The organism is Pseudomonas protegens CHA0, assembly GCF_000397205.1.
GTDB classification, from domain to species: Bacteria; Pseudomonadota; Gammaproteobacteria; order Pseudomonadales; family Pseudomonadaceae; genus Aquipseudomonas; species Aquipseudomonas protegens.
This window is the reverse complement of record NC_021237.1, coordinates 3,791,606-3,898,696: the sequence shown is the minus strand read 5'-3', so window position 1 is coordinate 3,898,696 and position 107,091 is coordinate 3,791,606. Positions and strand designations below refer to the sequence as shown.

Here is a 107,091-nt window from a genome sequence, read left to right as displayed (position 1 = left end):
CGCCGCTTTCAAATCCTCGGGGGCGGCGCTGTTGGGATTGCGCCCCAGGTAAGCCAGCACCAGCGGCAGAATGTCGGTGGGCGAATCCTGCAGCGTCACCCCGCAATCGGCGAAGCGCGACACCACCTTGGGATCGAAGAGCATGGCCAGAGAACCGATGGGCGCGTCCGGCATGCGCTCGCGGACCTTGTCGACGTTATAGGTCACGCCATTGCTGCCCCAGGTATAGGGCGCCGAGTACTGCACACCCGGGTCGTAGCTTTCCAGGCTCTTGAGCACCTGCGGGTCGAGATTCTGCCAACTGGGCAGCAAGGCCTTGTTCAGCGGCTGGAACACCCGCGCCTTGATCAAGGGCGGTACCAGGGCCGCGTTGAGCACCACCAGGTCGTAGCCGGAGCGCCCCGGCAGCAGCTTGCCCTGGACGGTTTCATAGGAATCGAAGGTGTCGTAGATCACCTTGATCCCGGTGGCCTTCTCGAACCCGGCGAGGGTGTTCTCGCCGATATAGTCCGACCAGTTGTACAGGCGCAGGGTCTTGTCTGCGGGCTCCCCGGCCTGGGCCCAAGCCGCCGTCAGTGCCAGAACCACGCCAAACATCGCAGGGAAAGCTGTACGCATACTTCAATTCCGCCTTGAACGTGATGGAAGGAGCCCGGGTCGAGCCGTTGGCGTAACTGTCCGCGAGCGCCCCGGCCCACGCCATAACCCGATCGGGTAGGTGGGCAAACACAGAAGGGGGCAGCTATCTGGATGGGTTTGTGCAATCATCCCGCCTCGTTGGCGAACACCAGGCTGTTCACCCGACGGATTGGCTCAGCCCGGAAACCTGTAGAAACAGCCCGGCAGAAAAAATCTCGAATAGGAGTTGCCAGGAATGGAAAACACGTCCATAATTGCGACCATTCCTCAGCGAGGAAACGGAAAAACTCTTTAGAAATCAAAGAGTTACGAGATGAAGTTGATCTCGTTAGCCGTTCCAGTTTGTACGTGTCCAGTGTTGTGTTTCAGGCATTGGGCATTTGGGGCCGAGTAGCAAAATGGTTATGCAGCGGATTGCAAATCCGCCTACGCCGGTTCGATTCCGACCTCGGCCTCCACCCTTGAAAACCCCGTAGATTAACGTCTACGGGGTTTTTTACTGCCTGTATGAAAGTGCTGGCGTACCAAAACTTTAAGGCTGGCGTACCAAAACTTTCCTATTTCGTCGGGTTTGCGATGGCGCCAACTCGAACGTAAATCTTCTTTGTGGTCTCCTGTTTTGAGTGTCCGAGAAGCCGGCTCGCGTCGTCCAGGTCGAGAATTTCAGATGCCGCCTTCGGTCGGATATCACGGAACTGAAACCCTGCGATTTTCTTAGCCAGGCCCTGGTCGCCTTGTTCGATAGCCTCAGCCACGGCTTTTGACCTGGGCGTCGTCCCATCTCTGGCATAGCATGCGCTCGGAGACCTTCTTCCCCGACTTGCTCACGATCAAATAGCCAGAGTTTATTTTTTTCGGTCTGGCAATAATTCTCTCGATGAGCAGGCCCAAGCTATTTTTCTGGCCATCGACCTCCATGAGGATTCGGATCTTCTTGGAAGTCTTGCCTTGGCCAACGCGCAGATACACTCCCTCCACATCATCGACACGCATTAGTCGGACATCGGCTGGGCGCTGGCCGGTCAGGTAGGCCAGATCCATTGCCTCCTGCAGTTCAATTTCGCCTTTCTGGTAGACCGCCTTCCATACCGCGTCGTTTGCGTAATAGTCGCGCGGCGTTTCCTTGTTCTTACGAACGCCCTGGCAGGGGGTCTCTCTGTTGGTCAAACCCCATTCGCGCGCAATATTGAAGACGTGAGACAGTAAGGCGATTTCTCTGTTGGCTCTGGTTTTCGCGGATCGCTTATCGCGATAGGCAGCAATCATCGATGGCGTAATCGCATCCACCGGTATCTCGTCAAAAACTGGCCTTAGCTGCCTCAATTCGGCCTTGTTGTCCTTCTGAGTGCGCTCCGACTTTTTCGGGATGATGTCGCGCATGTACCTATGGGTCTTCCTTGGGCGCATTTCATCTCACTCGCGACAAATCAAAGTTCCAGGTGGGGACTTCAGCGGGCGGGTTGCTTTGCCCGCCATCGCCGGCAGGCTTTCCGATTGTTGAGTGGGGTGTTTAGAGTTGTTGCAGGATTCGCTGGCCGATCCAGCGGACGACGGTGACTGCCTTGCTGTTACCGATCGCCTTGTAGCGTGGGCCGTCTGGGCATTCGCTGGCAGGCTTGCCGCGCCAGGGGATTAGGGTGTAGTCCTCGGGCATGCCTTGGAGGCGTTCGCACTCGCGTGGGGTGGAGCGCCGAATACTGGAATTCGCGAGGATATGTGGTGTGCCGCCTGGGTCTGGTGCGTGATCGCCTGCTTGTAGGGTATGAGTATTCGCACCGCCCAGGGCCTGGTATCGGAGAGGGCTCCAGTCATGTCTGTGAACGTCCTGATTCACGTATGCGACACTGTGCTATCTCACTAGGGAATGGAATGTTTACAAATGGTCCAATTGTTAGCGGTGTCCGGAAGCATTCGCGCAGCATCTTCTAACTCTGCACTGCTACGTGCGGCTGAGGTGTTGAGCCCTGAGGGGGTGTCGATCAAGCACTATCTGGCGGTTGGTCAATTGCCGCACTTCGATCCGGACCTGGCTGATGATCCGCCGCAGAGCGTCAGAGAGTTACGGGCTTTGGTGGGTAAGGTAGATGGCATCCTTATTTCGTGCCCTGAGTATGCTCGTGGAATACCTGGTTCTTTCAAGAATGCCTTAGATTGGCTTGTGGCCAGCCATGAATTTCCTGGTAAGCCGGTTGCACTGTTTAACGCTTCACCTCGTGCGAGTCATGCCCAAGCGGCGCTTCGTTTGGTGCTGAACACCATGTCCGCAATAGTTGTCGAGCCTGCGTCGATAACTGTGAATCTGCTCGCAAAGGGAATGAATGAGGCGGACATCGCAGGGAGCCCAGAGATCAGTAAGCAGATCGTCTCGGCATTGGTTGCATTCAAGAGCCACATTGAGGTCATGTAGGAATCGCGAAGGTGAGCGAATGAACAGGCCTGTGCCTCCCCTCTCACTGCTTGAGCTAACCGATTTGTCCGACTTCGGTACCCTACGCATCAATCTGCCGGCAGCTACCAGCGGCTGGCTGCTCAGGGTGACCCGCATCACCCCGAACCAGAACAACAACAAAATTGCCGACATCATGCAGATCGCGGGTTTCACCGAGGTCATCGATGCAAAGCTGCGCTACCCGAACACCGCGCTGCTCTACATCGAGTTCTCGGCCGAGCAGTTCCGTAGCATCCCAGCCGTCACAGTGGAGACCAAGCTGAAGAGGGTCCTTGTGCCGGCCAACTACAACCCTGTGGCTAGGACCTACTCCGGTATCTGGGACGGTAGCTTCAAGTTGGCCTGGACTGACAACCCAACCTGGATGACCTACGACATCACTGTCAGTGACCGCTTCGGTCTAGGCCGCCGCATCAAGCCGTGGATGGTGGACAAGTGGGAGCTCTACCGGATCTCCCAGTATTGCGACCAACTGGTACCGGACGGAATCCGCCTACGCCGGTTCGATTCCGACCTCGGCCTCCACCCTTGAAAACCCCGTAGATTAACGTCTACGGGGTTTTTTATTGCCTGGGATTTGGGCGATCGCTTCCGCAATTCGTTTGTTTTTAGCATCGAACTGACAAAGTCCTTTCGCTCCATTGGGTACGAGTTGATGGTGGAGATTGGCTAATACACTTGCCGTTTTGCGATGAGCTGCTTTGAGCCCTAGTCAAAGCGGAATTCAAGCTAGGTTCTTAGGAACGACCGCTTTCGGTTAAAAGCAGCCGATCACAACGTACCGCTTTGCGGGGACTTTTTACTGTTCTGTAGTCCTCCACTTAAGTGGAGGAAATAATCATGAGCGGATGAAGGGCGCTGTATTCGACAGCCATTTGCCTAGGGTATGGAAAAGTGCTTTCGACGGACGGGTTTGTTTGTCATTTTTCAAACTTGCGTGCTCGACTTCAATGTCACCGAGTGCTTTGCGGCCTGCAATGCTTGCATCAGCTTGGCCAGTGACTCTGTCGGGACTTGCCCTTGTCGGGTGATGCTATGAAATGCTGCGTTATACCTCAGCCGCTGCGGTGCAATTACACGCAACATGCCACGTGCTACCCAGATATCGGCGTAGTGGGTCGGTAGGTAGCCGATGCAGGTGCCGGAAGCAATCAGTGTGGCAATGGCTTCCATGGAGAAAGCGCTTACCGAGTTGCCGAAGCGCAATTTGTGCGGCCGGCGGCTTTCGAGCATGTAGCCACGGTCTACGTAATCTGCGGCACCGATCTCCTCGTCCGTAAAATGCTCGTCGGGACGTGCAAAGAAAGGATGACCACGCCCGCAATACAGGTTTTGTTCTTCCTCGAACAGCGCTTGGTAATGCAGGCCTGAAAGCTGGTGGTTAAAACAACCGATGGCGAGGTGCAGACGCCCTTCGAGCACGGCTTGCTCAAGCTCGTCGGCACGCATTACCTGCAGGTCGATGCGGGTACTGGGCGAAACCAGGCGAAAGGAAGCGAGGGCCTGCGGCAGCGGTGCCTGGTCTAGCGAAAGCAGGTTATCGACGCTGCCAATCTGCAAGAACTCTGGATACTTTTCGTTAAGCATGACTACCCGCCGATGAAAGCGGTCGATATCAGCATACAGTTCCTGCGCCGCCGCATAAGTTTGGGCGCCTTGTTCGGAAAGTTGAAAGCCGCTCTTGCCACGACGGCAGAGGGAGTAGCCGAGGCGGATTTCCAGATCTCGCACCAATGTGCTCAAGCGAGGCAGGCTGGTATTTAAGCGTACCTGCGCGGCAGTGAAGCCTCCAGCCTCGACGATGGTGCAAAAGATGCGCAGTTTGCGCAGATCCACGTCTGAGAGATTAGTGAGCATCAAAACCTCCGATGTAGAGACACAAACGCTATAGGGACAGCCCTTATACCAGCAAATTTACCTTGCGAATCAATGCGACTGAACTGCACCGAAAGAGGCCGTTTTTTAGTTGCGATTTCGAGTAAGTCAGGTTCCGTACTGCAGGATTTACCAGCCATTTTTTTCTTCCGATACTCGCGGTGCTGCTGGTCGGCAGTGTTGCGGGGAGGGGAGCCACTGCCGCGGCCCACACAAGCAAAACTTCACCCAGAACAAAAATAACGATTACGGAGTGCGGTATGGCAACTCAACGAAGTAGCGGATCGAGCAGGCCCGCCATTGAAGCTCGCTCAATCGATTATGTGCCTCGTGCAGAGCGGCACGGGAAGGTCTGGCACCAAGGCCCGTTCTGGTTTACCGGCAACTTTGTGTTTCTCACCATGATGGTCGGCTTTGTTGGGCCAAGCATGGGGCTCAGCATAATGTGGAGTGTACTGGCGATTGCAATAGGTGCTGGCTTCGGCACTGTGTTCATGGCCTTGCACGCCAACCAGGGCCCCAAGATGGGCTTGCCGCAGATGATTCAGTCTCGTGCGCAATTCGGTAGCCGCGGTGCCATTGTGCCGTTTGCGGCGACCATCTTTGTTTACATCGGTTTTATAGTATTCGGCGTCATTTTGGTCACTCAGGCCATACAGCTGGTTCTGCCGGGCTCGACGTGGTTCTGGTACCCCATGTTGATTGCGATCAGCATCGTGATTGCACTGGTGGGATATGACCTGTTGCACTTTGTGCAACGTTGGCTCACGTATCTGCTAATTGCCGTGTTTGGCATCGTGACGTTGATGGCTGTTACTGCACTGCCCGCGGCAGCTCCAATACCGGTGAACTCGGGTTGGAACACCACTGCGTTTCTCGTGCAGTTGTCACTTGCTGCTGGGTACAACATCAGCTATTCGGTGTATGTCTCCGATTATTCGCGCTACCTGCCTCAAGACTCGTCCAGCCCCCGGCTGATCTTCTGGACGTACTTGGGCGCGACTGCGTCGGCGATATGGCTGATGTCGCTGGGGGCGGTGTTGTCCAGCTATATACCGGGCGCCGATGGCATCGTTTCGCTGGTGCAAACCGGTAATTATTTCTTCCCTGGCTTTGGCATATTCGTCGCGTTAGTGGGGGCCGTCGCGCAGTTGTCGGTCACCGGCATAAATAGCTATGGCGCCATGCTCACTGGAATCAGCGCGGTGGACGGCTTCCGTCCAGTACGCCCCGGTGTCCGCGTGAGAGTGATCGGCCTGAGCGTAGTGGGCCTGCTGTCACTGGTGATCGCTTTGGCGTTACCGGATGCCTATATGGCCAGCTTCAATGGCTTTGTACTGCTTATGCTGTACTTCCTCATCCCATGGACGGCGGTCAACCTCGTCGACTTTTATGCGATTCGCAAAGGCGAATACGCCATCGCCGAAATATTCAATCCGCACGGCGTATATGGCCGTTGGGCCTGGCGAGGTGTACTGGCCTATCTGGTTGGTTTTGTCGCAATGGTGCCGTTCTTCTCGCTTCCGTTTTTCGTTGGCCCAGCAGCTGCGGCACTGGGCGGTGCGGATATCGCATTCATCCCCGGCTTGTTGATTTCCGGCGGCCTGTATCTCGGGTTGGCGCGCAACCTCGAACGCTCATCGGAGATCGCAGCGCAACGCCAAAGTCAGCTCGTGCTTGAAGGTATTGCCAGCTGAACGCTCACCGATAAACGACCATCAGAAAAAGGTTTTTAGATGATCAGCAAATGCGAAAAAACAGTCGCTATTGTGCAAATGCCTGCGGCTCTTCTTGATCGAGCCGAATCGATGCGCCTGGCAGCCGAACATATCAAGAGTGCTGCGCTCAAGGAGGCGCAACTCGTGGTATTCCCGGAAACGTGGTTGAGCTGTTACCCCGCATGGATATTTGGAATGGCGGGCTGGGACGATGCGCAAGCCAAGTTCTGGTACGCCAAGCTACTGGCGGACAGCCCGGTAATTGGCCAGCCTGACGACATGGACGATGACCTTGCGGTGCTTCGCGAGGCTGCGCGTGTTAACTCAGTCACCGTGGTGATGGGTATGAACGAGCGCTCTCGGCGCCACGGCGGCTCGCTCTACAACTCTCTAGTCACTATTGGCCCGGAGGGGACCATTTTGAATGTGCACCGCAAACTGACGCCGACCCACACCGAACGCACGGTATGGGCCAACGGTGATGCCGCAGGTCTACGGGTGGTCGATACCGCGGTTGGTCGCGTGGGAGGGCTGGTGTGCTGGGAGCACTGGCACCCGCTGGCGCGCCAGGCCCTGCATGCACAAGACGAACAGATTCATGTGGCGGCATGGCCGGACATGACGGAAATGCACCATGTTGCTGCCCGTTCCTATGCGTTCGAAGGGCGCTGTTTTGTGCTTTGCGCTGGCCAGTACCTGAACGTTGCTGATGTGCCAGCCGAGTTACTGACGGCTTACCGCCTTGGGGTTGGCGGCAACGGACTGGAGGAGCGTTTACTGTTCAATGGTGGATCTGGTGTGATCGCTCCAGATGGTTCCTGGGTGACGGCACCGCTCTTTGGGGAACCTGGAATTGTCCTGGCAACCATCGACCTTGCGCAGATCGATGCCCAGCACCATGACCTCGATGTGGCAGGTCATTACTTGCGCCCGGATGTCTTCGAGCTCTTGATTGATCGACGCGTACGTACCGGTTTAACGCTGCGCGACGACTGAATATCTCCTCAACCCTATATTCCGGGTGGCCGTGCATAGGCCGGCCCGGAATCATTAAGGCTAACTCATGGTTCATGTACTTTTGGCTACAGCGCTCTTATCCATCATGTTGGGTGCACTCTCCGGCTTTGCCGTTCTGGCTTCCGTCGACTACCCAGCCAAGCTCCGTGCCCTAGGTGTGGTCAACCCGATGCGCGTGCGGCAGGCGCATCTGGACTGGATCATCATGGGGACGGTGATGGCGGTCACCGCGCTTGCCAATCCTCAGCTTCCCGACTGGGTCGTTGCGTTGGTGATGTTTGGTGGCGTGGTCAATCCGCTAACGTTTGTGCCCATGGCGTTCTCCACTACGGTGGAGACCACCAAGGCATTTCAATGGGTGTCTTTTGTGTCGTTTGTTTCGTTGAGTGTGGGACTGATCGCGGCGGCGGCTTATTTTATCTTTGGTTGAGTCATCAACATCGATAGCCGGCTAGACCTGTTCTACCGCCTCCTGCTTTTGACCAAAGCAACGGGCCGCTCAGGCACGAAAAGCGCGGCACTCTCCTTTGGGGAGTCCTCGCGCTTGATGGTCGAACGCCAAGCAAAGGGCGCACTTACAGGTGGAAATCCCCCGCAGCCTCCGGCTGGTAAAGCACTTTCCTGATTTCAATCCGGCGGGTGCGATCAGAGATTCGCCAGTCGATGGTGTCCCCCTCCTGATAGCCAAGGATGGCGGCGCCTATATCGGAATACACCGAATGCTTCCCTGCGGTGCTGTCCGCGTCTTCAGGGTAGACCAAGGCCACTTCGATCTCTTCGTCGTCCAGTTGCAGCAAGGCCCTGGAGTTCATCGTGATGACGTTGCGCGCCACCTGCTGCGGCTTGACGACAATGGCTCGCTCAAGCTCATGTTCGAGTTCAACAATCGTCGGGCCTTGCTCGAACACGATCAGGCTCTCGAGCCTGGCCTTGTCGATTTCAGTGATGTAGATCTCAGTGGAGTCGACAACGGTACCTTCGCGCAAGAACTGGAGATAGCGCTCGGCCGTCATGGAAAATGATTTCAATGTCGGCGTTTCGCTTTCAAGCACAAAGCCGCTGCGCTGAAAGGCTTTCAGCGAGCGCGTGTTGTCCGGGTGGATCTTGGCGATGAGCTTCTCGGCCCGCATGTCGAGGAAGGCCAGTTTCATGCCTTCGCGAATGGTGCGTGCGCCCAGGTTCCGGCCCCATTTGTCGCTGTCTCCGATGACCAGGACTATCTCGCAATTGGAGCCGGTCTTGACCAGACGGACAAAGCCCACCGGAGCGTCATGCCGGTCATAGGCCATGAAGAACCGGCCGTCCCGGTTGAATAGATGGGTCAGGATCGGCAATTGAGTCCGATCGATGACTTGTTCGATGGAGCGGGAGACGTGACGCGAATCGCTCAGAAAGCAGGTAACGCGCTCATCCTCCAACCAATCCATCAATGTCAGCGCGTGCGCCCGAGTAATTTCAGGGCACAGTGTAATGAAAGGCTTGTTCATCTTGACCACACTTATCTGTAAAGAATGGAAGCCTTTCATGGCTATGGTCATGACGGTTCTTCGGCAACCGCGCATTTTAAGATATACCGCGAGGAATGGCGAACATCCCGGCGTGTTCGAGGAAACCATCGTTCTGCCCCAGGATCCGGTCCAGAGGTTCGCCGCAGGCTGCTCCATCAAATGTATGTGGATGTCGTGGCATGACCGGGCGTAACAGTTTCAGTGCTTTGGATCATGTGGCCGAACCCGCCTTTGGGGAGGTTTCGAGAGTTTCGGCCCGCCAGGGCCCGTCTGGCGGCGTTTCAGCGCAGTGAATCTAAAGATGCCTGGCCGGGCCAATCTATTCGTGAAGCGTGTATTTCCCGTTGGCTGCAATAAAACCTTGAAAACTTCTAATAAAGGCTTTTCTTGTGCCAGGTAGTATTTTTTTTAGAGCCAGAAAATAAAGATAGATAGGCGTCGCGTCCCCAGTACCTTCCTCTATCCAGCACTCTTCTGTTGCAAAGCAAAAAAGTACACAGCGTATGAGGTTCGCAAAGTCTTCATCTGATTTACGGTGCTGTTGCTCTACCGTCCAGAGTTCTAGTACAAGCCTTCTCCGGAGATCCCCATCGCTTTCTATAGGTTCTCGCTGGATGCTTTTTTCGATATATGGAATCAGCACTTTCAACTTAGGGGTGGAAATGCTAGCAAGTACACCGCCGTCGATTAGACTGAGCAAATAGCGTGCGTACTGACGTGTTATTTCACTGAAAGGCACGCTCGCTTCAAGTAACGCCTGTTCAAGGTAATCGAACTCTTGAACCTCCAGGCTATCAATCATCATACAGCTCCATCTTTTACTCTTATCCTGCAGCAGCAATCGGCCGAAAGCGGTCAGTGCAGATTCAGGTAGGGGTTCGAGGTCCTATTCTCCCTACCCTGGTTGCATTTGGCGAGCTGGGTGTTATGGGGGGGCGAGGCCCTCGGCTGGTAAGCAGATAGCTAAGAACAACTACTCATCACAGATGGCAATGACCCGCAGATGGCCGCCCTTGCGCATCGTGCAGCTCGGGCGCCGTCGATGTTGGTTAGAATGGCGTGTTGAAGTCTACTGCTCGCAAGGAAACCCAATGAGCACTGAAAAGCCAGAGCCTTTGCTCATCCTTCAAAGGTTTCTAGATAATGTTTATGTGAAGGCTTCGAAAAGCCAGAATGTTTTACTCAAAAGAAATCATGGCCACTACACATACGCGAATGGAATACTCTTCGTCTACGTGACGATCTTCCCTAAAGAGGTTGAGCTTGTTTTTGAAAGCAAGCAGGTAGGTAACGGGGTTTTTAGTATTGTTTTGGATATGTGCATGTCCAGTGGAGAAGTACTGGCTGGCAACCTGCTGTCTCTGAATGGGAGATGCGAGGAGATCAGCACGGCATTGGCCTCGCAAGAAGACTGGGTGTTGGCCCTATTGTTAAAGTGCTTGGGCAACTGAGTCTTTTTCCAGAGCGTAGACACCGCAGGCGTTCCGGTTTGCCGGTTCGCGTGCGCCGAGTTTATGCAGTGACCGCTTCTGGCGGTGGATTCAACCGGTCGATGCAACAGATTAGCTAAATCGTTCGGCGGGTGTTTCGCAGTCTAGTGTTTTCCGAGGGCGGCTATTTAGCTGCCTTGCAACTTCGTAAGTCGATACCTCGCAACCCCACGGCTCATTATCTGGGCGAGAAGATCACCTTGACCGGATTGTCGTGTTTGTAGGTTGCCGATGATGGCCCGTAGTCGACGTTGAAGCCTGGCAGCCAGGCCCTGAGTTCAGTATCTGAAATCCATTCGAGCTGGAGCTGGCTTGCGGCCTCATTGGCGTCGAACTGAGCCAAGGCTTGCACCGCAGATTGGCAGGCTGCCGATACGCCGGATTCCAGTACCGAGACCTGGAGCTTCTCGCTCCATGTGATGGATCCGCTTTGAGGGCACTGGCGTACTTGCACATGATATTTCCCGCTGGGTGAAGGCAGGTCGTAGACAATTTTGTTGGGGCCGCATGCGGCCAGCAAGGCGGATGAGAAAATCAGGGCGGGGACACGTTTATTCATCGCAGTATTCCAATTGCCAGGAGGGGCAAGTGGGCAGTCGGCCCCATCGGGGTGGCAGGGCCTGCACCGGGGGCGTGCCGAATTCAGGCAAACAGGCCCCCGAGCGCATGCTCGACACGGTATTCGATGAGACGCCCATACCCCCGGACTTGTCTTACTTGGCCAGTGACAACGGCACGCCCCAGATGGGATCTTCCATGCCTTGCTTGCCCAGCGGCGTGATTTGCATGGGCTGGAGCCTGGACAGCAACTGCCGGTGCTTCTCGCTCAGGTTGCGCTGCTCGATGAGATTCTGCGTAAAGCTCATGGGCGCCGGCCAGGTATAGACGGTCAGGTTGTCGAGAGGGCACTCGATTTTCTTCGGGTCGATCGCCCGGCACTTCGACTGCTGGTACTTGTAGCCAGGGGTCTTCAGGTGCATGCGTGGGGCCAGCAGCAATTGGCCGCCCTGGATGGTGAAACTGGCAAGCGCCTTGTCGACCGGCAGGCGTGCCTGGACCTTGATCGCGGGAACGTCGCGAGAATCGGTCTGTTGGTAATAGCCGCCCGGGGAGAGCGCCGTCGTCTGGGTATATTGCTGTTCACCCCAGCTCACGCAGGCACCCGAAGCCCTGAGCACGGCGGTACAGACACCTTCGGTCTTGGTCTCGCTGCCATAGGTCGCGTCCTTCCAGACCTCTTCCCTGTAGTACTCGCGATACAGCTCGGGGGACAGGTAGGCAGTCCCGTTGGCGCCATGGCCCGAACCGGGTGGGCCGCTGCGGGCGCCGACCTGGTCGAGCAAGCCGTGGATCTGGTAGTCGTCGCCGCCGGTCAGCAAGTATTTGCCTGGTGGCAGGATGTGCACCTCGAAGGCCTTGAACAGATAGGTTTCACCAGGCGGCCTCTGCAGCGCGTTGGTCTGGAACTTGCGGCCGAAGGTCACCTTCGGATCCTTCTCGTATTCCCAGATCACCGTCGGCGTCCATTGAGTCATGGTCAGCGCATCGCTCAGCGACTTGTGCGGCATCACGTCCGCCACCAGCACCACCGCCATGTTCGCCTTGAGTGCTGCGTCCACCTGGTCCAACAGCTGCGCGTAGCGCGGATCGTCCATGCTGCCGTAGGCACCCGAATCGAGATCGGAGACGCAACCGGAGAGGGAAAGAGCGAGGAGCAACGCGGCGGGTAGGGCAGAGCGCTGCCGGAACAGTTTCATGTATCAATCCTTGATGGGCGTTGGCGGGAGGTGTTGAACATCAATATTAATGGTTTGAGGGTAGAGCGCAATATTTAGGAAGGCCGGTCCGATGGCATGCGCAAAGAGCAAGAATACGCTGTGATTCACCTCACATATCGAACTCTGAACGCTGTGCGAATTCGACTTCGCAGGCCCATAACGACCTGCGCAGGTAGAGGCAGGGAGGGGACGACATGAACATGGTCGGTGCCGGTGCCAAGTATCCCGCGACCACCCGTGATGCCGACGGCAAGTTCCTCGACGGTGCCCAGACCTACAAGCTCAACCTGCCGGCAAATGTACCTGCGGCGTTGTTCTGGTCGGTGACCGCCTACGACAACCTGACCGCCTCGGGCCTGGACAACGGCCAGCCGTTCCCGTCTCTCAATCAGATGGATAAGCCGGTGCAGAACAGCGACGGCTCCACCGATATCTACTTTGGCCCGAAATCTCCGGGCGAGGGCAAGAACTGGATCAAGACCGTACCGGACAAGGGCTTCCTGGTGATCGTGCGGCTTTACGGGCCCAAGCAGGCATTCTTTGACCAGAGCTGGAAACCGAGTGATTTGCTCAAGCAGTGATGAGTGTGCTCGTGTCGTGCCCGATAAGACGGCCAATGCGAACAACGCTTTTCGAAAGGTAGCCGGTGAGCGGTACGTTGAACCCTCTGCGCGATAGCGTTGAGCATTCATTAATAGCCGTCAGGTATGTCTGAATCAGGCTAAATGGTGCCCACTTCAATAGGTGGACACCATTTCCCTGAACGTTGGGATCAGGCCGGACGATTACAGCCATAGTGACTGTCGACCCGTGGGTGATTTGCACAGCGCGGGGAGTTCGCTCACTGCCCCTTTATATTGATTGTCACCTGTAATCCCAGTGGGCCAGGCCTGTCGCAGATCAATGTCATGCTGTCGATGGGATGACGCTCCAGCAATTGAAGCAGTTGCGTCGGGCGCAGACCTACTCGCACATGTGCCAGCAACTCGCGAGTGTGCTGAGACAGCGCTTGTAGCAGGGTGGCGGGATCATCAACCTGCAGATGCAGCCATTTGCGCGGCGCCGCGATATCCGGCAAATCGAAGCCGTCGACGCCTGTCTGGAACAGCTCCCCACCCTCGCTGTGAACGGAGGACGCAGCAGGTGAAATACCCAGGCCCTGCAGTAGCAATTTAAGCCTGGCAGCCTCGCCGGCAATGCCTGCGGCATTCATGGCAGAGAATGCGTAATTGACGCGCTTGCTCGGGGACTGCAATACGGCTTGCTCAAGAAAGGCCGTACGCTTGGGTGCGATCTCCCAAACCAGGGTGTTTTCAGTTTCGCAAGGCTGCATGGACTGCCTTTGAGCGGCAGCCTGATAAAACGGATGCTCACTCAGGGGCTGCATGACCTCGGACAGCCGATTGGCCAACCCGGTATCAAGAAAGCTCAGATACGCCTCGAAGGTCTGGTTGGACTTCGCGTCAGGCCAGCACCCGCAAAAAGCCCTGAGTGCGTCACGGGCTGCCGAGTCGAATGCCTGCGGCAGGATCATCGTCCCCAGATCCCGGGATCGCCCGCTGTCGCTCAACAGCGCGGCGTAGTCCATCAGCAACTCGCCCTGGTCGACCCATTGAATACCGTGGTCACGACCACGGCGTTGCCACAGACTGCGTTGCTGCTCATCGTGAGAAAACAGCAGGGCCGTCGTCTGTCCCGGAATGCATTGCGCCAGGAAGTCTTCAGTGGTCATCAGTTGAATGCCATCAACGGCATCAATCAGTACCTTGTCGTGCACCAACGCCACCGGTTCCCAAGGGAAGTCCAGATCCTGCAACGCGCGCTTGAAGGGCACTGATCGCGGCGTACTGTAATCCCAACCGATAAAGTAGAGTTTCTTGCGAACAGTCATGCCGGGCTCACTGTGGTTTCTGGAAGTAAAAAGTTTGCGTATCGCCGATACGGCCTGCGGTCAAAGCACCGCTATGGGGGCTGTAGTAATTGCCCGAGACCACCTTTCCGCTACTTGGATTGACCAACGTGCAGTCGGCCCCCAGCCAGGTCATCAGGGTCAAACCATGCCGTTCGCCCAAGCTCAGGAACTCTTCCACGGTGTAGTGTTTGTAGTGCCACGCGTAGGGGTTTTTGCTCAGGTCCACAACCTGTGAGTTGGGTGCGGAGATAATCAATCGGCCGCCGGGCTTCAATGCATGGACCATCAGCCCAAAGAACGCTTCGCCCTGCTCGACGTGCTCGATGGACTCGATCGACACAATGAAATCAAAGTGGTTGGCTGGCAGTGAAAACGGAAAAAATTTCTGGCTGAACAGTACGTTCAAATCGACATAATTGCGGTTAGCCAGGTCAATGGACTCGGCCGAGCCGTCGATGCCGTGCATGAAGCAGGGCAGGGATTGCGCCAGCAGATGAGTGCCATAGCCATTGCCGCAAAAGATATCGGCGCCCAGCAGCGGCCCCGGCAGGTCGGCGAGGACCTCGCGTGCGAATTCATAGCGAGCGATGGCATCGGGCGGGAGTGCATCCGGGTGCAATGCGGTGAGTCGTTCACCACTGTCCAACCTAAAATCTCTATCAAGCAATCCCATAAATACCTCGGCACTAAATGCCCGGACTCCAGGCACCGTAAATAAATGATTAGTACGTGAACACCCTGGGGCCTAGGGGGCTCAACTTGTCATAAAAACTGTTGCCAGGTAACTGTCGCCCACGTACAGCTCCCAACAATCATTTGCAGTGTTCGCCCGCTACCGTGCCGGGCAAGGCGACACTGGCCAAGCCAACCTTGGGTCTTGCGAGCCACCCCTGCGCTGTCCGGGGTGACTGCAGATTGATCAGCCGGTAGCCCGCCATTTGAACCTGCGGAGTTGCTCGTGGCAGCGTAATTCGCCGCCCTGCCATCGAGCACGACCCCTACACGTTTTTCGGCAGGCGGATAGTGCTGTAGCAGTGGCGACAGGTCAAATTTGGAATGGTTGTTCGATGCCACGCGAGCTATACCGCCCAGTAGATCGTCTGGTGCCGCCGCTATGGAGGTTGGCCATGGGCCAGGAGCAGACCCCTGGCCCGGCGTGGCTCTGGCCACCCGGGGCGGGTCAAGGAGGGTCAGGCTTCTGGCTTGAGCTTTATGCCGGCGCATCGGCCTCGAGTCAGCAGGTAGTCCACTTGCCTGGCGCGGTTGATGGCGACGCGGATTTCGCAGCTGGCTGAGTTGGTCACGTCGCCCCAGTATTCAGCGTGTACCAGTTGGCCATTCTGTGGGCCGGTGTAGGTGCCGAGCGCTTCGCGTGAGGTGTACGAGGTGTCGCGTTTATAGATCAGTACCACCCAGTCCTTTTCGGGGGCGGTGGCGACTTGGTTGGGGACGCCAAAGTGCTCGATCGCCTCGCCAACCGGGCGGTTCTTCCAGTAGTTGCGGGCCTGGGCTTCGGGCAGGGTCGGAATGGCCGAGCATCCGCTGAGCAGGATGGCGGCTATTCCCAGTGCGAGCAGTCTTTTCATCGCACGTTCTCCATAAATAGTGCGTTCATTTGGCGGGCATCTGATCGAATGCCTGGTCGACGATCTTCAGGATGGCCGTCTTGGTGTGCTCGTGATTCATTAACTGGAACAGCCCCGGAGCGGCCGAAATCATCTGCGAGGTAGGCATCTTGCCGAGCGGATACATCTGCTTCGCCTGGCGCTGCTCCGGATGACAGAGGAAGTCCCGGGTCTGGGCTATCCAGGGCTCGGGCTGCTTTTGCCATTGAGTGGAAACCTTCTTCGGGCGCAAGTCGTTGAAGAACTTGCTGTAGTTCTGCGCGCCGTTCAGGCGCACCCGGTTCTTCGCGCAGTCGACTTCGACGTCATACGCGGTCATCGTTGGCTTGCCGCCTTCTTCGTAGAGCTGATAGACGCCCAGCGAACGGACACCGCCCTTGCGCAGGAAGATGTTGGAAGGTTCACCGTCGACGATGAAGGCTTCGTTCTTGTTGAGGCTGCCCTGGTGATGAATCATCCAGAAGTCGCCGGCCGGGGCACTTTCCGCTTGTGCAGCCAGCGGACTGCACAGCAGCAAGGCGGGCAGCCAGGGTCTGAGGGAGGTGAGCATAGGGCAACAATCCTTTGCTGTGGTGGGCACCTGGAGGCGGTGCTTGCGGGTGAAGAAAAATCAACTCAGTCCGTTGGCAAGACGGTGAGTGGCCAAGCTCAGGGGCTGTATCGGGCGATGGGCAGGGCGGACTCTGGTGAGTGGCTGCCATGACCAGAGGGCGCTCCTCGAGTTTTTTGTTCGTGGCAGCAGGTGGGCTGCTCAAGGGTAGAAATATAGGTGCGCCGGGCGTCGTGGGTCGATTAGGGCAAATGTGCTAATGGCGTATTGCCGCTATCGAGCAGGGCCGCGGAAACTGCGGCGGGCAGCTTCCCAGGGCAGGCCGCAGGAGGTCGATGGAGCGCTCAGGCTCGAGGGGGCAGGGTGATTCAGGTAAAGGCCAGGGCCGCTCAGGGAGGGGGGCAGTGTGCTACGGCGGCCAAGGCTGTTGGGGGGGGCTGGATCAGCTTTCGGGTGCGATGACCGGGTCTTGAGCGGCTTCAGCCGCCAGCTTCAAGCGATCGGCCTTGCTGATGTAGGTGCACTTCTTCTTCGGTGCCAGTTTGGCGCTGGCCTTCTTGGCGTTGGCCTTCAGCAGTTGGTTGATTTTCTTGCGGCGATTCATGTGTGCGACTCGGCGGGTAAGTTGCCGAATGATATCAGCTAAGGGGGGCAGGCCGGCCACCCGGGGTGAACCCTGGTTGCACAAGACTGGGGGGCGGCCCTGTTTAGCTGGATCACCCGATCACTTCTTGCTGTTGCAGTCGATTACGCTGGCATCGGTGATGATGTTCTGGCTATCGGTGTACAGGGTGATGCTGCAGAAGTAATCGAGCACTGTCCGGTTTTCCTCATACCCGGTCTTGCGATAGACCGCTTCGCTCCCCACCGGCATCATGCCGCCGACTCCGCCACCGCCAATGCCTACCCAGGTCTCCTTCTGGCCGACGTACTCGACGCCGGTCTGCACGAAGACCTTCTCTGGCGTGGTATGGGTCTGCACCCGGTTCCACAGGTAGAAACCTCCACTGCCGTAGGAAGAAGGCCCCATGCCCTGGTCGGGCCTGCCGAACAGTTGAAACGCATTCTTGGCCGGCTGCCCCACCAGTTTCTGGGCGGCGATCTCGACGTCGTTGGGTTCGGTCTTGGCTGTTGGGATGGCACAGGCGCTGATGGTCAGAACCGTGAGGGCAAGGCATACGAGCTTGAGTGAAGGCATGACACAGATTCCTTGTGTTCCTGGATTTTCGGCAAAAGATAATCTGAAAAATATCGGCATGGCCAGCGCAAGATTGTGCTGAAGAGCCGCCGTACGCTGATTTGCGCCGGCCATACAGGCGCGACAACACGCCACACTGGCGCAATCGCCGGCAGTGGTCTTTGCTGTCTCGGGCCCGGCGGCAGGGCGCGCGGACTGAGCCTGCGTCATGCCATACAGGGGGCCTGTGTCCGCCTCTGGTGACGGAGCAGGGCACAGAACACTATCGAGGTCTCGACCAAGGAGGTCAGGTTGAAAAGGAAAATGCTGGCGGCTTCACTGCTGCTGTGGATGTTTTCGCTGACGGCGCAAGCCGACTGCGCGGTGCTGGGGCCGGGAGAGGATCCGTGCGCTGGCCCGGTGCTCGGGCCTACGGTCTGCGAATGCCCTTGATGAATGTCCGTGCCCTCGTCAGGGGGCATGGGTGACTGGATGACTGACCAGGAGGTCGCAAATGAAAAAAGTGATGTTGGCGGTATTGCTGCTGTGGGGCTTCACCCTGACGGCCCAGGCTTCTTGCCCGGTGTTCGGCCCGTCCGAAGATCCGTGCAGCGGCCCGGTATTCGGTCCGTCCACCTGCGAATGCCCTTGAGCTAGTTGCCAATGGCAGGCCCGGCCCAGGTCGGGCCTGCTTCTGCCTTGGGCCTGATCGGCAGGTGTCGAAGCGCCTGTGGCCGGTTCTTCAAAGATGGGCAATCAGCTGCTGCCGATAGCCGTTTTCATCGGCTGGGGCGGGGTATCGGGTTTCATCGATCAGCGCGCGCAACTGCTGTGAATGGCTGGACTGCCTGAAGGCGACCTGGCACTCGGCAGCATCAAAAAAGCCTCGCAGATGAGGCAGGGCCAAGGGCAGCAACAGAGGTTCTATCTTCAACGAAATACTGACGATATCCAGTTGGTCGGTGGGGTCTCGGTAGAGATCGATGACCAGCAGGCTTGCACTTTCGGTACCCGGATAAATGTGGACGTCGCCAGCGCCAACCGGGGTTTCGTCGAAGTAGCTGGTGTACAGCTTGCGAATGTCGAGAGCGATTCCCAGGGTGTTCAATGCCGCCGCCAGATCGGCGTTGGGAACAGGCTCGTCCTGCGCCCAGGTGACGAAGTCAGGCATGGAAACACAGATGTCGAACTCGTTGGCGCAGATGATGGGCGTCACTGGGAAGGCTTCCTGGTGGTGGAGGGCCGCTAGCCTACCACTGGGCGACGCTGTTTTTGCAGCGATGATCCATGAGCTACTCCAGGTTGCTCATCGGCTGCCCATAACTCTTGAATAGGTGGCGCATTCCCCGGTTTGTCCTGTAGCGTTCATCGCGGCTGGCGAAGCTGGCCAGGCACGGACGTTGGGAGTCCTGCACACATTCAGACCAAGGATATTGGCCCCAGATGACTCAGCTGATTGATTTCAAATCCATCGTTGCAGCAGCGCAGCGGATAGATGGATCGGTAGTTCGTACGCCGACGGTGGAAAGTTCAATGCTGGCAGGCATGGTTGAACGGCCTGTCTTTCTCAAGCTTGAAAACCTGCAGGCCGGTGGTTCATTCAAGGCCCGCGGGGTACTCAACAAGTTCTCGGCGTTGCAGGAGGGCCTGGGCGATAGCCACTTCGTCGCCGTCAGTGGGGGTAACTTCGGCATTGCCATCGGCGAGGCGGCCAAGCGCTTCGGCGCCAGGGTGACGGTGATCATGCCCGAGAGCGCGCCGTCTTCGTCGGTCGAACGCATTCGCGCCTCCGGCAGTACGGTCATTGTCGAAGCGGATGTGCATGCTGCCTTTGCCCGGGCCACGGCCCTGGAGGCAGAGGGCTATGTGGTGATCGACGATTGCGCCGACACGCTGATTGCCGAGGGGCATGGAACACTGGCCCTTGAGTTCATTGCCGACTGCCCGTCCCTGACCGACGTGTTTGTCGCGGTCGGCGGCGGGGCGATGCTGGCGGGGGTGGCCACGGCCTTGAAGGCAATCAAGCCCGGGATCCGGGTCTGGGGCGTAGAGACCGCCGGCGCACACTCCATGAGCCAGGCCTTGCAGGCGGGCAGGCCGGTGGATATCGACGTCAGTTCGATCGTCTCCACCCTTGGCGTTCCGATCATCGACGAGCTGATGTTTGCCCACGCTCGCCACTATGTCGAAGACATGGTTGTGGTCCCTGACGAAGAGGCGATCAAGGGCATGCTGTCCTTTGCGCAAGGGGCAAGGCAATGGGTTGAGCTGGCTTCTGGCGCGCTTGTGCCCGCGGTCATTGCCACCGCGCCCAGGCTGCCTGCCGACGCGGTTATTGGCCTTGTCGTCTGTGGTGGGAACATATCCCTTCAAGACATGACGAAATGGGCTGCCTACGCGGGAATTTCCTGAACATTCCCAGGGTGATGTCTGTAACAGGTCGCTCGCTATCGAAAGCGAGTGCTGGCTGACGTACGCGCTCCGGCGCTGAGAGGGGGCGAGCAGCCCTCTCAGCGCACCAGGTTGGCCAGCCAGCCGTGCAGGTCCTACTTCACATCGCCATTGTAGAAAACGTGCTGTACGTCTTCTTTCTTGACGATCAGCTTGTTGCCATCGGCCAGGCTTTCGACCAGCTCCGAGCAGTTGTTGATTTCCATCTTGCCGGTCACCGATTCCGAGGCACTGTCAAAGGTGAAGGCGTAGGTGGTGGCGGGGCAGCTGGCGCCACCTTCTCCGGTGGAGACCACCAGCAGATACTTGCCACCGAAGGCATAGGCTTTCTCGACGGCGACGTATCCTGTGAGGTCCGGGTCTTCAACCACGTAGTCCATCACGTTGACGACACCGGCGCGGGATACATAGTTGATGGCCGAACCGCCCATTTCGCGGGTGCTGGTGGTGAATACGCCACCGATGTCGTCGCCGCTGATGATCAGCGGTACGTAGCTGACCCGGGGCGCTTCTGGGGCCGGTTGGGTGGCGACTGTCGGGGCGGGGCGCTCGCCGAGGGCAGGAGCCGCCTGTGGCGATACACACTTGCCGGTCTCGCAGATCCGATCACCCTTGCAATCGGTGTCCTTGAAGCACTGGGCGGCAGCGCCTGCCTGGCCGGTTGCCACCGGCTCGGGTTTCTTGTCGCATCCAACCAGGGCCAGCGCTGCAAGTGAGAGGGCGTAAACAAGCTTCATGTTGATCTGTCCTTAATCAAGAGGAGGGGCCGGCGGGCAATGTAAAGGGTTTGCTCAGGCGTTGCCAGGAAACCTCAGCCCGGCCATCCCCTGTTGGCGGCTTGTCAGCAAAGGCTGTCGGCAGCACTGAGCATGGGGAGGACCGGGAGGCTCATATCGCGGATGGCCGCTTCAAGCTTGTCCTGGTAGATGCTCAGGATGGAGTAATCCAGTTTCTGGGTGATGTTCGCGCCGCTTGCGCAATTTTGCAGCAGTTCTTCCAGTGCGCCGGCAACCAGGTCCGCGGTGACCTGCAAGACGTTCAAGCCGAAGCGGCTATCGACAATGACCAGATTCGTTAAGTCGTACATACAGCCCCTGCGGTCACTGTGATGAAGGGTAATGGCTATGAGCCACTAGCAGTTTAACTAAACCGTCGGTGGGCTGTCACGGGGAGAAAAGGGGGGATTTGCGCCGGTGAGCGGGTTTTTTGTACGGCGATTTTCCAGCGCTCAGGGGCCGCTCTGTGTACCATTCTGGTCCGCCTGGAAACCAGATTTGATCTGCATGCTGATTTTGAAAAAGGGTGATCACCAAGGCTTGAGGATAGGGCCACGCTGGCCGTCTTCAGAGGTCTCGATAGATGCCCGGGTCTTTGCCCAACTGCTTGAGGTCCAGTCGAGATTGCCTCGCTCCGTGCAACTGCTGGTAACCCGGGGTTACGAACCCAACAGCAGTTGCCTGGGGTTTTTCAGAACCCTGTCGCGCTGGCTGGGCATCCGGCTTTTCTGCCTGTGTTACCCGCGGCGAAAGCAGGAGCTGGAGGATATTTTCGGCTCCAATGGCCATGACGTGGACGGCACTCATGTCGACCTGTCCATCGTCCTCGATGGCAAGCGCCTGCGCTTTCTGCCCTTGGGTGTGTTTACCTCGCCGGCCCGCCAGGAACAGCGCAAGGCGCGTTACTCGGCGGTAGTGGAGGAGGTCAAGGCCACCCTGGGGCAGTGCGGTTTTCAGATTCATCGCAACCCTACCGAAAGCCTGCAGATCCATTGCGACTACAAGGCTTGATCTCGATCTCTGAAGCGTTGGTCATGCAGCACCCATGGTGCTTGCCGATGCAAGTAATAAGGACGTTACGTGTTGCGTAGTCTGTTGTGGCTGGTGCTGACCCTGGGGCTGAGCGGGTGCACGGCATTGATGACCCGAACCACTCCCTACACCTGTCCCTATATCGGCGTGCGCATGGACTGGGCCCTGGCAAAGGAAAACAACGGCGTACTCTGGCCGTTTCTGGCGCTGGATGCGCCGTTTTCCGGGGTGGTGGATACGCTGATGTTTCCCTTTGAATACCAGCACAGTTGCAGCCTTTGATTCTCGAGGTTCAGCTGGGCTGAACGGTCAGGTGAGTGGGCGGGCCGATCCGTGCTCAGGGGCGGGGGCGACCCCAGGATAGAAAGGCCGTCTAGAGTTAATTCTGGCAATCGCTGCCTGAGGAGAACCACCATGCACACATCGCGTCCGCTTGTTACCGTTCTTGCCTGCCTGTTCCTGGCTGTGGCTTCCCCCCTGGTACTGGCCGATCCGGGCGGGGGCAAGGGGCAAGGCCATTCCAAGCAGGGCGCCCAGGATGATCGTGGCCAGGGCAACCGGGAGGGCCACGGCAAGGGCAAGAAACCTGCTGCTGACGATTGGAGCCATGGCCCGAGCATCGATCGTGGCAACGTGCTCGGCATCTTGGGTGGGCACCGTGATTACTGGAGCCCGGGACCGGCGTTGCCGCCCGGTATCCAGAAGAACCTGGCCCGTGGCAAGCCCCTTCCACCAGGCATCGCCAAGAAGCTGGACAGCCGGCTGCTCGGGCAACTGCCACGCTATGAGGGGTATGAGTGGCGGCAGGCCGGTACGGACCTGATCCTGGTGGCCATTGCCAGCGGGGTCATCTACGAAGTGCTGAATGACGTGTTGAACTGATGGGGCTGCCGGGGTTTCAGCCAATCGCAACTCAAACCCCGGCAGGGAGCCCTGGCCCGAAGGGCTATTCCCAGCGCTTGAACAGCACGCTGGCATTCACCCCGCCAAAGCCGAAGCCATTGGACAGTGCGTATTGCATGGCCAGTTGGCGAGCCTGCCCCCTGACCAGGTCCAGCCCTGCGGCGGCGCTGTCCGGGTTTTCCAGGTTGAGGGTGGCCGGGGCGATCTGATCGCGCAGGGCGAGGATGGTGAAGATCGCCTCGATTCCTCCGGCCGCACCCAGCAGGTGGCCAGTGGCGGATTTGGTGGCGCTGATGGCCAGTCCACTGTTGGTGCCGAACACCGTTCTGATAGCAGCCAGCTCGCCTTTGTCACCCACGGGGGTGGAGGTGGCGTGGGCATTGAGGTGCTGCACCTGGGATGCCTGGATACCGGCCTGGCGCAGGGCCTGCTGCATGGCGCGACGGGCGCCGTCGCCGTCTTCCGGGCCGGCCGTCATGTGGTAGGCGTCGGCGCTGGTGCCGTAGCCCACCAGCTCGGCGATGGGCCGGGCGCCGCGGGCCAGGGCATGTTCCAGTTCCTCGATGACCAGCAGGCCGGCGCCTTCACCCATGACAAAACCATCCCGAGCCTGGTCGAACGGACGGGAAGCGCGTTCCGGGGTGTCGTTGAATTCGCTGGACAAGGCGCGGGCTGCGGCGAAGCCGCCCAGGCTGACCCGGTGGATGGCCGCCTCTGCACCGCCACACACAGCGATGTCGATTTCCCCGGCGCGGATCATCCGCGCGGCATCGCCAATCGCCTGGACCCCGGCGGCACAGGCGGTCACCGGCGCGCCCAGGGGGCCCTTTAGACCATGGCGGATCGACACGTGCCCGGCGGCCATGTTGCTCAGGAACGAGGGAATGGTGAACGGCGACAGGCGGCGCGGGCCCTTGCTGTCGGTGGTGCGTACCGCTTCGGCGATGGCCGGGAAGCCGCCCACCCCGGAGGCGATGATGGTGGCCGTGCGCTCCTGGGCTTCTGCGGTATCCGGCTTCCAGCCGGCCTGGGCCAGGGCCTCCTCGGCCGCGGCCAGGGCGAAGAGGATGAAGCGATCCATCTTGCGCTGTTCCTTGGGGGCCAGCAGTTGGTCCGGGTCGAAGCCGGCCTCCGGGTCCTGGAGCGAGTCGGGCACTTGGCCGCCGATGGTGGTCGACAGCTCGCCGATGAGTTCTTCCGGTAACGAGCGGATGCCGGACTGGCCTGCCAGCAGGCGCCGCCATACCTGTTCGACTCCACAACCCAGTGGCGTGATTGCGCCCATGCCGGTGACTACGATGCGTTTGCTCATGCGGATCCTGCTCCTTCAGCGTACGTGATTGGGGAACAACGAAACGTGGACGATACTATCATCATGAAAGTAACATCCGAATCCATAATTACCGAGGTGCAGTGCAGGAGCCAGCCATGCAACGAAAGAGTCTGATTGAAGCCGAGTGTCCGATCGCCCGAGGCCTGGAGCGGGTGGGGGAGTGGTGGAGCATCTTGATCATGCGCGATGCCTTGCATGGCTTGCGGCGCTTCGACGAGTTTGCCCGCAGCCTGGAGATCGCCCCGAACATGCTGACCCGGCGTCTCAATTCCCTGGTGGAGGATGGGTTGCTCGTACGTGAGGCCTACAGCCAGCGCCCTCTGCGCTATCAATATGTGCCCACGGCCAAGGGCGAGGACTTTCGCGTGGTGCTCATGGCTTTCGTGGCCTGGGGCAATCGTCACTACGCTCCCGAAGGTGAGAGCGTGCAACTTGTCGAGCGGGAAACCGGGCTTGCGGTACAGCCTGTTATGGCGGAGGTCGCCAGCGGCCGGTTGGTGGCATTGCAGGCGTGCACGGTGCAAGCCGGGCCCGCGGCCAGTGCCAGCATGCGCCAGCGCCTGGGGGCTACGGCTGACTGAGCCCTGGCGCCTGGTTCGATGCCGCGGGTGCGGCGGGTTGCTGTGCGGCGGCCAGGTTCTGGGTATCCAGCAGATTCTGGCTGGTGGCTGCCAGGGCGTTATCGTCCGCAGGCTGGCCGGCGTCTCAGCGTGCTCGCTGCCCGCGCCGCCATGAAGGGTGAAAGTGCCGCCAGTGGGCGTCCTGGGCTGCAGCCAGCAGCTCACGGTCGCCGCGGGTATCGCCCCAGGCCCGGAGCCGATACTGGTTCAGCGGACCGTAGACGCTTTCCAGGCGCAGGACCTTGTTCTGGCAACGGCAATTGTTGCCGGTGATACGCCCGCTCAGTATGCCGTCGACCACCTCCAGTTCGGTGCCGATCAAGCTGATCCCCAGGCGTGTGGCGAAAGGTTGCAGGACCAGGGCCGGGGAGGCAGAGCACAGGGTTACCAGGGCGCCTGAGCGCAGCTCCTGGGCCACCGCCTGCAGGCCCGCCGGGCGCATCAGTCGGCTCCAGGCCTGCTGGCAGAAAGCTTCTGCCCGCTGCTGGAGCCAGGCGGCCTCGACGCCTGTGAGGAAGGTGCTGATCAGTTGCGCCTTGAGCTGGTCGCGATCGACCCGGCGTACCAGGAACCTCAGGCTGGGCAGGGCCAGGCCGAGTATCCGCCGGTTGAACTGGCGGTGGCCGAAGGCAAACCTGAGAAAGGGTACGAAGCTGTCATGGCGGGTCAGGGTGCCGTCGAAATCGAACACCGAGAGCACCTGGCTGGCATCGGGGTTGATCCCGATGGTGTCCGGGGCAAGCGCCTGGGCTACGGATTGTGGTGCCTGGGATGGCAAGCCCGTGGGGGCGAGGGGGCCGGTTGGCGGGTGGGGCGGCATGGGTGTTCTCATTGATGGCGGCCGTGGATACGCAGCCGGTTTTGCCTGGGATTGCTGCAGTCTACGCGTTCCGAGTGGATGCTTCTGCTACAGGTCTACAGACGCAGCATGGGAAGGGGGTTCCAGGGACGGGTCAACAGCTGTCTGGCGGACAATTGAACCAGGCGCAGATGAAAGCCGGCATCGGGAAATGCGGCAAACACTCGACGCCGATCCTGGCGCGATAGACCAAAGCTCAGCATGCCCAGGGAGACATCAATCCAGTCGGCGCGGCGAAAGCCTTCCACCAGGCTACCCGGCTGCTCGGCAGTAGGGGTGATCTTGTGGTGCAGTTCAATCATTGGCAGCACCTCGGCTGCCCATTCCAGCCTGCCGATTTCCTCCAGATAGGCTTCGGCCAGGTGTAACGAGGGTGGCAGGTAGTCGAAGGTCCCGGCGGTCCAGATCCCCAGATCATGAAAGGCTCCGGCAATGGAGAGTTTCTGCAACTGCAGGGCATCAGTGCCTGTAAGCAGGTGGCAGAAGTTGATGACCCGGTACACATGGTTGCGATAGCCGGTGAAATCCTTGCCCAGCTCGCCGCGATAGCGTTGCAGCAGTTCGTCCAGCAGTTCCAGTTGGGTCAATAGCATTGCAGCGTCCTTGCGGTACCCCTTCGGGGCGCGTTTTCAAGAGTCGGTTCACAATTAACGGGAAGCGCCGGATGCCGGTGTGCGTTGCCTGGCGCGGGCTCTTTCGACCATGGCCACGATGGTGTCGCAGAGCTCTTCCTGGGCTTGGCCGAAGCTGATCTCTCCCAGTGTGGCGGCATGGGACAGCGCTTTAGCGGCGCCGAGCATGGCCCGCAGGCCCGCGGCGCCTATCACGGCGCCGTTCGCGAAGGGCTCAAGGGCACCTCGACAGGTTTCCAGGAAGGTGGCCTCGTATTCACGCTTGGTCTGTTCCAGCTCCGGCGAGCTGGCCAGGGCGGCGATCACCCCAGGGATTTCACGGCCCTGGCGTTGCACACAATCCATATAGGACGCGGCAATCACATCGGCGCGAGCCGCCAGCGTGGGGCTGGCAGTCTCCAGCGCCTGCTCCATGAGTGCGGTCTGACGCTGATCGTAGTCCTGGTAGAGGGCCGCCAGGAGTACCGCCCGAGTGTCGAAATGATCGTAGACCACGGGTTTGGTGACACCGGCCTGTTCTGCCAGGTGCCCCAGTGTCAGGGCCTCGGTGCCTTGTTCGCGAACTATCTGCCAGGCCACGCCCATCAACTGCTGCAGGCGCTGTTCCCGTGTCAGGCGACGGCGCGGTGAGGCATCGGTGTTCTGGCGGCTTGACATGCTTATATACCAAAGGTAGGTTATTGGTCGTAACTTACTAAAAGTATATAAATCCTCTGCAATTAGCGCAATGCGCTTGTGGGAGTAGTCGCCATGCACGCACTTCTTGTCTTTGCCCATCACGACCCCAGGTCCCTGACCCACAGCCTTGCCCGGCAGATTGCCGAAGGCCTGGCCGAGTCTGCGGAGCACTCCTTCGAGCTTGCCGATCTCTGGAGTGAGGGCTTCGAGCCGCGCTTCGGCGCTGCAGATATTGCGGTACACAGAACCCAGGTCACCCCCCCTGTGGACGTTCTCGCCGAACAGGCCCGGATCGATCGCGCTGATGCTCTGGTACTGGTCTATCCGGTCTACTGGTGGTCCATGCCAGCGCTGCTCAAGGGGTGGATCGACCGGGTGTTCAGCAATGGCTGGGCGTTTGATTTCCAGGCCGATGCCAGGTTGGTGAAAAAGCTGGGGCGCCTTCGGGTGCATCTGGTAGGGGTGGCTGGGGCTGATGCCGGTACCTATGAGCGTCACCGCTACCTCGAAGCGATGCAGGCTCAGATTGATCACGGGATCTTCGATTACTGCGGGGCCAGTGTGCTGACGTCGCATTTGCTGTACGAGTCGGAGTCCGGCGCCCAAGCCGCCAATCTGCAAAGGGCCCGGGCTATCGGACAGGCCTTGTTCAGCGCCCACAGGCCCGCCGAGCCGGCGTAAGGCTTTGCCAGGCATATCCAGAGGGGTAGGGGGGAAGGGGGGCGGGCGGTGGTCGCGGACGGAGGTCGGGCTGGCTCTAGCCCCAGCAGCACCAGGCGAAGGTCGTCAGGCAGAGCAGCAAGGGCAGGGCATCAAGAAATTCATTCATACCGGAACATTCCATTCGGACGGGTGCCGGCAATTTAAGGTGGCTGCTGTTATCTGTCTGTTGCGATTCTGTGAATTTTCAACGCTATTTTGTTGAATGCTTCACGAAGCATTGCAGGTGCGTGGCTGGCACCTTTTTTTCGCGGCTCCAACACTGATGGAGGCCTTCCAGAAATCTGTCCTGAAATCCAAATACTCAAAAAAAGTGTGGATATTTAATGACTTAGGTGATTTTATTTGTGGTTTTTTTCTCAAAATATGTTGTTACAGAATGTACGATTCCGTTACTATAGCCCTGCGTTCACCTACCACGGTTTATGCATTTTTAGCCCCAAGTGTCCATCAGCTACTTGGGCTTTTTTTTGCCTGGAATTTGTCGCGGGCCACTTTTCCCATGAGCTGGATGCACAGGATTCACGATCGGGCACCTGGCTCACCCGACCGTGACTGCCGATACGCCTAGTGCCGGACGATGTGCAGCCCTTCCTCTTCCTGAGGCGGCACGAAGTAGCGGCTAATCCGTTCGAACTGCTCGTCGCTGGCGGCAAACGGGTGATCGCCCAGACGATTGCGCTCGCGCAGCCTTGCCTTGCACTGGGCTTCATCCACATCCAGTACATGCAATTGATGAGGGGTGCCGGCCTGGTCCGCCAGCGCTCGCAGCCAGGTTCGCTGGGCGACGGTATTGGCGGGAAAGTCCAGGACGACACAGGTTCCAGCGCGCAACATGGCGATCACCAGCGGTTCCAGCACACTTGCCAGGCGCTGGGCGTGGAGCAGGTAGTCGGCAATCGAATGAATCTGCTCCGGATACAGGCCTGCCAGCCACTGGTCTTCAGAGATCAGGACGCTACCGTGCGCCTCTGCCAGCTGCCTGGCCAGGGTGGACTTGCCCGAGGCGATCTTGCCGCACAGTAAATGCAGTACGGCGGGTGATGAGTGCTTCATGGTTTTCTCCTGGGGTAGTTGCCTCAGAAGAGTGGTGGTCAACCCCGCCTCCGAGGCGGGTTTTCGACAGCCTGGACGGCCGCTAGCCCACCTTGCTGATGAAGGGGGTAATAATCGCTGCGAGGCCAGGCCGGGGGATCGGGTTCATGTAGTGGAAACTACAGAGTCGCCACGAAAAAAAACAGCCCGGCCATGCACAAGCCTTCATCATTTCGAAGCGCTGAGGCATTGCGCAGGCATTCGATAACTGCGGGGTAGTTAACATTTCTCTGTGTTTTTTCTGATACACAAAAGCGTATACAGGCCTATCCTGAACGGGCGAACTTCACCTCCCCCATACAGGCGAGAAGCCATGCTCTCTACCAGCGAGCTTTGCCACATATTGGAGTCCGGCTTTCTCCCGCTGTCCTGCGCCTGCGCCCTGAACCCCAACGGCTCCCTGACCATCAAGATCTACGATGCAGAGTCGGGCCGGGTGGACTTGCTGCTCACCGGTGTCTCCACTGCCGAACTAACCAGCGTGCGCGACATCTCCAATCTGATTGGCGAGCTGCGTACCGAATTGCGGGCAGGGCGCCGAGCCTTTGCCGGGGCCTTCACCCACTACGCCGGCTGAGGGGGCGGGGAGGCGCGTATTGCTGACAGTTGAACATGTCATTGCGAGGGCATAGCGTTACAGCGTTCGCCCAGTATCTATGACTCTTTACCGGTTCATGGATGGCGAGGTCATCTGTACTGGGCGAACTCCACAGGCGCTTGATGTACGTCTTTCTGGTTATAGCTGTTAACCTCCCTCGCCATTTTCACCCAAGGGTGCGCAACTCGGGCGGTGCTCGAGGCTTTCTGCACCTGGCTTGGTCTTTACCCATTCAAGGAAGGTCTTCATGAACATCGGCAATACGCCTCCCGCCAACTACAGCTACGCCCAACTCTCGAAAGTACTGGAACACAACCGCTCGGTTGCTCAAGTCAAAGGTCCCGAGGCGCCTGTGGAGCAGGAGTTCGCGGCGCATCTGGAGGCCGAGCAGGCGGTCGCCAAGGACGACGCGCTCAAGCTCTCCTTGAGTTTTTCCGCGCAAGCTTGAGGGCTGCCCGGGGAGGAAGCTCTTCCTGGACATTGCTGGCAGGAGCTTCGTCCGAGGCTGTCATTTCAGGATAAGTCTTTAAAAATCAGTTGGTTGGCTTATAGCGCCATGTTAGTCTTGCCGCCGCTGAGGGAATTGGCGAGAGGCCGTGCGGCCCCTGGTTGAACCTCGGGATGACGCTGTAGATCTCTGATTTACCGTGTTTTTTTACCCTCGACAGCGAGTCGGGAACCGGGCTTTTTTGCCGGCTTCGACCTTGCTTCACAAGGACTGGATGTATATATTCCACTCCCTGCTTCAAACACTGGACGGCCTGATGCCGATTGAATGTTCCAGTGCCGCGTTATCGCGCTACCGCCCGAATGGCGAAACTGGTAGACGCATGGGACTTAAAATCCCCCGCTCGTAAGGGCGTGCCGGTTCGATTCCGGCTTCGGGCACCATCTATTTCAAGGGCTTGCACGGTTTTTTGAGTGAGCCTTACTCTGAATCAATTCGCAACTTCAAATACTGCTCCGCAATTTACTTTGTGGGTGAGACCTTCTTGCTCTTGCGATTGCGCGTGCACTGTTCGGTCATCTCCAAAGCGGGAGGGCTAAATGAGCTGGAAGCGTTTTAAGGTGGCGATCCTGTATGTCGGTGCTGTCCTCATGCTCGTGCAGGCCGGGCGACATTTGGCCGATGGTGCTACAAAGCTCGATAACGTGGGGCCCGCAATCATTGCCTTGGGGATCGCCTACTACTTGATCAGGCGAGCAAGAGCGTGTGCCGGATAGCATGGCGGCAACTTGATCTTGATTGATAGATCACACTGTCACTAGTTGTCGAGTAGGCGGGTAAATCAACTCAGCGCTCGGATACTTGGCATGCTCTTGCGGCAGAGAAGGGCTTGCGCCCCTTCAGCATCGATGAATCCGCTATGTGCGTCTATTTGTTGGCGCCCTGATCGCCAGGTATTTGCCGGTGGTTCTTTGGGGAAGTTCACAAGTAGAGGTGGTGAAAAAAGCCTGGTAACTCTAGGCCGAACTATCTGGCAGTAGTGGTACCGTCTACGCTACATCTCTGGAGCCTGCTAGATGAATGGTCAAAGTCCGCCTCACCGCATCGCAACGCCTCTAGTTGCGTCAAGCGCTGAAAGCCCTGCCGTTCACCCACCTGTTTGGCATCGCGGCCCGGACTTGCTGACCCTTGGAAGCACGGGGGCGGCCATTTTGGGTTTCTGCTTTGTGGTGCTTGGGTTGTTGCCGGGCTTGGTGCTGACGCTACTGCTCCTTCTCGGGTTCGAAGCGATCCCAGCTGAACCGAGCAGCGATGGGTCTAGCCTCACAACGTCGTTGTTCATCCAGCTCCTGTGTGGGTCTGTTGTGCTCATGGGGCTGGTCTTCGCGTGGATTTTTTCTGCATCTAGAGTGCTGGCCTTCACGTTCGACGAAAACCAGCAACTGCTTACTCTCACGGTCACCCGTCGCGCTCGCAAGCCCGCCGAAGTGCAAGTGCCATTTAGCGACATCATTTGTATCTGCCCTTACGTGCTCGCCAGTTATGACCGCGATGGCCATTTTAGTGTCGTGTGCCAGGGACCGAGGGGCAAGGAGTTCGTATATCGATTGGCCGAGGGCACTTCTCTGGAGGAGATGGAGTTTCATGCTGCGTGGTTGCGGGGAATGATAGGGGACCGGATGCAGGAACTATTGAATCTGGATAAATGAACGAAGCACGTCTCTCCAGCCACTATCGAGGTGAGGCGGCTCTGCGCTCGACTGGCCGGGGTGTTTCAAACGGATTCTCGAACGGCCTGCACCGGCCGGGACGAGCGCCAATCGGCATGCTTCATAGGGTGCTGATCGCATCCGGGGCTGGACTGTTCAAACTGCTCCACAGGTCGCCAAACTCTGCAATTCGATCGGGCCGGGATCGTGACGGGGTTGCAGAATTTAGGTAACTTGGCATTTTCCATTCATGGACGACGGATTCATGCCAATCACCAAGCCTTTTGCAAAAATCTCCCTGAGCATCTCCCTGCTGGGCCTCGTAGGCGCTAGCCCATTTTCACTGGCGGACGACACCACTCCGGTGAGCGAGTTGCTGCGTAGCGGCTATGAAGTCAAGGCGGCCTACCAGGCGCCAGCACGAGTCGGCCTGGTGCACTTTCTGATCTTGCAAAAAGGTTCGTCGGCGTTCCAGTGCGTGACCTATGGCGCCGAAATAAAGCCACGTTTCCATGACTACTCCAACACCTACTCTTGTGCTCAAATTCAGGACCTGATTCCCACCCAGCCTAACCTCCGGCAATAATCCCCAAGCGTGTTCGTGGCTCCATTGCCCCCCAGCCCTACGGCTAGGACTGGGGAGCTCCAGGCTGCACAGGCTCGGGTAGTTCCCAGTCATCGCGTAGTAATTGGTCCTCTGCTACTTCGTCCCTGGAGCATGATCTATGTGAGCTGACCATGGTCACCAGCTAGCCTTGGCAATTGCCCGGAACTGCTTGAGGAAGCCTGCGTCTGCCCACTCCCGGCGGCTGCCTGAATCCTTGGCTTCGCCCATTCAGCAGGTAGGGCTGCAAGCTCTACACAAGTCAGTTTAGATAAAGGCATGCAGGAGACCATCCATATGCTTTCGGAACGGTCCTACAAAAAGAAGCGGTAGATTCTTAGATCTAAAACCAGGGGGGATTTATATTCTTTCGACTCATTTACTGGGTCGGGATTTAATGCCTTGAAATTTTATAGGTTCTATAGAGTTGCAAGTATTTTTTTACTTTTTCTAATGGTTGATACTGCTTTTGCTATTTCGATAGTTTCAACGAAGAGCGTGTATGAGCCAGCTGGTACTAGATATTATTTTACAGTTTCAAATTGGGGGCCGAATGAATATATTTGTAGCACGGTGAGTAGGAGTAAATGTACTGTGTTAATAGTTGGTGCGCCTGCCCCTGGAGAACATTCTTCCTGGATAGATACGCCTTATCGCTATGAAATTCAGCCGTCCTCGTCACCAGAACTCGTTCTTTATCGATTGCGGGAGAAAGGTTTTTCGATACCACTGCATGGGTCCTTTGTTGTTCCAAAGTGGACTTATGTTCCGAGCACGTTCTGCATTTCCTTGGCTTATTCCGAGGTGAGCAATACTATCGGCGGAGCATACAGTTTGTATGGTCCTTGTGCTCGAGTTGTCAAGCCAGCGCTTAAGTGTGATGTGGGTGGAAACAAAACAATTGTTCATGACAATGTCAGTGAACGTGCAATAGATGGTAACGAGGCAGTTACTAACCTGCAGTTGTCATGTACCGGTGCGTCTAGCGTAATCATATATGCGAGCCGGGAAAGTGATTCCCGCGTTAATCTTAGAGCGGATGGCAGCTTGTACTCCAAACTCACGATTGAAGGCAAACCAGCGGCGCAGGGTGCTTCAATCAAAGTGCAGGAGGGCGTATCTACTCCGGTTTTGGTCAAATCAACGCTGTTCAGCAAAGGAACTGTTGAACCTGGTGAGTTCTCCAGATCTATCGTGCTGAGAATATCTCCACCTTAGTCGGGCCTATTGGCTCTCGAACTTCTGTCTGCCCTCTCGCTGATCTTGTGAATGCTCTGGAGTGGGAAGGCCGCAGTATTTCGCTCGGCATTGGAGCTGCCATTTTTGCTGCCTGCGTTGTCATGGTAAGGGCAGCTTTCTCTCGATAATCGCTGGCTGTATCACTTGCAGTGAGCTGCCGATTCACCAATATCGGTAGTCAGGCGGGTTTCAAGACCGCCTAACTGAAGAGCCCTCGACAAGATCGGGACCTTTGCGTTTTCAGCTCCGTCACATCCATTGCCCCAGGTCGCGTGTGCGATGGGCAGGCCGTTCTTCCTGGTACGGGTCTGGACCCTTCCGGGCAGGAGAGATAGAGCACAGGGCAGATAATACTGGTTGCATATACAGTTTTTTGTTGAGAGAATTTCCCCACTCCGCGGGTGCATAGGAGGTGAATATCAGCTTGATGCTGATTTGCATGCATCCGTGTGAAGGCCTCGAGCCTGGAGCCATCGCCTTTGAGCGACATGAGAGCGGAGTCTTCCGCGACAAATCATTCGACTCAATAGGTCAATCCAAATGAAAAAAACTATCAGTGTTTCCCTGCTGGGTCTCTTGGCGTGTTTTGGTGCCAGCATGAGCGCCTTTGCTGACACAGCCATGTCCTGGAATTTGGCAAGGGATGTAATCCTGGCGAAGGAGAGCGCGCCACCAGGCTCACCTTGGTCGTTTATGCAGAACTTCTCCGGCGTGAACAAGGCTGAAAATTACATCCTATTGCCATACTTCAAAGCCGATTCGTGTAACAACCTCCCAGCTACTTGCTGGATGGACCAAGTTTCTGGGGCGCATGTTTCGGTTCACATGAAACCTTACACCTACACGGCAAACGGCAGCTTTACCATTGCGGCTGGCAACGTGGCCTTTCACCCAGGCCAGAATAGCCAGACGGTTATTCGCTGGACCAGTCCGGTGGTCGGTGAGATCAACATTCTCGGGCGAGTTAACAGTGTTCATGACAGTTGCGGTGATGGCGTGGCTTGGTCTTTGAATCAGGGCGACACGGTTCTTCAGTCGGGTAGCTTGGTCAGAGGCAGCGGCGCGGTCTTCTCGGTCAGCAAAGTGCCTGTCACCCAATCCTCTGCCATTTACTTGGTCCTCGACAAGAAGGCCAACTACGTCTGCGACACCAGCACCATCGACATGTTGATTACCAAGTAAAGGTGACGCTTGGTTGTATCGAGCTTTAGTGGCCTGCTTATTGAAAGCCAAGAGCTTCGAACTTATCGCCTTTGAGCGACATGAAAGCGGAAGCCTCCGCACAAATCATTAAGCTCAATAGGTGAAACTATGTCAGTAGTTAAAGTCGGCAAATTTTTTCGCAACGTAACCATGAATCCGGCGCGTGTTGTGAAAATTGTAGACCCCGCAGAAAACACTCATGGATTGATTATTCAGACTGGTTTGATTAGCCCCTCCAACGGCGCGTTGGGGCTCTACTCGGGCACCTCGGCACCGACCGGTATCGGTGATGAATCCAAGCCCATCATCTTTGCGGGGAACGGCAATACAGCTGCGGGTTCCGGCTCTGAGCTGTTGATGCCTAACCCACTCTTTGTCTCTGCGGGACAAGGCCTGTGGGTCGCTGCAAACGTCCCGGCTGCGGCCGTCGCTCTGACCTGGGATTTGCTTGATTGATCCTGATGCCGTGAAAGCGAGCCCTGCGATTGTGCAGGGCTTTTTCGTTTCCTCTCCCCGCCACGCTCCTTGCTTTAAGCGGGGTTACTGGTGGGCCACTTTTAAGTTGAGCCTTGGGAGGCGAAGGGCCTGGCGCTCACCCAGCCCCGCCCGTAGAGGCGGGGCGGGTGAGATGGAGCAAGGCGTTGCGGCCAAGTGCAGATGCAGCGTGAACAGGCTGAAAGTGAGCCTTGCAAGCAAGGACGGGGCAAAGGAGAATGGCCAGCTTTCAATGTTTGTAACTAGAAATAACAAAATAAAATCAATAAGTTACTTTCTGGTTTTTGAGGCGGCATGGAATGCGGAACTGCGTTTGAGCTGAAGTTCACCTCTGGCAAACACACGCCTGTTGCTGACCAACACTCTCGGTTCAGATGTGACCCAGAGCGTTGCTGCGCCGCCTCCGGGATCTGATTTCTACAACAAGGCCAGATGCAAAAATGAACATAAAAGCATTGCTTATCGCTTCGCTGGGGGGGCTCTCGCTGATTCAAGCAACGCTTTCCTTTGCGGACAACACCAATGGCAAGAGTCTCTATGTGCAACGATGTGCCATGTGTCACGGCGCCGATATCAAGGGAACTGGGCCGCTGGCCAATAAGAGCAATCCTCCTACACCCGATCTGACGACCCCTGCTTTTAAAAAGCGACTCAATGAGTATCCGGGTGTGATTGTGTCGTCGGTAATACTGCGCCCCAATGGAGACTTGATTCCCAGAACTTTGCGGGAGAACGGTGTGAAGGTGCCCCCGCATGCTTGGAGCGTTAAGGATTTTCGCGATTTGAATCAATACATGAGTGACGTGATTTCAAAGACTCGATGAGTTCTTCATATGCGCTGGCATAGCGTTCCAAGAGCCACTTGCTCCGAGACGGTGGCCAATCAATCTTCGCTTCAGCCTTGAGGCTCATCGCTGCCCGGGTCGGGCTGCACCAGGTGCTGCCAGGGAAATACCTGTCGGGCGAAATTCTTCACGTAACCGCCAGTGGTGGCCTGGATCACCATGATCGGCAGTTTGGGTCGCTGGCGCTGCAGGGCTTCGAGTTGTTCCAGGCTCAGGCAGGTATTGCGCAAGCGCAGCGCCCGCAATGGGTCGCACGCGTGGCTGGCAAACAATCTTTCATAGCTGGTAAAAGACGTGATGGCGTGCTCCTCGCGGTCTTTTGCCCAGCTTTGCTGAAGTGCGCTGGATTCGCTGAAATCCAGGCTGCTCAACCGCGGCAGGTTGCTGGAGCCTGCGAGGTTGTCGATAAAACCCTGGGTGTCGAAATGGGCGCCGATACGCAGTTGCGCAAGGTGTGGCAGGTCGACCTGGAAGAAGTCCGCGTTGGGGGCATTGGGCAGGGTCAGTTCGCTGAGGTACGGGGTCTTTGCTACCCAGCGGGCGATTTCACCGGCTTCTTCCATGATGGTGCCGGCCTTCTGGATCAACGAAGCGTTATGGTCCTGAGGTTCGGTGGGGCGAATCGCCAATGACCTGAGGCGGGGAAATTGCACCGCACTGTCCAGCAAGGGGCTGAACTCCCACTCGCGGGTACCGTTCGCGCCTTCATCGGCACCGGAAAACAGCAGCGAGCTGAGGGTGTCCGCCACGCTCTGCTCTGCCAGGCATTCCAGGGTCCAGGCAAAGGGCTCGTCCCATAGCTCGCCGTAGTACTCCAGATGCAGGCCGTCACGCATCGGCGCCAGGGCCAGGTAGTTGTAGTCGCTGGCCCACAATGGGCCGGCCGGGTCTTCGCCGGTGTCGTCGTGCTCGGCGGCCTGCTCCCGAGTGAACTCATGGATGCGTTGCTGCAGGGCCAGCAGCCGCTGGTAGCCAGGGGAAGACAAGGGATTGGACATGGGCTGGGTTCCGCGGGTAACGCAGGCGCGGGCCTGCTGGATAAACGCTGGGCATGGTGAGGGCCGATCATAACAAAGCGGCGAGGGCGGCCCGCTGTGAAGCGAGCGCTGGGCGGTACACATTTTTCCAACAAAGAAACTCTGTCCTCAGGGCCTGACCGGACGCTAGGATCCGTCGCCGACCTGCCGGCCTAGTGTTTTCCAGGGGCTCCACAGCATGCAATCAAGGCTACTGCCGTCATCAGCAACCGGGCTCGCGCCCAGGGAAATCACCCTGGATGACGCAGCGCTGTTGCAGCGTTTCTTTGTCGAGAACCCGGAGTATTTCCATATCGTCCACGGTGCAGCGCCGCAGCCGGACGAGGCGCGCGACGAGATCGATGATGCACTGCCAGCGGGCTGGTCCTACACCCACAAGTGGAAAATCGGTTACTTCGACAGTGAAGGGCGCCTGCTGGCGTTCGTCAGCATTGTCACCGACCTGTTGGCACAAGGGGTCTGGCACATAGGCCTGTTCATGCTGGCTACCCCCTGTCATGGCAGCTCCCTTGCCCGGCAGTTGCACGCTGAGCTGGAGGCCTGGGCTGCGGGCGAGGGCGCACGCTGGCTGCGCTTGAGCGTGGTCCAGGACAATGCCCGGGCACAGGGCTTCTGGAATGCCTGCGGTTATGCCCAGGTGCGTACCCGTGACGGGATCGAGCTGGGGCGCTTGCAGCACCAGGTGCGGATCATGATCAAGCCCTTGGCCGGGGATGCGCTGGCCGACTACCTGGCCCTGATGCCCCGTGATCGCAGCGAGGAGCAGGTACCTTCCTGACAAGGTGCCAGGAGCACCCGGACGGCGTGACTACCGCAAGGCAACCCCCCCAGCCAGGTGCTAGGCGTGGCTGAGCGACAGCTGGCTGATGATGCAGGCCGAGCCATCCTCCGCCGGAGTGCTGGGGGTGAAATCGATCTGGTTGTAGATCCCGCCATGAAAGTCGAATACCTGGCCATCCCAGGTCGAGTCCAGGGCGTGCGGGGGAGAGCTGGCTTGCTGACCATTGCAACTGGCGCCGATGGTGATCAGCCCAGCGTAGGTGCAGTGGATGCTGAGCTGGAACAGCGCGTCGAGCGGGACGCCGCCGAGCAGCGGTAGCGGCCTGGGGTCGGCGCCGTTGAAGCTCTGGCGCAGGGCATAGGTCAGGGTGCCCTTGTCCCAGAACACCTTGACGGCCGGATTCACGTCATCGCGTACATGCATTTGCGCAACCACCACTTTCTGCGCCGAGTTGACCTTGGTCAGGGTCATCTGCTGGCGGCTCCAATGATCGGCGGCGCTGCTCAGGGCCCAGTAGCGGGATTCCTTCCACTCGCAGCGGGTTCGATGGGTGCTTTTGCTCGCCGCGCCCCAGGTCGGCGCGCACAGTTGTATCGAGCCATCTGCCAGGCGCGAGATCACGCTCGGGCATTGGGCCAGGGCGAGGTTGCCGTTGAGCTCCAGTGCCAGAGGGGTGCTGGCCGAGGTGGGCAGTGGGGTGGCGATGTCGAGTGTGCTGATGTCTACCGGCATGTGGAGGTTTCCTTGTCGGGGCGGTCGGTGGGCCAGCGTCCAGGGCGATGCTCGCGGCTGCGGGACCGCGGCATCAGCGGGAGCTGTTTCCCGGAGCGCCCCCGGAGCCGCTAGACCGCGGTGCCGATGTGACTGTCGACCCCGTTCCTCACCGACCCGCAGTTCTATCTCGAGCTTTGCCGCACCATGGTCCGAGGGGCTTGATCAGCCTGAACTAAAAACGCCCCTGCCAGTCCCATTGGGCATCTTTGAACGACTGGGGGAACACCATGAAAACTCATCCTGCAATGCTCTGCGCCGCGATTCTGGCTTCAAGCCAGGCGCTCTTGGCACAGGCTGCCCAGACCACTACCGCCGAGCCGGCCTACCAGAGCCAGGTAGCACGCTACCAGTGTGAAGGGCAGGTGCGCATCGACGCCGCCTACCTGAACATCGACAACGGCTCCTCGTTTGCCACGCTGTATTACAAGGACCAGTTGATCCCCATGCACATCGCGCGTTCCGCTTCCGGCGCCCTGTATGTGGCGGACGACGAGCAGAACAGCTTCCGCTGGCACACCAAGGGCAAGATGGGGGTGCTCTCGTTCCTGGAGGCGGACCACACCGCCACGGAGCAAACCCTGCTCAAGGACTGCAAGGAACTCGAGCAGGACTGAAAAACCGCCTACGCACTTTCCCGCGGGCAAAAAAAAGCCCGCGGGGAGTGCGGGCGAACGTAGTTGCTTGAATGAGCGAGGCGACTATACACAGCGCTTTTTCGCCGCTGGGTGAAAGAAGTTTCATCTTGCGCCTCAGGGGCGCACACCTTGCCCAGCCCCGTACTCGGCCGGCACGCTGGCGTGCTTCGGTTTCAGACGAAGGGCTGGCCGTGAAAGCCCCGTGGCAGACGCTGCAGGCCCGGCAGAGCGGTCAGGCGTTCGGTCCAGGCGTTACGCCAGAGTTGGCCGCCATGGCTGGCCTTGGCCTTGCGTGCAGCCCGACGAGCGGCATTGCGCTGGTTGCGTCGGGCCTCCTTGTAGACCTCGGTGTTTCGGCAACTGCGGCATTTGACCCGGTTCAGTTCGCCGGTGGAGGCCAGTTGGGTGCCGTGATGACCGCAGGCCAGGTGCCCGGCGACCTTGAAGTGAGTAACCATCGCGTTTCTCCTTCGGAGTGAGTATGGAGCACGCGTCGTGTGTTCGATGCGTCTCCATACTTTTACGACCGCAGGGCACAGGCGACGTTCGTTGTTTTGTCGGCAAACCCCGAGCCACCGGCAGATCTGTTCTAACCTGCTAAGGCGAGTGAAAAATCCCTTCAGGAAGAGAGGTGGGCATGGCAACGCAACAGCAACGCCCTTACGAGCAGGAACGCAGCGATGAGACGGCACCCTACGAGGTTGAACACAAGGAGCCGCCTCCGCAGACCTGGAAGCATCCGGATGATGGCAAAAGCCTGTCGGAACTGGATGAAGAACGTCCCTTGAAACCGTGACCCACAGCCCCGCTCCAGAGCGGGGCTGTCGTTTGTGGCAAAGCCTTGGGCGGGCTCTGTTACCATCCCCGGTTTTGCCGCCCCGAAGCGCCGGGGCGAGTGGTCCGTTCAAGGGAGAAACACATGATTGTCACCACCACCGCCCATATCGAAGGCCGGGAAATTGCCAGCTACCTGGACATCGTCAGCGCTGAATCGGTCCACGGCATCAACGTGGTCCGTGACCTGTTCGCCGGCATGCGCGACTTTTTCGGCGGCCGCTCCCAGACCCTGGAGCGCGCCCTGAAGGAAGCGCGGATACAGGCCACCAATGAAATCAAGGAGCGCGCCCGGCAATGCAACGCCGATGCGGTGGTCGGCGTGGATTTCGAGATCAGCATGCCGGCAGGGCGCGGTGGCATGGTAGTGGTCTTCGCCACCGGCACCGCCGTCAGGCTCAAGTAGCGTTCAACGCCTTCGGGCGTTCAGGGCGCGACCGGGGTGCACAGCTCCACTAAAGTGCCGTCCGGGCAGCGCACATAGGACACCGTCTGCCCCCAGGGCTTGCTTGTGGGGGGCGCCAGTTCCCGGGCACCGTGCTCCAGGGCCCGGGCATGGGCCGCCTGCACGTCTGCGGTGACCAGCCCCAGTTCCATGCCCAGGGGCTTGGGCGAGGAGTGAGCCGCCACATGGCCGGCCGGGAAATTCATTTCTGCCAGGTCATGGTCGGCGAAGGCCAGGGTAGTGCTGCCGGTTTCCAGCTCGCCATAGGTGCCGGATTCGTGGAGAAACCGCCGCTTGAAACCAAAGGCCTGCTCGAAAAAGCGCAAGGAACCTTCGACTTCGGGTACGTAGATGATGGTGTATCCGAACTGCATGGCGTGACGCTCCTGTCCATGGATTGTGAGGCGGCGAATCTAGCACGGGCCTGCGGCTGCGCAGGGCCCGTCGTTGTAAGCCGCTGTTTCATGGCTGCTGCTCCCTGAGGTGCCAGCCCAGGGCCGAGCATTGCAGCTCATGGGTCGGCGCCAGGGCCTGGAGAAAGGCCTGATCGTGGGAGGCCACCACCAGGGCCCCGGGAAAGTCCCGCAGGGCGCATTCGAAGGCCTGCACCGATTCCAGGTCCAGGTGGTTGGTGGGTTCGTCGAGCAACAGCAGTTGGGCTGGGTTGCCGCCCCACAGGGCCAGGGCCAGGGCGGCTTTCAGGCGCTCGCCGCCGCTCAGTTGCGCGCAGGGTTGCAGCACCCGCCGGGCATCCAGTTGCAGGCGTGCCAGGCGGGTACGCAAGGCGCTTTCCTCCAGGGGCGTGGCGGCGTTGCCCAGTTGTTCGAGCAGTGAGCGTGCGGGATCGAGTTGCGCCAGATGCTGATCCAGATAGGCACTGGCTACCGCCACTCGGCATTCGCCGCTCAGTGGCTGCAACTGGCCGGCCAGCAGCTTCAGCAAGGTGGACTTGCCGCAGCCATTGGGGCCGACCAGGGCGATGCGTGCCGGGCCGACGACGTTGCAGGTGAGGCGGCTGGCCGGGGCTTGCGGGTCCAGCCAGGGCAGTTGCGCCTGCAGTAGACTGAATACCGGCTGGCCGGCCTGCAAGGTGGTGGCGGGCAGAGTGAGCAAGGTCGGTGACTGCGCGCCGACCCGGGCAAAGGCGTCGCGCACCTGCTCGTCGAGCTCGCTCTTGTGCCCCTGATGGGCGTGGCGTACCTGGCCCATGATGTCCCGCGCGGCGCCGAGCAGCTTGGCCCGTTCGAAGCCTGAGACGTTGGCGGTCTTGGCGTGCCGGCGCGAGGCCGCGGCGTGGCGCTGGATGGTGTCGTGTTCCCGTTGCAGGCGCTTGTGCTCGCGGCTGCGCTGGGTACGCGCATGGTCCAGCGCCGCCTGCGCCGCCTCGCTGTGGGCCTGGCGCTGCGCCTGGTACAGCGCATAGTTGCCGCCATAGACCTGGGCGCCCTGGGGGCCGAGTTCGACGATGCGTTGCACCTGCATGAGCAACTGGCGGTCATGGCTGACCAGGATCAGCCCGCCACGCCAGCCTTGCAGTTGTTCCGTCAGCCAGCGCCGGCCGTGGCGGTCCAGGTGATTGCTGGGCTCGTCGAGCAGCAGCAGGTCGGCGTTGCCCAGCAGGGCGCCGATCAGCACCACCCGGGCCAGTTGGCCGCCGCTGAGGACGTCCGCCGGGCCCTGCGGTTCCACGTGCTCCAGGCCGGCTTCATCCAGGGCCAGGCGCAGGCGCTGGGCCAGGTCCCAGCGATCATCCACCCGGTGCAGGTCTTCCAGGCTGGCGCTGCCGTCGGCCAGGCGCTCCAGGGCGCCCAGCGTCTCGGCGAGGCCGGCGACCTGGGCCACGCTCTGCCCCGGCTGTACCTGCGGGTCCTGGGGCACATAGGCCACGCTGGCAGTGTGGCTGATGCTCCCGGAGGAGGGTTGCAGCTCGCCGGCGATCAGGCGCAGCAGCAGGGACTTGCCCACGCCATTGCGCCCGACGATGGCCGTAGGCAGGCGATCGAAACTCAGGTTCAGGGCATCAAGCAGGGTTTCGCCATTGGCGAATTGATAGGTCAGCTGGTTCAGGGAAACCAGTACGGGCAGCCGGGTGACGTGAGTCATCAGCACCTCCGGAAAATGTGGCAACAGGCCAATGAGCGCTAGCAGTGCTCATCGCGGATACATTTTTGGAAGGCTTAGTTGTTCACGTCGGCAATCGTCCTTGGACGGGAAAGAAGGTGCGTAGCCTAACCTCAGAATTCTCTGACTGACAAGTACGCAAATTCGAAGGTGGCCGTCGTCAGGCCGGTTGGGCCTCCTTCGCCAGGCGCCGCAGAAAGTTCGCCAGGCCCGCTTCCTCGGCCTTCAGGCCCTGGCGGGCCCGGGCCTTGGGCAACTGCGCCAACTCACCGAGGACGAAGCGTTCCAGCAGCGCCGGATGGATGTAGCACTTGCGGCACACTGCCGGAGTGTTACCCAGTTCCCGGGCCACTTCCTTGACCGTTGCCACTATGTGTTTCTTCGCCTCGGCCTGGGGCTCCCAAGGCTGCTGGCGCAACCGCTCCAGGGCCAGGACGCTGCCGGCCCAGGTGCGGTAGTCCTTGGCGGTGAAGTCGGCTCCGGTCAGTTGCTGGAGGCAGGCGTTGATGTCCGACGAGCTGACGTGGTGCCGTTGACCGTCTTCGTCCAGGTACTGGAACAGCTGCTGCCCAGGCAACTCCAGGCAGCGCTTGACCACCCGTGCCAGGCGCGGGTCCTTGACGGTGATCTGGTGCTCGACCCCGCTCTTGCCACGGAACTGGAAGTGGATGGCGCTGCCGCTGACCTGTACATGGCGGTTGCGCAACGTGGTCAGGCCGTAGGAGCGATTGTCCCGGGCATACTGGCTGTTGCCCACGCGGATGAGGGTTTCATCCAGCAGCAGGATCAAGGTGGCCATGACCTTTTCCCGGCTGAAGCCGGGCACCGCCAATTGCGCCTGCAACTGCCGGCGCAGCTTGGGCAAGGCGTTGCCGAACGCCAGCAGGCGGGCGTACTTGTCACCGTCGCGCACTTCGCGCCAACGCGGGTGGTAGCGGTACTGCTTGCGGCCCCTTGCGTCGCGGCCGGTGGCCTGCAGATGGCCTTTGGGGTCGGGGCAGATCCACACCTCTGCGTAGGCCGGGGGAATCGCCAGAGCGTTGATCCGCTGTACCTCGGCGGCCTGGGTGAGGCGCTGGCCCTGGGCGTCGTAGTAGACGAACTTGCCCCGCAGCTTGCGCCGCCGGATGCCCGGCTGGCGGTCGTCGGTGTAGTGCAGGTCGGCGGGCAGGGCGGGGGTATCGCAAGCGTCGGGCATGGCGGCAGGTCCTGGACAAAGTGCGGGCCGGTAGACCATGGACCGCGGCCTCGGCCAAGGGTGCCGATTTTCTCTGCGGTTTACGCCAGGACGGCCACTGCCTTGATCTGTGCCCAGAGTTGCTGCCCGGGATGCAGGCTCAACTGGTCCCGGGAGAAGCGGGTGATGCGCGCCAGCAACGGGCTGCCCGCCACGTCCAGACGCACCAGCACATGGGCGGCGTTGTCCGCGGGGATTTCGTCGCGCACCGTTACCGGCAGGCGGTTGAGGATGCTGCTGTGCTCGCTGTCCAGCAGGCTCAGGCTGACGTCCCGGGCCTGGACCTTGAACCGCAAGGCCTTGCCCAGTGCCAGAGGCTCGTGGGCCACGCGGATAGTCAGCTGGCTGCCGGGCAGTTGCAGGGTCAGCAACTGGTAGTCCGGGTCGTAATGGCTGACCCGGCCTTCCACCACCACGCCCGCGTCGTCACCCAGGGCCAGGGGCAGGTCCAGGCGCGCCAGGGTCTCGCCCACGGGGCCGCTGGCCAGGGCCCGGCCATTGCTGAGCAGGACGATATGGTCGGCCAGGCGCGCCACTTCATCCTGGGAGTGGCTGACGTACAGCACCGGGATATCCAGCTCGTCGTGCAAGCGTTCCAGGTAGGGCAGGATCTCGCTTTTGCGTTTCGAGTCCAGGGCCGCCAGGGGCTCGTCCATCAGCAGCAGCCGCGGGCTGGTGAGCAGCGCCCGGGCAATGCCGATGCGCTGGCGCTCGCCGCCGGAAAGGTGCTGCGGGTGGCGCTGCAGCAGGTGGCCGATGCCCAGCAGTTCAGTGGCCTGGGCCATGTCCACCCGGCGTTGTGCCTTGGCAATGCGCCGCAGGCCGAATTCCAGGTTGGCTTGCACGGACAGGTGGGCGAACAGGCTGGCCTCCTGGAACACATAGCCCAGGGAGCGCTTGTGGGGCGGGACGAACAGCTTGCGCTGGCTGTCCTGCCAGACTTCGTCGTTGATCTGGATGCGCCCGCGGCCGGCTTTTTCCAGGCCAGCGATGCAGCGCAGGCAGGTGGTCTTGCCCGAGCCCGAATGTCCATACAAGGCTGTTACCCCGCGCCCTGGCAGTTGCAGGTCGAGATCCAGGGCGAAGTCCTGGTAGCCCAGGTGCAGCTTGACGTGAATGCTCATCGGCTCAGCTCCAGCCGGCTTTGGTCTTGCGGCTGGAGTACAGCGCCAGCAGCACCAGGAACGAGAACACCAGCATGGCCCCGGCCAGCCAGTGGGCCTGGGCGTATTCCATGGCCTCGACGTGATCGTAGATCTGCACCGAAACCACCCGGGTCTTGTTGGGGATGTTGCCGCCGATCATCAGCACCACGCCGAACTCGCCGACGGTGTGGGCAAAGCCGAGGATCGAGGCGGTGATGAAGCCTGGCCGCGCCAGGGGCAGGATCACCGTGAAAAAGGTGTCCCAGGGGTTGGCGCGCAGGGTTGCGGCCACTTCCAGGGGACGGCTGCCAATGGCAGAAAAGGCATTTTGCAACGGCTGTACCACGAAGGGCATGGAGTAGATCACCGAGCCCAGCACCAGGCCGGCAAAACTGAACGTCAGGGTGCCCAGCCCCAGGGACTGGGTGAACTGGCCGAAGAAACCGTTGGGCCCCAGGGCCAGCAACAGGTAGAAACCTATCACCGTGGGTGGCAGCACCAGGGGCAGAGCCACCACGGCGCCGATCGGCCCCCGCAGCCAGGAGCGGGTGCGCGACAGCCACAGGGCTATCGGAGTGCCGACCACCAGCAGGATCAGCGTGGTCAGGGACGCCAGCTTGAGGGTCAGCCAGATGGCGGAAAAATCGGCACTCGACAGGCTCATTTACAGTTGGTAGCCGTAGGACTTGATCACCGCGGCGGCTTTTGGCCCCTTGAGGTAGTCCACCAGTGCCTTGGCGGCCGGGTTGTCCTTGCCCTTGTTGAGGATGACCGCGTCCTGCTTGATCGGGTCATGCATCTGGGCCGGGACGATCCAGGCCGAACCGCTGGTGACCTTGCCGTCCTTGTAGATCTGCGACAGGGCGACGAAGCCCAGCTCGGCATTGCCGGTGGAAACGAACTGATAGGCCTGGGTGATGTTCTGGCCTTCGACGATCTTGTCCTTGACCTTGTCGGTCAGGCCCAGCTTGGCCAGTACCTGGGTTGCGGCCAGGCCGTAAGGTGCGGCTTTCGGGTTGGCGATGGACAGATGCTGGTACTGGTTGTCCTTGAGCACCTGGCCCTTGGCGTCAACGTAGCCGTCCTTGGCCGACCACAGGGCCAGGGTGCCGATGGCGTAGGTGAAGCGCGAGCCCTTGACGATGTCGCCTTCGCTTTCGAGCTTTTGCGGGGTGCTGTCGTCGGCCGAGAGGAAGACTTCAAAAGGCGCGCCGTTCTTGATCTGGGTATAGAACTGCCCGGTAGCGCCGTAGGCGGCCACCAGTTTGTGCCCGGTGTCTTTCTCGAAGTCGGCGGCAATCGCCTGGATCGGTGCGGTGAAGTTGGCGGCCACCGCGACCTGAACTTCATCGGCCTGGGCCGAACCCAGGGCGAAGACAGCGAGCAGGGCGGCGAGGCAAGTCGGGGCAAAACCTGAGGCGCGAAGGTTCATCAAACAGCTCCATTGGGGGGACGGATGCGTTGGGCAGTGAGTTATTGGAAGGGGCCTGCACCAAGGCGAGGGGGAATCGCTATATAGCGGAATATATAGCGATTTGTCGATGAACGGAACTCTGTTGCCAGCGCTTGTTGCCCGGGCCGCGATGTGGATCGCGGCTCTAGTGAATCAGCGTCTGCGCAGTTGTGCCAGGGTTTGTTCGGCCAGGCGCAGGGTCAGTTCGTAGGCGGGCAGTTCCACCCCCAGGCGCAGGGCCTGGCCGGACCAGAGGTTGGCGAAGTCCGCCTCGTCCTTGGCACGCAGCGGCATCAAGGCGCCGCCGGCCCGGGGGAAGGCCGGCGCCAACGGGCTGATGGGGCCGATTTCGCGCATGACGCGGTTGACGATGCCCCGGGCCGGGCGCCCGGTGAACAGGTTGGTCAACGCGGTTTCGCTTTCCTTGGCGTGGCGCAGGGCATGGTGGTGGGCGGCGCTGACCTTGGCTTCCGGGGTGAACAGGTAAGCGGTGCCCAGTTGCACCGCCGAGGCTCCGAGGGCCAGCGCCGCGACGATGCCCCGGGCATCGCCGATGCCGCCGGCGGCAATCACCGGCAGTTGCACCGCGTCGACGATCTGCGGCACCAGGGCCATGGTGCCGACCTGGCTGTTGAGATCGTCGCCGAGGAAGATTGCCCGGTGGCCGCCGGCTTCGTAGCCCATGGCGATGATCGCGTCGCAGCCGCGCTCCTCCAGCCAGAGCGCTTCATCGACGGTGCTGGCCGAGGACAGCACCTTGGCTCCGGTGGCCTTGACCCGGGCCAGCAACGAAGGCTCTGGAAGGCCGAAGTGGAAACTCACGACTTCAGGGCGCAACTCTTCCACCAGTTGGCAGGTGCTCTCATCGAAGGGCGCGCGGTTGCTGACCGGGGTCGGAGCATCGAAGTCGGCGCCCAGCTCGCGATAGTAGGGCTCCAGGGCGTTCTTCCAGCGTTGCTCGTGTTCGGCATCGACGGGCTGCACCTGGTGGCAGAAGAAATTCAGGTTCAATGGGTTCTGCGTGGCTGAGCGAATCACCTGTACTTCCTGGCGGATCTGCCCGGCGTCGAGCATGGCGCAGGGCAGGGAGCCCAGAGCACCGGCCCGGGAGGCGCCGATCACCATGGCGGAGCCGGAGGGGCCGGCCATGGGCGCTTGGATGATGGGCAGGGCGATACCCAGCAGGTCTAAGAGGCGGCGATCAGTCCATTGGCTCATTTGCGGGAATTCTCCGTCGGCAGGTTTAGACGATGCAGCCCGTGGTTTTTATCAGGAGATGGCGCCCCGAGGCCAGCTGACTTTTCCACGGGGCTCGATTCCAGGCCTTTGCAACCGATACGGCGGCCGCTGCCGACGGCTGTCGGCGGCGTCGATCCGGCGCTAGACTGCGGCGGATATTTTTCCTCATCGCACCCCTCAAGGAAGGCTGGCCATGGATGTAAAACTGCGTGAAGTACTGCCGTTCAGCGTTGCAGGCCTGCAAGTAAGGACCCTCAACGCCGCCGAGCAACAGGCCGACAGCGCCCGGATCGGGCCGATGTGGCAGCGCTTCTATGTCGAGGGGCTGTTCGACAAGATCAGCCCTCGCCAGGCTGATTCGTTCGTCTACGGCGTCTATTCCAACTACGAGTCCGATGCCAGCGGGCACTTCGACGTGACCGCCGGCGTGGCGCTGGAAGGTGCCTGCGCCGACTACCCGAGCGTGGCTGTCCAGGGCGGGGACTACCTGGTGTTCAGTGCCAAGGGCGCTATGCCCGATTGCGTGATCCAGACCTGGGGGCTGATCTGGGCCTACTTCCAGGACAACCCCCAGGTCCGGCGCGCCTTCGCCACGGATTTCGAGGTCTACACCAGTGCCGATTCGGTGGCGATCTACATCGGCATCGAGGCCTCGCAGGCCGCTTCGCGCTCCAGCAACTGACGCTTGCGTTCCACACCCCAGCGGTAGCCCGAAAGGCTGCCGTCGCTGCGTACCACCCGGTGGCAGGGAATGGCCACCGCCAGGCTGTTGGCCGCGCAGGCCTGGGCCACGGCGCGCATGGACTTGGGCGCGCCAATGCGCTGGGCAATTTCGGCGTAACTGGCGGTGCTGCCCAGAGGAATGCTCCTCAGGGCCTGCCATACCCGCTCCTGGAACACCGTGCCTTGCAGATCCAGGGGCAGGTCCAGGCCAATGGCCGGGGCCTCGATAAACCCCACTACCTGGGCGACCAGGCGCTCGAAATCGCGGTCGGCACCGATCAGGTTGGCCCGGGGGAACTTGTCCTGCAGTTGCTCCAGCAGCGGGCCGGGTTCATCCCCCAGGAGAATCGCACACACACCGCGCGCGCTTTGCGCCACCAGTATTGCCCCCAGGGAACACTGGCCGAGGGCGAAGCGGATATCGGTGTTGGGGCCGCCGGCGCGGTAGTCGCTGGGCGTCATGCCCAGCAACTGGTCGGCCGCTTCGTAGAAACGGCTGTTGGAGTTGAAGCCGGCGTCATACAGGGCTTCGGTGACCGACTGGCCGCGTTCCAGGTGGGAGCGTACCTTGCGTGAGCGTTGCGCGTTGGCATAGGCCCGGGGGGTCAGCCCGGTGGCGGCCTTGAACACTCGGTGAAAGTGATAGCTGCTCATGCCGGCCTGCTGCGCCAGCTGGCTCAGGCTGGGCGGTGTTTCGGCGCCCTCGATCTGCCGGCAGGCCAGCGCCACCAGCGTGGCATGGTGCGCCGCGACCTGGGTCTGGTCACTGGCCAGGCGCTTGCTCGGGCGGTAGCCGGCGGCTTCGGCTTGCTCGGCGCTGTCGAAGAATTCGACATTCTCGGCCTTGGGCAAGCGCGACAGGCTGCTGGGGCGGCAATAGACGCCGGTGGTGCGCACGGCGTAGACAAAGCTGGCATCGGCGCTGGCATCGCGCTTGAGCACGGCTTGCCAGCGGGGGTCCTGTTCGATGCGGTGCTTGCGCGACAAGGCGGTCATGGTCGGTACTCGGTAAGCGGTGGCGGCCAGATTAACCAAGCTGGGGCCGTTCGGCACTCCGGGCCTTGCGCTTGAATTCTCAACGTCAGCCGGCCCGGCGCAAGGTCAGGTTGATCCGTTGCTGGCCCAACAGCGGGTGGTGGCCGTCCTTCAGGGCCAGCACTCCGTGATAGCGCAGGCGGTCGACGCCGCCCCAGACCACCACATCGCCATGCAGCAGCGCGACCCGCTGGCTCTTGTCGCTGCGCTGCCGGCCGCCGAAGAGAAAGATCGCCGGCAGGCCCAGGGACAGGGACACGATAGGGGCCGAGTAGTCGCGCTCGTTCTTGTCCTGATGCAGTGACATCTTTGCCCCCGGCCGGTAGCAGTTGATCAGGCAGGAGTCCGGGGCGAACCCGGGAAAGCCGGCCGCCTCGGCCGCGGCTTCGGCCAGCTCCTGGAATACCTTGGGCAGTGCTGGCCAGGGGCGCTGGCTTTGCGGGTCGATGGGGCTGTAGCGGTAGCCGCTGCGGTCGGTGGTCCAGCCCAGTTGCCCGCAACTGCTGAGGCCCACCGACATGGTGAAGCCGCCGGGCGTCTGCATCTGGCGAAAGGGTGCGGCGGCGAGCACGGCATCGAGTTGCGGCAGCAGCGCTTCGACCCAGGGCAGGGCGAAGCCGCGCAATACCCGGGATTGTGGGCCCAGGACCTCGACGCGGGCAGGCTGCTGCAGGTCGCTGTCACTGAACAGCCCGAGGGTGGCTGGGCCGTCATCATTACAGTGCATCGTGAAAAATCACTCCAAGGGTATGGCGCTGGCCACTGTGAACGCGGCTGACACCGTGGCGCAAGGTCACCCGATAGTGCCCGCGCGCTCCGGCTACCGGGCGATGATGCACGGCGAAAACCAGCCCATCACCCTGCTTCAGACCAATGACCTGCGGCCGCGATTGCATGCGTGGGCGCTGTTCGGTGAGCACCAGTTCACCGCCGCTGAAGTCGCTTCCCGGCTGCGACAACAGGAAGGCCACTTGCAAGGGGAATACGTGCTCGCCGTACAGATCCTGGTGCAGGCAGTTGTAGTCCCCGGGGCCGTATTGCAGCAGCAAGGGCGTCGGGCGCATCTGCCCGGCGTCGTGGCAGCGCTGGATGAAGGCGGCGTGTTGCATCGGGTATTGGACGTCGATGTTCATCAGGCGGTTCCAGCGGTTGGCCTGGTCCACCAGGCGCGGGTAGAGCAACTGGCGCAATTGCGCCACGGGCTCCGGCAGCGGATAGCCAAAATACTGGTACTGGCCACGGCCAAAGCCATGGCGGGCCATGATCACTTTCGAGCGAAACAACTCGGGGCTCTGGTAAAGCCGGCTCAGGGCCTGGCATTGCGCTGGGGTCAACAGGCCTTCGAGGCGGGCGCAGCCGTCCTGGTCGAGGGCCTGCTCGATGCGGGCCCAATCCAGTTGTTGCAGGCGATCGTGTAGCGAGGGGGCGGGCATGGCGGGAGTGTCCTGGGCGGTAGGGAACCCGGCCAGTCTGCGGCACGGTTGGCCGCCGAACACTCCGTTGCTTGCGCTTGAATCGGTGGTGCGCAGCGGCGCTCTACAAGGCCTTGCTGACGCTGACGTCGCTGATGACATCGTCGGACTGGCCGTGCAGCGCCTCGAGGGCGGCCCGGGCTTCTTCCTCGGAGCCGGTCTGCAACTGGGCGAATTCGAAGCGGCGCTCACCGTTGAGCTTGTATTTGATGACGTACTTGGTGGTCTGGGGCACGGGGCTACCTGTTGTCGCGAGGGGAGGGCTTAGCGCAGTTTCGAGCTGGAGCGGCGAATGATGCGGATCGAATGCGTCAGGTTCGGCTTGCGGGTCACGCTGATGGGCCGACGGTTGACGGTGTCGATGGTGATGTTCCAGAAACCGGTGCTGGGGGCGGTGATCTTCGCAGGGAACTTGTCGAAGGCGCCGCCGTGATAGGTATGACGGCCGCCGTTCTTGAAGCTGCGGAAGTTGGCGTCGCTCATCAGGCGAATGTTGCAGACCTGGGAGCATTCGATGACGACGATATCGTCTTCGTTCAGGTGCTCGCGCTGGTGGATGAATTTCATGGGCGCCTCCAGAAGGGCTATAGCTACAAAAGCAAAAAACGTTTGCGTGGGCGGTGGCGCAGTTTATCAGGCCCAAAGGAGTATTATTCGGCCCCGGCGTCGAGCTTTGACAATTTAAAACAGTTATTTGGATTTTTATCGGCGATAAAGCCGTGCCTCCGGAGAAAAACGGCGCCTTTGCTGTCGGAGGGACTTTATTGGAGATTTTCATATGAAGCGCTGGGTGTGGGTTCTGGTCTTGGCCATCGGCGGTTGCGCAAGCGTCTCGGACATCAACCAGACACCGCCAACCCTGAGCGTGATTTCCGGCAAGAAGCCTCAGGAATACGCCAAGTGCCTAGCCGACAAGCTCTCCGGCAGCCGCGGCGCGCTGCAGGTCGAGCCGCACAAGGACGGCTTTCGGGTACTAGTGCCCCAGAGCCTGTCGCCGGCCCCGGCTGCAGTGTTCTACATTGAGGCGCGTTCCGGTGGCAGCAGCATCAAGCTGCACGAGCAGATGAGCAACAACCCCTTGCGCCCTCAGGATGTGCGCAAGGCCGGTGAAGACTGTATCTCCGGCTAAGCCGTTGCTCCCTGCGGGTGACCGGCCCCGGTTACCCGCTTGCATCCCTTCTCCAGACTTTGCCCCAGGCCCCGGGTAGCGCCGCCAAGCGCGGCCCGGGGCTGCTTTTGCGTGGGCAGAAGCCTTGTTGCACTGCGGCGATTAGCCGCTTTTTTTCGCCTGGTAAAACCTTGTTTTGCTGTTCGGTATTCGATAGGCGCGGGGCAATTTCGCGTTGTCCCGGTGGATCAATTGACCTACTATTTGTGTGCTTATGCCATGCAGGTCTAAGCATATAACTAGAATAATGGAGTTCATATGATCCCACTGGATCGAATGCTATTGAGTGGCCTGATGCTGCTGTTGGTTCAAACTGCCCATGCCGTGGAGGGGCAGAAAGTCTTTACCCAGGGAGGCGCCCAGCCGGGGGCGACGGCTTGCCTGGCCTGCCATGGTGCCGATGGCATGGGCCTGGCTCCGGCCGGGTTTCCACGCCTTGCCGGGTTGCCAGCGGGATATCTGGGCAAGCAGTTGCACGACTTTCGCAGCGGCGCCCGCACAAGCCCTGTGATGCAACCGCTGGCCAAGGCCTTGAGTGAAGAGGAAATCACCGCGGTCACCACGACCCTGGCCGCCATGCCTGCGCCCAAGCTGGCTCCTGTCAGCCGTAGCCAGGTGGCCACCGGTGTCGGTGAGCGCCTGGCCCTGCGTGGTGCCTGGGAACGGCAAGTGCCCGAGTGCGTCAGTTGCCACGGACCGGGTGGCGTGGGCGTCGGTACCGCCTTCCCACCCCTGGCCGGGCAGCCTGCCAGCTACCTGGTGGCACAGCTCAACGCCTGGCGTGAAGGTACCCGCCACAACGACCCCAATGACCTGATGGGGCACATCGCCAAATCCCTGAGCGCCGAAGAAGTGGCTGCCGTGGCGGACTACTTTGCAACCTTGAACTCCCAGGAGGCGCGCCCATGAAACTATTGATTCCAGGGGCGCTGCTGAGCCTGCTCGCGATCCAGGTCCAGGCGGCCACCATCGCCATGGAGGACCAGTCGCAGATCCCGGCGCCGAGCGCTTCCGCCCATGTCGAGTACTTCAAGCCGCCGGCTGAAAGCGAGCTGCCGGACAACGCCTACGGCAAGCTGGTACGCGAAGGCTACGCCCTGTTCGTCGATACCAAGCGCCTGGCGCCGCAGTTCGTTGGCAACGGCCTCAATTGCAGCAATTGCCACCTTGATCAGGGGCGCTTGGCCAACTCGGCGCCACTGTGGGGCGCGTACCCGATGTACCCGGCCTATCGCAAGAAGAACGACAAGGTGAATACCTTTGCCGAGCGCCTGCAAGGCTGTTTTCAGTTCAGCATGAACGGTGGCAAGCCGCCGGCGGCGGACAGTCCGCAGATTACCGCGCTGTCGGTGTATGCCTACTGGCTGGCGAGCAAGGCGCCGCTGGGCGTCGAGCTGCCCGGGCGCGGGTATCCCGACGTGGCGCAGCCCGCCAAAGGCTACGACCTCAAGCAGGGTGCGGCGGTGTATCAGGCGCAGTGTGCGGTTTGCCACGGTGACAACGGCCAGGGCCAGAAGGCCGGTGCGGATTACGTGATGCCGCCACTCTGGGGCAAGGATTCCTACAACTGGGGTGCAGGAATGCACCGGATCAATACTGCGGCGTCCTTCATCAAGCACAACATGCCTCTGGGCAAGGGCGGCAGCCTGAGCGATCAGCAGGCCTGGGACGTGGCGGCGTTCGTCAACAGCCACGAGCGGCCGCAGGACCCGCGCCTGGTGGAGGGTTCCATCGAGAAGACCCGGGTCAAGTTCCACGCCAATGATGGGGTGAATTTGTACGGTCAGACGGTAGAAGGCGTGCTGATAGGCCAGGGCATCCGATAAACTAGCGCCCATTGTTGCCGGTGCCGCCCGGGCTCACGCCTGGGCGGCATCGATTTTTTGGGGGAAAGCATGAAGCGGGAAGATGTCAGGGCAAAGCATGCAGAGGGCTTGATCTCTGCCACCCACGTGATCCAGAACCCGGCCAATTCAGGGGAATGGATTGTGTTTTTCAAGAAGAGCGCCGGGCGCAGCTATTTTCTGGTGGACGACAGCGACGAGGTGGAATCTTTCTGCCGTCTCGACGACCTGATCGAAACCATTCGTGGCCTGGGCATCAAGTTCGCCGAAATTCATATGTAGAGGGCGTGCGCCTTCTACTTGCAGACCACTACCACGCTGCGGCTCTTATAGTTGCCAACATCGACGCCGAGGGTCTTGTCGCTTTCCTTGGTGGCGGGCGTGCCGACAGTGCTGACGATCCGATAGCCGGTGCCGGCGCAGGACGCCTCGGCTTTCTCGTAACAGCTGGCCCAGGAGCTGGCCTCGCCAGAGCAATCGATGCTCAGGCCTTGTTCGCCATTGGCCAGGTAGGTATTGGAGGCGGTGGCACATCCACTCAGGGCCAGTACTGCGGTGACAGTGAAAAGTCTGTTCATGGGGGATTTCGTCATCTGAGGGGGAGGGGGTGAAGTGGCCGTGCATGCCAGTGGCGATGCTATAGCTAATGGCCATTTCGGTACAGCACGTCACCTTAGTCCTCCGCGGGCCTGCAAAAGTGCCGCAGCCCCTCTGGGTGAGGGGGTTGTGGTGCCTGCGGGTGAACATCGCCAGGGCGAAAACGGTGCCATCATGGAGTCCGGATGGCCCGCCTTGGCCGTTGAGTCGAGGGTGTGCCTGGCCGATGCCTGGGGCATTCCGGCAACCCTGTGCAGGTGCCGGTTTACAAGCGCTGCGCGGTGATGGAGGTTTACCTGGCAGGCTATCTGGAGGATGCTGCGGAACTATCTGGCACTTTATTTCTCTATGATGGCAGCGGTTAGCCAGCGCGGGGCATTGTAAGGCGCTCGCGCCCTCATTAGACTGCGCCGAAACTCGTACACACAGCCTTTTTAAGGACTCATATGATCAAGAAATGCTTGTTCCCAGCAGCCGGTTACGGTACTCGCTTCCTGCCAGCGACTAAAGCCATGCCTAAAGAAATGCTGCCGGTGGTGAACAAGCCACTGATCCAGTACGGCGTTGAAGAAGCGCTGGATGCCGGATTGAATGAAATCTCCATCGTGACCGGCCGCGGCAAGCGCGCCCTCGAAGACCACTTCGACATCAGTTACGAGCTGGAAAACCAGATCAAGGGCACCGACAAGGAGAAATACCTGGTCGGTATCCGCAAGCTGCTGGACGAGTGCTCGTTCTCCTACACTCGCCAGACCGAAATGAAAGGCCTGGGCCACGCCATTCTGACTGGCCGCCCGCTGATCGGTGACGAACCCTTCGCCGTGGTACTGGCGGACGACCTGTGCGTCAACCTCGAAGGCGACGGCGTACTGACCCAGATGGTCAAGCTGTACAAGCAGTTCCGCTGCTCGATCGTGGCCATCCAGGAAGTCGATCCGCAGGAAACCAACAAGTACGGCGTGATTGCTGGCGAGATGATCCGTGACGACATCTACCGCGTTCACAGCATGGTCGAGAAGCCAAAGCCGGAAGACGCACCGTCGAACCTGGCGATCATCGGTCGTTACATCCTGACTCCGGACATCTTTGACCTGATCGAGCAGACCGAGCCGGGCAAGGGTGGCGAGATCCAGATCACCGATGCCCTGATGAAACAGGCGCAGAACGGTTGCGTGATGGCCTACAAGTTCAAGGGCAAGCGTTTCGACTGCGGTGGTGCCGAAGGCTACATCGACGCAACCAACTTCTGCTTCGAGAACTTCTACAAGACCGGCAAGGCTTACTGATAGCCGCTGCACGGGTTTTTCGGAAAAGCCACCTTCGGGTGGCTTTTTCATTTGTCGCCCTTATGTAGACCTCTGCGCTGACCCGATCGCCATCTGCGGTTATGCTTGTCAGCCTGCCTGGGAGAGTGAAATGGCCTACGATTTTGATCTTTATGTAATTGGTGCCGGTTCCGGCGGTGTGCGCTGCGCGCGATTCGCGGCGGGTTTTGGCGCGAAGGTCGCGGTCGCTGAAAGCCGCTATCTGGGCGGTACCTGTGTCAACGTCGGCTGCGTGCCGAAAAAGCTGCTGGTGTACGGCGCGCACTTCGCCGAAGACTTCGAGCAGGCCTCGGGTTTCGGCTGGTCCCTGGGTGAGGCGAATTTCGATTGGGCGACCCTGATCGCCAACAAGGATCGCGAAATCAATCGCCTCAACGGCATCTACCGCAATCTGCTGGTCAACAGCGGCGTGACACTGCATGAAGGCCACGCCAAGCTGATCGATCCGCAGCAGGTAGAGGTCAACGGCCAACGCTACAGCGCCAAGCACATCCTCATTGCCACCGGCGGCTGGCCACAGATCCCGGATATCCCGGGGCGTGAGCATGCCATCAGTTCCAACGAGGCCTTCTTCCTCAAGGAGCTGCCCAAGCGCGTGCTGGTGGTGGGCGGTGGCTACATCGCGGTGGAGTTTGCCGGGATCTTCCATGGCCTGGGCGCCGATACCCAGCTGTTGTATCGCGGTGAGCTGTTCCTGCGCGGTTTCGACGGCGCAGTGCGCAAGCACTTGCAGGAGGAACTGACCAAGCGTGGTTTGGGCCTGCAGTTCAATGCCGACATCGAGCGCATCGACAAGCTGGCCGACGGCAGTCTTGAGGTCACCCTCAAGGATGGTCGCAAGCTGGCCGCCGATTGTGTGTTCTATGCCACCGGGCGCCGGCCGATGCTGGACAACCTGGGGCTGGAGAATACCGGCGTGAAGCTCGACAAGCGCGGTTTCATCGAAGTGGACGAGCAGTATCAGAGCAGTGAGCCGTCGATCCTGGCGATTGGCGATGTCATCGGCCGCGTGCAACTGACGCCGGTGGCCCTGGCCGAGGGCATGGCCGTGGCTCGGCGCCTGTTCAAGCCCGAGCAGTACCGTCCCGTGGATTACCAGATGATTCCTACGGCGGTGTTCAGCCTGCCGAACATCGGTACCGTCGGCCTCACCGAAGAGCAGGCGCGAGAAGCGGGGCACAAGGTGCAGATCTTCGAGAGCCGCTTCCGGCCGATGAAGCTGACCCTGACCGACTGCCAGGAACGCACCCTGATGAAGCTGGTGGTGGACGCCGACAGCGACAAGGTCCTGGGGTGCCACATGGTCGGCCCGGATGCCGGTGAAATCGTCCAGGGCCTGGCAATTGCCCTGAAGGCGGGGGCGACCAAGCGCGACTTCGACGAAACCATCGGCGTGCACCCGACGGCCGCCGAAGAGTTCGTCACCATGCGTACGCCTGTCGCGGGCTGATCAAGCCTTCGCAGGTGCGTCTGGCTGGGCCTTGGTGGCAGCAGCCAGGCGCAACGCCTCCAGGCCGGCCTCGGCCTTGGTGGCGCGCAATTCCATCTCCTTGCTCGATCGAGCCTGTTTCCTGGTTTGTTCCTTGAGTGCCTGAACTTCTTCCTGGGCAACGCGCAGGCGTTCCTGGAGCAGGGTGCTTTCGCTGTCCTGGCGGGCGACCTGTTCGCTCAGGCGGGCTTGCAGCGCCGAATTCTTGCTGGCGGCATCCTGGGCTTGCTTGAGCTCTTTGTGGATGGCGCGCTGTTCGCTGAGCAGGCGCTCGTTATCGCGATGCAGTTGGGTGATCTCGTCCTGGCGTACCAGCGCGCTCTGTTGGGCCTGGCGCAGCTCCATCTGGATCTGTTGCAACTGCCCTTCGTGGCGGCGCTGCTCCTGTTCGCGCTGTTCCTTGCTAGCCGCGCGGTAGTGCTCCAGGGCGTCCCGGGCATGCAGGTGCTTTTCCTCCAGGGAGTGGATCTGCTGCTCCTTGTCCTCCAGTCGCAGCTCAAGGCCCTTGAGTGCCTGGTTGAGTTCGGCGTTGCGGGTCTGTTCGCTCTGCAGCATGGAGCGAGTGTCTTGCAGGGCGGCGCTTTCCCCGGCCAGGGCGCTGGCCTGAATCTGCAACTGCTGTTGCAACTGCTCCTGAAGCTGGTGGGCTTCGTTCAACTGGTGTTCCAGCACCTGCTTCTGTTCTTCGAAGTGGGCGAGGGCTTGCTCCAGGGGTTCCTGGGCCTGCTCCTGCAGGCGTTGCGCCAGGCGCCCGACCAGCTCGCCCAGTTCTTGGTCCAGGGGCGCAGGGCCGCTGTCACGCCGGTTGGCGCCGTCATCCAGCTCCTTGAGATAGCGGTGGATGGTGGTTTTCGAGCCGGTATTACCCATTTCGATGCGTACTGCGTCGATGCTGGGGTGTTCGCCGCGGGCAAGAATCGCCTGACGCGCTTTCTTCACCACCGCCTTGTTTATGCCTCCGCGAGCCATGCATCCTCCGACGATTTAATACTGTGTTACGTGGTATGTAATTACATGGAATTGTACAGAAGATGTGAAATTATCAAAAGCCTGAAACTGACATGGGATATTATGGTATTACCCCGTGTGATAGGCGCTGAGGGCGGTTTTCGCCAGCCATCGCCGTACATTTGCCTGAGTTGAGCTGCCATGAGCGAGCTGGATCGTTATCTGCAAGCCGCCACCCGCGACAACACCCGTCGCAGCTATCGGGCGGCCATCGAGCATTTCGAAGTGCAGTGGGGCGGTTTCCTTCCGGCTACGGCCGAAAGCGTGGCCCGCTACCTGGCCGCCTATGCCGGTGAGCTGTCGATCAATACCCTGCGGTTGCGCCTGTCGGCCCTGGCCCAGTGGCACAGCAGCCAGGGCTTTGCCGACCCGACCAAGGCACCGGTGGTGCGCCAGGTGTTCAAGGGCATCCGTGCGCTGCACCCGGTACAGGAAAAACAGGCGCAACCCTTGGAGCTGCAGCACCTGGAACAGGTCGTCGCCTGGCTAGATGAGGAGGTGGCGAGTGCCGCAGCTGAACAGCGCCAGGGGGATCTGTTACGTGCCCGGCGTGATCGGGCGCTGATCTTGCTGGGCTTCTGGCGCGGCTTTCGCAGTGATGAGCTGTGCCGCTTGCAGATCGAGCATGTGCAAGCGGTGGCCGGGTCGGGCATCAGCCTCTACCTGCCCCGCAGCAAGAGTGACCGTGACAACCTTGGGCGGACCTTTCACACCCCGGCCTTGCTGCGCCTGTGCCCGGTGCAGGCCTATATCGAGTGGATCAACAGCGCGGCGCTGGTGCGCGGGCCGGTGTTTCGCGGCATCAACCGCTGGGGGCGCCTGAGCGAGCAGGGGTTGCATGCCAATAGCGTGATCGCGTTGCTGCGCCAAGCCCTGGAGCGTGCCGGTATCGCTGGCGAACACTACACCAGCCATTCCCTGCGCCGGGGCTTCGCCACCTGGGCGCACCGCAGCGGTTGGGATCTGAAATCACTGATGAGCTATGTCGGCTGGAAGGACATGCAGTCCGCCATGCGCTACGTCGAGGCCAACCCGTTCATGGGCATGGCGCGCATCGGCGAGAAGCCGGTACAGCAGTAGATTAAGGTTTCTTCTATTAATACTGTTGGCTGATAGTCAAAACCAATCGGCAGCATCAGGTTTGCCAATGAGCCAAGGGGCGATTCATTGGTTAGGATTCTCCCCATCAAGTTTTCACCCAATGTTCTCAACCACTGATGGAGAGTCAACGATGCCTATCATCAACAGCCAAGTTAAACCCTTCAAAGCTACCGCATTCAAAAACGGCGCATTCGTCGAAGTGTCGGACGCCGATCTGAAAGGCAAATGGTCTGTCGTGTTCTTCTACCCGGCTGACTTCACCTTCGTGTGCCCAACCGAGCTGGAAGACCTGGCCGACAACTACGCCGAATTCCAGAAGCTGGGCGTCGAGATCTACAGCGTTTCCACCGACACCCACTTCGCCCACGCTGCCTGGCACAACACTTCGCCAGCCATCGGCAAGATCCAGTACACCATGATCGGCGACCCGACCCTGGCCATCTCCCGCAACTTCGATGTGCTGATCGAAGAAGCCGGTCTGGCTGACCGCGGCACCTTCGTGATCAACCCTGAAGGGCAGATCAAGATCGTTGAAATCAACGACGGCGGTGTAGGCCGTGACGCTTCCGAGCTGCTGCGCAAGATCAAGGCCGCTCAGTACGTCGCTGCTCACCCAGGCGAAGTCTGCCCAGCCAAGTGGAAAGAAGGCGAGGCCACCCTGGCTCCGTCCCTGGACCTGGTCGGCAAGATCTAAGTCCATGCATTACCCAAGGGCGGTGATCCGCACTTAAGTCAGCTGCACCGCCCTCAAACAACGCCCGGGCGAGATTCGCTCGGGCGTTGTTTTTTCTACCGAATCAAAACAGGAGATCGCCCGTATGTTGGACGCCAATCTTAAAGCTCAGTTGAAGTCTTACCTGGAACGGGTCACCCAGCCGATCGAGATCGTAGCCTCCCTCGACGACGGTGCGAAATCCCAGGAAATGCTCGCGTTACTCAAAGACATTGTCAGTCTTTCCAATCAGATTACCTTGCTCGATAACGGCAGCGACGCGCGCAAGCCTTCGTTCTCGTTGAATCGCCCGGGAAGTGATATCAGCCTGCGTTTCGCCGGTATTCCCATGGGCCACGAATTCACCTCCCTGGTGTTGGCCTTGCTGCAAGTGGGTGGTCATCCATCCAAGGCCAGTGCCGAGGTGATCGAGCAGATCCGCTCGCTCAAGGGCGAGTTCAATTTCGAAACCTACTTCTCGCTGTCCTGCCAGAACTGCCCGGACGTGGTCCAGGCGCTGAACCTGATGGCGGTGCTCAACCCCAACATACGTCACGTGGCCATCGATGGCGCGCTGTTCCAGGCCGAAGTCGATGAACGAAAGGTCATGGCGGTGCCCAGTGTCTACCTCAATGGCGTGAACTTCGGCCAGGGGCGCATGGGGCTGGAGGAAATCCTCGCCAAGCTCGACACCGGTGCGGTGGAGAAGCAGGCGCAGAAACTCAACGCCAAGGAAGCCTTCGACGTGCTGGTGGTCGGCGGTGGTCCAGCGGGTGCTTCGGCAGCCATCTACGCCGCTCGCAAAGGCATCCGTACCGGTGTGGCTGCCGAGCGTTTCGGTGGCCAGGTGCTGGACACCATGGCGATCGAGAACTTCATCTCGGTGCAGGCAACTGAAGGGCCGAAGCTGGCCGCCGCCCTGGAAGAGCACGTCAAGCAGTACGACGTGGACATCATGAACCTGCAGCGGGCCAGTGCCCTGGTGCCGGCCAAGGAAGTCGGCGGCTTGCACGAGATCCAGTTCGAAAGCGGCGCCAGCCTCAAGGCCAAGTCGGTGATCCTGGCTACCGGTGCCCGCTGGCGCGAGATGGGCGTGCCGGGTGAGCAGGAATACAAGGCCAAGGGCGTGTGCTTCTGCCCGCACTGCGACGGCCCGCTGTTCAAGGGCAAGCGTGTGGCGGTGATTGGCGGCGGCAACTCCGGTGTCGAAGCGGCCATCGACCTGGCGGGTATCGTCAGCCACGTGACCCTGCTGGAGTTCGACAGCAAGCTGCGGGCGGATGCGGTGTTGCAGCGCAAGCTCTTCAGCCTGCCCAACGTCAAAGTCATCACCAGCGCCTTGACCAGCGAAGTGAAGGGTGACGGCCAGAAGGTCACCGGCCTGGCCTACAAGGACCGTGATTCGGGCGAGTTCCACACGGTGGACCTGGAAGGCATCTTTGTGCAGATCGGCCTGTTGCCCAACACAGATTGGCTCAAGGGCACCGTCGAGCTGTCGCCTCGTGGCGAGATCATCGTCGATGCCCGCGGCGAGACTTCGCTGCCTGGGGTATTTGCTGCAGGTGACGTCACCACGGTGCCCTACAAGCAGATCGTGATAGCCGTGGGCGAGGGCGCCAAGGCTTCCCTCAGTGCATTCGATCACTTGATCCGTACCTCAGCACCGGCTTGATCGGTCGCTTAGAAAAACAAAACCCCATGAGCCTGGCTCATGGGGTTTTTTATTGCTGTGCCGGCAGGCACCGGCTTGTCGCTGAAGTGGCCGCTGGGTCTTGCGCCGCCCTTGAGAGCGGGAGTGCTGACAATCCAGCTTCTACACAGGCCGGCTTCGCACCTGCATAGGTTTATAGCGGTGCTGGCTGGATGATCTCGACCCAGTAGCCGTCCGGGTCCTTGATGAAGGCCAGGCTTTTCATCCGGCCATCGTTCAGGCGCTTCTGGAAATCGCAGCCCAGGGCTTCGAAGCGCTCGCAGGCGGCGACGATGTCCGGTACCGAGATACAGATGTGGCCGAAGCCGCGCGGGTCGCTGTTGCCGTTGTGGTAGGCGAAGGCTGGATCGTTCTCGGTGCCGTGGTTGTGGGTCAGTTCGAGAATGCCGGGAATCGACTTCATCCACTCGGTTCGTGCGCCAGCGTCTGCCGGGATCTGTGCCTTGTCCACCAGGGCCAGGAAGTACAGGCTGAACTCGGCTTCAGGGAAGTCGCGTTTTTCCACCAGGGAAAAGCCCAGGACCCGGGTGTAGAAGTCCAGGGAGCGAGTGATGTCCTTGACGCGCAACATGGTGTGGTTGAACACGAAACGGGCAGTGGCCGCATCCGGTTGGGCGGTCACGCCGGGAAAGGTATTGAGTTCGTTGAGGCTCATGGGCCCTCCAGAAGAAAGTGCGGCCAAGACTGCTTGCCGGGGCAAGCAGCCTTGGCTGGCAATGGTTCGGACATCCTTGGGATCGGGCAATGATACGCAAGTGGGTCGGCTGGCGCCAAACCCAAAGCTCCTGATCTATTGCCCATTCCTGGCGCCGGGCTCAGACTTCCAGGCCCCTTTACCTCAGTGTGCAAACGCATGATCGAGTCTTTTAAGTTCCGCGCCGCAGCTCTGTTGCTACTGGCGCTGGCCGGTGTTGCAGAGGCCGAGCCGCAAGTGACCTGGCCCCAGGGCTGGACGGTGGAACCGCTGCCGGCCCAAGAAGGCGAAGAGGCCGCCAAGGTGTCCCGGCAGAGAGCGGTCAAGAGCGATACCGCTGGCAATCCACTCATGGTCATGGAGTTGACCATGACTCAGGTGGACAGTGGGCATGTAGTCAATCTGCAGGGGGTATTGCTGGAGATGCGCAAGTCGGTGCAAAAGGACTTTGCCCAGGGCGGTTATCAGAGTGTCTGTAACAAGATTCATGCCGCGCAGTTGAGTCGTCTCGAGGCGCTGGAGACTACTTGCACCATTACCCAGAATGGCCGGCATGTGCTCTCGCAAACATTGGTGGCGGCACTGAATGGGGATAAGGCTTATGTACTTTCATACGCTGGCCAGGCTGCGGCTTTTGCCGAGAGCCAGGATGAAATACTCGCTGTACGAAACGGCCTTAAACTTTAAGGAAAAATCTGAACCAATCGGTTCGCTTTCTGCGGGTTACCCATTCGTTAGCGAAAAGGCATTAAGCCTGAAGTTGCTTGGGAATCAGACGTTATTGCACGATGTATCAGCTAGGGAGAGGGGTGGGATCTCGCTCGGCTCTTCCCTTAGATGCAAGTCGTAATAAGAATTTTCTTATTCAATGTAAAAGGCCCTACATATGCAGGGCCTTTTTCGGGGTGCGGCTTTGTTCAAGCGCGCAGCCAGGAATCCACAGTGGCGGCACCGTACTGTTCTTTCCAGGCCTTCAGGCCGCGGTGATTGCCGCCTTTGGTTTCGATCAGTTCGCCGGTGTGCGGGTTCTGGTAGACCTTGACCACGCGGGCACGGCGCTGCTTGGGGGCGTTGGCCTGTGGCAGGCCGGCCTTGCCCTGGTTGGGATCAAGGATGGCGATGATGTCACGCAGGCTCTTGTCGTAGGACTTCATCAGGGCCTGGAGTTTTTCTTCGAACTCGATTTCCTTCTTGAGTCCGGCGTCGTTTTTCAGGGATTCAAGCTGCGCGAGCTGTTCTTGAAGTGCTTTTTCTGCAGCACGAAACTCAGCAAGTCTGGACAATATCTTCACTCCAATAGTCTATTTGGCTGATACAAACCACAAACAAAGCTATAAGCCATGAGCCGATTAAGGCTTGATTAAGTGGCCTACCTGTGAATCTTGTACAGGCGGGAAAAATTGTAGTAGTTAATGCATCAAGAGTAAATCAGGTTGTTCTTGTCAAATGCGAAATTAACCAATTGATTCAAATTGGTGCGAGCCCCGAGTTGTTAGATCCAGCACTTTTTGTTCGGGTATGGCTATTTAATGGCGCGCCAGGGCTGCAACAAATTCGGCACTGGGCATGGGCCGTCCGAATAAATAACCTTGCAGGAAATCCACCCCTTTAGCTGCTAGATAATCCCGTTGTTCTGCAGTTTCAATACCTTCGGCGACAATGCCCAGATCGAGTTTGGCCGAGAGTTCGATAATGCTGTCGAGTATATGCAGGGACAGTGCGTCGGCACCGATCATGGCGACGAAACTCTGATCGATCTTCAAGTAATCCACATTGAACTGGCGCAGATAACCCAGGCTGGAATGCCCGGTACCGAAGTCGTCGATGGCGATCATCACACCCAGTTCGTGCAGGGCGGCAAACAGCTGGTGGGTGGTGGTCGTGGGCTCGATCAGTTCGCGTTCGGTCAACTCCAGCACCAGGATCACCTTGCCTGGGGGGAAGCCGGCGAGGAACTCCCGGCAGTCCTCCAGCAACTGCAGGTCGTGGCAATGGCTGGCGGTGATGTTGATACCTATATGGAAACCGTCGGTAAAGTGCGCGGCATGGGGCGCCAGGGCTTGTTGGGTCTGCTGCATCAGCGAGCGGGTCATGGGCACGATCAGCCCCGAATGCTCGGCGAAGGGGATGAACAGGTCCGGGCGCACCAGCCCCTCTTTCGGATGCTGCCAGCGCATCAGGACTTCGATGCCGGCCCACGCCAGGGTGTCCCCGCGCACCACCGGCTGAAAGTACGGAATGAACTCGTGGGCCCCCAGTGCCCGTTGCAGCTCGTGGGAGGGGGAGGCGGAGCGCTTTTGCAGCCAGTGGGCAAGTACGCCCGCCGCCGCGCCGAAAAACACCAGCAGGCTGAACAGCGCCGGGTACTGGCTCTTCATGTAGTTCCACACGTCGCCCTCGGGAAACCCCGAGCTGACGCTGTAGGGATAGCGCGATGAGCTCAGTTGCTGGCTGGCCACGGCCGCCAGTGGCGGGTTGCCCTCGTGGACACGGCCGTCGCTGGACAGCCAATGCCCGCCAACCTGCAATTGCAGGTCGGCGAAGCGGCTGATCAGGCGCAGGGCATTGGTCAGGTGATAGCCGTCGATGGTGGCCAGGGCGGCGCGATCGCCCTCGCTCCAGCGATAGACCAGCAGGGCCGTGTCGGGGGTGACAGGGTTGCCGCTCATCAGCCAGAGGCGGCCGTCCACGTAGTCCAGGGGGTTGAGCGGGGCTGCGAAACTGCCGAGCAGGGAGCTGCAATAGTTGTTGTTGCGCCACACCAGGTTGGTCGAGCGCACGAACGGCCGGCGGGTGACCTGTTCGCGCAGGGCCAGTTGCCGGACTTCATCACAATCGCGGCCCACCTGGGGCAGCAGCGCCCTGGCGGCGATGTCGGTGTTATCGAGCATCAGGTCGAACTGGCGGATGGCCTCTTCGGCGGTTTCCAGGCTGCTGTGCATCAGTGTTCGTTCGGCCTGGGCGTAGAGGATGAGGGCGCCGAGCCCGATGGGAAGAAGCATGGCCAGCAATGTCCAGAAGGTACGGGTAGAGCGCTTCAATGGACCTTTGGCGGTCAGGGGCATGGATCGGACCTGTGGGCGGGCGAGGGGGAGGATGGCACCGGGGGGGCATGGCCCCTGCGGCTGTCTTGATCATCGCAGGATAGCCGGCTTTTACCGGCGATACAGGCGCTGCGCGTGCTGGATGAAGGCCAGGGCCGCCGGCGACGCCTGGCGTCGGTCGAGCACCGCGATCCCCACTTGGCGGCGCACGGCAGGCTCCAGGGGGCGGCTGGTGTAGCGCGGGTCCGCGGCCTGGGGAAGGGACAACTCGGCAACGATGCTCAAGGCATCGCCGCGGGCCACGGTTTCCAGGGTGCTCAGCAGTTGGGTGCTGCGGTAGCGGATATTGGGCCGTAGGCCGGCACCGATGAACAGGCGTGACACCAGCTCCGCCGAGCCGGCTTCGGTGAGCACGAAGGGGTCATGGCACAGTTGGTCCAGGCGCAGTTGCGCTTCACTGGCCAGGGCGTGGCTGGCTGGAATCAATGCCAGCAACTGGTCCTCGACCACAGGCACGGTGTCGAAGCGCTCCTGGGGCAACACCACGAAGCCCAGGTCCACCCGTCGTTCTTCCAGCCATTGCAGGACCTGGCGATCGGGGCCTTCGTCGATATGCACTTCGATGTCCGGATATTCGCGGCGGTAGTCGTGAAGAATCCGGGGCAGGAGGCGGATCGACGAGGTGGGGCCGAACGAGCCGATGCGCAAGGTGCCGCGCTTCATGCCCCGGGCATCCGCGGCTTCCTGGGCCAGGGTCGCCGCCAGGCCGAGCATGGCCCGGGCGCGCAGCAGCAACTGGGTGCCGATGTCGGTGAGTTCGACCTGGGCCTGGTGCCGGCGAAACAGGTCCACCTGCAGCTCCTGCTCCAGTGACTTGATGGCATGGGACACCGCCGACTGGGTGATGCCCAGGCGCATGGCGGCGCTGGTAAAGCCCTGGAGTTCGGCCACCAGGGAAAAGATCTCCAGCTGGGTCAGGGTCATGAGTAAAAGCTCATTTTACGATGATCGGGCATTAGACAAAAAATGGTCGTGCAGTACAAATCCATTGCCTCAGAGCGTCTTGACCATGAGTGAAAGCAATATCAGCGGCCCCCTGGCGGGCGAATACCGGGACCTGGCGGTGTATGGCCGCCTTGCGACAGTCACCATGATCTGGGGCGGCACCTTCGTTGCCGGGCGCTACCTGGCCGGCGGGCTCTCGCCCTTGCTGGCCGCCAGCCTGCGGTTCCTGCTGGCCAGCCTGGCCTTGCTCGGCTTCATGGCCGTGGCGCGTATTCCCCTGGTGCGGCCCAGCCTCAGGCAGTTCGGCCAACTGGCACTATTGGGGTTCTTCGGGATCTTCTTCTACAACCTGTGTTTCTTCCTCGGCCTGGAGCAGGTCAAGGCTTCTCGGGCATCGTTGATCGTGGCCCTGAACCCGGCAGTGATTGCCCTGGCGTCCTGGGCGCTATTCAAGGAGCGCCTGGGCCGGCGCAAGCTGTTGGGCATTGCCCTGTGCCTCTGTGGCGCGGCCCTGGTGATCTGCAGCCGTGACCCTTCGGCCCTGGCGGCGCAGGCCGGGAGCTGGCAAGGCGACCTGCTGATTCTTGGCTGCGTGCTGGGCTGGGGCGTGTACTCGCTGTTCTCCAGGGGGCTGAACCACAGCCTGGGCTCATTGCAAACCGTGACCTGCTCGATCCTCCTGGGCACCCTGATGCTCTGCGCCGCCACCCTGATCCGTGGCGAGTTCGACCTGCAGGCGGTGGCTCGCCTGAACCTGGCCCAGGGCTTGAGCCTGCTGTACCTGGGCGTGCTGGGTTCGGCGCTGGCCTATATCTGGTATTACGACGGCTTGCGGCGGATCGGTGCCACCCGTTGCGGTGTATTCATCGCCCTCAATCCGCTGACGGCGGTGATCCTCGGCGCGCTCTTGCTGGGAGAACAGTTGAGCCCGGTGATGGGGGTGGGCGGGGCGCTGATTCTCGGCGGTATCTACCAGTGCAACAAACCCCTTGCGGGCGGGGCAAAAAAGGCGATTTTATAGAGAATGCGGACAAAGGCTTTTACGCTGTGTAGAATCCGGTTACGCATACAATAATAAAGTCTTCTGGCAGCAGAAGCCTCGCCCCCCAGCCTGTAAGACAGGGTCGAAATGAAGATTCTCGGGTTTCAACTGATCTATGGTGACTTCCTCGCCCGCAGCGTGCGCGGTATCTCCTGTGCGCCACCGTCCCTCCTCAGCATTGCTAGCAACTAACGATCCGTTAATTCTAAAAATATGATGAGGCGCCAACCATGGCAGATATCTTCGAAAACCCAATGGGCCTGATGGGCTTTGAATTCATCGAATTCGCATCGCCTACCCCCAACACCCTCGAACCGATCTTCGAGATCATGGGTTTCACTAAAGTCGCGACCCATCGTTCAAAAGACGTGCATCTGTATCGCCAGGGTGCGATCAACCTGATCCTCAACAACGAACCCCATAGCGTCGCTTCCTACTTCGCGGCCGAGCACGGCCCGTCGGTGTGCGGCATGGCGTTCCGGGTCAAGGATTCGCAAAAGGCCTACAACCGCGCCCTGGAACTGGGCGCCCAGCCGATTCACATTGAAACCGGCCCGATGGAACTGAACCTGCCGGCGATCAAGGGCATTGGCGGCGCGCCGCTGTACCTGATCGACCGTTTCGGCGAGGGCAGCTCGATCTACGACATCGACTTCGTGTTCCTCGAAGGCGTGGACCGCAACCCCAAGGGCGCGGGCCTGAAGATCATCGACCACCTGACCCACAACGTGTACCGCGGGCGCATGGCCTACTGGGCCGGCTTCTACGAGAAGCTGTTCAACTTCCGCGAGATCCGCTACTTCGACATCAAGGGCGAGTACACCGGCCTGACTTCCAAGGCCATGACCGCTCCGGATGGCATGATCCGCATCCCGCTGAACGAGGAATCGTCCAAGGGCGCCGGGCAGATCGAGGAGTTCCTGATGCAGTTCAATGGCGAGGGCATCCAGCACGTGGCCTTCCTCACCGACGACCTGGTCAAGACCTGGGACGCCCTGAAGAAGATCGGTATGCGCTTCATGACCGCGCCACCGGACACCTACTACGAAATGCTTGAAGGGCGCCTGCCGAATCACGGCGAGCCGGTCAACGAGCTGCAATCGCGGGGCATCCTGCTGGACGGTTCTTCGGAAGCCGGCGACAAGCGCCTGCTGCTGCAGATCTTCTCGGAAACCCTGATGGGCCCGGTGTTCTTCGAATTCATCCAGCGCAAGGGCGACGATGGCTTCGGCGAGGGCAACTTCAAGGCACTGTTCGAATCGATCGAACGCGACCAGGTGCGTCGTGGCGTACTCGCCACCGAGTAAGCCCCGGCACGCTTGAGTCCAAGGCCCGATCAGGAGGTTTCTGGTCGGGCTTTATTTTGCCTGTCGGTTGGCGATTGTGAATGTGTTAATGTTTCGCCCCCGATTCCCAGCCCCTGACCGATGCCTCGATGAACACACCCAGACCTTCCCTGACCTTGACCCTGCTGCAGGCCCGTGAGGCCGCCATGGCGTTTTTCCGTCCCTCGCTGAACCAGCACGACCTGACCGAACAGCAATGGCGGGTGATCCGCATCCTGCGCCAGAACGGCGAGCTGGAGAGCCATCAGCTGGCGAAGATGGCCTGCATCCTGCCGCCGAGCATGACCGGCGTGCTGACCCGCCTGGAGCGCGACCAGTACGTCAGCCGGCGCAAGTCTCCGGAAGACCAGCGCCGCCTGTTCATCACCCTGACCGACAAGGGCCAGGCCTGTTTCGAATCCATGAGCGGCGACATGGAAATCAACTACCAGAAGATCCAGCAGCAGTTCGGCGAAGACAAGATGCAAGCCTTGCTGGCCCTGCTCAACGAACTGAAGCAGATCAAGCCCTGAGCCCGTACTGCAGGCCTTGATGCACGCGAGATACCTCCGCAGCCGGGCTCAGCCCCGGCGCTGGCGCAGCAGATGGCGCACGCCTTCGAGCACCAGGACCAGCACCGCCAGCCAGATCGGCACGTAGGTCAGCCATTCCCCGGCCTTGATGCTTTCCCCCAGCAGCAGCGCCACCAACAGCAGCAGTACCGGTTCCACATAGCTGAGCAGGCCGAACAGGCTGAAGGCCAGCAAGCGGCTGGCAATGATGTAGCACACCAGCGCCGAGGCACTGATCACCCCCAGCACGGGAATCAGCAGGTACAGCCAGGGTTGGGCCGCGACCACGGCAATGCCCTGTTCGCCGCTCTGCACCACCCACAGCGCCACCGGCATTAGCAGGGCCATGTCCACCCACAGGCCGCCCAGGTGGTCGGTGCCCAGGCGCTTGCGCAAGACGAAATACAGCGGGTAGCCCAGGGCCACCACCAGGGTCGCCCAGGAAAAACTGCCCACCTGGTACAGCTCGTTGAGCACGCCGATGCAGGCCAGCACCGCTGCCAGCTTCTGCAGCCGCGACAGACGTTCGCCATAGACGATGCGCCCGGTCAGGACCATGGTCAGCGGCAGCAGGAAATAGCCCTGGGATACATCCAGGCTGTGGCCGTTGAGCGGTGCCCACATGAACAGCCAGAGCTGCACCCCGACCAGCGCCGACGACAGCAGCAGCGCCGGGCCCAGCACGGGCTTGCTGCGCACCCGTCGCAGCACTTCGTCGACCCGGTGCCATTCACCGGCCAGCAGCATGAACAGGGTCATGCAGGGCAGGGTCAGCAACATTCGCCAGCCGAAGATCTCCACCCCGGTCAGGGGCGCCAGCAGCGAGGTGTAGAAATACATGACGGCAAACAGCACCGACGCCAGAACCGATAACGCAATACCTTTAGACACGCAGTCCTCGTAGAACCCGAACGCTCGGGATGCACAAAAAGAAGGGGAGAGTGGAGCGAGGGGGAATATAGAGGGTTTGCCCCGGGATTTTTGCTCTGTTTGCGACACCCCGGCGGGAAAATTTCTCGTTTGTGGCGCGGCCCGGCCTTCCAGGGAAAGGCCGGACTGCGATGGCCGCTGGGTTTGCGCGGCCAGGGGCCGTGTTTAGCCCAGATGCGCAAAACGTCCGGAGACAAAATGGCCGACATCATTGAAACCGGGTGTCGAGGCGTGCCCCGGGGTCACCAGCGCGTCGATGAAGGCTTCGTCCTCAGGGCTGATCTTCACCTCCAGGGCCCGGGTGTAGGCGTCCCACTGGGCTTCAGTGCGCGGGCCGACAATGGCCGAGCTCACCGCCTGGTTGTTCAGTACCCAGGCAATGGCGAACTCGACGATCCCGGCCCCGCGCTCCTGGGCGTATTCCTGGATCTGCTGGGCGATGCGCAGGGATTCGACCCGCCATTCGGTCTCCAGGATGCGCTTGTCCTGGCGCCCGGCGCGGCTGGCGGCGTCCGGGGTGACGTCCGGCGCATACTTGCCGCTGAGCACACCACGGGCCAGGGGGCTGTAGGGCACCACGCCCAGGCCATAGGCGCGGGCGGCGGTGATCTGCTCGCCCTCGGCCTGGCGGTTGACGATGTTGTACAGCGGCTGGCTGATCACCGGGCGGTCCACCCCCAACTGGTCGGCGACTCGAATCGCCTCGGCAATCCGCCAGCCCCGATAATTGGACAGGCCCCAGTAGCGGATCTTGCCCTGGCGCAACAGGTCGCCGATGGCCGAGATGCTCACTTCCAGAGGTGTGTTGTGGTCTTCGCGGTGCAGGTAGTAGATGTCCAGGTAATCGGTGCCCAGGCGGGTCAGGCTGGCCTCGATGCCGTTGAAGATGTGCTTGCGGCTCAGGCCGCTGCGGTTGGGCACGCCGTCCACCGGACCGAAGCCGACCTTGGACGCCAGCACCCACTCATGGCGGTGGCTGGCAATGGCTTCGCCGACGATCTCCTCGGAGCGGCCCTGGGTATAGACGTCGGCGGTGTCGATGAAGTTGATCCCCTGGTCCCAGGCCTTGTCGATGATACGCAGCGAGTCTTCGGTACTGGTCTGCTCGCCGAACATCATGGTGCCCAGGGTCAGGCTGGAAACCTTGAGACCGGAATGGCCGAGGATGCGATAGCTCATGGGCGGAATCCTTGTGCTAGAGGGCTGGCCAGGGCATTTCCGGCCATTGGGGCGACCATCAAATACCACAACCCCGGGCCTCTGCAATGCCTGAATGGCGCCTCCTTGCCGGCATAGGTGCCCGTGAGGTCGCCTTCGCTGGCAAGCCAGCTCCTGCAAGGAGGTTCCGTAGGAGCCGGCTTGCCGGCGAACCGCGCAGCGGCCAACCGCCCCGGGGCCGCACCGGGTCAGGGACACAGCGCCCGGCAGCGTTGCAACACAAAGCTGTGCAGCAGGCGCACCCGCTGGGAAACCTGCAGGCGATGGGGGCACAGCAAGTTGAAGGGGGCCGGTTCCCCTTGCCAGTCGCCGAGCAGCGGCACCAGGCGCCCGGCGCGGATGTCCTCGGCCACATCCAGCCGGGCCTTGTAGACAATGCCGTGGCCGGCCAGGGCCCAGCGCCGGGCCACCTCACCGTCGTCGCACAGGTAATCGCCACGCACCAGGACTTCGCGGGTTTCGCTGTCGCGGCTGAAACGCCAGCGGTCATAGGGCTGGCCATTGCGCAGGTACAGCAGGGCGCTGTGCCCGGCCAGCGCCTCGGGGTTTTGCGGCACCCCGCAACGGGCCAGGTAGGCCGGGCTGGCGCAGGCGATGCGCCGGTGCCCGGGGAGAATCGGCAAGGCCACCAGGCTGGAATCCTCGGGCACGCCAAAGCGCAGGGCCACATCCACAGCGTCGCGGAACAGGTCGGCGTGGCGATCATCGAGCCGCAGTTGCAGGCGCAGTTGCGGGTGCTCGGCCTTGAATTCATCGAGCCAGGGAAGCAGGGCATTGCGCCCGAAGTCCGAGGGCGCCGACAACTGCAGCACCCCGGCCAGGCCCTGGCTCTGCTGCTTGAGCGCCAGCTCGCCGTCCTCCAGGGTGGCCAGGGCCAGGCGCACGCTTTCCAGGTAGCGGCGGCCTTCCTCGGTGAGCCTCATGCTGCGGGTGGAACGCGCCAGCAGACGGCTGCCGAGGCGGGTTTCCAGGCGCTTGAGGGCGATGCTGGCGGCTGCGGCGGTCAGGCCCAGGGAGCGGGCCGCGGCGGAAATGCTCCCGGCATCGGCGGTGCGTACGAAGATTTCCAGGTCCAGTATCGAGCTCATTAATAAAAATCCTTTAAAGATCTTTGCGTTTTAGCTGGATTTTTCCTCGATTGGCAAGCTGGGAAGATGCAATCACTTTCAATCGCAGCAGGTGATCGCAATGACTCTTTCCAACTCAAGCCTGGCCCGGCAAACCTTGGTGGTGATTGGCGCCGGCAGCGGCATCGGCGCTGCGGTGACGCGCCAGGCCGCGGCCCGAGGTGCTCGGGTGGTACTGGCGGGGCGCAGCCTCGAGGCCTTGCAGCGCCAGCAGGCACAGCTGCCGGAATCGGCCTGCAGCATCGCCGTGGACATTACCGATACCGCCAGTCTCCAGGCCTTGTTCGCCAGGGTGGGGGCCTTCGATCACCTGGTGATCAGCGCCGGTCCGGCCATTGCCGCCAAGCCCCTGGCCGACACCGATCTGCTGGATGCCCAGCGGGCTTTTGAGGTGAAGTTCTGGGGCGTGTGGCGCGCGGTCCAGGCGGCGCTGCCGACACTCGCGCCGCAAGGCAGCATCAGCCTGACCTCGGGCCTGCTGTCGCGCAAAATGGTCCCCGGGCAAGTGCTCAAGACCACCCTCAACGCCGCCCTCGAAGCCCTGGGCAAGCACCTGGCCAAGGAGCTGGCGCCACGCCGGGTGAATGTCATCAGCCCCGGGGTCACCGCCACCGAAGCCTATGCCGGGATGCCCGAGGACGCCCGCGAAGCCATGTTCGCCCGCACCGGTGCCAACCTGCCGGTGGGCCGCGTCGGCCAGCCGGATGAGGTGGCGGCGGCCTTTATCCTGGCCATGGAGAACGGCTTTATCAGCGGGAGCCTGATCGATGTCGATGGTGGAGGCTTGCTATGAACTGGCGCTTCGATCACCTGGCGTTCAACTGCGCCGAGGGCGAGGCGTTGCAGCAGGCCTTCGCCGATCTGCTGGGCCTGCAAACGGGCCGGCGGCCGCCGTTTCCCTTTCCCGGGCGCTGGTTGTACCAGGGCGAGGCGGCGCTGGTGCACGTCATCGAACAGGCCCATTGCCCTGAGCCGCAACTGAGCCACATCGCCTTCAGTACCCAGGAGGCAGCCGAAGCCGTGTTGCGCCGGGTGCAGGCCAGTGGCCTGGAGCATCAAGTGGCGCAGGTGCCGGAAGACGGCATCTGGCAGATCTTCGTCCGCTTGCCCGGCGGCCTGGTGCTGGAGTTGGATGCTCCGGCGATGGGGGCGTTGAGCATCAATCACGACTACGCCCGACAAGGTGGGGCACCGGCCTGAGCCCAGCCATGAAAAAGCCCGTTGGAGCCGAGGTTCGAACGGGCTTTTGTCGTGGCCGGGGCCGTGTAGTGCCGCGGCTTAGCGGTTCAGGGTGCGGGTCATGCGCAGCGCCAGCAGGCTGCCGGCAACAATCACCCCGGCCAGCAGGTACAGCGCGGCGTCGGTGGAACCGGTGCTGTCCTTGACCCAGCCGACGATATAGGGGCTGAGGAAACCGGCCATCTGGCCCATGGAGTTGATCAGCGCCAGGCCACCGGCAGCTGCACCGGCGCTGAGCAGGGCAGTGGGCACCGGCCAGAACATCGGCAGGCCGGTGAGGGCACCCATGGTGGCGAGGGTCAGGCCGAGAATGGCGATGGCCGGGTTGGCGGCGAAGTTAACCGCGATCAGCAGCCCCACGGCGCCCATCAACATCGGCACTACAAGGTGCCAGCGGCGCTCCTTGCGCAGGTCCGCCGAGCGCCCCACCAGCAGCATGAACACCGCCGCCAGCAGGTAGGGAATGGCGCTCAGCCAGCCGATCACCAGATTGTCGGCAAACCCCAGGTTCTTGATGATCGACGGCAGCCAGAAGTTGATCGCGTAGACCCCGCTCTGGATGCAGAAGTAGATCAGGCCGAAGGCCCAGATCGCCGGGTTCTTGAACACCGCGGCCAGGGAGTCGCTGGCGGTCTTGGGCTGGTTGGCGAGGTCGCTGGCCTGGTCGGCCTCCAGCACTGCGCGTTCAGTCGGGGTCAGCCACTTGGCATGGGCGAAGCTGTCGCTGAGCAGGAAGAACGCCAGGGCGCCGAGGATCACGGTAGGAATGCCCTGCAGCAGGAACATCCACTGCCAGCCGGCGAGGCCGCCCTGGCCGGCGGCGAAGTGGTTGAGGATCCAGCCGGAAAACGGGCTGCCCAGCAGGCCGGACACCGGGATCGCCGACATGAACAGGGCCATGATCCGGCCACGGCGGAAGGTCGGGAACCACTGCGAGAGGTACAGCACCACGCCGGGGAAGAAGCCGGCTTCGGCGGCCCCGGTGAACAGGCGCAGGGTGTAGAACTGGGTCGGCGTGGTGACGAACAGCAGGCAGGTGGACAAGGTGCCCCAGGTGATCATCATCAGCGCGATCCAGCGCCGCGGGCCGAACCGGTTCAGTGCCAGGTTGCTCGGCACGCCGCACAGCACGTAGCCGATGAAGAAAATCCCGGCACCCAGGCCGTAGACCGTTTCGCTGAATTTCAGGGCATCGAGCATCTGCAACTTGGCGAAGCCAACGTTGACCCGGTCCAGGTAGTTGAACAGGTAGCAGACGAAGATGAAGGGGATCAGGCGCAGGGTGATGCGCTTGTAGACGGCGTTCTTGTCGTCAGCCTGGGCCAGTGGGGCAGCGGCGCTCTGTGACATGGTGTGTCTCTCTTTATTATGATTTTTTGCGGTGCAAGGGTAACGTTGACCGCCCTGAGAGTCTCGGTCACCGGCGCGGGCCTGTCTTTGTGCCGGCGCACAGCGATTGGCCCCGGGCCCTGTGCCACTGAACAACGCCGCGTACCCCGCGGCCCGTCCCCGCAGCTGTAGCCGTCAAGGATCATCCCCCCATGTTCGAACTGGATCATGACCTGGCGCAGGATATCGTCGACCGCACGATGGCGATCCTGCCCTACAACGTCAACGTCATGGACAGCCAGGGCCTGATCCTTGGCAGCGGCGAGCCGGAGCGTATCAACACCCGGCACGAAGGCGCGCAACTGGTGCTGGCCAACGGCCGGGTGGTGGAGATCGACGAACCCACCGCGCGCCAGCTCAAGGGCGTGCAGCCGGGCATCAACCTGCCGTTGCTGCATGACCAGCGGCTGATCGGGGTGCTGGGCATTACCGGCGACCCGGCGCAGTTGCGCACCTATGCCGAACTGGTGCGCATGACCGCCGAGATGCTGGTGGGCCAGCGCCACCAGCAGGCCGAGCAGCAATGGCGGCGCCAGCGCTGCGACGACCTGCTGGCCCTGCTGCTGAGCGACGGCGGCGACTCACCACGGCTGGTGGATGAAGCCCAGCAGATGGGCCTCAAGCCACAGCTGGCGCGTACGCCCTATCTGTTCGAACTGGCCCAGGAACCGGCCTCGGGGCAGGGCGTGGATAGCCTCAGCAGTTGGTTGCTGAGCCGCTATCCGGACAGCTGGTGCGTCAGCTCGTCGAAGAGTTCCCTGCTCTGGTGCCGCCCGGCGAGCCTGAGCCTGGACAACCCGCGGCTGCTGGAAAAGCTCGACGGCCAGGGCTGGAACATCCTGCGGGTGGCGGTGGGCGGGCAGGCCGAGGGCCTGGCCGGATTGCGCCGCTGCTACCGCCGGGTCGGCGACCTGCTGGCCTACGGCCGGGATATCCTGCCGGACGCGCGATTGCTCACCCTCAACCGCTACCGGCTGCCGGTGATGCTCTGGCGCCACCGCAACGATGACGCCCTGGACGAACTGCTGACGCCGTTGCGCAAGGTCCTGGCCAAGGACAGCAACGGCCAGTTGCTGGCGACCCTGCGCAGCTGGTGCGACCACGACGGCCAGAGCCAGGCCTGCGCCGATGCCCTGGGCATCCACCGCAACAGCCTGCGCTACCGCATGGAACGGATAGCCGAGCTCAGCGGCGTCGACCCCTTGCGCCTGGACGGCATGCTGGCTCTTTATCTTGGCGTACAGCTGCTGCCCCACCGCAGCGAGCCGGCCTGATTTATCGCGCCGATCTCCACCATCGCCTATCCCGATCCAACAGGGGGGGTAGCCGCTGCCGAGCCTTGGCGAGGCTGCGAAAAGGCCCGCAGGGCCTTGCTTGGCAATCTCCAGCCAAACCTGTATCGCTTCCAAGACCTTCGCGAGCGCTACGTGCCCGTTCGCAGCCTGCGGCAGCGGTTTCAACGCTAGGCGAGGTTGCGCGGTTGTAGCAATGAACAATAAAGCGCCCTCGGACTTGTGCAGTGGCCCGGGGTCAGCGCCTGCGCCAGATGGCAGCATGGCGGCACAAGAACCGGAGAAAACCCATGAAGATCATCATCGCCCCCGACTCGTTCAAGGACAGCCTGAGTGCCGAAGGCGTGGCCCAGGCCATTGCCCAGGGGCTGGCTGATGTGTGGCCCGACGCCGAGCTGTGCCAATGCCCCATGGCCGACGGTGGCGAAGGGACGGTGGAATCGATTCTCGCCGCCTGTGACGGGCAACTGCGCAGCAATCGGGTCCAGGGGCCGCTGGGAGCGATCGTGGAGGCGCGCTGGGGCTGGCTGCCCCAGAGCCACACGGCAATCATCGAAATGGCCGAGGCCAGTGGCCTGCAACTGCTGGCGCTGGAGCAGCGCGATGCGTGCAACAGCAGCACCTTCGGCACCGGGGAGCTGATCCAGGCCGCTCTGGAGGCCGGTGCCCGGCGCATCATCCTGGCCATCGGCGGCAGCGCCACCAACGACGGCGGCGCGGGGGCCCTGCAGGCGCTGGGGGTCAAGCTGCTGGACCGCCAGGACCGGATACTGCCTCGCGGCGGCCTGGCCCTGGCCGACCTCGCCCACATCGAGCTGGATGCCATGGACCCGCGCCTGGCCCAGGTGCGCTTCGACATCGCCGCCGACGTCAACAACCCGCTGTGCGGCGAGCACGGCGCTTCAGCCATCTTCGGCCCGCAGAAAGGCGCCTCGGCGCAGCAGGTGCAGCAACTGGACCAGGCCCTGGGACACTTCGCCGACCTGTGCGCCCAGGTACTGCCCAAGGATGTGCGTGATGAACCCGGCAGCGGCGCGGCCGGTGGCCTGGGGTTTGCCGCCAAGGCGTTTCTCGGCGCGCAATTTCGTCCCGGGGTGGAAGTGGTGGCGGAACTGGTGGGCCTGGAACAGGCCGTGCGCGGTGCAGATCTGGTGATCACCGGTGAAGGTCGCTTCGACGCCCAGACCTTGCGCGGCAAGACCCCCTTTGGCGTGGCGCGCATCGCCCGTGAGCAGGGGGTTCCGGTGATTGTTATTGCCGGCACCCTGGGCGAGGGTTACCAGCAGATGTACGCCCACGGCGTGGATGCGGCCTTCGCCCTGACCTCAGGCCCCATGAGCCTGGAACAGGCCTGCCGCGAAGCTCCGCGCCTGCTGCGCGAACGCGCCGCCGACATCGCCCGCCTCTGGCGCCTGGCCCGCAACGCCGTGTAGGAGCTGGCTTGCCAGCGAAGAGTCCGCCAAGCCTTGCCGCGCGCAAGAACGCTTTCGCCGGCAAGCCGGCTCCTACGGCAATCGCCCGTCAGTAAACCCCACCCTCGCTGGTGGGGGCGTCCAGGGTTTTGTACTGGCCGGCCAGGCTCTGCAGGCCCTTCATCAGGACGGTGGTATCCACGCCCACCGCGACAAAATTTGCCCCCAACTCGATGCAACGCCGCGCCAGTCGCTGATCGGCACTGAGAATCCCTGCGGCCTTGCCCGCCCGACGAATCCGCACGATGGCGTCTTCAATCGCGGCCACCACGTCCGGGTGCCCGGGGTTGCCCCGCTGGCCCATGGCCGCCGACAGGTCCGCCGGGCCGATAAACACCCCGTCGACCCCGTCCACCGCGAGAATCTCATCCAGGTTGCGCAGGCCTTCGAGGTTCTCGATCTGCACCAGCAGGCACATCTGCTCGTCCGCCTGATCCAGGTAGCCGGCGATGCTGTTCCAGCGCGACGCCCGGGCCAGGGCGCTGCCTACGCCACGAACCCCCAGTGGCGGATAGCGCATGGCGCGCACCAGCTGGCGTGCCTGCTCGGCGCTTTCCACCATGGGGATCAACAGGGTCTGGGCGCCGATGTCCAGCAATTGCTTGATCAGCGCGGTATCGCCAATGGGCGGGCGGATAATGCCTTGGGCTGGGTAAGGGGCAATGGCCTGCAACTGCGCCAGCAGGCTGCGCAGATCGTTGGGCGCGTGTTCGCCGTCCAGCAGCAGCCAGTCGAAACCGGCGTTGGCCGCCAGCTCGGCACAGTAGCCGTCCGCCAGGCCCAGCCACAGGCCAATCTGCGGTTCGCGCTGTTGCAGGCGTTGCTTGAACAGGTTCAGTGGCATGTCCATGGCAGTCTCCTCAGACGAAACGGCAGGCAATGCTGCCCAACTGATCGTAGTCCACGTGGAATACATCTCCGGGACGGGCGGCCACCGGGCGAGTGAAGGAGCCGCCAAGAATGATCTGCCCGGCCTCCAGGCCGACGTCATAGGCCGCGAGCTTGTTGGCCAGCCAGGCCACGCCCTTGGCCGGGTGGTTGAGCACCGCGGCAGAGACCCCGGACTCCTCGATCACGCCATTGCGGTAGAGCACCGCCGGCACCTTGCGCAAATCCACATCCCCTGGACGCACGGCGCGGCCACCCATCACCACCCCGGCGTTGGCGGCATTGTCCGAGATGGTGTCGAAGACCTTGCGGGTGGCCTGGGTCTGCGGGTCCACCTGCTGGATGCGCGCATCGATGATCTCCAGCGCCGGGATCACCCAGTCGGTGGCGTCCAGCACATCGAACAGGGTGCAGTGGGGCCCCTTGAGCGGCTTGCCGAGGATGAACGCCAGTTCCACCTCGACCCGGGGCACGATGAAGCGCTGGAAGGGAATGTCGCTGCCTTCATCGAACAGCATGTCGTCCAGCAGGGCGCCGAAATCCGGCTCGGTGATGTTCGAGGAAACCTGCATGGCCCGTGAGGTCAGGCCAATCTTGTGGCCCACCAGCTTGCGCCCGTCGCGGATTTTCTGTTCCACCCAGCTGCGCTGGATGGCGTAGGCATCTTCGATGCTGATAGCGGGGTATTGCAGGGACAGCTGGCCGATCTGTTCACGGCTGCGCTCGGCGGCGTTGAGGCGCGCGGCGGCTTCCTGGATATCCGAGGGGCTGAGCATGGTTATTTCTCCCGAGGGTTGACGATATGAGCCGGCACCTGGAGCACCAGCCAGGCGCCGCAGGCAATCAGCAGGGCCAGGGCGTAGAGGGCCAGGCTGGCGCTTTGGGTGGCGTCGCGCACCACGCCGATCAGGTAAGGGGCAAGGAACGCGGCGACGCTGCCGAAGGAACTGATCAGGGCGATACCCGCGGCCTGGGTGCTGCTGGCGAGAAAGGCCGGCGGCAGTTGCCAGAACATCGGCAAGGCGGCGCTGGCGCCCATGCCCGCCACCAGCAGGCCGAACATCACCAGCCAGGGGTTGTCCGGGGCCAGCCCGGTGAGGATCAGCCCCAGGCTGGACATCAGCAGCGGCACCCCCAGGTGCCAGCGGCGTTCGCGCAGGCGGTCCGAGGAGCGGCCGACGCCGAGCATGAACAGGCAGCCTGCCAGGTAGGGCAGGGCACTGAGCAGGCCGACATTGCTGTCCCGGGCGATGCCGGCGTGGTGGATCAGGGTCGGCATCCAGAAGGCGATGGTGTTCACCGCCAGCATCACCGCGAAGTAGATGCACACCAGCAGCCAGACGTGGCGGTCCCTGAGGATGCCGCTGAAACGGGTGATGGACTTGTGCTGTTCTTCCTGTTGCAGGGCCTGCAGCAGCCAGGTCTTCTGCGCCGGGGTCAGCCAGCCCACCTGTTCGATGCTTTCCGGCAGGGCCTTGAGCACCACCAGGCCCAGCAGCACCACCGGCAGGCCTTCGATGAGGAACATCCACTGCCAGCCGCGCAGGCCGCCGAAGTCGTGGAAGCTTTCCAGGATCCACCCGGAGAGGGGGCCGCCAATGACTCCGGCCATGGGCACGGCGATGGCGAACAGGGCGGTGACCTGGCCGCGGCGGCTGGCCGGGAACCAGCGGTTGAGCAGCACCAGGATGCCGGGGAAGAAGCCGGCCTCGGCGACCCCCAGCAGAAAGCGCAAAACATAGAAGCCCCAGGCGCTGTCCACCAGCATCAGGGCGCTGGACAGCAGGCCCCAGACCAGCATCAGGAAGGCGATCCAGCGCCGTGGGCCGACCCGGTCCAGGGCCAGGTTGCTGGGCACCCCGAACAGCGCGTAGGCGACGAAGAACAGCCCGGCACCCAGGCCATAGACGCTGTCGCTGAAGCCCAGATCCTGGGTCATCTGCAGCTTGGCGAAACCGATGTTGATGCGGTCCAGGTGAGCAAAGATGTAGCAGACGAACAACAGCGGCATCAGCCGCCAGGTGATCTTGCGATAGCAGTCATCGACCTCGGCGACCGGCGCCGTGGCAAGGGTTGAGTGGGGCATGGCAATGATCTCGTTATTGTTCTTGTGTGGGTGGCCGGCCTGCAGGAGCCGGCTTGCCGGCGAAGGCGGATCCGGGGCTGGCACAAGGCCTAAGGGCCACTTCGCTGGCGAGCCGGTTCCTACCGGCGGCTACCCTCAGGCTTGTCCGCGCAGGAACTCGTGCACGTTGTTGTGCTTGAAGTTCAGCTCGGCATCCAGCTCGCTCATTTCGAACGACAGGGCCAAGAGGCGCTGGCCCTGAAGCTCGGCGAAGTGCGCCTTGATGATCTCGAACAGGCCCTCGGCGACCTGGCGTCGTGTGGCCAGGTCGCGGCCGGCTCCCACTTGCAGGCGCATGTGGACGAAGGCGTAGTCGTGCTTGCCGTCGGCCATGCGCCAGGTGTCCAGGCGCACCCCGCGGCTGCGGATGCCCCCCAGGGGGAACACGCCAGTGGCGCCCAGGTAGTCATGGGCCTTTTCGAACAGCCCCGGCAGGTCGGCGGCCTGTTCGATGTTGTCGGTGTATTCAGCGATGAAATGCGGCATGGGGAACTCCTTCGCAAGTGGCCGGCGGGAACCCGGCCGCTTGCGAGTCAGGGTGGCAGCTGGGCCTAGACAGGGAAGATGGCGTTGATCTGGCCGGTGCCTGAGCTGCCGAACAGCGGAGTGACGATCTCCGCTGGGCGGTTGTATTCAGGCCCGCCCAACAGCCCCAGGAGCATGGCCGTATCGTGCATTCCGCCCTCGCCATGACAGCTGCTGGCGTAGTCCGGGAGCATGGCGCAGAACTCGCGGAAGCGGCCCTGCTGCCACAGCTCCACCACCCGCTGGTCCACCTGCTTGTCGAACTCCCGGGTCCAGTTGTGGATGTTGGCCTCGGCCTCGCGGTCGTTGGAGAAACGGTGGGAGAGGGAACCCGACGCCAGCACCAGGACCTTGCGATCGCTCTTCTCGATGGCCCGGCGCACCGCGGCGCCAAAGGTGAAGCTGTCTTCGAGGCGGTGCCAGGCGCACCAGGCGGCGATGGACACCACCTTCAAGTGCTCGGCAGCGGGCACGTCCATGTGCATGTAGCGCATGGGCACCAGGGTGCCGTACTCCAGTTCCAGGCTGGGGATGTTGTGGGCCAGGGTACGCACGTCGGCAGCATTGGCCTCGGCGGCGATCAGCTCGCCCAGCTCCGGGCAACCCTGGTAGTCGTAGGTCATGTTCTTGATGAAGTGCGGCAGCTCGTTGCTGGTGTAGGTGCCGTTGAACGCCTCGCCGCAGTTGATGTGGTACCCGCTATTGACCAGCCAGTGCACATCGAACACCACCGCGGTGTCGGCCCCCAGCTCCCGGGCCCGGCGGGCGATCTCCTTGTGCCCGGCAATGGCCGCCTCACGGCAGCCCTGGTGTTTGCCCGGCAGTTCGGACAGGTACATCGATGGTACGTGGCAGACCTTGGCGGCCATGACGACTTCGCCCATGGTGCTTCTCCTGAAACATCTTCTTGTTGGGGGGATCCGGGACGGTTCTGAACCTTACACGCCCCAGCGCGGGATGTGGTGGCTGCCCATGGAGAGGCAGACGTTCTTGATCTCGGCAAAGACCTCGAAGCTGTATTCGCCGCCTTCGCGACCGGTGCCCGAACCCTTGATGCCGCCGAAGGGCTGGCGCAGGTCGCGCACGTTCTGGCTGTTGATGAACACCATGCCGGCCTCGATGCCACGGGCCAGGCGATGGGCCTTGCCGATGTCCTGGGTCCAGATGTAGGAGGCCAGGCCGTACTCGGTGTCGTTGGCCAGTTGCAGGGCCTGGGCCTCGTCCTTGAACGGGATCAGGCACACCACCGGGCCGAAGATCTCTTCCTGGGCGATGCGCATCTTGTTGTCCACGTCGGCGAACACCGTGGGCTGGATGAACTGCCCACGGGCCAGGTGCGCTGGCAGGTTGGCCGGGCGTTCCAGGCCGCCGGCCAGCAGGGTCGCGCCTTCTTCCAGGCCAATGCGGATATAGCCGGTGACCTTGTCGTAGTGGGCCTGGGTGATCATCGAGCCGACCTGGGTCTTGGGGTCCTGCGGGTCACCGACGATCAGGCGCCTGGCCCGGGCGGCGAACTCCTTGACGAACTGCGGGTAGACGCTTTCCTGGATGAAGATCCGGCTGCCGGCGGTGCAGCGCTCGCCGTTCAGGGAAAAGATGGTGAACAGCGCGGCGTCCAGGGCCCGTTCCAGGTCGGCGTCCTCGAAGATCAGCACCGGCGACTTGCCGCCCAGTTCCATGGAGTACTTCTTCAGGCCCGCGGTCTGCATGATCTTCTTGCCGGTGGCGGTGCCGCCGGTGAAGGAAATCGCCCGCACGTCCGGGTGGCGCACCAGGGCATCGCCGGCGGTGGCACCGTAGCCCTGGACGATGTTCAGCACCCCGGCGGGAATCCCGGCTTCCACCGCCAGCCGGCCCAGCTCATTGGCGGTCAGCGGCGACAGTTCGCTCATCTTCAGCACCGCGGTATTGCCCAGGGCCAGACACGGTGCGGTCTTCCAGGTGGCGGTCATGAACGGTACGTTCCATGGCGACACCAGGGCGCAGACGCCTACTGGCTGGTACAGGGTGTAGTTGAGCATCTGGTCGTCCACCGGATAGCTGTGGCCATCCATGCGGGTGCAGACCTCGGCGAAGAAATCGAAGTTGTGGGAGGCCCGGGGAATCAGCACGTTGCGGGTCTGGTGGATCGGCAGGCCGGTGTCCAGGGTTTCCAGCTCCGCCAGGTGCGGCACGTTCTCTTCGATCAGCGCACCCAGGCGGCGCATCAGCCGCGCGCGCACCGATGCCGGGGTATTGGCCCATTTCGGAAAGGCGTCCTTGGCCGCCGCTACCGCCTGGGCGATTTCCTCGGCGCCGCCGCTGGCCACCTCGCCAATGGCTTCACCGGTGGCGGGGTTGTAGTTGGTGAACACTTCACGGCTTTCGACTTCGCGGCCGTTGATCCAGTGCTTGATCATTTATGCGTGCTCCTTGGCCACGGCAGTGGGCTCTGGTTGGGCGTGATGGGCGAAAAAATCGCTCTCGCTGACAATGCGGTTGACCAGCCGGCCGACGCCTTCGATTTCCACCACCACCTCATCGCCGGGCACCACGTCGGACAGGCCTTCGGGGGTGCCGGTGGCGATCATGTCCCCCGGTTGCAGGGTCATGAAGCCGGACAGGTATTCAATCAGGTAAGGGATGTCGAAGATCATGTCGGCGGTGCTGCCTTGCTGACGCAGTTCGCCGTTGACCCAGGTGCGCAGGGTCAGGTTGTTGGGTTCGGGTACCTGGGCCGCGTCGATGATCCACGGGCCTACCGGGGTGGTGGCATCGCGGTTCTTCACCCGCAGGTTGGGCCGGTAGTAGTTCTCCAGGTAGTCGCGGATCGCATAGTCGTTGCACAGGGTGTAGCCGGCCAGGTAGTCCAGGGCATCCTCGCGCTTGACGTTGCGCGCGGTCTTGCCGATCACCGCCACCAGCTCGCACTCGTAGTGCATGTAGGCGACGTTGTCCGGGCGCCAGGTCACCTGTTTGTGGCCGGTGTAGGTGCCGGGAGACTTGATGAACACCAGCGGCTCGGTGGGCGGCTTGAAGGCCAGCTCGGCAGCGTGGTCGGCATAGTTCAGGCCCAGGGCGAACATGGTCCCGGTGGCCGGCGGCAGCCACTGCACCTGGTCTTCGGCCAGGACCCGGCCGTCTTCCAGTTGCAGGGTGTTGGGGCCGGTGATCAGGGCCTGGTGGACCTGGCCCTGATAACGAATGCGTGCATGTTTCATGTCGGTTCCTTATTCGGCCACGATGGTGTTGGCGAGGCGGCCCAGGCCGCTGATCTGCACTTCGACCCGATCGCCGGGGCGTACATCGACCCGGCCTTCCGGAGTGCCGGTGATCAGCACGTCACCGGGGTGCAGGGTCATGAACTCGCTGATCTCGGCAATCAGCTGGGGAATGCTGCGCACCAGGTTGGAGGTGCTGTTGTGCTGCACCCGCTCGCCGTTGACCCACAGCTCCAGGCTCAGGGCATGGGGGTCGGCCACCTCGGCGGCCGGTACCAGTTCCGGGCCCAGGGCGCAGAAGCCGTCCCGGCACTTGGCCTTGACCGCGGGGCGGTAGTAGCTGTCTTCCGGCAGGCTGAATTCGTTGACGATGGTGTAGCCGGCCACGTGTTCCAGGGCGTCTTCCAGGCGCACCCGGCTGGCGCGCTTGCCGATCACCACGCCCAGGGCCGGGCCGGGCTGCAGGCGCTCCACACCTTGGGGAAACACCACCGGCGCCTCATGGCTGTTGCGGGTGTTGGGGGTCTTGATGAACAGCACCGGCTTCACCGGCGGCTTCTGGTAGGGCGGCTGGGTGAAGCTCTGCAGATGGCTCTGCAGCAACCCCTGGTAGTTCAGCGCGACGCCGAACAGGGTGCCGCCGGCGTGATCGTTCAGTGGACGGCTCATCGGGCTCTCCTGGTGTCCGTACCCGTAGCGGCTTGCCGCTGGCGGGTCGATTTCGTTAATGTGTTAACGTTATATTTAATATGTTAACGATCGTCAAGCGATGGACTGTCCGCTTCCATCCCGCAGTGGCGGGCAAGCCGCGAATCACGCAGGATGCGCAGGGTCCGCGTGGATCAAAATAAAAACAGAGGGGCGCCATGAACCCACGCCAACCGATTCCCAACATCAACATCGGCCAGGTCTACGACCAGCGTTACGCCGATGCCCAGGTGCACTACGACAAGCTCAGCAACCTGGCCGGCTTCTTCGGTCGCAACATGCCGGTGCATCGCCACGACCGTTTCTTCCAGGTGCATTACGTGCAGAGCGGCGCGGTGCGGGTCTACCTCGACGATCAGCAGTATCTGGAGTCGGGGCCGATGTTTTTCCTGACTCCGCCGACCATTCCCCACGCCTTCGTCACCGAGGCCGACAGCGAAGGCCATGTGCTGACCGTGCGCCAGCAACTGGTGTGGGAGTTGATCGGCGCCGACCCGGCACTGGCCCCGGCGCCCCAGGTACCGCCGGTTTGCGTGGCCCTGGCGCGCCTGGGGCCGCAGTTCGCCGGCGAAGTACGACGCCTGGAGGGCCTGTTCCATGAGTTGCAGCGGGAGATTGCCGGGCAGGGCCCGGGGCGCGAGCCGGCGCTGGAAGCCCTGACCCGGCTGCTGATGATCAGCCTGCTGCGGTTGTCGGCCAACTCCCTGACGGCGCGCCCGGCACGCCATGAAGACCTGCAGATCTTCCACCGCTTCAACGAGCTGATCGAGGCCCGCTACCTGGAGCACTGGCCCCTGGGCCGCTACGCCAGCAGCCTGGGAGTGACCGAGGCGCGCCTCAATGATGTCTGCCGGCGCATCGCCGACCTGCCGTCCAAGCGCCTGGTGCATGAACGGGTGATGCAGGAGTCCAAGCGCCTGCTGCTGTTCACCGGCAGCTCGATCAACGAAATCTGCTACCAGCTGGGCTTCAAGGACCCGGCCTATTTCAGCCGGTTTTTCCAGCGTTACGCCAAGACCGCGCCGGGGGAATACCGCTTGCGCCAGGGGCAGGCGCCTGCCCCTGGCGCAAATGCGCCGGGTGCCTGATCCCTGGGGCAGGGCTGATGCCATGGAGCCGCGCCCAGGCAACTGACCCTGGCGGTATTCGCCGTCTGGCGGGCGTGGCAGAATCCGCGCCTTTGCCCGACAAGGAGCGTCGTCATGCTGCGTACCGTTGTGTTGCCCCTGCTGGTGCTTGGCGCCTTGCCGTGCCTGGCCCGGGAGCTGCCGGAGCTGACGCCGCTGTGGTTGCAACAGGAGGGCTGGATCGGCGCGTGCGACAACCGCCGCGACTGCCAACTGCTCTACGCGCCGAACATCGATTTTGCCGAGCGGGTCAACCACCTGACCCTGAAAGTCCGCAGCCAGGCCGGCCCCGAAGGCCTGTTGCAACTGCAACTGGAGCACCAGGGCGCGCCATTGGAACTCGGTGCATTGCGCCTGGATGGCCAGCCGCTGGAGCCCGGCTTGCTGGCGGCGCTGGTCCAGGAAGTGGAAGCCCCCGACAGCACCCGTGAACAACAGTACTACCGGGTTGATGACCAGCCCCTGGCCCGGCAATGGCTGGCGCGCCTGCGCACCGCGCAGGTGCTGGAACTCCCGGGAGAGGAGCCGGCCCAGGTGCTGCTCAAGGGGCTGCCGGACTTGCTGCAACGGGTGGACCAGGTGCAGCAGCGCCTGGGCACGGTCAGCGCCCTGGCGGCACCCGGCGAACAGCCGGCCAGCGCGGTGCCCGGGTTGCAGCCGGCCGCGGCATTGCGCCCCTATCCCGGGGTGAAGCCCCTCGGCGCCCGAGAGCGCACCGGGCTGCTGGCGGCGGTGCGCAAAACCTTGCCGCCGGCAAAGACCGAAGATGCCGACGACTACGTCATGCCACCGAGGATCGAGGTCTATCCCCTGACCGCGCAGCAGGCGCTGGTCTTCGAGTTCTCCGATTGCGGTGCCTACATCTGCCTGTTGGATATCAGCAGCCGCTCGCGCACGGCGCCCTATGCGCTGCAGCCCCTGCAGATGCAGGCGTTGCCGGCCGGCAGCGTCGACCATGCCGGGGGCCTCAACTATTACCCCGAGACCGGCGAGCTCAGCAGTTTCCTCATGGGCCGCGGGATAGGCGACTGCGGTGAAATGGCCAGTTGGCACTTCGATGGCCAGGCCTTCCAGCTCACCGATTATCGGCGCATGCCCACCTGCAGCGGCCTGGGCTACGAAGACTGGCCGGTGCTCTGGAGCGCCGAGGCACCCAAGCGCCCCTGAGCCCCGGCATCAGGTGCAAGCTTCGCCTTGAAGCACGTTGCTCGGTTGCGCCGGTGCCGTGCCCAGCACCAGGTCCGCGGCCTTTTCGCCGATCATGATTGCCGCCGCATTGGTGTTGCCGGTGATCAGGCTCGGCATGATCGAGGCGTCCGCCACCCGCAGCCCCTGGAGGCCGTGGACCCGCAACTGGTCGTCCACCACCGCCAGTTCGTCGTGGCCCATCTTGCAGCTGCCCACAGGGTGAAACACGGTACCCAGGTGCTGGCGGATCCATTGCTCGATCTGCTCCTGGCTCTGCACCTGCGGGCCGGGCACCAGTTCGCCCTTGAGGCGCTGGGAAAAGGCCCGGGTCGCTGCCAGCTGGCGCACCAGGCGCAAGCCGGCCACCAGCTTGCGCAGGTCTTCGGGGTGGCTGAGGAAGTTGGCGTCGATCAGCGGCTTGTCGTGCGGGTCGGCGGAATTCAGGCGCACCCGGCCGCGGCTCTGCGGGTGCATCACCGCCACATGCAGGCTGATGCCGTGGCCCACGGGGATCAGGCGCTGGGGCTGGTTCTTCAGGGCCGGGGCGACGATCAGCCCCAGTTCCGGCACCGGGTCCTCGGGCGCAACGCGCAGGAAGGCTCCGGACTCGACGGTATTGGAGGTCAGCGGGCCCTGGCGCCGGGTCAGGTACTGCCAGGGTGAGCGGGCCAGGGGCAGCAGGCCCTTGGCGGAAATGCCGTAGCCCAGCTCGGGGTCGCTGCGGTACATCAGCACGATGTCCTGGTGATCCTGCAGGTTGAGCCCGACCCCTGGCAGCGGGTGGCGGGAAACGATCCCGTGGCGCGCAAGCTCCTCGGCCGGGCCGATGCCGGACAGCAACAGCAGTTGCGGCGAGTTGATCGCCCCGGCGCACAGGATCACTTCCCGGCGTGCCTGCAGTTGCCAGACCCGGCCGTCCTGGCTGATTTCCACACCGCTGGCACGAGTGCCTTGCAGCAACACCCGGTGGGTCAGGGTGCTGCTCAGTACCGTCAGGTTCTGCCGGTGCAGGATCGGGTGCAGGAAGGCCCGTGCCGCGCTGCAGCGCTCGCCGTTGATCTGGGTGACATGGAAGGGCCCGAAGCCTTCCTGCTCCGGGCCATTGAAGTCCGGGTTGTAGCTCCAGCCCAGCTCGGTGGCGGCCTGGTAGAACACCTGATTGACCGGGCTCGGGCTGCGCTGCTCGGCGACGTTGAGCTCGCCGTGCTGGCCGTGCCACGGCGAGGTGCCGGGTTCGAAATGCTCCGAGCGCTTGAAGTAGGGCAGCAGTTCGTCATGGCTCCAGCCCTGGTTGCCGGCGGCGGCCCAGCGGTCGAAGTCCAGGCGATGGCCGCGGATATAGATCATGCCGTTGATCGCGCTGGAGCCGCCCCAGACCCGACCCCGGGGGCAGGGGATCGGCACGTCGCCACTGCTGGCCTGTGGGCTGAACTGGTGCATCCAGTTCCAGCGCGGGTTGGCGATCAGGCGGATGATCCCCGCCGGAGTGCGCACATAGGCGGCGGGCAGCAAGGTGCGGTCACTGGGCCCGGCTTCGATCAGGCACACCTGGACCTTGGGATCGGCGGACAGCCGGTTGGCCAGCACGCAACCGGCGGAACCGGCGCCCACCACTATGTAGTCGAAGGTCTGCGTGGTGTTTTCACTCATGGGGGATACCTCTTGGGCAGTCACAGAAATCCATCTCAGAGCCCCAGCAGCGAGCCAACGTCGAGGGTCACTTGCAGGCCGACGACAAAGCCGTTGCCGCTCAGCTCGCGGGCTTCGGGGTTGTAGAAGTTGTCCGGGTTGACCAGGTACTGGACGCTGGGCTCCAGGGCCAGTTGCCGGGTCAGGGCGATATGGGCGTTGGCTTCCAGTGCGTAGACATTGCGTTCGCCCAGGCGCGGGTCGCCGCCGTTGGCGATGCGGGCCTGCTGCTGGAAGCGCAGCTGGTGGTCGTTGAGGCGCAGGTAGCTGGCCTTGAGGTTGAGCTTGTCCTGGGGCCGGTCGAAGGGCGCGAGGTAGGTCAGCCCGGCCTCGGCGAACTGGCTGAAGGGCTGCTTGTCATCGGCCGCCGCCGACAGCGAACCGAACAGCAGCAGGGCCTGGGGCGCACTGCCGGTACCGGCGTCGGCACGCCACAGTGCCTGCTGGAACTTGAAGAAGGCACCGCCGGTGCCGAAGTCCATGGCCCCGGTCAGCGGGTCCACCTGCTTGGAGGTGTTGTAGTAGCCGTTGAGCTCGTAGTGGGAGCTGTAGGCATCGCGGTTCTGGCTGCCGATGCCCAGCAGCAGGCTGGTGCCGCTGGCGTCGTCGGTACTGAAATCCAGGCCCTTGCGCTCCTTCAGGTAGTCCACCGGGTTGGACTCGAAGGCGCCGCCATGTACGTACCACTGGGGCGTCAGCTGGTATTTCAGGTAGCCGCCCCAGCTGCCGTAGGGCGGCGGCAGGATGCCGGTGGAAGAGTCGATGATCGGGTCGTTGCAGGTCACCGTGCTTTCGCAGTTGTAGATATAGAAGTAGCGCCGGGCGTTGGTCCGCCCCAGGCTCAGGTCGACCCGGCCGTCGAGCCAGGTCTGCTGGTAGGTCAGCAGGCTCAACTGGTTGCTGGTGAGGTCGTTGTGGATCGGCGCGCCGCCGAAGTAGCTGCCGGCGGCGCCCTGCCAGTTGCGCGAGGTGGGCACGCCGGTCTCGTGGTCGAGGATGAACAGCGTCTGCTCGAAGTGCAGGGTCGCGCCGTCGAGGCCGGCGAAGGTCCCCAGATCGATATCGGCGCCGACGAACAGGTCGCCGCTGTTGCCGAAACTGTGGGGCCGGGGGCCCGTGTCCAGGTTCTTCATGGCCAGGCTGAGGAACTGCACATGGGGCGTGATGCCACGGTCGGCCAGGTAGTCCCCCAGGCCGGACAGCGGGCCGGTACGCGGCGTGGGCGGCGTCTGGGCAAGGCAATCAAGGGGTAGCAGCAAGGCGGCCAGCAGCGGGCACAGCGCATAGGTTGCATTCATGTCGGGTACTCGATTCTTGTTGTTTTTGTCTTGAGTGTCGGTTGCACATCGTTTGTTCAGGCATCGGCCAGGGCCGGGGTCGGGTTGACCAGCACCTTGATCTGGCTCTTGTCTTGCAACAGCGCCTGGAAGCCTTGCTCCACCGCCTGTTCCAGGGCCAGGCAGCGGGTGACCGCCCGGCTCAGGTCCAGGCGCCCGCTGGCCAGCAGCTGGATCAGTTCGGGGTAGACGTGGCGGTAGCCGACGCTGCCGAGCAGGCGCAACTCGTTGTTCACCAGGTGGAAGGCATCGAACTGCACGTCGCCCATCAAGCCCACCAGCACCGCTTCGCCGCCCTTGCGCAGGCAGTGCAGGGCATGGCTCAGGGTCTGCTGGCTGCCGGCGGCCTCAAAGGCGCTGTCGATACCACCGGCGCTCAGCTGCCGCAGGCGTGCCTGCAGTTGCGGGTCGGCGCCGTCCAGGGCCTCAGAGGCGCCGAACTCCAGGGCCAGGCGCCGGCGCTCGGGGTCCAGGTCCACGGCGTAGATCCGTTCCACCCCTCGCAACCGTGCCAGTAGCACCAGCAGCAGGCCGATGGGCCCCAGGCCGAACACCGCGCAACTGTCGCCGGCCATCAGGCTGCTCTGGTTCAAGGCGTGGTAGGCCACCGCTGCCGGCTCCAGCACGGCCGCCTGCTTGAAGCTGACGCTGTCCGGCAGCAGGTGCAGCATGTAGGCCGGTACCACCGCCTGTTCGGCAAAGCCGCCGTCGCCCATCAGGCCGATAAAGCCCATGGATTCACAGAGGTTGTACTGGCCCATCTGGCAGTACGAGCACTCGCCGCAGCGGTATTCGGGTTCCACCGCAACCCGCTGGCCCAATAGCCGTGCATCCACGCCCTGGCCCAGGGCTACTACCTGGCCGCAGAACTCGTGGCCCAGGGTCAGCGGCGCCCGGCAACCGGACAGCGGGTGAGCCACCTGCTGAGGTATGGAGTGAGGGCCATCGACGTACTCATGCAGGTCGCTGCCGCAGATGCCGCAGTAGGCGACTTGCAGCAACACCTCGCCGGGGCCGGGCTGGCGCGGTTCCAGCTGAGTCAGGCGCAGGTCGCGGGCGGCATGCCATTGCAGTGCTTTGATCATGGGTTTCCTCCCAGGCTCGGGCTGGGTGCAGGGTTGGGGCCGGGGTGCCGGCGTTGTTGGCGGGCCAGTACCGCGGGGGCGGTTTCCTTGAGGAACAGGGCCAGCACGGCGGCCAGCAATGCGCCGCCGCAGGACATCCACATGACGATCGACAGGCCGAAGCGGTCGGCGGCGAAGCCGGCAATGGTCGGAGCGATGAAGCCGCCCACCAGCTCGCCGATACCCATGATCATGCCCAGGGCCGTGGCCATGACTTCGCGGGGCACGGTTTCCGCGGGGATGGTGGCCATGAACAGGGTGAAGCAGCCCAGGCCGGTGTAGGTCAGCAGCATCAGCACCCCGAGCATCCAGGGCGACGAGGCGTAGAGCAGGGCGATGGGACAGCAAGCGGCAATCAGCGAGAACAGCACCAGGGTCGGGCGCCGGCCGAGGCGGTCGGAGATTGCCGGCACGCCGAAGCCCCAGAGCACCCAGGCGCCTCCCAGGCAGCTCATCACCGTGCCCATGCTGGCCGGGCTGTAGTCGCGAACCTTGACCAGGAAGGTCGGGGTGAAGGAAATCAGGATGATGAACCAGGTCAGGAACACGCAGCTGATGAGGGTGCAGAGCACGATGTTGCGGCTCTTGAGCAGGGCCAGGCGATGGCTGCCACCCGGGCTGGACGGGGTGTGCGCTCGCGGTTCGTGTCGCGGTGGGTCGGGCTGCACGTAGCGCCAGATCAGCAGGGCGATCAGTAGCCCGGGAATCAGCGAAATGATGAAGGCGTGGCGCCAGCCGTAGGCTTCGGCCAGGGCGATCAGCACCGGCGGGCCGATCACCGCGCCCAACAGGCCCGCCGCCGACCCTTGCAGCAGGCCCATGTTCAGGCCCCGGCGATGGGGCGAGGAGGCTTCCACCATCAGCGATTGGGAGAGCGGCAGGATCGGCCCCTCGGCCAGCCCCATGATGGCGCGGAACAGCAAAAGGCTGAGAAAGCCGGTGACCAGCCCGGACAGCGCCGAGCACAGGGAAAACAGGATCACCGCGACGATCAGCAACGGCTTGCGCACGCCCCGGCGGTCCGACCAGGCACCCACCAGGGCCCCGGACACCGCCCAGGCCAGGGCCAGGATCGACGACAGCATGCCCAGGTGGCTGTTGCTCAGTTGCAACTCGTCAGCCATGAAGGGGAACAGGAAGGACAGCGCCAGACGATCGAAAAAGACGAAACCGAAGGTCAGGAACAGCACCCCCAGCAAGGTGTTCTCGTAACCGGCCTTGTTGTTTTTATAAGCCATGGTGGTTCTCCGAAGGAGGCGTGGGCAGCGCCGGTCAGCGGAACAGGGTGTCGATATGGGCGGCGCCCAGGCCGATCTTTTCGTAGTGGGCGCGGCACATGGCGATGTAGGAGTGCACGTCGAAGTAGCCGTCGGGCTCGCCCTGTTCGTCGAGCCAGATCAGCGGGCCCTTGACGATGAAGAACACCCGCATCGGCTGCTCATGCTCATAGGCCACCAGGGTGTGGCCTTCGCCCGGGGTCTCGTAGACGAAGTCCCCGGCGGTGGCGGTCCACTCGTGCTCCAGGTAGCCCCATTTGCCGGACAGGGTGTAGGCGAAGACTTCGTGGGGGTGGTAGTGGCGGTTCACCAGCCCGGCGCTGCGGGCCAGGAGAATGTCGCACCAGCGGTTTTCGCTGGGGGAGATCCACAGTGGCCGTGAGGACACGGTCTCGGTGAAGGGCACGTACAGGCTCAGGTCGTCGCTGGCGGCGTCGGGCAGGTAGACCTCCGGCTTGGCGTCGGGCTTGAAGCAGTTGGCGATCGGTTGCAGGTCTTTCCAGAATTCACGGTGGGCGGCTTCGGGCATGGTGGGCCTCGGTTGTTGTTATGGGAGGAGCCTGGGCAGCCGGGCAGGGCGGCCATGGGGGTACGGCGCAGACTTTAGGTCGGGAGCGGGGCAAGGGTTTGCACGGATCGGACTGGTTGTTTGTCTGTTTCGGACGGCTTTTTTCCTACGGCCGATAGAGAGCCGATGACGCACTCAAAGCGACCGGGCCCCACTGCGTTTCAAGTTGACAGGCTATATAGTTCAGATGTTAATGAATGGCCGCAGCCCGCAGTGCCTGCGGCCCCAGGTGTCCGGACACTGCCTTGCCGTCCGGGGAACATCCCGCCGCCATGAGAAGAACAACAATGTCTCCATGCGCCTTGCTCGAAACCCGGCATGCCAGCACCCAGGCCGTCGACCTGGACCAACGCCTGGCCTTCTGGGAGGACTACAACGCCAGCACCCTGGTGGGGCTCAAGTGCAACTCCTACGCCGAGGGCGGTTTCGCCGCCAGCCAGGACAACCTGCAATTGAGCGCCATGCGCCTGGCCCGCATCGTCGGCAACGAACACGTGGTGGAGCGCGACACCTCGATGATCCGCGGCGTGCCCAAGGAGTCGATCTTCGTGTCCCTGGTCACCGGCAGCGGCTCGTTCTTCTACCAGGATGGCGCCTGCCAGGTGCTGGAGCCGGGGGAGCTGGTGGTCTACCGCACCGACAAGCCCTATCTGTTCGGCTTTTCCGGGGCCATGCGCCAGTTCATCTTCGACATTCCCCAGCAGCAGTTCGCCGAACGCTGCCTGAAACGCTTCGACCGGCCTTTGCGGATCAGCGTCGAAAGCGGGGTCCAGCGCCTGTTGCTGCGCACCCTGGGCGAACGTACCCGGGGCTTTTTCCAGCAACCCCTGTGCGCCGAGGCCGAGGCTTATCAGGAGCAGGCCTTCGAGCTTCTGGCCAGCATCATTGCCGGGCATGTGGGGGAACGGCCAATCAACGCCCTGAGCGCCTCCTACCTGCTGGCGGCCAAGCAATGCATCCATGAACAGCTGGCCGACCCGACCCTGAGCTGCGAGCGGGTGGCGGCCCAGACCGGCATTTCCACCCGGCACCTGGCCCGGCTGTTCGCCCTGGAAGAAACGCTACCCAGCCGCTTCATCCTGGAAAAACGCCTGCAACAGGCCCGTCAACTGCTGTGCAGCAGCCAGGGAGCGGGCCTGGATATCAGCGAGATCGCCTACCGGCACGGCTTTGCCAGCCAGGCGCATTTTGCCCGGGCCTTCAAGAGCCGCTTCCAGCAAACCCCCAGTGAGGCACGCGCCCTGGGGTTAGCCGCAACCCTGGCAAGCCCGGCAGCCGAAAGCGTCGGTCACGCCTGTGGCGACAATCTCCGGGGCCTGGAGCAAGGCAACTGACCCACCCGGGCCACACTGTTGCAGCAAGTAGCCCAGGGGAGCGGGGGAAGGATGGCCGGTTGGGCAGAGCGGCGTTCCGCTGGCTGGAGCCCGGGCTCCGGGGAACGCCGTTGGTGGATGCCGCCGCTCGGGTGGCGGGGCTTGCCCGTTCCGGCACCAGAGCGGGGGTCAGCGCCCGGCAGCCTCCATGGCTTGGGCTTGAAGGTCGAGCAACTGGCGTTGAAAGGTCACGAATGGCTCCTTGGGCTGTTGCAGGCGTACGAACTCCAGCATCGGGTCGGCGACGGCGGTGCGGATTCCCGACAGCGCCTCCAGGGTGGCCAGCCCGCAAAACGGTACGTAGGCCTCGGAGTAGCCGCCTTCATGCACCAGCACCAGGCGCCCTCGGCACAGGCGCTCGGCAGCATCCTTCAGGCACTGGGTCATCTCGCGGAACGAGTCACTGTGCAGCAGCATCCGCGCGAGGGGGTCCACGGCGTTGGCGTCATAGCCACAGGCGACAATGATCAGCTCCGGCTCGAAGCGCTCCAGGGCCGGTATCACGATGCGCTGCATGGCGTACAGGTAGGCGTCGTGGCCACTGCCTGGCAGCAGCGGAATATTGATGTTGCAGCCCAGGCCGGCGCCGCGCCCGCGGTCCTGTTCACCGCCATAGCCCGGGGGGAAGCAGCCATCCTGGTGCAGAGACAGGGTCAGCACGTCGGCCCGCTCCTCGAAGATCGACTGGGTGCCGTTGCCGTGGTGCACGTCCCAGTCGATGACCGCTACCTTGCCCAGTCCATGACGTGCCTTGGCGGCCTCGATGGCGATGGCGATGTTGGCCAGGAAACAGAAGCCCATGGCCTGGTCGCGGGTGCAGTGGTGTCCCGGTGGACGGGACAGGGAATAGGCGTTATCGGCTTCGCCGCTGAGCACGGCGTCCACGGCGGCCATGGCCAGCCCGGCGGACAACTGGGCGATTTCATAGCTGCCCGGGCCCACCGGCGCCTCGTCGCCGAGGTGACCGCCACCGGCGTCGCTCAAGGCCTTGAAACGCTGCAGGTAGGCAGCACTGTGGACCCGCAGCAGGTCGTCTTCGGTGGCCGCTGCGGCGCTGCGCAGGTGCAACTGTCGGGTCAGGCCGGAGACATCCATCAGGCTTTTCAAACGGCGTTTGGTTTCCGGTGATTCGGCGTGCCCGGCGGCGGCTGGCGGCTGTACCCAGCCCCCCACCGGCAGGGTCAGGACGTGGGGGCCGCCGCTGTGCCACAGGCTGAGTTCGTCGAAGAAAAACGCGCTTTTACAGGTCATGGTGATATCCATTTTTCAGGGTGGAATTTACAACGCGACAGCGGCTGGCCCAGGCCCTCGGTGCCAGGGGCATCAGGGCACCGAGAGCGTTAGCGTGCAGGCCGGCAACTGAGTACCAGGGCCATGGACAGCAGGGTGATTGCGGCGCCCGCCAGCAGCAGCCCGCGGAAGCCGCCGCTGCCTTCGATCAGCCGCCCGGCGATGGTCGGGCCTATGGCCAGGCCGGCGCTGATCACCAGGTTGGAGGCGTTCATCAGGCGGCCGCTGCGGTCCATTTCGGCCATGCGCGCGAGGATCAGCGGCAGGATGAAGGTCCAGGTGAACTTGAACACCAGCGCCGCCAGGGCAAAGCGCGCCAGTTGCGGCTGGCCCAGAAGCAGCAGCACCGAGCCGGCCATCAGGCCGTAGCCCAGCAGGAGCAGGGCGCTACGGGGCAGGCGATCGCCGAACAGGGTGGCGCACAGGGCGCCGGCAATGCCCATCAGGGTGGCGATGGCCAGCACGTCGCCGCTGGTCTGTGCCGAAAGGCCGGACTGGCCACCGATGGCGCCGATGAAGGTCCAAACCCCGCTGAGGCTGATGTAGAAGGTCAGGATGCCGAGAATCCCCAGGGTGGCCTTGGCCCTGGAAACCGGCGGGGCCTTGGCTTCATGGCTGGCGGCCTTCGCCGCGCCCGCTGGAAAGCTGCGAGCCAGGGGCAGGCACAGCAGCATCAGCAGCGCCATGATCAGGTAGCACGCACCCAGGCCGAAGCGCTCGAAGAGCATGGGCAGCAGGCTCAGGCCGATGGCCCCCAGCACCAGCTGGCCCATCACCCAGAAGCCGTAGGCGCGACTGGGGTTGGGGCTGGCGGCGGCGCTGGCCAGGCAGATGATCATCAGCGAGCCGCCGGCCAGGGCACTGCACGAGCGTGCGATCAGCAGCAGCGAATAGTCGTTGGCGAGCATCGACAGCAGGTTGGCGAGAATGAACAGCAGGGCGCTGCACAGCGCCGCGCGGCGCCAGTCGATGTGTTTCAGCCACCAGATGGCGGGCAGGGTGGCCAGGCTCATGGCCCCCAGCTCGGCGGAAAACAGGTCGCCGATCTGGGAGGGGCTCAGTTGCCACTGGCTGGCCAGTTGCGCGGCAATGGCCGGGGCCGTCAGCAGCACCGCGGGGGTGATGGCGGCGAACAGCACGATGGCCGCCTGGAGCCCGAGGGGCTGGCGGGTGATCGGCGGGTTCTGGCTCAAGGCGGGGTTCTGGGTGTTCATGGACAGGCTCCTAAGGCAAGGGGGTCAGAACACATGGACCAGGCGCAGCAGGGCGTCGGTGCCGGCAAAGCCGTTCTGGGTGGCGACGTTCTGCGACAGGCCGAACATCAGCTGGTTCTGCTTGTCCAGCCAGTGGCCGAGCTCGAACCCGACCTGGGTGTAGCGCTTGTGGGTGTCGTCGATGCGCCGGTCGTTGATCCGCAGTTCGCCGCCATCGGCGTGGATCAGGCGCAGGGCACCATAGGTGGCGGGGGTGAAGTCGTAAGAGGCGAAGGCCTGCAGGCGGTAGAGCGGGTCCTGCTTGAGGTCGCTGCCGAAGTAGTCGTCGTTGGTGCCATAGAGCTGGGCTTCCAGGTTGGCCTCCAGCACCCACTTTTCCCCCAGGCCCTGGGTGTAGTTGTAGACAAAGGTCGCGCCCCAGCGGTTGGCCCCGGGGGAGACGTCGGGGTTGCGCCCGTGGTACTCGCCCACGGGCAGCGTGATCAGGGTCAGCAGGCCGCTGTAGGTGCGGGTTTGCGGCTGGTTGATGAAGAACAGCGTGCCGCCCACCTGGGGGTCGCCAAAGCCGCTTTCGCCGGTGTGGCGTTCGGCGCCGGGCAGGCGCGCGTCGATATCGGCGAAGGGCACGATGAACTGCGGGGTACAGAGGGTGCCGCACAGGTCGCTGAAGAACACTTGGCGGTAGGCCATGGCATTGACTCGCAGCTCGGCCTTGCCCGTGCTGTCGGCCGGGCCGTGGAAATCACCGGCGCGGGTGGCGGGCAGGTACAGCACGCCCAGGCTGGTGCCCGCTGGGGCGGCGAAGAAGTCCCGGGCATTGAGGTCGGCGGCGTTCAGTGAAAGGCTGGCCAGGGTAGCCGTCAGGGCCAGGGTGATGCGGGGCACGGGCGTGGTCATGGGCGGTGCGTCTCTTGTTGGAGTTGTTGTTCGGCGAACGGCTCGCCGGCACACGGCAGGGGCTGGAAAAAGGGCAAAGGCTGCCCGTGGCCGTCACATTCGACGGCACTGATCAAGGGTGGTCAGGGGGCGGAATCAGCCGGGAGGGGCATGCAGCAACTGGGCGATGCGGGCCTTGTCCTTGACCCCGAGCTTGCTGTAGATGGCCCGAATGTGATGGCGCACGGTGTTGGGCGACATGCCCAGGTCCCGGGCCACTTCCTTGTAGGTCTTGCCTTCGCCGAAGCACTGGGCGACGGCATTTTCCCGTGGGCTGAGCCGGGGCAGCAGGTTGCGGCTGCGGGCCGCCAGGAGGCAGAGGTCGCCTACCGCTGAGGATTCCACCTGCAGGGACTTGCCTTCGAAGCCGACGGGGTCCAGCGCCATGGGCAGTTGCGGGCCGCTCCACTGCGGCCATTCATGCAGCAGCAGGTCGACGAAGCCGCGTTCGGCGCATTGCAGCACGCCGCGCTGGTCGCACACGGCCAGGGCCAGGTTGCGCGGGCCGGTGAGTTTCTCGCGCATGGCCACCAGGGTGCGGATCTGGTTGGCCGACACTGCGGCCACCAGGTGCAGCATCAGGTTGTTCAGCAGGTGGCAGTCGCCCTGGTTGAAGCGCGGCGCTCCCGGGGCGCGGTACAGCGCCAGGTGATTGTTCAGGTGGGTGTGGGGGTCGATGTGCACCACGCACAGCAGTTCGCCAATGTTGTACTGGCGGCCCAGCCAGTTGAGGCCGGGGCCGTTGTCCGGATCGGCCATGTCGACGATCACCGCCCGGCCCGGCACCTCATGGACCCGGCTCACCGTGACATCGATGTGGCGGATCGATTGCCAGTCCGGCAGGTAGCTCGGTGGCAGGCGGTACAGGTAGCAGCTGTGTTCATCCGGCAGGCCATCCACCAGTGCGGCACGGCCCCACCAGGCGCTGTCGAAGGGCAGGAGCCTGCTGATGCGCGCCAGTGCATGCTGGTGCAGGTTTTCGATGTCCCTGTTCTGCGCCAGTTGCTGCAGTTCAAGGGTCAGTTCGCTAAAGGCCTGCAACAGGCTGGCCGGGGCACGCTCGGGGTGGTTCATGGGTCTGTACCTCTGTGCGACGTTGTTATTGTTTTCGTCACGGAAGGGGTTTGGGACCGGTACGTCAGGGGACGTGGGCAGGGCCTGGTTCGAGTATCGATGGCTTGGAAGAGCCGCGCCATCCTACAGATGCAGGAGGTGGCCCTTGGCCCGGATGCCGGCGGGCATCCAGGCGCGGGAAATGACGGCCAGGAGGGAAGGGTTCAGGCCGCCCGGCAAGGGTGGGCCAGGCGATGGAAGCAACGGCTGAAGTACACCAGTGAGTCGCCGTGCTCCAGCACGCCGATTTCATCCAGTTCCACCAGCATTACCGAGTGTGTGCCGATTTCCTGGACCTCGGTGATGCGCCCCTGCAGGCTGGCCAGGGCGCCCTCCAGCACCGGCAGGGCCTGCAGGCCGTCGCGCCAGGGGTGCAGGCCGAAGCGCTGGTCCATGGCCACGCCGGTCATGCCGGCAAAGTGCCGGGCCACTTCTTCGTGTTCGCCGCTGAGGACGTTGACGCACAACCGCCCGTTGCCCTTGAACACCGGGTTCAGGGCGCTGTTGCGGTTGACGCAGACCATCAGTGTCGGCGGGCTGTCGGTGACCGAGCAGACCGCCGTGGCGGTGATGCCGCAGCGGCCGGCGGGGCCGTTGCTGGTGATGACGTTGACCGCTGCGGTCATGTGCGCCATGGCGTTGCGAAAGGCGAGTTGCTTGGGATCGAGTACAGACATGACGAATTCCTCGTGGACGCAGGGCATTGCGCTGCAGGAGCCGGCTTGCCGACGAAGGGGCCTGGGGCCTTGTGGCGCTCTGGCGGGTGTTTTCGCTGGCAAGCCAGCGCCTGCACAAGCCCGCTCCTGCATGTGGCGTGGGCTATTGGCGGATGCGGTCCAGCATGTTGATGTCATCCGGGTTGCTCAGGTGCGGCACGGTCCAGCCGTCGAGGTCGTAGTCCCCCAGGCACTTGTCCACCAGGTCGGTCATGGCTTTCATCGAGCCGCTGGCCTGGGCGTGGCGCAGGCACTGCATGCGGATCTCGTCCTGGCTGCCGGCGTAGTTGATCTCGTACAACTCGTGGCGGCCGCCGAATTCGGTGCCGATGGCGTCCCACAGCAGCTTGAGGATCTTGATCCGCTCCTCGTGGCCCATGCCCCCGGAGCCCCGGCAGTAGGTACCGAGGTACTGGTTGAGGACCGGGTCCTTGAGGTCGCGGGAGCCGGAGGGCAGGTAGATCAGGCCGCTGGCCACCACCTGCTCGATGATCTTCTTGATGTCGGTGTAGGCCTGGGGCGCCAGCACCCGGTAAGCCTGCAGCGCCTGGGTACTGGGCAGGTAGACGCCGTTCATCCATTCACTGGCGTTGCCATGCATGGCGTCGGTCAGGGACCAGAACAGGTTGCGCCAGGCCACCACTTCGCCAACCTGCGCCTGGACCCCGCGGAACTCCAGGGAACCGGTGCATTGCAGGGCCTTGACCAGCAACCCGGTGATGAAGTCGAGCTTGACCGCCAGCCGGGTACAGCCCTGCATCGGGAACAGGCGGCCGAACCCGCCCTGGGGGAACCATTGGCGGCAGCGCTCGAAATCGCGGTAGATCAGCACGTTTTCCCAGGGGATGAACACCTTGTCCATGATCAGGATCGCGTCGTTCTCGTCGAAGCGGCTGGACAACGGGTAGTCGAAGGGCGAGCCGGTCATGCCGGCCTGAAGTTCATAGGAAGGGCGGCAGATCAGCTTCATGCCCCGGGTGTTCATCGGTGCGATGAACATCAGGGCGAAATCGGTGTTGTCCCCCAGCAACTGGGCCGAGCCCTGGCCGACGAAGTTGTAGTGGGTCAGGGCCGAGTTGGTGGCCACCACCTTGGCGCCGCTGACGATGATCCCGCCTTCGACTTCCTCGTCCACCGAGATGAACACGTCCTTGACCTGATCCACCGGTTTGTCGCGGTCGATGGGTGGGTTGACGATGGCGTGGTTGAGGTAGAGGCAGGCTTCCTGGATGCGCTTGTACCAGGTGCGGGCGTTGTCTGCGAAGCGCCCGTAGAACTCCGGGTTGGCCCCCAGGGCGCTGCCGAAGGCGGCCTTGTAGTCGGGGCTGCGGCCCATCCATCCATAGGTCAGGCGCGACCAGTCGGCGATGGCGTCGCGCTGCTGGCGCAGTTCATCGGGGCTTTTCGCCGAACGGAAGAACTTGTGGGTGTAGCCGCCGTTGCCGGTGTCGGTGTCCCAGCACAGTTGCTCCTTGGTGGCCGGGTCGTGCAGGGCGTCGTACAGGCGGGCCATGGAGGCCGCGGAGTTGCGGAAGGCCGGGTGGGTGGTGACGTCCTTGACCCGGTCGCCATAGATGTAGATTTCACGGTCGTCGCGCAGGCTGGCCAGGTATTCGGCACCGGTCAGCGGGCGGTCGGTTGCGGCACGAAAGTCTTCAGGTTTCATATCCAGTCTCAGCGTTGTTTTTATTGACTGGGGCCATGATGGGCAGCCGCGGGAATGGACTAAATGGCTTTTCCGGCGAATGAATTGCACTTTTCATAGGGAGGCGGGTGGCCGGAGCCAGGGTCGAAAACGGTGGCTGAGGGGCGATGCTGTAGCGCTTTATCGATTCACTTCGCGTTGTGTTGTATCAGCAGTGATACACCGGTCACATTCAGAAATATTTTTAACAATCAGCCATATGAAAGCTCAAGTTCGGCCGATATCTCTGACAGGCCCGCGGACTTCCAACAGCGCGGCGCCCCACGTCGGCACAGCCCCTGATGCGCCGACGGCTCAACGGCATGGATGCCTGTCGCCCGTTCTCCCTCGAGAGTCGTCCTATGTCCTTGCGTAACCTGAATATCGCCCCTCGTGCTTTCCTCGGTTTTGCCTTCATTGCCTTGCTGGTCGTGGTGCTGGGGGTGTTTGCGGTCAATCGCATGGCGGTGATCCGCGAAGCCTCGATGGACATGGAAAGCAACCAGCTGCCCAGTGTCGGCTTTCTCGGCAACCTCACCGAGAACGTGCTGCGCCTGCGGATTCTTTCCTTCCGTGTGCTGGTGAACCGCGAGCCGGCAGGCCTGGCAGAAGCCCAGACGCGCATCGGCGTGCTGGTGGACAACGCCAGAAAGGCCCAGGCCAGCTATGCGGCCTTGCCGGCGGGGCCGCAGGAGGCTGCGCTGTACAAGACCTTCGCTACGACCCTGGACAACTACCTGCAGGCGCAGAACGAGATGCTCGAACTGTCGCGCCAGAACAAGCTGGATGAAATGCGCAGCCTGATCAATTCGCGGATCAAGGAAGGCACAGACCAGATGGGCGAGCAGTTGAACCAACTGATCGCGATCAACGCTGCTGATGCCAGGAGCGCTTCCAAGGCTGCCGGCGAGCACTACAGCAGCGCCATCGCCGGGATTGTGGCGGTGGCTGTGCTTGCCGCGCTGCTGACCATTGTTCTGGCGCTGTTGCTCACCCGCAGCATCGTCACCCCCCTGAACAGGGCCCTGAATGCCGCTCAGGTGATCGCCGGCGGCAACCTGCGCCAGGCCATCGAGGTCGATGGCAAGGACGAGCCGGCGCGGCTGCTGCAGGCCCTGGCCGAGATGCAGGCCAGCCTGCGCCGCACCATCGAGCAGATCGCCGGCTCGGCGACCCAGCTGGCCTCGGCCTCGGAAGAACTCAGCGCGGTCACTGAAGAGGCTTCCCGCGGCTTGCAGCAGCAGAACAACGAGATCGAACAGGCGGCCACCGCGGTCAACGAAATGACCGCCGCGGTGGAGGAGGTGGCGCGCAACGCGGTGTCCACTTCCGAGGCTTCCCGGCAGTCGACCCAGGCCGCTCGCGAAGGTCGCGACCGGGTGGTGGAAACCGTGGACGCGATCCAGACCATGACCCACGATGTGCAGAGCACCTCGGTGATGATCGAAGGCCTGGCGACCCAGGGCCGGGATATCGGCAAGGTGCTGGACGTGATCCGCGCCATCGCCGAGCAGACCAACCTGCTGGCCCTCAACGCGGCCATCGAGGCGGCCCGTGCCGGCGAGGCCGGGCGCGGCTTTGCGGTGGTGGCCGATGAGGTGCGGGCCCTGGCCCATCGGACCGCCCAGTCGACCCAGGAAATCGAGAAGATGGTGGCCGGCATCCAGAACGGCACGGGCGACGCGGTGGAGTCGATGCAGCAGAGCAACCAGCGTACCCAGAGCACCCTGGAACTGGCCCGCGCCGCGGGTGTGGCCCTGGAGCAGATTGCCGAATCCATCAACCAGATCAACGAGCGCAACCTGGTGATCGCCAGCGCCTCGGAAGAGCAGGCGCAGGTGTCCCGCGAGGTGGACCGCAACCTGGTGAACATCCGCGACCTGGCCACCCAGTCGGCGGCCGGAGCCAACCAGACCAGCGCCGCCAGCCATGAGCTGTCGCGCCTGGCGGTGGACCTGAACGCTCTGGTGGCGCGTTTTGTGATCTAAGCGTCCAACGGCGCTGGCGCTCGCTCGACGAGTGCCGCGCCAGCACCTAGGGTTCTGGCTGAAGCATCTTTCATGGAGAAAGCGATGCGCTATTCAGCCCTGACCCAACGGATTGCCGGAGAAGGTTCCGCCGCCTGGGATATCCATTACCGAGCTTTGGCCTTGCGCGAGCAGGGGCGCGATGTGCTGTTGCTGACCATCGGCGATCCGGATTTCGACACCCCCCGGCCGGTGGTCCAGGCGGCCATCGACAGCCTGCTGGCCGGTGACACCCACTATTCGGACGTGCGCGGCAACCTGGCGTTGCGCAGTTGCATCGCCCGTTGCCACCACCAGCGCACCGGGCAGATCGTCGATGCCGAGCACGTGGTGGTGCTGCCGGGGGCGCAGTGTGCGGTGTTCTCCGTGGCCCAGTGCCTGCTGGGCCCTGGGGACGAGGTGCTGGTGGCCGAGCCCATGTACGTCACCTACGAAGGGGTGTTCGGTGCCTGTGGCGCCACCGTGGTGCCGGTGCCGGTACGGGCCGAGCAGGGCTTTCGCCTGGACCCGCAGGAAGTGGCGGCGCGCATCAGCCCGCGGACCCGGGCCATGCTCATCAACAGCCCCAACAACCCCTCCGGGGCCAGCCTGTCCCTTGATGACTGGCAGGTCCTGGCGCGGTTGTGCATGGAGCATGACCTGTGGCTGGTTTCCGACGAGGTCTACGGCGACCTGCTGTACGAAGGCCAGCACCTGAGCCCGGGCGGTCTACCGCGAATGGGTGGGCGCACCGCCACCATCAACAGCCTGTCCAAGTCCCATGCCATGAGCGGCTGGCGGGTGGGCTGGGTGATCGCTCCGCCGGTGCTGGTCGGGCACCTGAGCAATCTGGCCCTGTGCATGCTCTATGGCCTGCCGGACTTCATCCAGAATGCGGCAGTGGTGGCGCTGACCCGCGAACTGCCGGAACTGCCACAGATGCGCGAGGAGTACCGCCAGCGCCGCGACCTGGTGTGCACGCTGCTCGGGCAGTGCCCGGGCTTGCGGCCAGTGCTGCCCGATGGCGGCATGTTCGTCATGGTCGACGTACGCCGCACCGGGCTGGGCGCCCAGGCGTTCGCCGAGCGACTGCTGGAGGGTTATGGGGTTTCGGTGCTGGCGGGCGAAGCCTTCGGCCCCAGCGTGGTCGGGCACATCCGCATTGCCCTGGTGCTGGACCGCGAACGGCTGGCCGAAGCCTGCCGCCGCATCGCCCAGTGCACCGCGCAACTCCTGGCCCTGTAGGAGCCGGCTTGCCGGCGAAGAGGTCCCAGAGCCCTGCATCGCCCTTGCCGACGCCTTCGCTGGCAAGCCAGCTCCTACGGTGCAACGCAACGCCGAGCGTACCTTGCGTAGGAGCCGGCTTGCCGGCGAAGAGGCCCTTGAGTCTTCCATCGCCCTTGCCGACGCTTTCGTTGGCAAGCCAGCTCCTACAGAGGTGGGGCGCTTTCGGGGGTTAGAAGCGCAGGGTCGCGCCGGTGGTCAGCCAGCGATCGCGGTCTTCGGTCAGGTGCTGGCCAACGATCAGGTCCAGGTCCAGGTGCTGGCCCAGGTGCAGGCGCGGGCCGGCCTGCCAGCCCTGTTCGCCGCCGCGTTGGCCGTAGCGCTCGGCAATCAGGGTCAGGCTCTGGGCCAGGTCGTACTCCAGCCCGCTGCCCCAGGCCCAGCGGTGGCTCTGGTCGCCGTCGTCATAGGCGTGGGCCCAGCCGGCATTCAGGTTCAGGCGCAGGCTGGCAACAGGGCTGAAGGTCAGTGGCAGGGCGAGGTCGCCACCGTCGAAGCTGTGGCTGCGGTTCAGGGCCCAGTGGGCGGAGCCGGCCAGGGCCAGTTGCAGGCCCAGGTCTTCACGGTCCAGCAGGGCCAGCTTGACCTGGGGGCTGAGCTGGGTCTCGCCCTGGCCGTCGGCCTGCTGGCGCTGCATCGCGGCCCCCAGTTGCACCCAGGGCAGTTGGCTGAAGGTGCAGGTCGGGGCCACCACGCTGGTGTGGCTGGAGCCCTGGTGGCGGGTGCTCTGGTACCAGACATCGACATTGCATTCCCCGGGAGCGTTGATGGCGCCGTCGTCCACCACGTAGGCGCCGCCGGCGGCCTGGGCCTTGGAGCACAGGGCCAGGGTGGCGGTCGCGCTGGCGGTGAGGGCGAGGAACAGCAGGTTGCGCTTGAGCATGCGGCTTTTCGCGGCAGGCAGAGGGTGGCCAAAGGCGCTGGAACGCGAGGGGCGATGTGGGGTGTGCTTGGACATGGCGGATCTCGTTCTGGGTTGGGGCACCGGTGCATCTGGCGTGCGGGCCGGTGCAGAGGGTGGCGGCTTGGGAGGCTTACTGGTCGGCCATCGACAGAACCTGGATCTGCCGGGCCCGGGCCTGGGCCAGCAGTTCTTCGGTGTCTTCCCCACCGGGCAGGGCGAGGACGATGTCGGGGCGGCTGTCGGCCAGCATGAAGGCGTTGCGCAGGCGTTCGGCGTGCTTGCCATGGCGTTGCCAGTTGGGCGGGTAGCGGACGATGTCGGCGCCGATGTCCCGGGCCCAGTCCTCGATATGGGCGCCGAGGAACTGGCTGCCGCCATGAATCACCACGCGGGTTTCATGCAGGCGCTGAAAGGCGTCGAGGACCTGGCGGCACCGGCGGTCGTCGGCGTAGTAGCGCCCGGCGCAGATCAGGACGCGCATGGGCTGTTCTCCTTTACCGGGCTGATGCTGGTCTCGCCGGGCAGCGGTTCGTTGAGGTAAGCGTGCTCGATGTCCCGTTCACCGGCGCGCTCCAGGGCCGGGTAGGCCAGGGCGGCGATGT

115 protein-coding genes, 2 tRNA genes and 5 pseudogenes (2 of these 122 only partly in view) are annotated in these 107,091 nt (G+C 62.3%); 53 read left to right on the top strand and 69 right to left on the bottom strand.

What is annotated here, in order from left to right:
* A protein-coding gene (locus tag PFLCHA0_RS17435; RefSeq protein ID WP_015635931.1) for a polyamine ABC transporter substrate-binding protein crosses the window boundary here: on the bottom strand, positions 1-618 show its 5' portion. Its footprint begins 483 nt before the window's first position; 618 of the gene's 1,101 nt are visible here — the first part of the coding sequence; the start codon lies at positions 616-618; its stop codon lies beyond the left edge, outside the window.
* A 405-nt stretch (positions 619-1,023) separates the two neighbouring features.
* Between PFLCHA0_RS17435 and PFLCHA0_RS17430 the strand changes: the two genes are divergently transcribed.
* Positions 1,024-1,097 (top strand) — tRNA-Cys (locus tag PFLCHA0_RS17430).
* A 99-nt stretch (positions 1,098-1,196) separates the two neighbouring features.
* On the opposite strand, the pseudogene PFLCHA0_RS31980 reads toward PFLCHA0_RS17430, so the two are convergent.
* Both PFLCHA0_RS31980 and PFLCHA0_RS31265 read right to left on the bottom strand, forming a co-directional pair.
* A pseudogene (locus PFLCHA0_RS31980) lies at positions 1,197-2,025 on the bottom strand (tyrosine-type recombinase/integrase); the annotation flags it as partial.
* A gap of 124 nt (positions 2,026-2,149) precedes the next feature.
* Positions 2,150-2,401: pseudogene (locus PFLCHA0_RS31265) on the bottom strand (DNA cytosine methyltransferase); the annotation flags it as partial.
* 117 nt (positions 2,402-2,518) lie between these two features.
* On the opposite strand from PFLCHA0_RS31265, the gene PFLCHA0_RS17415 reads away from it, so the two are divergent.
* Positions 2,519-3,046, top strand: a complete 528-nt coding sequence (locus tag PFLCHA0_RS17415) for an NADPH-dependent FMN reductase (protein ID WP_019095841.1) — start codon at positions 2,519-2,521, stop codon at positions 3,044-3,046.
* Positions 3,047-3,125: 79 nt separating this feature from the next.
* Positions 3,126-3,575: pseudogene (gene gpJ / locus PFLCHA0_RS17410) on the top strand (TipJ family phage tail tip protein); the annotation flags it as partial.
* 440 nt (positions 3,576-4,015) lie between these two features.
* Here the strand turns inward: gpJ and PFLCHA0_RS17405 are convergent.
* Positions 4,016-4,945, bottom strand: coding sequence for a LysR family transcriptional regulator (locus PFLCHA0_RS17405; protein ID WP_015635927.1), 930 nt, complete (start codon positions 4,943-4,945; stop codon positions 4,016-4,018).
* Between the two features lie 278 nt (positions 4,946-5,223).
* Between PFLCHA0_RS17405 and PFLCHA0_RS17400 the strand changes: the two genes are divergently transcribed.
* The 3 genes from PFLCHA0_RS17400 to PFLCHA0_RS17390 all read left to right on the top strand — a co-directional run bounded on the left by PFLCHA0_RS17400 (position 5,224) and on the right by PFLCHA0_RS17390 (position 8,128).
* The gene (locus tag PFLCHA0_RS17400) at positions 5,224-6,660 is read left to right on the top strand and encodes a purine-cytosine permease family protein (protein ID WP_015635926.1); all 1,437 of its coding nucleotides are present in this window, start codon (positions 5,224-5,226) and stop codon (positions 6,658-6,660) included.
* A 39-nt stretch (positions 6,661-6,699) separates the two neighbouring features.
* The gene (locus tag PFLCHA0_RS17395; RefSeq protein ID WP_015635925.1) at positions 6,700-7,677 is read left to right on the top strand and encodes a carbon-nitrogen hydrolase family protein; all 978 of its coding nucleotides are present in this window, start codon (positions 6,700-6,702) and stop codon (positions 7,675-7,677) included.
* Positions 7,678-7,744: 67 nt separating this feature from the next.
* The gene (locus PFLCHA0_RS17390) at positions 7,745-8,128 is read left to right on the top strand and encodes a hypothetical protein (protein WP_011061741.1); all 384 of its coding nucleotides are present in this window, start codon (positions 7,745-7,747) and stop codon (positions 8,126-8,128) included.
* A 145-nt stretch (positions 8,129-8,273) separates the two neighbouring features.
* Here the strand turns inward: PFLCHA0_RS17390 and PFLCHA0_RS17385 are convergent, their stop codons facing one another.
* A complete protein-coding gene (locus tag PFLCHA0_RS17385) occupies positions 8,274-9,236 on the bottom strand; it encodes a bifunctional GNAT family N-acetyltransferase/nucleoside diphosphate kinase regulator (protein ID WP_080644459.1) in 963 nt (320 codons plus the stop codon).
* Between the two features lie 289 nt (positions 9,237-9,525).
* Positions 9,526-10,008 (bottom strand): hypothetical protein, encoded by a 483-nt coding sequence (locus tag PFLCHA0_RS17380; protein ID WP_041118634.1) that lies wholly within the window; start codon positions 10,006-10,008, stop codon positions 9,526-9,528.
* 289 nt (positions 10,009-10,297) lie between these two features.
* Between PFLCHA0_RS17380 and PFLCHA0_RS17375 the strand changes: the two genes are divergently transcribed.
* Positions 10,298-10,657 carry a hypothetical protein gene (locus PFLCHA0_RS17375; RefSeq protein ID WP_041752309.1) on the top strand — a complete coding sequence of 120 codons (360 nt, stop codon included), beginning with the start codon at positions 10,298-10,300 and terminating at the stop codon, positions 10,655-10,657.
* 217 nt (positions 10,658-10,874) lie between these two features.
* Here PFLCHA0_RS17375 and PFLCHA0_RS17370 read toward each other — a convergent pair whose 3' ends face one another.
* Together PFLCHA0_RS17370 and PFLCHA0_RS17365 are read right to left on the bottom strand one after the other, a co-directional pair.
* On the bottom strand, positions 10,875-11,255 hold the full coding sequence (locus PFLCHA0_RS17370) for a hypothetical protein (protein WP_015635922.1): 381 nt from the start codon (positions 11,253-11,255) through the stop codon (positions 10,875-10,877).
* Between the two features lie 154 nt (positions 11,256-11,409).
* Entirely contained in the window at positions 11,410-12,453 is a 1,044-nt protein-coding gene (locus tag PFLCHA0_RS17365; protein ID WP_011061732.1) for a hypothetical protein, read from the bottom strand.
* Between the two features lie 215 nt (positions 12,454-12,668).
* Here PFLCHA0_RS17365 and PFLCHA0_RS17360 point away from each other — a divergent pair.
* Positions 12,669-13,055: pseudogene (locus PFLCHA0_RS17360) on the top strand (DUF1214 domain-containing protein); the annotation flags it as partial.
* Positions 13,056-13,315: 260 nt separating this feature from the next.
* Here PFLCHA0_RS17360 and PFLCHA0_RS17355 read toward each other — a convergent pair.
* The 6 genes from PFLCHA0_RS17355 to PFLCHA0_RS17335 all read right to left on the bottom strand — a co-directional run bounded on the left by PFLCHA0_RS17355 (position 13,316) and on the right by PFLCHA0_RS17335 (position 17,759).
* Positions 13,316-14,365: a hypothetical protein gene (locus PFLCHA0_RS17355; RefSeq protein ID WP_015635920.1), complete on the bottom strand. Its 1,050-nt coding sequence runs from the start codon at positions 14,363-14,365 to the stop codon at positions 13,316-13,318.
* Between the two features lie 7 nt (positions 14,366-14,372).
* Positions 14,373-15,032, bottom strand: coding sequence for a class I SAM-dependent methyltransferase (locus tag PFLCHA0_RS17350; RefSeq protein ID WP_019093065.1), 660 nt, complete (start codon positions 15,030-15,032; stop codon positions 14,373-14,375).
* Positions 15,033-15,576: 544 nt separating this feature from the next.
* Complete coding sequence (locus PFLCHA0_RS17345; protein ID WP_011061727.1) at positions 15,577-15,972, bottom strand: hypothetical protein; 396 nt, start codon at positions 15,970-15,972, stop codon at positions 15,577-15,579.
* A 25-nt stretch (positions 15,973-15,997) separates the two neighbouring features.
* Positions 15,998-16,561 carry a hypothetical protein gene (locus PFLCHA0_RS17340; protein ID WP_011061726.1) on the bottom strand — a complete coding sequence of 188 codons (564 nt, stop codon included), beginning with the start codon at positions 16,559-16,561 and terminating at the stop codon, positions 15,998-16,000.
* A 442-nt stretch (positions 16,562-17,003) separates the two neighbouring features.
* Positions 17,004-17,165, bottom strand: coding sequence for a DUF2986 domain-containing protein (locus PFLCHA0_RS31260; RefSeq protein ID WP_072450119.1), 162 nt, complete (start codon positions 17,163-17,165; stop codon positions 17,004-17,006).
* Between the two features lie 120 nt (positions 17,166-17,285).
* Positions 17,286-17,759: a hypothetical protein gene (locus PFLCHA0_RS17335; protein ID WP_015635918.1), complete on the bottom strand. Its 474-nt coding sequence runs from the start codon at positions 17,757-17,759 to the stop codon at positions 17,286-17,288.
* A gap of 291 nt (positions 17,760-18,050) precedes the next feature.
* Between PFLCHA0_RS17335 and PFLCHA0_RS31715 the strand changes: the two genes are divergently transcribed.
* Positions 18,051-18,191: a PA0050 family protein gene (locus PFLCHA0_RS31715; RefSeq protein ID WP_003083582.1), complete on the top strand. Its 141-nt coding sequence runs from the start codon at positions 18,051-18,053 to the stop codon at positions 18,189-18,191.
* A gap of 61 nt (positions 18,192-18,252) precedes the next feature.
* Positions 18,253-18,390: a PA0050 family protein gene (locus PFLCHA0_RS31855; RefSeq protein WP_011061723.1), complete on the top strand. Its 138-nt coding sequence runs from the start codon at positions 18,253-18,255 to the stop codon at positions 18,388-18,390.
* 90 nt (positions 18,391-18,480) lie between these two features.
* Here the strand turns inward: PFLCHA0_RS31855 and PFLCHA0_RS17330 are convergent, their stop codons facing one another.
* Entirely contained in the window at positions 18,481-18,954 is a 474-nt protein-coding gene (locus tag PFLCHA0_RS17330; protein ID WP_015635917.1) for a hypothetical protein, read from the bottom strand.
* Between the two features lie 227 nt (positions 18,955-19,181).
* Between PFLCHA0_RS17330 and PFLCHA0_RS17325 the strand changes: the two genes are divergently transcribed.
* The gene (locus tag PFLCHA0_RS17325; protein ID WP_015635916.1) at positions 19,182-20,150 is read left to right on the top strand and encodes a threonine ammonia-lyase; all 969 of its coding nucleotides are present in this window, start codon (positions 19,182-19,184) and stop codon (positions 20,148-20,150) included.
* A 134-nt stretch (positions 20,151-20,284) separates the two neighbouring features.
* On the opposite strand, the gene PFLCHA0_RS17320 is transcribed toward PFLCHA0_RS17325, so the two are convergent.
* Together PFLCHA0_RS17320 and PFLCHA0_RS17315 are read right to left on the bottom strand one after the other, a co-directional pair.
* Positions 20,285-20,926 (bottom strand): hypothetical protein, encoded by a 642-nt coding sequence (locus PFLCHA0_RS17320; protein WP_015635915.1) that lies wholly within the window; start codon positions 20,924-20,926, stop codon positions 20,285-20,287.
* A 104-nt stretch (positions 20,927-21,030) separates the two neighbouring features.
* Positions 21,031-21,276: a hypothetical protein gene (locus tag PFLCHA0_RS17315; RefSeq protein ID WP_011061719.1), complete on the bottom strand. Its 246-nt coding sequence runs from the start codon at positions 21,274-21,276 to the stop codon at positions 21,031-21,033.
* Between the two features lie 325 nt (positions 21,277-21,601).
* Here PFLCHA0_RS17315 and PFLCHA0_RS17310 point away from each other — a divergent pair, with 325 nt between their 5' ends.
* From PFLCHA0_RS17310 to PFLCHA0_RS17300, 3 genes are all read left to right on the top strand, one after another.
* On the top strand, positions 21,602-21,976 hold the full coding sequence (locus tag PFLCHA0_RS17310; protein ID WP_105625670.1) for a hypothetical protein: 375 nt from the start codon (positions 21,602-21,604) through the stop codon (positions 21,974-21,976).
* A gap of 69 nt (positions 21,977-22,045) precedes the next feature.
* On the top strand, positions 22,046-22,279 hold the full coding sequence (locus PFLCHA0_RS17305; protein WP_011061717.1) for a YceK/YidQ family lipoprotein: 234 nt from the start codon (positions 22,046-22,048) through the stop codon (positions 22,277-22,279).
* Between the two features lie 132 nt (positions 22,280-22,411).
* A complete protein-coding gene (locus PFLCHA0_RS17300) occupies positions 22,412-22,879 on the top strand; it encodes an anti-virulence regulator CigR family protein (RefSeq protein WP_011061716.1) in 468 nt (155 codons plus the stop codon).
* 64 nt (positions 22,880-22,943) lie between these two features.
* On the opposite strand, the gene fabF is transcribed toward PFLCHA0_RS17300, so the two are convergent.
* Complete coding sequence (gene fabF, locus PFLCHA0_RS17295; RefSeq protein WP_015635913.1) at positions 22,944-24,212, bottom strand: beta-ketoacyl-ACP synthase II; 1,269 nt, start codon at positions 24,210-24,212, stop codon at positions 22,944-22,946.
* Positions 24,213-24,328: 116 nt separating this feature from the next.
* Here fabF and PFLCHA0_RS17290 point away from each other — a divergent pair, with 116 nt between their 5' ends.
* Complete coding sequence (locus PFLCHA0_RS17290; RefSeq protein ID WP_011061714.1) at positions 24,329-24,814, top strand: winged helix-turn-helix transcriptional regulator; 486 nt, start codon at positions 24,329-24,331, stop codon at positions 24,812-24,814.
* Positions 24,815-24,938: 124 nt separating this feature from the next.
* Here the strand turns inward: PFLCHA0_RS17290 and PFLCHA0_RS17285 are convergent, their stop codons facing one another.
* The 3 genes from PFLCHA0_RS17285 to PFLCHA0_RS17275 all read right to left on the bottom strand — a co-directional run bounded on the left by PFLCHA0_RS17285 (position 24,939) and on the right by PFLCHA0_RS17275 (position 27,001).
* The gene (locus PFLCHA0_RS17285; RefSeq protein WP_041752307.1) at positions 24,939-25,673 is read right to left on the bottom strand and encodes an HAD family hydrolase; all 735 of its coding nucleotides are present in this window, start codon (positions 25,671-25,673) and stop codon (positions 24,939-24,941) included.
* A gap of 95 nt (positions 25,674-25,768) precedes the next feature.
* Positions 25,769-26,305: a hypothetical protein gene (locus tag PFLCHA0_RS17280; protein ID WP_015635911.1), complete on the bottom strand. Its 537-nt coding sequence runs from the start codon at positions 26,303-26,305 to the stop codon at positions 25,769-25,771.
* 54 nt (positions 26,306-26,359) lie between these two features.
* On the bottom strand, positions 26,360-27,001 hold the full coding sequence (locus PFLCHA0_RS17275; RefSeq protein WP_041752306.1) for a TetR/AcrR family transcriptional regulator: 642 nt from the start codon (positions 26,999-27,001) through the stop codon (positions 26,360-26,362).
* A 93-nt stretch (positions 27,002-27,094) separates the two neighbouring features.
* On the opposite strand from PFLCHA0_RS17275, the gene PFLCHA0_RS17270 reads away from it, so the two are divergent.
* Positions 27,095-27,703 (top strand): NAD(P)H-dependent oxidoreductase, encoded by a 609-nt coding sequence (locus PFLCHA0_RS17270; protein ID WP_015635909.1) that lies wholly within the window; start codon positions 27,095-27,097, stop codon positions 27,701-27,703.
* A 606-nt stretch (positions 27,704-28,309) separates the two neighbouring features.
* Here the strand turns inward: PFLCHA0_RS17270 and PFLCHA0_RS17265 are convergent.
* Positions 28,310-28,798, bottom strand: a complete 489-nt coding sequence (locus PFLCHA0_RS17265) for a P-loop nucleotide/nucleoside kinase family protein (protein WP_015635908.1) — start codon at positions 28,796-28,798, stop codon at positions 28,310-28,312.
* 352 nt (positions 28,799-29,150) lie between these two features.
* Between PFLCHA0_RS17265 and PFLCHA0_RS17260 the strand changes: the two genes are divergently transcribed.
* The 9 genes from PFLCHA0_RS17260 (at position 29,151) to PFLCHA0_RS31255 (ending at position 35,957) form a co-directional block, all read left to right on the top strand.
* On the top strand, positions 29,151-29,414 hold the full coding sequence (locus PFLCHA0_RS17260) for a DUF1652 domain-containing protein (RefSeq protein WP_015635907.1): 264 nt from the start codon (positions 29,151-29,153) through the stop codon (positions 29,412-29,414).
* Positions 29,415-29,682: 268 nt separating this feature from the next.
* Positions 29,683-29,883 carry a hypothetical protein gene (locus PFLCHA0_RS17255; protein WP_015635906.1) on the top strand — a complete coding sequence of 67 codons (201 nt, stop codon included), beginning with the start codon at positions 29,683-29,685 and terminating at the stop codon, positions 29,881-29,883.
* 356 nt (positions 29,884-30,239) lie between these two features.
* Positions 30,240-30,326 (top strand) — tRNA-Leu (locus PFLCHA0_RS17250).
* Between the two features lie 633 nt (positions 30,327-30,959).
* Positions 30,960-31,592 carry a hypothetical protein gene (locus PFLCHA0_RS17245; RefSeq protein ID WP_015635905.1) on the top strand — a complete coding sequence of 211 codons (633 nt, stop codon included), beginning with the start codon at positions 30,960-30,962 and terminating at the stop codon, positions 31,590-31,592.
* 265 nt (positions 31,593-31,857) lie between these two features.
* Positions 31,858-32,178, top strand: coding sequence for a hypothetical protein (locus PFLCHA0_RS17240; protein WP_041752305.1), 321 nt, complete (start codon positions 31,858-31,860; stop codon positions 32,176-32,178).
* Positions 32,179-32,598: 420 nt separating this feature from the next.
* On the top strand, positions 32,599-33,414 hold the full coding sequence (locus tag PFLCHA0_RS31710) for an MrpH family fimbial adhesin (protein WP_134532602.1): 816 nt from the start codon (positions 32,599-32,601) through the stop codon (positions 33,412-33,414).
* 561 nt (positions 33,415-33,975) lie between these two features.
* Positions 33,976-34,617 (top strand): hypothetical protein, encoded by a 642-nt coding sequence (locus tag PFLCHA0_RS17235; RefSeq protein ID WP_041752304.1) that lies wholly within the window; start codon positions 33,976-33,978, stop codon positions 34,615-34,617.
* 129 nt (positions 34,618-34,746) lie between these two features.
* On the top strand, positions 34,747-35,094 hold the full coding sequence (locus PFLCHA0_RS30915) for a hypothetical protein (protein WP_125063870.1): 348 nt from the start codon (positions 34,747-34,749) through the stop codon (positions 35,092-35,094).
* A gap of 479 nt (positions 35,095-35,573) precedes the next feature.
* The gene (locus PFLCHA0_RS31255; protein WP_015635903.1) at positions 35,574-35,957 is read left to right on the top strand and encodes a c-type cytochrome; all 384 of its coding nucleotides are present in this window, start codon (positions 35,574-35,576) and stop codon (positions 35,955-35,957) included.
* Between the two features lie 71 nt (positions 35,958-36,028).
* Here PFLCHA0_RS31255 and PFLCHA0_RS17225 read toward each other — a convergent pair whose 3' ends face one another.
* A complete protein-coding gene (locus PFLCHA0_RS17225) occupies positions 36,029-36,976 on the bottom strand; it encodes a hypothetical protein (RefSeq protein ID WP_041752303.1) in 948 nt (315 codons plus the stop codon).
* Positions 36,977-37,193: 217 nt separating this feature from the next.
* Here PFLCHA0_RS17225 and PFLCHA0_RS17220 point away from each other — a divergent pair, with 217 nt between their 5' ends.
* Complete coding sequence (locus tag PFLCHA0_RS17220) at positions 37,194-37,793, top strand: GNAT family N-acetyltransferase (protein ID WP_011061704.1); 600 nt, start codon at positions 37,194-37,196, stop codon at positions 37,791-37,793.
* A 60-nt stretch (positions 37,794-37,853) separates the two neighbouring features.
* Here PFLCHA0_RS17220 and PFLCHA0_RS17215 read toward each other — a convergent pair whose 3' ends face one another.
* Positions 37,854-38,528: a polysaccharide lyase family 7 protein gene (locus PFLCHA0_RS17215; RefSeq protein ID WP_015635901.1), complete on the bottom strand. Its 675-nt coding sequence runs from the start codon at positions 38,526-38,528 to the stop codon at positions 37,854-37,856.
* A 269-nt stretch (positions 38,529-38,797) separates the two neighbouring features.
* On the opposite strand from PFLCHA0_RS17215, the gene PFLCHA0_RS17210 reads away from it, so the two are divergent.
* Complete coding sequence (locus PFLCHA0_RS17210) at positions 38,798-39,184, top strand: MliC family protein (RefSeq protein WP_015635900.1); 387 nt, start codon at positions 38,798-38,800, stop codon at positions 39,182-39,184.
* A gap of 194 nt (positions 39,185-39,378) precedes the next feature.
* Here the strand turns inward: PFLCHA0_RS17210 and PFLCHA0_RS17205 are convergent, their stop codons facing one another.
* Positions 39,379-39,663 (bottom strand): hypothetical protein, encoded by a 285-nt coding sequence (locus tag PFLCHA0_RS17205; protein ID WP_015635899.1) that lies wholly within the window; start codon positions 39,661-39,663, stop codon positions 39,379-39,381.
* A gap of 179 nt (positions 39,664-39,842) precedes the next feature.
* Here PFLCHA0_RS17205 and PFLCHA0_RS31850 point away from each other — a divergent pair, with 179 nt between their 5' ends.
* On the top strand, positions 39,843-40,001 hold the full coding sequence (locus tag PFLCHA0_RS31850) for a hypothetical protein (RefSeq protein ID WP_011061701.1): 159 nt from the start codon (positions 39,843-39,845) through the stop codon (positions 39,999-40,001).
* A gap of 123 nt (positions 40,002-40,124) precedes the next feature.
* Entirely contained in the window at positions 40,125-40,445 is a 321-nt protein-coding gene (locus PFLCHA0_RS17200; protein ID WP_011061700.1) for a YbjQ family protein, read from the top strand.
* Between the two features lie 20 nt (positions 40,446-40,465).
* Here PFLCHA0_RS17200 and PFLCHA0_RS17195 read toward each other — a convergent pair whose 3' ends face one another.
* The 7 genes from PFLCHA0_RS17195 to PFLCHA0_RS17165 form a co-directional block, all read right to left on the bottom strand.
* Complete coding sequence (locus PFLCHA0_RS17195; protein WP_011061699.1) at positions 40,466-40,858, bottom strand: VOC family protein; 393 nt, start codon at positions 40,856-40,858, stop codon at positions 40,466-40,468.
* A gap of 88 nt (positions 40,859-40,946) precedes the next feature.
* Positions 40,947-42,587: an ABC-F family ATP-binding cassette domain-containing protein gene (locus PFLCHA0_RS17190; protein ID WP_015635897.1), complete on the bottom strand. Its 1,641-nt coding sequence runs from the start codon at positions 42,585-42,587 to the stop codon at positions 40,947-40,949.
* 178 nt (positions 42,588-42,765) lie between these two features.
* A complete protein-coding gene (locus PFLCHA0_RS17185; RefSeq protein WP_015635896.1) occupies positions 42,766-43,803 on the bottom strand; it encodes a DNA topoisomerase IB in 1,038 nt (345 codons plus the stop codon).
* Between the two features lie 80 nt (positions 43,804-43,883).
* Positions 43,884-44,966 carry a molybdenum ABC transporter ATP-binding protein gene (gene modC / locus PFLCHA0_RS17180; RefSeq protein WP_015635895.1) on the bottom strand — a complete coding sequence of 361 codons (1,083 nt, stop codon included), beginning with the start codon at positions 44,964-44,966 and terminating at the stop codon, positions 43,884-43,886.
* 4 nt (positions 44,967-44,970) lie between these two features.
* A complete protein-coding gene (gene modB / locus PFLCHA0_RS17175; protein ID WP_015635894.1) occupies positions 44,971-45,651 on the bottom strand; it encodes a molybdate ABC transporter permease subunit in 681 nt (226 codons plus the stop codon).
* Entirely contained in the window at positions 45,652-46,419 is a 768-nt protein-coding gene (modA, locus tag PFLCHA0_RS17170) for a molybdate ABC transporter substrate-binding protein (protein WP_011061694.1), read from the bottom strand.
* A 174-nt stretch (positions 46,420-46,593) separates the two neighbouring features.
* Positions 46,594-47,658: an NAD(P)H-dependent flavin oxidoreductase gene (locus PFLCHA0_RS17165; RefSeq protein WP_015635893.1), complete on the bottom strand. Its 1,065-nt coding sequence runs from the start codon at positions 47,656-47,658 to the stop codon at positions 46,594-46,596.
* Positions 47,659-47,872: 214 nt separating this feature from the next.
* On the opposite strand from PFLCHA0_RS17165, the gene PFLCHA0_RS17160 reads away from it, so the two are divergent.
* Positions 47,873-48,361: a GyrI-like domain-containing protein gene (locus PFLCHA0_RS17160; RefSeq protein ID WP_011061692.1), complete on the top strand. Its 489-nt coding sequence runs from the start codon at positions 47,873-47,875 to the stop codon at positions 48,359-48,361.
* Here the strand turns inward: PFLCHA0_RS17160 and ada are convergent.
* The 5 genes from ada to PFLCHA0_RS17140 all read right to left on the bottom strand — a co-directional run bounded on the left by ada (position 48,313) and on the right by PFLCHA0_RS17140 (position 51,476).
* Complete coding sequence (gene ada, locus PFLCHA0_RS17155; RefSeq protein ID WP_015635892.1) at positions 48,313-49,398, bottom strand: bifunctional DNA-binding transcriptional regulator/O6-methylguanine-DNA methyltransferase Ada; 1,086 nt, start codon at positions 49,396-49,398, stop codon at positions 48,313-48,315. The two genes, PFLCHA0_RS17160 and ada, sit on opposite strands and share 49 nt — an antisense overlap.
* A gap of 85 nt (positions 49,399-49,483) precedes the next feature.
* Positions 49,484-50,164, bottom strand: a complete 681-nt coding sequence (alkB, locus tag PFLCHA0_RS17150; RefSeq protein WP_015635891.1) for a DNA oxidative demethylase AlkB — start codon at positions 50,162-50,164, stop codon at positions 49,484-49,486.
* Positions 50,154-50,870 (bottom strand): 2OG-Fe(II) oxygenase, encoded by a 717-nt coding sequence (locus PFLCHA0_RS17145; protein WP_011061689.1) that lies wholly within the window; start codon positions 50,868-50,870, stop codon positions 50,154-50,156. The genes alkB and PFLCHA0_RS17145 overlap by 11 nt, the downstream gene beginning before the upstream one ends.
* Before the next feature lie 103 nt (positions 50,871-50,973).
* Positions 50,974-51,144 carry a hypothetical protein gene (locus tag PFLCHA0_RS31845; RefSeq protein WP_015635890.1) on the bottom strand — a complete coding sequence of 57 codons (171 nt, stop codon included), beginning with the start codon at positions 51,142-51,144 and terminating at the stop codon, positions 50,974-50,976.
* 29 nt (positions 51,145-51,173) lie between these two features.
* Entirely contained in the window at positions 51,174-51,476 is a 303-nt protein-coding gene (locus tag PFLCHA0_RS17140) for a DUF1883 domain-containing protein (protein WP_011061687.1), read from the bottom strand.
* A gap of 211 nt (positions 51,477-51,687) precedes the next feature.
* Between PFLCHA0_RS17140 and PFLCHA0_RS17135 the strand changes: the two genes are divergently transcribed.
* From PFLCHA0_RS17135 to PFLCHA0_RS17120, 4 genes are all read left to right on the top strand, one after another.
* The gene (locus tag PFLCHA0_RS17135) at positions 51,688-52,038 is read left to right on the top strand and encodes a hypothetical protein (protein ID WP_011061686.1); all 351 of its coding nucleotides are present in this window, start codon (positions 51,688-51,690) and stop codon (positions 52,036-52,038) included.
* A gap of 297 nt (positions 52,039-52,335) precedes the next feature.
* A complete protein-coding gene (locus PFLCHA0_RS17130; RefSeq protein ID WP_011061685.1) occupies positions 52,336-52,986 on the top strand; it encodes a c-type cytochrome in 651 nt (216 codons plus the stop codon).
* A gap of 65 nt (positions 52,987-53,051) precedes the next feature.
* Complete coding sequence (locus PFLCHA0_RS17125; protein ID WP_373366096.1) at positions 53,052-53,903, top strand: c-type cytochrome; 852 nt, start codon at positions 53,052-53,054, stop codon at positions 53,901-53,903.
* A 69-nt stretch (positions 53,904-53,972) separates the two neighbouring features.
* Entirely contained in the window at positions 53,973-54,203 is a 231-nt protein-coding gene (locus PFLCHA0_RS17120) for a hypothetical protein (protein WP_011061683.1), read from the top strand.
* Positions 54,204-54,217: 14 nt separating this feature from the next.
* Here the strand turns inward: PFLCHA0_RS17120 and PFLCHA0_RS17115 are convergent, their stop codons facing one another.
* Positions 54,218-54,499 carry a hypothetical protein gene (locus PFLCHA0_RS17115; protein ID WP_011061682.1) on the bottom strand — a complete coding sequence of 94 codons (282 nt, stop codon included), beginning with the start codon at positions 54,497-54,499 and terminating at the stop codon, positions 54,218-54,220.
* 465 nt (positions 54,500-54,964) lie between these two features.
* On the opposite strand from PFLCHA0_RS17115, the gene galU reads away from it, so the two are divergent.
* Both galU and gorA read left to right on the top strand, forming a co-directional pair.
* Complete coding sequence (gene galU, locus PFLCHA0_RS17110) at positions 54,965-55,804, top strand: UTP--glucose-1-phosphate uridylyltransferase GalU (RefSeq protein WP_011061681.1); 840 nt, start codon at positions 54,965-54,967, stop codon at positions 55,802-55,804.
* Between the two features lie 130 nt (positions 55,805-55,934).
* A complete protein-coding gene (gene gorA, locus PFLCHA0_RS17105) occupies positions 55,935-57,293 on the top strand; it encodes a glutathione-disulfide reductase (protein WP_015635887.1) in 1,359 nt (452 codons plus the stop codon).
* Here the strand turns inward: gorA and PFLCHA0_RS17100 are convergent, their stop codons facing one another.
* Positions 57,294-58,301: a DNA-binding protein gene (locus PFLCHA0_RS17100; protein ID WP_015635886.1), complete on the bottom strand. Its 1,008-nt coding sequence runs from the start codon at positions 58,299-58,301 to the stop codon at positions 57,294-57,296.
* A gap of 180 nt (positions 58,302-58,481) precedes the next feature.
* Between PFLCHA0_RS17100 and PFLCHA0_RS17095 the strand changes: the two genes are divergently transcribed.
* The 3 genes from PFLCHA0_RS17095 (at position 58,482) to ahpF (ending at position 61,825) form a co-directional block, all read left to right on the top strand.
* Entirely contained in the window at positions 58,482-59,420 is a 939-nt protein-coding gene (locus tag PFLCHA0_RS17095; RefSeq protein ID WP_011061678.1) for a site-specific integrase, read from the top strand.
* Positions 59,421-59,571: 151 nt separating this feature from the next.
* Positions 59,572-60,135 carry an alkyl hydroperoxide reductase subunit C gene (gene ahpC, locus PFLCHA0_RS17090; protein ID WP_011061677.1) on the top strand — a complete coding sequence of 188 codons (564 nt, stop codon included), beginning with the start codon at positions 59,572-59,574 and terminating at the stop codon, positions 60,133-60,135.
* A gap of 124 nt (positions 60,136-60,259) precedes the next feature.
* Positions 60,260-61,825: an alkyl hydroperoxide reductase subunit F gene (gene ahpF, locus PFLCHA0_RS17085; protein ID WP_011061676.1), complete on the top strand. Its 1,566-nt coding sequence runs from the start codon at positions 60,260-60,262 to the stop codon at positions 61,823-61,825.
* A 172-nt stretch (positions 61,826-61,997) separates the two neighbouring features.
* Here ahpF and gloA read toward each other — a convergent pair whose 3' ends face one another.
* On the bottom strand, positions 61,998-62,519 hold the full coding sequence (gene gloA, locus PFLCHA0_RS17080; RefSeq protein ID WP_011061675.1) for a lactoylglutathione lyase: 522 nt from the start codon (positions 62,517-62,519) through the stop codon (positions 61,998-62,000).
* A gap of 198 nt (positions 62,520-62,717) precedes the next feature.
* Between gloA and PFLCHA0_RS17075 the strand changes: the two genes are divergently transcribed.
* Positions 62,718-63,245, top strand: a complete 528-nt coding sequence (locus tag PFLCHA0_RS17075; protein ID WP_015635885.1) for a DUF4946 domain-containing protein — start codon at positions 62,718-62,720, stop codon at positions 63,243-63,245.
* 230 nt (positions 63,246-63,475) lie between these two features.
* On the opposite strand, the gene PFLCHA0_RS17070 is transcribed toward PFLCHA0_RS17075, so the two are convergent.
* From PFLCHA0_RS17070 to PFLCHA0_RS17060, 3 genes are all read right to left on the bottom strand, one after another.
* Complete coding sequence (locus tag PFLCHA0_RS17070; RefSeq protein ID WP_015635884.1) at positions 63,476-63,841, bottom strand: histone-like nucleoid-structuring protein, MvaT/MvaU family; 366 nt, start codon at positions 63,839-63,841, stop codon at positions 63,476-63,478.
* A gap of 243 nt (positions 63,842-64,084) precedes the next feature.
* On the bottom strand, positions 64,085-65,623 hold the full coding sequence (locus PFLCHA0_RS17065; protein WP_015635883.1) for an EAL domain-containing protein: 1,539 nt from the start codon (positions 65,621-65,623) through the stop codon (positions 64,085-64,087).
* Positions 65,624-65,713: 90 nt separating this feature from the next.
* A complete protein-coding gene (locus PFLCHA0_RS17060; protein WP_041752301.1) occupies positions 65,714-66,586 on the bottom strand; it encodes a LysR family transcriptional regulator in 873 nt (290 codons plus the stop codon).
* Positions 66,587-66,671: 85 nt separating this feature from the next.
* On the opposite strand from PFLCHA0_RS17060, the gene PFLCHA0_RS17055 reads away from it, so the two are divergent.
* The 3 genes from PFLCHA0_RS17055 to hpaR all read left to right on the top strand — a co-directional run bounded on the left by PFLCHA0_RS17055 (position 66,672) and on the right by hpaR (position 69,507).
* Entirely contained in the window at positions 66,672-67,628 is a 957-nt protein-coding gene (locus PFLCHA0_RS17055) for a DMT family transporter (protein WP_041118535.1), read from the top strand.
* Between the two features lie 251 nt (positions 67,629-67,879).
* The gene (gene hppD, locus PFLCHA0_RS17050) at positions 67,880-68,956 is read left to right on the top strand and encodes a 4-hydroxyphenylpyruvate dioxygenase (protein ID WP_011061669.1); all 1,077 of its coding nucleotides are present in this window, start codon (positions 67,880-67,882) and stop codon (positions 68,954-68,956) included.
* 128 nt (positions 68,957-69,084) lie between these two features.
* A complete protein-coding gene (gene hpaR, locus PFLCHA0_RS17045; RefSeq protein ID WP_011061668.1) occupies positions 69,085-69,507 on the top strand; it encodes a homoprotocatechuate degradation operon regulator HpaR in 423 nt (140 codons plus the stop codon).
* A 48-nt stretch (positions 69,508-69,555) separates the two neighbouring features.
* Here hpaR and rarD read toward each other — a convergent pair whose 3' ends face one another.
* The 3 genes from rarD to PFLCHA0_RS17030 all read right to left on the bottom strand — a co-directional run bounded on the left by rarD (position 69,556) and on the right by PFLCHA0_RS17030 (position 72,782).
* Complete coding sequence (gene rarD / locus PFLCHA0_RS17040; RefSeq protein WP_015635880.1) at positions 69,556-70,437, bottom strand: EamA family transporter RarD; 882 nt, start codon at positions 70,435-70,437, stop codon at positions 69,556-69,558.
* Between the two features lie 204 nt (positions 70,438-70,641).
* Positions 70,642-71,655 (bottom strand): aldo/keto reductase, encoded by a 1,014-nt coding sequence (locus PFLCHA0_RS17035; protein ID WP_011061666.1) that lies wholly within the window; start codon positions 71,653-71,655, stop codon positions 70,642-70,644.
* 227 nt (positions 71,656-71,882) lie between these two features.
* Positions 71,883-72,782, bottom strand: coding sequence for a LysR family transcriptional regulator (locus tag PFLCHA0_RS17030; protein WP_015635879.1), 900 nt, complete (start codon positions 72,780-72,782; stop codon positions 71,883-71,885).
* A 100-nt stretch (positions 72,783-72,882) separates the two neighbouring features.
* Here PFLCHA0_RS17030 and PFLCHA0_RS17025 point away from each other — a divergent pair, with 100 nt between their 5' ends.
* Together PFLCHA0_RS17025 and PFLCHA0_RS17020 are read left to right on the top strand one after the other, a co-directional pair.
* Entirely contained in the window at positions 72,883-73,614 is a 732-nt protein-coding gene (locus tag PFLCHA0_RS17025) for an SDR family oxidoreductase (RefSeq protein WP_015635878.1), read from the top strand.
* The gene (locus PFLCHA0_RS17020) at positions 73,611-74,021 is read left to right on the top strand and encodes a VOC family protein (RefSeq protein WP_015635877.1); all 411 of its coding nucleotides are present in this window, start codon (positions 73,611-73,613) and stop codon (positions 74,019-74,021) included. The genes PFLCHA0_RS17025 and PFLCHA0_RS17020 overlap by 4 nt, the downstream gene beginning before the upstream one ends.
* A gap of 78 nt (positions 74,022-74,099) precedes the next feature.
* Here the strand turns inward: PFLCHA0_RS17020 and PFLCHA0_RS17015 are convergent, their stop codons facing one another.
* Positions 74,100-75,410 carry an MFS transporter gene (locus tag PFLCHA0_RS17015; RefSeq protein ID WP_011061662.1) on the bottom strand — a complete coding sequence of 437 codons (1,311 nt, stop codon included), beginning with the start codon at positions 75,408-75,410 and terminating at the stop codon, positions 74,100-74,102.
* A 191-nt stretch (positions 75,411-75,601) separates the two neighbouring features.
* On the opposite strand from PFLCHA0_RS17015, the gene PFLCHA0_RS17010 reads away from it, so the two are divergent.
* Both PFLCHA0_RS17010 and PFLCHA0_RS17005 read left to right on the top strand, forming a co-directional pair.
* Positions 75,602-76,723 (top strand): sugar diacid recognition domain-containing protein, encoded by a 1,122-nt coding sequence (locus PFLCHA0_RS17010; RefSeq protein WP_011061661.1) that lies wholly within the window; start codon positions 75,602-75,604, stop codon positions 76,721-76,723.
* A gap of 308 nt (positions 76,724-77,031) precedes the next feature.
* Positions 77,032-78,174, top strand: coding sequence for a glycerate kinase (locus tag PFLCHA0_RS17005; protein WP_015635876.1), 1,143 nt, complete (start codon positions 77,032-77,034; stop codon positions 78,172-78,174).
* Between the two features lie 88 nt (positions 78,175-78,262).
* Here the strand turns inward: PFLCHA0_RS17005 and hpaI are convergent, their stop codons facing one another.
* From hpaI to PFLCHA0_RS16965, 8 genes are all read right to left on the bottom strand, one after another.
* Positions 78,263-79,063 carry a 4-hydroxy-2-oxoheptanedioate aldolase gene (hpaI, locus tag PFLCHA0_RS17000; protein ID WP_011061659.1) on the bottom strand — a complete coding sequence of 267 codons (801 nt, stop codon included), beginning with the start codon at positions 79,061-79,063 and terminating at the stop codon, positions 78,263-78,265.
* 10 nt (positions 79,064-79,073) lie between these two features.
* Positions 79,074-79,877 (bottom strand): 2-oxo-hept-4-ene-1,7-dioate hydratase, encoded by an 804-nt coding sequence (gene hpaH, locus PFLCHA0_RS16995; RefSeq protein ID WP_015635875.1) that lies wholly within the window; start codon positions 79,875-79,877, stop codon positions 79,074-79,076.
* A gap of 2 nt (positions 79,878-79,879) precedes the next feature.
* Positions 79,880-81,187 carry an MFS transporter gene (locus tag PFLCHA0_RS16990; RefSeq protein WP_011061657.1) on the bottom strand — a complete coding sequence of 436 codons (1,308 nt, stop codon included), beginning with the start codon at positions 81,185-81,187 and terminating at the stop codon, positions 79,880-79,882.
* A gap of 135 nt (positions 81,188-81,322) precedes the next feature.
* Complete coding sequence (locus PFLCHA0_RS16985) at positions 81,323-81,712, bottom strand: 5-carboxymethyl-2-hydroxymuconate Delta-isomerase (protein ID WP_015635874.1); 390 nt, start codon at positions 81,710-81,712, stop codon at positions 81,323-81,325.
* Positions 81,713-81,777: 65 nt separating this feature from the next.
* Positions 81,778-82,635, bottom strand: coding sequence for a 3,4-dihydroxyphenylacetate 2,3-dioxygenase (gene hpaD, locus PFLCHA0_RS16980; protein ID WP_015635873.1), 858 nt, complete (start codon positions 82,633-82,635; stop codon positions 81,778-81,780).
* Positions 82,636-82,689: 54 nt separating this feature from the next.
* A complete protein-coding gene (gene hpaE, locus PFLCHA0_RS16975; RefSeq protein ID WP_015635872.1) occupies positions 82,690-84,150 on the bottom strand; it encodes a 5-carboxymethyl-2-hydroxymuconate semialdehyde dehydrogenase in 1,461 nt (486 codons plus the stop codon).
* Positions 84,151-84,951, bottom strand: coding sequence for a fumarylacetoacetate hydrolase family protein (locus PFLCHA0_RS16970; RefSeq protein ID WP_015635871.1), 801 nt, complete (start codon positions 84,949-84,951; stop codon positions 84,151-84,153).
* A gap of 9 nt (positions 84,952-84,960) precedes the next feature.
* Positions 84,961-85,620 carry a fumarylacetoacetate hydrolase family protein gene (locus PFLCHA0_RS16965; RefSeq protein WP_015635870.1) on the bottom strand — a complete coding sequence of 220 codons (660 nt, stop codon included), beginning with the start codon at positions 85,618-85,620 and terminating at the stop codon, positions 84,961-84,963.
* 197 nt (positions 85,621-85,817) lie between these two features.
* Here PFLCHA0_RS16965 and hpaA point away from each other — a divergent pair, with 197 nt between their 5' ends.
* Both hpaA and PFLCHA0_RS16955 read left to right on the top strand, forming a co-directional pair.
* On the top strand, positions 85,818-86,747 hold the full coding sequence (gene hpaA, locus PFLCHA0_RS16960; protein ID WP_011061651.1) for a 4-hydroxyphenylacetate catabolism regulatory protein HpaA: 930 nt from the start codon (positions 85,818-85,820) through the stop codon (positions 86,745-86,747).
* A gap of 114 nt (positions 86,748-86,861) precedes the next feature.
* Positions 86,862-87,953: a DUF1176 domain-containing protein gene (locus PFLCHA0_RS16955; RefSeq protein WP_015635869.1), complete on the top strand. Its 1,092-nt coding sequence runs from the start codon at positions 86,862-86,864 to the stop codon at positions 87,951-87,953.
* Positions 87,954-87,962: 9 nt separating this feature from the next.
* Here PFLCHA0_RS16955 and PFLCHA0_RS16950 read toward each other — a convergent pair whose 3' ends face one another.
* From PFLCHA0_RS16950 to PFLCHA0_RS16930, 5 genes are read right to left on the bottom strand one after another with little or no spacing between them, the layout of a single operon-like run.
* On the bottom strand, positions 87,963-89,624 hold the full coding sequence (locus tag PFLCHA0_RS16950; protein WP_015635868.1) for a GMC family oxidoreductase: 1,662 nt from the start codon (positions 89,622-89,624) through the stop codon (positions 87,963-87,965).
* 35 nt (positions 89,625-89,659) lie between these two features.
* Complete coding sequence (locus PFLCHA0_RS16945; protein ID WP_011061648.1) at positions 89,660-90,961, bottom strand: carbohydrate porin; 1,302 nt, start codon at positions 90,959-90,961, stop codon at positions 89,660-89,662.
* Between the two features lie 56 nt (positions 90,962-91,017).
* Positions 91,018-92,082, bottom strand: a complete 1,065-nt coding sequence (locus PFLCHA0_RS16940; protein WP_103290961.1) for a 2,3-butanediol dehydrogenase — start codon at positions 92,080-92,082, stop codon at positions 91,018-91,020.
* Positions 92,082-93,362, bottom strand: a complete 1,281-nt coding sequence (locus PFLCHA0_RS16935) for an MFS transporter (RefSeq protein ID WP_015635866.1) — start codon at positions 93,360-93,362, stop codon at positions 92,082-92,084. Before PFLCHA0_RS16935 ends, PFLCHA0_RS16940 begins: the two co-directional genes overlap by 1 nt.
* 34 nt (positions 93,363-93,396) lie before the next feature.
* The gene (locus PFLCHA0_RS16930; protein WP_011061645.1) at positions 93,397-93,930 is read right to left on the bottom strand and encodes a 2,4'-dihydroxyacetophenone dioxygenase family protein; all 534 of its coding nucleotides are present in this window, start codon (positions 93,928-93,930) and stop codon (positions 93,397-93,399) included.
* Between the two features lie 326 nt (positions 93,931-94,256).
* Here PFLCHA0_RS16930 and PFLCHA0_RS16925 point away from each other — a divergent pair, with 326 nt between their 5' ends.
* Entirely contained in the window at positions 94,257-95,303 is a 1,047-nt protein-coding gene (locus tag PFLCHA0_RS16925; protein WP_019095477.1) for a helix-turn-helix domain-containing protein, read from the top strand.
* A 168-nt stretch (positions 95,304-95,471) separates the two neighbouring features.
* Here PFLCHA0_RS16925 and PFLCHA0_RS16920 read toward each other — a convergent pair whose 3' ends face one another.
* From PFLCHA0_RS16920 to hpaB, 6 genes are all read right to left on the bottom strand, one after another.
* A complete protein-coding gene (locus tag PFLCHA0_RS16920; RefSeq protein WP_026020252.1) occupies positions 95,472-96,593 on the bottom strand; it encodes a class II histone deacetylase in 1,122 nt (373 codons plus the stop codon).
* 89 nt (positions 96,594-96,682) lie between these two features.
* Positions 96,683-97,846, bottom strand: a complete 1,164-nt coding sequence (locus tag PFLCHA0_RS16915; RefSeq protein ID WP_011061642.1) for an MFS transporter — start codon at positions 97,844-97,846, stop codon at positions 96,683-96,685.
* A 24-nt stretch (positions 97,847-97,870) separates the two neighbouring features.
* Positions 97,871-98,743, bottom strand: a complete 873-nt coding sequence (locus PFLCHA0_RS16910; RefSeq protein ID WP_015635863.1) for a transporter — start codon at positions 98,741-98,743, stop codon at positions 97,871-97,873.
* Between the two features lie 135 nt (positions 98,744-98,878).
* Complete coding sequence (locus tag PFLCHA0_RS16905) at positions 98,879-99,856, bottom strand: helix-turn-helix transcriptional regulator (protein ID WP_015635862.1); 978 nt, start codon at positions 99,854-99,856, stop codon at positions 98,879-98,881.
* A gap of 203 nt (positions 99,857-100,059) precedes the next feature.
* Positions 100,060-100,572 carry a 4-hydroxyphenylacetate 3-monooxygenase, reductase component gene (gene hpaC, locus PFLCHA0_RS16900; RefSeq protein ID WP_011061639.1) on the bottom strand — a complete coding sequence of 171 codons (513 nt, stop codon included), beginning with the start codon at positions 100,570-100,572 and terminating at the stop codon, positions 100,060-100,062.
* Positions 100,573-100,714: 142 nt separating this feature from the next.
* Positions 100,715-102,277 carry a 4-hydroxyphenylacetate 3-monooxygenase, oxygenase component gene (hpaB, locus tag PFLCHA0_RS16895; protein WP_015635861.1) on the bottom strand — a complete coding sequence of 521 codons (1,563 nt, stop codon included), beginning with the start codon at positions 102,275-102,277 and terminating at the stop codon, positions 100,715-100,717.
* 320 nt (positions 102,278-102,597) lie between these two features.
* On the opposite strand from hpaB, the pseudogene PFLCHA0_RS32355 reads away from it, so the two are divergent.
* The 3 genes and pseudogenes from PFLCHA0_RS32355 to PFLCHA0_RS16885 all read left to right on the top strand — a co-directional run.
* Positions 102,598-103,425: pseudogene (locus PFLCHA0_RS32355) on the top strand (MCP four helix bundle domain-containing protein); the annotation flags it as partial.
* Complete coding sequence (locus PFLCHA0_RS32350; protein WP_370059506.1) at positions 103,420-104,283, top strand: methyl-accepting chemotaxis protein; 864 nt, start codon at positions 103,420-103,422, stop codon at positions 104,281-104,283. The pseudogene PFLCHA0_RS32355 and the gene PFLCHA0_RS32350, both read left to right, overlap by 6 nt.
* An 84-nt stretch (positions 104,284-104,367) precedes the next feature.
* Positions 104,368-105,546, top strand: a complete 1,179-nt coding sequence (locus PFLCHA0_RS16885) for a pyridoxal phosphate-dependent aminotransferase (protein WP_015635859.1) — start codon at positions 104,368-104,370, stop codon at positions 105,544-105,546.
* Between the two features lie 211 nt (positions 105,547-105,757).
* Here PFLCHA0_RS16885 and PFLCHA0_RS16880 read toward each other — a convergent pair whose 3' ends face one another.
* The 3 genes from PFLCHA0_RS16880 to PFLCHA0_RS16870 all read right to left on the bottom strand — a co-directional run.
* Positions 105,758-106,543: a hypothetical protein gene (locus PFLCHA0_RS16880; RefSeq protein WP_041752298.1), complete on the bottom strand. Its 786-nt coding sequence runs from the start codon at positions 106,541-106,543 to the stop codon at positions 105,758-105,760.
* Between the two features lie 76 nt (positions 106,544-106,619).
* Positions 106,620-106,970, bottom strand: coding sequence for a DUF2493 domain-containing protein (locus tag PFLCHA0_RS16875; RefSeq protein ID WP_041752297.1), 351 nt, complete (start codon positions 106,968-106,970; stop codon positions 106,620-106,622).
* Positions 106,958-107,091, bottom strand: the end of a protein-coding gene (locus PFLCHA0_RS16870; protein ID WP_011061633.1) for a Na/Pi cotransporter family protein. Its footprint extends 1,570 nt past the window's final position; the window shows 134 of its 1,704 coding nt (coding positions 1,571-1,704); its start codon lies off the right edge, out of view — the gene reads right to left on this strand; its stop codon occupies positions 106,958-106,960. Before PFLCHA0_RS16870 ends, PFLCHA0_RS16875 begins: the two co-directional genes overlap by 13 nt.

Excerpts from the sequence above, each read along its gene's own strand:
- PFLCHA0_RS17415 (WP_019095841.1), top strand. The coding sequence starts at position 2,519 with ATGGTCCAATTGTTAGCGGTGTCCGGAAGCATTCGCGCAGCATCTTCT.
- PFLCHA0_RS17405 (WP_015635927.1), bottom strand. The coding sequence starts at position 4,945 with ATGCTCACTAATCTCTCAGACGTGGATCTGCGCAAACTGCGCATCTTT.
- PFLCHA0_RS17400 (WP_015635926.1), top strand. The coding sequence starts at position 5,224 with ATGGCAACTCAACGAAGTAGCGGATCGAGCAGGCCCGCCATTGAAGCT.
- PFLCHA0_RS17395 (WP_015635925.1), top strand. The coding sequence starts at position 6,700 with ATGATCAGCAAATGCGAAAAAACAGTCGCTATTGTGCAAATGCCTGCG.
- PFLCHA0_RS17390 (WP_011061741.1), top strand. The coding sequence starts at position 7,745 with ATGGTTCATGTACTTTTGGCTACAGCGCTCTTATCCATCATGTTGGGT.
- PFLCHA0_RS17385 (WP_080644459.1), bottom strand. The coding sequence starts at position 9,236 with ATGACCATAGCCATGAAAGGCTTCCATTCTTTACAGATAAGTGTGGTC.
- PFLCHA0_RS17380 (WP_041118634.1), bottom strand. The coding sequence starts at position 10,008 with ATGATTGATAGCCTGGAGGTTCAAGAGTTCGATTACCTTGAACAGGCG.
- PFLCHA0_RS17375 (WP_041752309.1), top strand. The coding sequence starts at position 10,298 with ATGAGCACTGAAAAGCCAGAGCCTTTGCTCATCCTTCAAAGGTTTCTA.
- PFLCHA0_RS17370 (WP_015635922.1), bottom strand. The coding sequence starts at position 11,255 with ATGAATAAACGTGTCCCCGCCCTGATTTTCTCATCCGCCTTGCTGGCC.
- PFLCHA0_RS17365 (WP_011061732.1), bottom strand. The coding sequence starts at position 12,453 with ATGAAACTGTTCCGGCAGCGCTCTGCCCTACCCGCCGCGTTGCTCCTC.
- PFLCHA0_RS17355 (WP_015635920.1), bottom strand. The coding sequence starts at position 14,365 with ATGACTGTTCGCAAGAAACTCTACTTTATCGGTTGGGATTACAGTACG.
- PFLCHA0_RS17345 (WP_011061727.1), bottom strand. The coding sequence starts at position 15,972 with ATGAAAAGACTGCTCGCACTGGGAATAGCCGCCATCCTGCTCAGCGGA.
- PFLCHA0_RS17340 (WP_011061726.1), bottom strand. The coding sequence starts at position 16,561 with ATGCTCACCTCCCTCAGACCCTGGCTGCCCGCCTTGCTGCTGTGCAGT.
- PFLCHA0_RS31260 (WP_072450119.1), bottom strand. The coding sequence starts at position 17,165 with ATGAATCGCCGCAAGAAAATCAACCAACTGCTGAAGGCCAACGCCAAG.
- PFLCHA0_RS17335 (WP_015635918.1), bottom strand. The coding sequence starts at position 17,759 with ATGCCTTCACTCAAGCTCGTATGCCTTGCCCTCACGGTTCTGACCATC.
- PFLCHA0_RS31855 (WP_011061723.1), top strand. The coding sequence starts at position 18,253 with ATGAAAAAAGTGATGTTGGCGGTATTGCTGCTGTGGGGCTTCACCCTG.
- PFLCHA0_RS17325 (WP_015635916.1), top strand. The coding sequence starts at position 19,182 with ATGACTCAGCTGATTGATTTCAAATCCATCGTTGCAGCAGCGCAGCGG.
- PFLCHA0_RS17320 (WP_015635915.1), bottom strand. The coding sequence starts at position 20,926 with ATGAAGCTTGTTTACGCCCTCTCACTTGCAGCGCTGGCCCTGGTTGGA.
- PFLCHA0_RS17315 (WP_011061719.1), bottom strand. The coding sequence starts at position 21,276 with ATGTACGACTTAACGAATCTGGTCATTGTCGATAGCCGCTTCGGCTTG.
- PFLCHA0_RS17300 (WP_011061716.1), top strand. The coding sequence starts at position 22,412 with ATGCACACATCGCGTCCGCTTGTTACCGTTCTTGCCTGCCTGTTCCTG.
- fabF (WP_015635913.1), bottom strand. The coding sequence starts at position 24,212 with ATGAGCAAACGCATCGTAGTCACCGGCATGGGCGCAATCACGCCACTG.
- PFLCHA0_RS17290 (WP_011061714.1), top strand. The coding sequence starts at position 24,329 with ATGCAACGAAAGAGTCTGATTGAAGCCGAGTGTCCGATCGCCCGAGGC.
- PFLCHA0_RS17285 (WP_041752307.1), bottom strand. The coding sequence starts at position 25,673 with ATGCCGCCCCACCCGCCAACCGGCCCCCTCGCCCCCACGGGCTTGCCA.
- PFLCHA0_RS17280 (WP_015635911.1), bottom strand. The coding sequence starts at position 26,305 with ATGCTATTGACCCAACTGGAACTGCTGGACGAACTGCTGCAACGCTAT.
- PFLCHA0_RS17275 (WP_041752306.1), bottom strand. The coding sequence starts at position 27,001 with ATGTCAAGCCGCCAGAACACCGATGCCTCACCGCGCCGTCGCCTGACA.
- PFLCHA0_RS17270 (WP_015635909.1), top strand. The coding sequence starts at position 27,095 with ATGCACGCACTTCTTGTCTTTGCCCATCACGACCCCAGGTCCCTGACC.
- PFLCHA0_RS17265 (WP_015635908.1), bottom strand. The coding sequence starts at position 28,798 with ATGAAGCACTCATCACCCGCCGTACTGCATTTACTGTGCGGCAAGATC.
- PFLCHA0_RS17260 (WP_015635907.1), top strand. The coding sequence starts at position 29,151 with ATGCTCTCTACCAGCGAGCTTTGCCACATATTGGAGTCCGGCTTTCTC.
- PFLCHA0_RS17255 (WP_015635906.1), top strand. The coding sequence starts at position 29,683 with ATGAACATCGGCAATACGCCTCCCGCCAACTACAGCTACGCCCAACTC.
- PFLCHA0_RS17245 (WP_015635905.1), top strand. The coding sequence starts at position 30,960 with ATGAATGGTCAAAGTCCGCCTCACCGCATCGCAACGCCTCTAGTTGCG.
- PFLCHA0_RS17240 (WP_041752305.1), top strand. The coding sequence starts at position 31,858 with ATGCCAATCACCAAGCCTTTTGCAAAAATCTCCCTGAGCATCTCCCTG.
- PFLCHA0_RS17235 (WP_041752304.1), top strand. The coding sequence starts at position 33,976 with ATGAAAAAAACTATCAGTGTTTCCCTGCTGGGTCTCTTGGCGTGTTTT.
- PFLCHA0_RS30915 (WP_125063870.1), top strand. The coding sequence starts at position 34,747 with ATGTCAGTAGTTAAAGTCGGCAAATTTTTTCGCAACGTAACCATGAAT.
- PFLCHA0_RS31255 (WP_015635903.1), top strand. The coding sequence starts at position 35,574 with ATGAACATAAAAGCATTGCTTATCGCTTCGCTGGGGGGGCTCTCGCTG.
- PFLCHA0_RS17225 (WP_041752303.1), bottom strand. The coding sequence starts at position 36,976 with ATGTCCAATCCCTTGTCTTCCCCTGGCTACCAGCGGCTGCTGGCCCTG.
- PFLCHA0_RS17220 (WP_011061704.1), top strand. The coding sequence starts at position 37,194 with ATGCAATCAAGGCTACTGCCGTCATCAGCAACCGGGCTCGCGCCCAGG.
- PFLCHA0_RS17215 (WP_015635901.1), bottom strand. The coding sequence starts at position 38,528 with ATGCCGGTAGACATCAGCACACTCGACATCGCCACCCCACTGCCCACC.
- PFLCHA0_RS17210 (WP_015635900.1), top strand. The coding sequence starts at position 38,798 with ATGAAAACTCATCCTGCAATGCTCTGCGCCGCGATTCTGGCTTCAAGC.
- PFLCHA0_RS17205 (WP_015635899.1), bottom strand. The coding sequence starts at position 39,663 with ATGGTTACTCACTTCAAGGTCGCCGGGCACCTGGCCTGCGGTCATCAC.
- PFLCHA0_RS31850 (WP_011061701.1), top strand. The coding sequence starts at position 39,843 with ATGGCAACGCAACAGCAACGCCCTTACGAGCAGGAACGCAGCGATGAG.
- PFLCHA0_RS17200 (WP_011061700.1), top strand. The coding sequence starts at position 40,125 with ATGATTGTCACCACCACCGCCCATATCGAAGGCCGGGAAATTGCCAGC.
- PFLCHA0_RS17195 (WP_011061699.1), bottom strand. The coding sequence starts at position 40,858 with ATGCAGTTCGGATACACCATCATCTACGTACCCGAAGTCGAAGGTTCC.
- PFLCHA0_RS17190 (WP_015635897.1), bottom strand. The coding sequence starts at position 42,587 with ATGACTCACGTCACCCGGCTGCCCGTACTGGTTTCCCTGAACCAGCTG.
- PFLCHA0_RS17185 (WP_015635896.1), bottom strand. The coding sequence starts at position 43,803 with ATGCCCGACGCTTGCGATACCCCCGCCCTGCCCGCCGACCTGCACTAC.
- modC (WP_015635895.1), bottom strand. The coding sequence starts at position 44,966 with ATGAGCATTCACGTCAAGCTGCACCTGGGCTACCAGGACTTCGCCCTG.
- modB (WP_015635894.1), bottom strand. The coding sequence starts at position 45,651 with ATGAGCCTGTCGAGTGCCGATTTTTCCGCCATCTGGCTGACCCTCAAG.
- modA (WP_011061694.1), bottom strand. The coding sequence starts at position 46,419 with ATGAACCTTCGCGCCTCAGGTTTTGCCCCGACTTGCCTCGCCGCCCTG.
- PFLCHA0_RS17165 (WP_015635893.1), bottom strand. The coding sequence starts at position 47,658 with ATGAGCCAATGGACTGATCGCCGCCTCTTAGACCTGCTGGGTATCGCC.
- PFLCHA0_RS17160 (WP_011061692.1), top strand. The coding sequence starts at position 47,873 with ATGGATGTAAAACTGCGTGAAGTACTGCCGTTCAGCGTTGCAGGCCTG.
- ada (WP_015635892.1), bottom strand. The coding sequence starts at position 49,398 with ATGACCGCCTTGTCGCGCAAGCACCGCATCGAACAGGACCCCCGCTGG.
- alkB (WP_015635891.1), bottom strand. The coding sequence starts at position 50,164 with ATGCACTGTAATGATGACGGCCCAGCCACCCTCGGGCTGTTCAGTGAC.
- PFLCHA0_RS17145 (WP_011061689.1), bottom strand. The coding sequence starts at position 50,870 with ATGCCCGCCCCCTCGCTACACGATCGCCTGCAACAACTGGATTGGGCC.
- PFLCHA0_RS17140 (WP_011061687.1), bottom strand. The coding sequence starts at position 51,476 with ATGAAATTCATCCACCAGCGCGAGCACCTGAACGAAGACGATATCGTC.
- PFLCHA0_RS17135 (WP_011061686.1), top strand. The coding sequence starts at position 51,688 with ATGAAGCGCTGGGTGTGGGTTCTGGTCTTGGCCATCGGCGGTTGCGCA.
- PFLCHA0_RS17130 (WP_011061685.1), top strand. The coding sequence starts at position 52,336 with ATGATCCCACTGGATCGAATGCTATTGAGTGGCCTGATGCTGCTGTTG.
- PFLCHA0_RS17125 (WP_373366096.1), top strand. The coding sequence starts at position 53,052 with ATGGAGGACCAGTCGCAGATCCCGGCGCCGAGCGCTTCCGCCCATGTC.
- PFLCHA0_RS17120 (WP_011061683.1), top strand. The coding sequence starts at position 53,973 with ATGAAGCGGGAAGATGTCAGGGCAAAGCATGCAGAGGGCTTGATCTCT.
- PFLCHA0_RS17115 (WP_011061682.1), bottom strand. The coding sequence starts at position 54,499 with ATGAACAGACTTTTCACTGTCACCGCAGTACTGGCCCTGAGTGGATGT.
- galU (WP_011061681.1), top strand. The coding sequence starts at position 54,965 with ATGATCAAGAAATGCTTGTTCCCAGCAGCCGGTTACGGTACTCGCTTC.
- gorA (WP_015635887.1), top strand. The coding sequence starts at position 55,935 with ATGGCCTACGATTTTGATCTTTATGTAATTGGTGCCGGTTCCGGCGGT.
- PFLCHA0_RS17100 (WP_015635886.1), bottom strand. The coding sequence starts at position 58,301 with ATGGCTCGCGGAGGCATAAACAAGGCGGTGGTGAAGAAAGCGCGTCAG.
- PFLCHA0_RS17095 (WP_011061678.1), top strand. The coding sequence starts at position 58,482 with ATGAGCGAGCTGGATCGTTATCTGCAAGCCGCCACCCGCGACAACACC.
- ahpC (WP_011061677.1), top strand. The coding sequence starts at position 59,572 with ATGCCTATCATCAACAGCCAAGTTAAACCCTTCAAAGCTACCGCATTC.
- ahpF (WP_011061676.1), top strand. The coding sequence starts at position 60,260 with ATGTTGGACGCCAATCTTAAAGCTCAGTTGAAGTCTTACCTGGAACGG.
- gloA (WP_011061675.1), bottom strand. The coding sequence starts at position 62,519 with ATGAGCCTCAACGAACTCAATACCTTTCCCGGCGTGACCGCCCAACCG.
- PFLCHA0_RS17075 (WP_015635885.1), top strand. The coding sequence starts at position 62,718 with ATGATCGAGTCTTTTAAGTTCCGCGCCGCAGCTCTGTTGCTACTGGCG.
- PFLCHA0_RS17065 (WP_015635883.1), bottom strand. The coding sequence starts at position 65,623 with ATGCCCCTGACCGCCAAAGGTCCATTGAAGCGCTCTACCCGTACCTTC.
- PFLCHA0_RS17060 (WP_041752301.1), bottom strand. The coding sequence starts at position 66,586 with ATGACCCTGACCCAGCTGGAGATCTTTTCCCTGGTGGCCGAACTCCAG.
- PFLCHA0_RS17055 (WP_041118535.1), top strand. The coding sequence starts at position 66,672 with ATGAGTGAAAGCAATATCAGCGGCCCCCTGGCGGGCGAATACCGGGAC.
- hppD (WP_011061669.1), top strand. The coding sequence starts at position 67,880 with ATGGCAGATATCTTCGAAAACCCAATGGGCCTGATGGGCTTTGAATTC.
- hpaR (WP_011061668.1), top strand. The coding sequence starts at position 69,085 with ATGAACACACCCAGACCTTCCCTGACCTTGACCCTGCTGCAGGCCCGT.
- PFLCHA0_RS17035 (WP_011061666.1), bottom strand. The coding sequence starts at position 71,655 with ATGAGCTATCGCATCCTCGGCCATTCCGGTCTCAAGGTTTCCAGCCTG.
- PFLCHA0_RS17030 (WP_015635879.1), bottom strand. The coding sequence starts at position 72,782 with ATGAGCTCGATACTGGACCTGGAAATCTTCGTACGCACCGCCGATGCC.
- PFLCHA0_RS17025 (WP_015635878.1), top strand. The coding sequence starts at position 72,883 with ATGACTCTTTCCAACTCAAGCCTGGCCCGGCAAACCTTGGTGGTGATT.
- PFLCHA0_RS17020 (WP_015635877.1), top strand. The coding sequence starts at position 73,611 with ATGAACTGGCGCTTCGATCACCTGGCGTTCAACTGCGCCGAGGGCGAG.
- PFLCHA0_RS17015 (WP_011061662.1), bottom strand. The coding sequence starts at position 75,410 with ATGTCACAGAGCGCCGCTGCCCCACTGGCCCAGGCTGACGACAAGAAC.
- PFLCHA0_RS17010 (WP_011061661.1), top strand. The coding sequence starts at position 75,602 with ATGTTCGAACTGGATCATGACCTGGCGCAGGATATCGTCGACCGCACG.
- PFLCHA0_RS17005 (WP_015635876.1), top strand. The coding sequence starts at position 77,032 with ATGAAGATCATCATCGCCCCCGACTCGTTCAAGGACAGCCTGAGTGCC.
- hpaI (WP_011061659.1), bottom strand. The coding sequence starts at position 79,063 with ATGGACATGCCACTGAACCTGTTCAAGCAACGCCTGCAACAGCGCGAA.
- hpaH (WP_015635875.1), bottom strand. The coding sequence starts at position 79,877 with ATGCTCAGCCCCTCGGATATCCAGGAAGCCGCCGCGCGCCTCAACGCC.
- PFLCHA0_RS16990 (WP_011061657.1), bottom strand. The coding sequence starts at position 81,187 with ATGCCCCACTCAACCCTTGCCACGGCGCCGGTCGCCGAGGTCGATGAC.
- PFLCHA0_RS16985 (WP_015635874.1), bottom strand. The coding sequence starts at position 81,712 with ATGCCGCATTTCATCGCTGAATACACCGACAACATCGAACAGGCCGCC.
- hpaD (WP_015635873.1), bottom strand. The coding sequence starts at position 82,635 with ATGGGCGAAGTCGTCATGGCCGCCAAGGTCTGCCACGTACCATCGATG.
- hpaE (WP_015635872.1), bottom strand. The coding sequence starts at position 84,150 with ATGATCAAGCACTGGATCAACGGCCGCGAAGTCGAAAGCCGTGAAGTG.
- PFLCHA0_RS16970 (WP_015635871.1), bottom strand. The coding sequence starts at position 84,951 with ATGAAACATGCACGCATTCGTTATCAGGGCCAGGTCCACCAGGCCCTG.
- PFLCHA0_RS16965 (WP_015635870.1), bottom strand. The coding sequence starts at position 85,620 with ATGAGCCGTCCACTGAACGATCACGCCGGCGGCACCCTGTTCGGCGTC.
- hpaA (WP_011061651.1), top strand. The coding sequence starts at position 85,818 with ATGAACCCACGCCAACCGATTCCCAACATCAACATCGGCCAGGTCTAC.
- PFLCHA0_RS16955 (WP_015635869.1), top strand. The coding sequence starts at position 86,862 with ATGCTGCGTACCGTTGTGTTGCCCCTGCTGGTGCTTGGCGCCTTGCCG.
- PFLCHA0_RS16950 (WP_015635868.1), bottom strand. The coding sequence starts at position 89,624 with ATGAGTGAAAACACCACGCAGACCTTCGACTACATAGTGGTGGGCGCC.
- PFLCHA0_RS16945 (WP_011061648.1), bottom strand. The coding sequence starts at position 90,961 with ATGAATGCAACCTATGCGCTGTGCCCGCTGCTGGCCGCCTTGCTGCTA.
- PFLCHA0_RS16935 (WP_015635866.1), bottom strand. The coding sequence starts at position 93,362 with ATGGCTTATAAAAACAACAAGGCCGGTTACGAGAACACCTTGCTGGGG.
- PFLCHA0_RS16930 (WP_011061645.1), bottom strand. The coding sequence starts at position 93,930 with ATGCCCGAAGCCGCCCACCGTGAATTCTGGAAAGACCTGCAACCGATC.
- PFLCHA0_RS16925 (WP_019095477.1), top strand. The coding sequence starts at position 94,257 with ATGTCTCCATGCGCCTTGCTCGAAACCCGGCATGCCAGCACCCAGGCC.
- PFLCHA0_RS16920 (WP_026020252.1), bottom strand. The coding sequence starts at position 96,593 with ATGACCTGTAAAAGCGCGTTTTTCTTCGACGAACTCAGCCTGTGGCAC.
- PFLCHA0_RS16915 (WP_011061642.1), bottom strand. The coding sequence starts at position 97,846 with ATGAACACCCAGAACCCCGCCTTGAGCCAGAACCCGCCGATCACCCGC.
- PFLCHA0_RS16910 (WP_015635863.1), bottom strand. The coding sequence starts at position 98,743 with ATGACCACGCCCGTGCCCCGCATCACCCTGGCCCTGACGGCTACCCTG.
- PFLCHA0_RS16905 (WP_015635862.1), bottom strand. The coding sequence starts at position 99,856 with ATGAACCACCCCGAGCGTGCCCCGGCCAGCCTGTTGCAGGCCTTTAGC.
- hpaC (WP_011061639.1), bottom strand. The coding sequence starts at position 100,572 with ATGTCTGTACTCGATCCCAAGCAACTCGCCTTTCGCAACGCCATGGCG.
- hpaB (WP_015635861.1), bottom strand. The coding sequence starts at position 102,277 with ATGAAACCTGAAGACTTTCGTGCCGCAACCGACCGCCCGCTGACCGGT.
- PFLCHA0_RS32350 (WP_370059506.1), top strand. The coding sequence starts at position 103,420 with ATGCAGGCCAGCCTGCGCCGCACCATCGAGCAGATCGCCGGCTCGGCG.
- PFLCHA0_RS16885 (WP_015635859.1), top strand. The coding sequence starts at position 104,368 with ATGCGCTATTCAGCCCTGACCCAACGGATTGCCGGAGAAGGTTCCGCC.
- PFLCHA0_RS16880 (WP_041752298.1), bottom strand. The coding sequence starts at position 106,543 with ATGTCCAAGCACACCCCACATCGCCCCTCGCGTTCCAGCGCCTTTGGC.
- PFLCHA0_RS16875 (WP_041752297.1), bottom strand. The coding sequence starts at position 106,970 with ATGCGCGTCCTGATCTGCGCCGGGCGCTACTACGCCGACGACCGCCGG.